This window comes from Raineyella sp., from assembly GCF_034933565.1.
Taxonomy (GTDB): Bacteria; Actinomycetota; Actinomycetes; order Propionibacteriales; family Propionibacteriaceae; genus Raineyella.
The window spans coordinates 1-85049 of sequence record NZ_JAYFNG010000029.1 but is presented as its reverse complement, the minus strand read 5'-3'; the positions used below and the strand labels follow the sequence as shown (position 1 = coordinate 85049).

The window sequence follows — 85049 nt, the reverse complement described above, 5'->3', positions numbered from 1 at the left end:
TCGTCACGCACCGGCCCGCCGTCGTGGCGGCCTGCGACCGGGTGGTCACGGTCGGCGCGGTGGAGGTGGCCGGATGAGCCGCCGAACCGATGCCGGTGCCGCGGCCGGTACGACCGGTGGGCCGGGTGCGCCCGCCACGGCACCGACCCCGGGGACGACCGATGGGCGGGGTACGCCGGGTGTGACCCGTGTGTCGGCCACCGCACCGACGCTAGGTACGCCCGTCATGACCGGGGCGACCGGCCCGACCGGCGAAACCCGGACGAGAGTGCTGCTCGCCACCCTGCTGCGGGCGGTCCCCGAGGGCCGGTCCCGGGTGCTCGCCTCGGTGCTGCTCGCCGCCGGCGCCTCGGGTGCGGCGGTGGCCCTGATGGGGGTGTCGGCGTGGCTGCTGTCCCGGGCCGCTCAGCATCCCCCGATCCTCTACCTGATGGTGGCGATCACCTCCGTCCGTACGTTCGGGATCTCCCGCGGCGTGCTGCGCTACGCCGAGCGGCTCGTCGGTCACGATCTGGCCCTGCGGATGCAGAGCGCGCTGCGGTTGCGGGTCTACGACGTGCTCAGCCGCACCACGCTGCTCGGCCGGCACCGGGGCGACCTGCTGGTGCGCGTCGTCGACGACGTCCGGGCCGTGATGGACGCCGTCGTCCGGGTGCTCGTCCCGGTCACGGCCGCCGGCCTGGTCGCGGTCGCGACGACGCTGGTCATCGGCGTGCTGTCGGTGCCGGCGGCGGTGCTGCTCGGCCTCAGTGCGGTCCTTGCCGGGATCGTCGTCCCCTGGGTCGCCCGGCTCGCCTCAGGGCGGGCCGATGCCTCACTGGCGCCACTGCGGGGCGAACTCGCCGATGCCGTCACCGCGCTGCACCGGACGGCGCCGGATCTGGTCGCGTACGGGGTGCAGGACGCCGCGCTGGCCCGGGTCGACGGACTGAATGCGCGCCTCACCGGCGCCGAGGAGCGGGCCGCGTGGGTCCGCGGGCTGTCCGGGGCGCTGCAGGTGCTCGCCGCCGGGGTCGCCGTCGTCGGGGCGCTGATGGTCGGAGCGCCCGCGGTGGTGGGCGGGACTCTGCCGGCGGTCCAGTTGGCCGTGCTCGTCCTCACCCCGCTGGCCCTGCACGAGACCCTCGAACCGCTGGCCGAGGCCGCGCAGACCTGGACCCGGGTCCGTACGTCCCTGCGGCGGGTGGACGAGGTCCTGGCGATCCCGCCGACCGGCGAGGAGACCGGACCCGAGCGGCTGCCGGGCGGCCCGTCGATCGACGTCCGCGGGCTGGAGGCGGGGTGGCCCGGCGCCGACCCGGTCGTGACCGGGTTGGACCTGCACATCGGCGCGGGGGAGCGGGTCGCCCTGGTCGGGCGCAGCGGCCTCGGCAAGACCACGGTGGCCGCGACCATCATGGGGCTCCTGCCGCCGCGGGCCGGCGAGGTCGAGGTGCACGGCACGGTGGGCTACCTCGCGCAGGACGCGCATGTCTTCGACACCTCGGTGGACGAGAACGTCCGGATCGGCCGCAAGGATGCCACTGCGGAGGAGGTGGAGACGGCGCTGCGACGCGCCGGGCTGGACCTGGCGCCGGACCGCGAGGTCGGCGAGCACGGCGGGCGACTGTCCGGCGGTGAGGCCCGGCGGCTCGCGGCCGCGCGGCTGTTCGTCGGGGACGCCGACGTGGTGATCCTCGACGAGCCGACCGAACACCTCGATGAGGAGACCGCGCAGGCGCTGCTCGCCGATCTCTGGACGGCGACCGAGGGCGCGGCGGTGCTGGTCATCACGCACGATCCCGCGGTCCGGGAAGCCTGCGACCGCGTCGTGGACCTGGCCGCGTACGTGCCCGTCCCGGTCACCGGGCAGTGACCCACGGCGATCCGGTTCCTGCCCCGCTCGGCCACGCCCGGCCCACCCGCCCGGCCGATCCGTGCGAGCTGGCTCCCGCAAGCTGACTCCTGCGGGCGGGCTCCTGCGGGCGGGCACAGCGGCATGGCACCCGCGGGATGGCCGACCGTCCGCCTGATCGCGGTCTCACCCCGACCGTCCGCCTGTCTCGTGTTCACTGCGGGTCAGGCGGCGGTGGGACGGTGGAAGCGCTGGTGGCGTCGGGGTCGGCGGGTGCTGTCGACGTGGTGCGGCGGCAGGATCTCGGGTAGTCCGTCGGCGCCCAGGCGGATCTCCCAGCGTCGGCCGGGTGGGTCGGAGCCGGGTTCGACGATGCCGTGGTGGTGCGGGCAGACGAGGGCCAGGTTGTCGAGGGCGGTGGCGCCGCCCCGCTGCCACGGGATGATGTGGTGGGCGTGGCAGGCGGCGGGTGGTCGGTCGCAGCCGGGGAAGACGCAGCCGCGGTCGCGGACGGTGAGTGCGGTCCGAATGGGTGGGGTGACGAGGCGGTGCTCGCGGCCGACGTCGAGGACCTCGCCCGCGGTGCCGAGGACGGCAGGGACCAGGTCGGCGTCGCAGCAGAGTCGGCGCAGGTCACTGGCGGAGATGGCGTCGCCGGGGCCGATCAGGGTCGCGCCGGTGGCGAGGTCCCGGAGACGCTCCTCGGAGATCGTGACGACGATCCGGGGCCGGTCACCGCCGTGGGTGGGGGCGTCGCGATGCAGGGCTGCGGCCTCGGCGAGGGCGATCAGCGCGTCGGCGCGGCGCATGGCCGGGGTGATGTCCTCCGCGAGCGGGTCCAGGGCGTCCAGGGCTCGGCGGCGGTCCCGGTCGGCGAGGGCATCGAGCTGGACGATCAGGGTCTGGGCGGCCAGGGCGGGTAGTTTGCCACGGACCTGGACCGAGCCGTGTCCGTCGGGCGTGAGGCTGAGGTGGCGGTTGCGTGCAGCGAGGCGGCGTTCGCGTTCGAGGCGTTCGGCTTCGAGTTCGTCCGCAGTGTCGGGGGCGAGGACCTCGAGGAGGTGCTCGGCGACGACGGCCAGGCCGTGGGAGTCGAGGTGGGCGGCATGGTGGACCATGTCATGTTGGGCCCGGGTGAGCAGCGCGGGGTCGAGGTCGTCGGGAAGCTCGGTCAGGACGTGGCTGATCGCGCGGGCCTGCTGCGGGGAGAGGCGGCCGGCGAGGCCGGCGGTGGCGAGGACCGGGAACTGGGCCAGGTCTCGGCCCTGGTGGAGCAGCGTCCGGACTTCGCGCCGGGTCATCCGGCGGGTGTCGGCGAGCCAGCTGACGATACCCAGGCCGGTCGTGGTGGTATCGGATCGATGGGCCTCAGCCTCGGCGACCAGCAGGCCGGCGAGCATCTGTAGTCGGTCGGCCGCCTTGATCGCGACGTCGGCGAGCGCGACGCGTTCGGTGTCGGTCGCGAGGGCGCGGTCGTCCTCAAGTCCGTCGAGCAGTTCCAGGACCCCGGCCAGGACGGCGCCGGTCCGGGTCCCCCATTCCCGTTCCATGTCCACAACGCTACGATCAGGCTCTGACAATTTCGAATATCTGAACGATTTTCCTTGTAGGGCCACTGTTGTGGCCAGTGGCCAGTGGCCAGTGGCAAGCGTCAGGGGGCAGGGTCCGGGGGCAGGGATCGCGGCCAGGGTAGGCAGGGGGCGGGGTGCAGAGTCAGGGCGCAGGAGGCAGAGTCAGGGCGCAGGGTCCGGGATGCAGAGTCAGGGCGCAGGAGTCAGGGGAAGAGGCAGGGTCCGGGGGCAGGGGCGAGGAGGAGGGGCCGGGGCCAAGGGAGACCGGGGCAAAAGGGGCCCGGCCAGCCCGGCCCGGCCAGCCCGGGTCGGCTGTCTGGCGGGTGACGATGCCGAGGTGTCGTACGCCCCCCGGCGACGTTTTCGCGTTCCGTATCCCCGTGGGGGTATTATTCGGATGCAGAGTGCGAGAAGGAGACCCCCATGGAGCTGCCCGGCCAGGACATGCGTCCTGTCGTCAATCGTCTGAAGCGGGCCCGGGGTCAGCTCAACGGCATCATCGACATGCTGGAGGAGGGCCGCGACTGCGAGGAGGTCGTCACGCAGATCGCCGCTGTCGCGAAGGCTCTCGATCGCGCCGGATTCGCCGTGGTCGCCGCCGGTATGCGCCAGTGCGTCATCGCCGACGACGGCAATCTCGACACCTCCAAGATGGAGAAGCTCTTCCTCTCCCTCGCCTGAGATCCCGGGAGCGCTGAGGACCGCAGTCGTCCCGGCAGGCCGGTAGGTCCCGACATGCAGCGGCCCGAGGCACCTGGCGGTGGTGCCGTTGTTCGGCTACGAGGGTGCCGTTGTTCGGCTACGAGCAGGCGCCGTACGTCCGACTCGGCTGCTGGCAAGGGCGTACGTCAGGCTCACCGGCGACGGGGCGGGCGGGGGCCGGGCCATGAGCGGAGCGCCGTGGGTCAGGCCGGGCCATGAGCCGAGCACTTGGGTCAGGTCAGGGTCGCGGGTCAGGTACTGGCCGCTGGCCGGGCATCGCGCCCCTGCTGCTCGCGCAGCTCGGTCAGCGTCCGGTCGACCTCGTCGAGGATCAGCTGCATCGCCGCCTTCGCGTCGCCGCGGAAGACCGCCTCGGCGACTTCCTCGTGGGCGTCGAGCGCCTCAGGCTTGGGCCGCGTCGGCATCAGGCCGAATTCCGAGCGACCCGCCAGCACGGAGGCCACCTGCGCGCTGAGCGCCGCGAACAGTTCGTTGCCGCTGTTGGTGAGGATCAGGCGGTGGAACTCGATGTCCAGCTGCAGGAACTCCTGGGCCAGTCCGGCCTCACCCGTACGGCGCATCTCGGCAGCCAGCGGCAGCAGCAGCGCCCGGTCGTGGATCGAGGCCGACAGCGCCATCCCGTGGACAGCGGCCGGCTCGACGGCCAGCCGGAGTTGGGTCAGTGAGGTGAGCTGCTCGCGGCGCTCGGTCGAGTGCAGGCGCCAGTCGATCAGGGTGGTGTCCAGGACGTGCCACTCGGACGACCTCAGGGCGACGATCCCCCGACGGCGCATCGTGCTCACCAGCCCCATCGCCTCGAGGAGCGGGTCGCCTCACGGGCTACCGTCCGGGAGACCCCGAACCCGGTCTCGATGGCCTCGAGGCGTACGCCACCGACTCGGGCGAGGGGCGCTGGACGCTGCAGGAGGCGGTGGACCACGCAGTGCCGATGCCGGTCACCGCGGCCGTGCTGTTCGCGCTTCTCCTCGCGCCAGCAGAACAGCCCGACGATGCGGATGGTCGCGGCGCTGCGCCACCAGTTCGGCGGGCACCCGGTCCGCCCGCACGCCGACGGCCCCACCACGAGTCACTCGTGACGGGGCCGTCGGTGTTGCTGGTGGGGCGCCGCGGGGCAGTGGTTGGATGCGGCGTCCCCACGCAGGTCTGTCAGCGAGCCGCCTCGACCTCGGCCGGGGTCTCGCTCCAGGCCGGCCGGGCGATCGGCCGGGTGGCGGTGGACCAGGTCTGGTAACCGCCGGTCAGGTTCCGGACGTGGTGGCCGGCCTGGCGCAGGATCCGCTCGGCCACGTGGCCGCGCAGGCCCACCTGGCAGGTGATCAGCACCTCGCCGTGCGGCACCTCGTCGAGCCGGTCGCGCAGTTCGTCGACGGGCAGGTTGATCGAGCCCGGGATGTGGCCGCGGCGGAACTCGCCGGGCGTGCGGACGTCGATCAGCGGCGTGCCGGCCCGCTGGGCGGCCTCGACCTCGTGCCACTGGACCAGCTCGGACTGGCCGTTCACCACGTTGTCGTCGATGAACCCGAGCATGTTGATCGGGTCCTTCGCGGAGCCGAACTGCGGGGCGTACGCGAGCTCGAGGTCGGCCAGGTCGGCGCCCTTGAGCCCCCCGCGCATCGCCGTGGCGATGACGTCGATCCGCTTGTCGGCGCCGTCCTTGCCGATCGCCTGGGCGCCGAGGATCTCGTCGGTGTCCGCGTCGACCAGCAGCTTCAGGTGCAGCGTCTCGGCGCCGGGGTAGTAGCCGGCGTGCGAGCCCGGGTGGGCGTGGATGGCCCGGTAGTGGCGGCCCGCGGCGCGCAGCCGCTTCTCGTTCCAGCCGACCGAGGCGGCCATCAGGTCGAAGACCCCGACGATGGCGGTGCCGAGCACCGGCTTCGAGGTGGTCCGACGCCCGGCGATCACGTCGGCGACCAGCCGGCCGTGCCGGTTGGCGGTCTGGGCCAGCGGCACCATGGCCGCGTCGCCGGTGAGCGCATCGCGCTTCTCGGCCGCATCGCCGACGGCGAAGATGTCCGGGTCGGAGGTCCGCTGGAACTCGTCGACGACGATGCCGCCGCGCGGGTTGACATCGAGGCCGGCATCGGCGGCCAGGTGCGAGTCGGGCCGTACGCCGATGGACATCACCACCAGGTCGGCCGGGATCTGCTCACCGGAGGCCAGCGTGACGGTGTCCTCGCCGATGACGGTCGCCTGGCTGCCGGTGACCACATCGATGCCGTTGTCGACCAGATCCTGGGCGACGTACGCGGCCATCTCGGGATCCAGCGGCGGCAGGATCTGGTCGGCGAGCTCGATGATCGTCACGTCGATCCCGCGCCGCTGCAGGTTCTCGGCGAGCTCGACGCCGATGAACCCGCCGCCGATCACCACGGCGGTGTGCGGCTTGCGCGCCACCGCGGCGACCATCTCGTCGACATCGGCGATGTTGCGCAGGGTGAGGGCCCGCTCCTTGCCCGGGATGTCCGGGACGAAGGGGGAGGCACCGGGGGAGAGCACCAGGGTGTCGTACGACTCGGTGGTGACCCGGTCGGTGTTGAGGTTGCGCACCGTCACCAGCTTCGCGGCCCGGTCGATCGCCACGACCTCGTGGCCGACCCGGACGTCGATGCCGAACCGGCGGCCCAGCGACTCGGGGGTCTGCAGGAGCAGGGCCTGGCGGTCCTCGATCACGCCGCCCACGTGGTAGGGCAGGCCGCAGTTGGCGAACGAGACGTACCAGCTGCGCTCGAAGACGACGATCTCGGCCTGCTCGTCGAGGCGGCGCAGTCGGGTCGCGGCGGACATACCGCCGGCGACGCCGCCGACGATGACGACCTTGCGGGAACGATCAGACATGGATGCGGTGCGCTCCCGTTCTCAGCGGCGGAAGAAGGACATGAAGCCGCCGGAGGTCGACGAGCCCGAGGTCGCGTTCCGGTCGCAGGTGCACCACTGGCCGGCCGGGACGGAGGCCTTGACCGCGGCGACGTGCTGGCCGCAACCGGCCCAGGTGGTCTTGCCGCAGGACGAGCAGGTGACGGGACGGCACATGGGTATTTCTCCTTCGGGAGGGGTGGGAACTCCTCCATAATGCCCCCGGGGGTATCCGGACGCAAATCGGGGATCGCCGGATACGGAACGGTCCGGGGTACGTACGTGAGCGTACGTCCCCGGACCGCAGCGGCCGTCCGCCGGGTCGGCGCTGGTGACACCCGCCCGACCGGAGTGGTCCGAGCCGGCCGGCGTTGCCCGGCGGGTCGGTCAGCCGACCTCCGCCTCGATCGCCCCCTCGAACTGCGAGCGGTAGAGCCGGTAATAGGCGCCCTCGCGGGCGAGCAGCTCGCGGTGGTTGCCCTGCTCGACGATCCGGCCGTGCTCCATCACCAGGATGGTGTCGGCGTCGCGGATCGTGCTGAGCCGGTGGGCGATGACGAAGCTGGTCCGGTCCTTGCGCAGGGCGCCCATCGCGCGCTGCACCAGCAACTCGGTGCGGGTGTCGACCGAGCTGGTCGCCTCGTCGAGGATCAGCAGCGCCGGGTCGGCCAGGAACGCCCGGGCGATCGTCAGCAGCTGCTTCTCGCCCGCGGAGATGTTGCTGCCCTCCTCGTCGATCACCGTGTCGTAGCCCTCCGGCAGGGAGTGCACGAAGCGGTCGACGTAGGTGGCCCGGGCGGCGGCCAGGATCTCCTCCTCGGTCGCCTCGGGGCGGCCGTAGGCGATGTTGTCCCGGATGGTGCCGTGGAACAGCCAGGTGTCCTGCAGCACCATGCCGATGTTGCGGCGCAGCTCACGGCGGGGCACCGAGGTGATGTCCACCCCGTCCAGGGTGATCCGGCCGGCCTGCAGCTCGTAGAACCGCATGATCAGGTTCACCAGGGTGGTCTTGCCGGCGCCGGTCGGCCCGACGATCGCGATCGTGTGGCCCGGCTCGGCGACCAGGGAGAGGTCGGTGATCAGCGGCTGGTCCGGATCGTAGGAGAAGTCGATCGACTCGAACTCGACCCGGCCGCGGGTCGGGTTGAGCCGGCCGTCGCGGTCCGCCGGCTCCTCCTCGGCGTCGAGCACCTCGAAGACGCGCTCGGCCGAGGCGACCCCGGACTGCAGCAGGTTGGCCATCGAGGCGACCTGGGTGATCGGCTGGGTGAACATCCGGCTGTACTGGATGAACGCCTGCACGTCGCCGAGCTGCATCTGGCCGCTGGCGACCCGCAGCCCGCCGACCACCGCGACCAGGACGTACGACAGGTTCCCGACGAAGAACATCGTCGGCATGATGATGCCGGAGATGAACTGGGCCCGGAAGCCGGCGCTGTAGAGCCGGTCGTTGCTCTCCGCGAACTCGGCCTCCACCTCGCGCTGGCGGCCGAACACCTTGACCAGCGCGTGGCCGGTGTAGGCCTCCTCGATCCGGCCGTTGAGCTCACCGGTGTAGCGCCAGTTGAGCACGAACTGCTTCTGCGACTGCTTGCCGATGATCGAGACCAGCACCACCGAGACCGGGATCGCGGCGATGGCGATCGCGCCGAGCACCGGGGAGACGACGAACATCATCACGCCCACCCCGATGATCGTCAGCAGGCCGTTGAGCAGCTGGGACAGCGTCTGCTGCAGCGACTGGGCGACGTTGTCGATGTCGTTGGTGACCCGGCTGAGCAGCTCACCGCGGGGCTGCCGGTCGAAGTACGACAGCGGCAGCCGGTTGATCTTGCCGGCGACCTGTTCGCGCAGCCGGTAGACCGAACGCTGCACGACGCCGTTGAGGATGTAGGCCTGCCCCCACATCAGGATGCCGGACAGGGCGTACAGGCCGAGCGCCAGCCCGAGCACGGCCGCCAGGTCCTCGAACCGGATGCCCTGACCGGGGACGACGTTCATCTTCTGCAGCATGTCGGCGAACCGGCCCGCGGTGGTCGGGGTGAGCGCCCCGCCGCCGAACCCGGGCATCGCCGGGCCGCCCTGGGCGTACGACCGCAGCGCCTCGATCACCATGTCCTTGGTCACCGCGACGGTGTGGCCGGCCTGGGTGACGGTGGCCGGCAGCGACTTGCCGATCACGCCGGCGAAGATGATGTCGGTCGCGTGGCCGATCAGCTTGGGGCCGATGACGTTGAAGGCCACGCCGGTCGCCGCCATCACCACCACCAGCACGATCAGCGCCCGTTCCGGGCGCAGGTGGCCGAGCAGCCGGCGCAGCGAGGGGCCGAAGTTCGTCGCCTTCTCGGCCGGGCGCCCACCCATCATGTGACCGGGGCCGCCGCCGGGGCCACGGCCGCCCTGGGGCCCGAACTTCGGGCGCTCGGGGGCGGCGACCCCGCCGCCCGGAGCGGACCGGGACGTGGACCGGGCCGGTGCGGCGGAGGTGGACGCGGCGGAGGTGGACGTGGACCGGGCCGGCTCTGCGGTGCTCATGCTGCGGCCTCCTCGGCGCTCAGCTGGGATTCGACGATCTCCCGGTAGGTCGGGTTGTCGGCCAGCAGCTCCTCGTGGGTGCCGCGGCCGACGATCCGGCCGTCCTCGAGGACCAGGATCTGGTCGGCGCCGGCGATGGTCGACACGCGTTGACCGACGATCAGCACCGCCCGGTCCGCGGTCTCCTCCGCCAGGGCGGCGCGCAACCGCGCGTCGGTGGTGACGTCCAGGGCCGAGAACGAGTCGTCGAAGATGTACAGGTCGGGTCTGCGGACCAGCGCCCGGGCGATCGAGAGGCGTTGGCGCTGCCCGCCGGACACGTTGGTGCCGCCCTGGGCGATCGGGGCGTCGAGGCCACCGGGCATCTCCGCGACGAAGTCGCGGGCCTGGGCCACCTCGAGGGCGTGCCACAGCTCCTCGTCGGTGGCATCGGGGTTGCCGTAGCGCAGGTTGCTGGCCACCGTCCCGGTGAACAGGTACGGCTTCTGCGGCACCAGCCCGATCCGGCTCCACAGCAGGTCCGGCTCGAGGCGGCGGACGTCGACGCCGTCCACCTCGACGGTGCCCTCGGTCGCGTCGTGCAGCCGCGGCAGCAGATCGACCAGGGTGGTCTTGCCCGATCCGGTGGAGCCGATGATCGCGGTGGTGCGGCCGGGGGCCATCGCGAAGCTGATCTCCTGCAGCACCGGCGCGTCCGCCCCGGGGTAGGTGAAGCCGACCCCGGACAGGGCCACGGTGCCGTGCGTACGCACCTCGCGGACCGGGTGGGCCGGCGGGACGACGGTGCTGTCGGTGTCGAGCACCTCCATGATGCGATCCGCGCAGACGGCCGCGCGGGGCACCATCACCAGCATCATCACGGCCATCATGCCGCTCATCAGGATCTGCATCAGGTACTGCAGGAACGCCGTCAGTCCGCCGACCTGGATCCGTCCGGCCTCGATCTGGTAGGCGCCGAACCACAGCACCGCGACGCTCGACACGTTGAGGATGAGCATCACCACCGGGAACATGCTGGCCATCAGCCGCCCGACGCTCAGCGCGGTCCGGGTGAGGTCGGCGTTCGCGGCGGCGAACCGCTCGGTCTCGTACGGTTCGCGGACGAAGGCGCGGACCACCCGGATGCCGGAGATCTGCTCGCGCAGCACCCGGTTGAGGACGTCGATCCGCTTCTGCATCGACTGGAAGAGCGGCACCATCCGGCTCACCAGCAGGCCGACACTGACGCCGAGCACGAGCACGGCGACGACGATCAGCCAGGACATGTGCCAGTCGCTGCGCAGCGCCATCACCACGCCGCCGACCATGGTGATCGGGGCACCGATGATCATGATGCAGGTCATCAGCACCAGCATCTGCACCTGCTGGACGTCGTTGGTGTTGCGGGTGATCAGCGACGGCGCGCCGAACCGGTTCACCTCGCGCGAGGAGAACGACAGCACCCGGGAGAAGATCGCCGCGCGTACGTCACGGCCGAAGCGCATCGCCACCAGGCTGCCGAGCAGCACCGCGCCGATCTGGCAGCCGACCTGGACCAGGCTGACGCCGAGCATGATGGCACCGTGGCTCCAGATGTAGGGGGTGTCGCCCTTCGCCACGCCGTTGTCGATGATCGTGGCGTTGAGCGTGGGCAGGAAGAGGGAGGCGATCGTCGCGGCGAACTGGAGCACGACGACGCCGAGCAGGTGCCACCCGTACGGCCTGAGGTGGCGTACGAGGAGCCGGTTGAGGGGATGCTTCACATCAGTCCTTCCGGAGTGCCTTGAGGGGAGTCCTTCTGGAGTGCCCTGAGGAGCAGGCGGGTGAGGAGGTCGGGGTCCGTCAGGAGGCCGTCGCCGATGATCGGGTGGGTCGTGGCGCTCACCACCGATCGTACGAACGAGGCGGCCGCAGTCGGATCGAGGTCGAGCCGGTCGGCGTCCGGGGCGAGCACCTCGGCGATGGCCGCGACGAGCCGTTGCCGCTCCTTCAGGTCCGGGGGGCCGTGATGCCGGTCGGTCCCGGATCGGTCGGGGGAGGGCCGGTCGGTGGTGGCGCGGCCAGCGGCATGGCGGTCGTCCGCATGGCGGTCGTGCGGGCGGTGCTGGGCGTGGTGCGGGCCGCCGGGGTGGCGCAGCGCCGAGAACAGGCCGCTCACCCGCTGCCCGCGGACCACCAGGATCACGACCACCTGCCGGAGCCGCTCGGCCAGCGGCAGGCACCGGTCGACGGCCAGGAGCTGCCCGATGTCGGCCGTCGGGTCGAGGGAGGCACGCAGCGTCGCCTCGAGCAGGTCCTGCTTGGTCGGGAAGACCCGGAACAGGGTGCCCTCGGCGATGCCGCAGGCCGCAGCGATCTGCCGGGTCGACACGTCCGGGCCGGACGCGATGAGCAACGGGACGGTCGCCGCGATGATGGCATCGCGACGGTCCTCGGGGGTGAGTCGGGGAGCACGGGGCACGCCCCGATCCTAGTGAGTGAGTATTCACTCATCAAGAGTGGGTGGAGCGCGGCCCGGACGCGACGTACGGTCGAGGTGGTGTGCTCCGCCCCACCGGGGCGGACAGGACAGGCAGGGGCCGGACGTGAGGTACGACGGGGTCATCTTCGACATGGACTCCACGCTGGTGGATTCGCTGCCCGCGATCGTCCGGGTCTGGACGCGGTTCGCCGAGCGTTACGGCCTCACCGCCGATGACCTGTTCGGTCACTTCGGCCGCTCCACCGCCGCGATCGTCGCCCGGCTGGTCGACGAGGGGCGTCGGGCGGAGGCGCTGGCCTGGATCAGCGAGCAGGAGCTGGTCGACCAGGGCGGTGTGGTGGCCCTGCCGGGTGCTGCCGAGGCGCTCCGGGCGGCCGGGCCACGCAGAGCGGTGGCCACCTCGGCCACCCGACCGATGGCGTACGCCCGGCTGGCGGCTGCGGGGCTGCCGACACCGGCGGTGCTGATCACCGCCAGCGACGTGGCGCGGGCCAAACCGGATCCGCAGATCTTCCTGGCGGCCGCCGCCGGGCTGGGCGTCGCCCCGGAGTCCTGTCTGGTGGCCGAGGACGCCCCCAACGGGTTGCGCGCGGCCCGGGCCGCGGGGATGTCGACGGTCGCGGTGACGACCACGCACACGGCCGAGGAGCTCGCCCCGCTGGCCGACCTGGTGGTGCCCGACCTGAGCCACATCGGCCTGCGGTTCGACGGCGCCCGGGTGGAGCTCACCGTGCGGCGTTGACGCGTTGGCACCTTGACGCGTTGACCTGTTAATCCGTTGGCACATCGACGCATCGACATGCGCCGCGTCGGCCCGCAGCACCCCGGCGGTGCGCGGTGCCCGGCCGTCGGCTGTGTGCGCGCTGTCAGGTGGTCGGTGCTGTCAGGTGGTCGGCACTGTCCGATGATCGGCACTGTCCGATGATCGGCGCTGTCCGATGGCCGGCGGGGTCAGACCGTCGGCGGGGTCGGCGGATGGGTGGCGCTGGCCCCGGTCGAGGGCCGCGGCAGGTCGATCCCCGGCGCGCTGAACCCGGGCGCCTCGGCGAGCCGGACGGCAGTGCCGTACGCGACCACCTCGATCACCTCGGCACTGACCTGGCAGGTGTCGAAACGCATCCCCACCACCGCGTCGGCGTGTGCCCCCAGGGCCATCCGGGCCATCCGGGTGACGGCCTGCTGGCGCTCGGTGAGCAACGTCCGCGACTGGATCTCCCGGTTGCCGCCCAGTTCGCGGGACCGCGAGACGACGCCGATCACGTCGCCGATCACCGCGGTGATCGTGCGGCCGGGCATCGAATCGGTCGTGGTGACCGGCAGGCCGTGCTCGGCCCGGGCCGGCGGTGCCGGGGCGGGCGCCTCGACGGCGGTCGGGTTCGGCTGGGCGGGCTGGCCGGGGCGGGCGGGCTGCGACGGCGGGGCGGCGTGCTGCGGCCCGGGGCTCATCGGCGTCGCCGAGGCCGCCTGGGCCGCGCCGGCGACGGGCGGCGTGTAACCGGGACGGGGCGTCGGACCCTGGAGGGGGTCATGGACCGCCTGGGTGACCGGCGGCGCCTGGACCGCGGGATCCACGGGCACCCCCGCCGGTGGCGGGCTCCATGCGGTCGGCGGTTGGATCATGCCAGTCACCCTAGTGGGCGCGGTGGGCACAGGTCACGAAAGCGCCGTAATCGTCACCTTGACGAACATTTCCGAGTCCCCACCGGCGTACGTGCCGCGCAGCGGTGAGACGTCTGAGTAGTCGCGACCGTGGCCGATCCGGACGTAGGACTCGTTGACCCGGTGCATCGCCGTCGGATCGTACGTCTGCCACGACCCGCACCAGAACTCCACCCAGGAGTGCGACTCGCCCTCGACGGCGTCGCCACGGACGGCCTCGGGCCCGGACGGGTGCAGATAGCCGGACACGTACCGGGCCGGGATGCCGAGATGGCGCAACGCCCCGCAGGTGACGTGGCTGAAGTCCTGGCAGACGCCGCGGCCGCCGGCCCAGGCCTCCGCGGCGGTCGAGGTGACGCCGGTGGCGCCCACCTCGTACGCCATCCGGTCGTGCACCAGCGCGCAGACGTCCAGCGCGGCCAGCCGGGGCGGCCGGTCGGTGAACTCGGCGGCGAGCGCCGCGAGCTCCTCGTGCGGGGCGGTCCGGTCGGTGGTGAGCAGGTACTCACTCATCGCGTCGAGCACGGTCGTGCTGTGCAGGTCGGCCCACCCGAGGTCGCTGTCCGGGACCCGCCGCTGCACGTCCCAGTCGTCGTCGACGGGCCGGGTCTCCACCAGGGCGCGGGACTCGATCTGGAGCCGGTCGTGCGGCTCGTGCACCTCGAAGCAGGTCACCGCGGTGCCCCAGTAGTCGGTGTAGGCGGTGCGCCAGGCGGTGGGGGTGATGGTCAGCCGGGAGGTCCACACCACCTGGGCGGGGGTGGAGACCGGTGTCATCCGGGCCTCGTTGTAGGAGGCGCGCACCGGGGACGCGTAGCGGAACCCGGTGACGTGGTCGATGCTCAGTCGCATGTCAGGACACCTCCATGTCAGTGGGTCTCCTCGGTCGTCCAGGCCTGTTCGGTGGCCGCCGCGAAGAAGCGCCGGGAGATCGCCGTGGTCACCCGCTGGCAGGTGCGCTGCACCTCGGCCATCCGGCCGGCCAGGTCGTCGACCAGCTCGTCGGCGGTCAGGTAGGCCAGCTGCTGGGTGAGCCGGCCCAGCTCGTAGCGTGCCTCGCCGGGCAGCCCGACCCCGTAGGACGGCCCGCTGACCGCCTCGAGGGCCTCGGTGGCCCGGGTCAGCCCGTGCATCACCGAGCGCGGGAAGGCGGCGTCCTGGACCAGGAACTCGATCGCCTGCGAGGTGGCGTGCCAGCCGCGGTAGGTGCGCAGGAACGCGTCGTGCGCGTCGCAGCCGCGCAGCGCCGCCGCCCACGGGATCGCCCCCTGGGCGAAGGTGGTGGCGGTGACCAGGCGCGCGGTCATGTCGGCCTGCTCGAGGCTGCGGCCGAGCTGGAGGAACTGCCAGCCCTCGTCGCGGACCATCGAGCCGCGGGCCAGCCCGTAGAACAGGGCGGACCGCTCCCGGGCCCAGTCCAGGTAGCTGTGCTGGGACCGGATCGCCCGGGGCGTCACCCGCGGCAGCGCCTGCCAGGTGGTGTTGACCACCTCCCAGACGCCGGACGGGATCACCTCCCGGGCCCGCCGGGCGTTGTCGCGGGTCTGTTCCCAGCTGTACGCGATGGAGGACGGCTGGTGGCGGTCGTAGGCCAGCAGCTCGACCAGGGCCTCGTGGCCGGTGTGCGGGTCCCGGTCGGCGAGCAGCGGTCCGTACGTCGCGGCGGGCACCCCGAGCAGTGCCAGCAGGTTGCTGCAGGCGGTGTGCGTCGGCACCGCCGGCTCCTCGACGAACAGTCGCAGCTGCACCTGGAGCAGCCGGGCGGTGCCCTCGGCCCGCTCGACGTGACGGCCGATCCAGAACAGCGACTCGGCGATCCGGCTCAGCATCGGTCCGCCCCCGCCGGCTGCTCGTGCGGCCGCTTCTGCGGCAGCCGCTGCCGGTGCGGCTGGTGCCGGTGCCCTTGCTGCTGTTGCTCCTGCTGGGTCTTGCGCGCCGTCGGCTGGTCCGGCGGGCGCTGGGTCGGGGCCGGCAGCCGGGCCAGATCGGCGATCCCGGTCGTCTCGGCGCGCGGCACCGCTCCGCTCTCGACCTCGCCCGCCTCATCGGGGGGTGCGGCGGCATCCGGCCCCTCGGAGGGCGCGGCGGCGCCCGGCCGGTCGGACCCGGCGGACCCGCCGGGCAGCAGCGGCGCGCCGGCGATCACCCAGGTGTCCTTGGAACCGCCGCCCCGGGAGGAGTTGACGATCAGCTCGCCCTCGGGCAGGGCCACCCGGGTCAGCCCGCCGGGCAGCACCCAGACGTCCTCGCCGTCGTGGACGGCGAAGGGGCGCAGGTCGACGTGGCGCGGCCGCAGTGCCTCGTCGAGGAAGGTCGGCACGGTCGACAGCTGGACCAGCGGCTGGGCGATCCAGCCGCGCGGGTCCGCCGCGACCCGGCGACGCAGCGTCGCGATCTGCTCGGCCGTGGCGGACGGCCCGATCACGATGCCCTTGCCACCCGACCCGTCGACCGGCTTGACGACCAGCTCCTCGAGCCGGTCCATCACCTCCTCGCGGGCGGCGGGTTCGGCGAGCCGCCAGGTGTCGACGTTCTTCAGCACCGGTTCCTCGTGCAGGAAGTAGCGGATCAGGTCCGGCACGTAGGTGTAGACGAGCTTGTCGTCGGCGACACCGTTGCCCAGCGCGTTGCACAGGGCCACGCCGCCGGTCCGGACGGCATTGACGATGCCGGGGACGCCGAGCAGCGAGTCGCGGCGGAAGTGCACCGGGTCGATGAAGTCGTCGTCGATCCGCCGGTAGATGACGTGCACCGGGCGCAGGCCCCTGGTCGTGCGCATGTGGACCCGGCCGCGGCGGCACTCCAGGTCGGAGCCCTCGACCAGCTCGACACCCATGGTGCGGGCGAGCAGGGTGTGCTCGAAGTACGCGGAGTTGTAGACACCGGGGGTCAGCACGACGACGGTCGGGTCCTCGATCCCGTCCGGGGCGGCGGCGCGCAGCGCATGCAGCAGATGCTGGGCGTAGTCACTCACCGGCCGCACCCGCTGCGCGGCCATCGTCTCGGGCATCACCGAGGCCATCGCGGTGCGGTTCGTCATCACGTACGACACCCCGGACGGCACCCGGACGTTGTCCTCCAGCACCCGCATGTCGCCGGCAGGGGTGCGGATCAGGTCGATGCCGGCGACCTGGACACGGGCGCCGTTGGCCGGGTTCATCCCGTGCAGCACCCGATGGAAGTGTTTCGAGGTGGTGATCAGCGAGCGCGGGACCACCCCGTCGGTGACCGCCTGCTGGTCGTTGTACGCGTCGTCGAGGAACGCCTCCAGGGCGCGGACCCGCTGCCGCACGCCGCGCTCGATGATGTCCCAGTCCCGGGCGGTGATGATCCGCGGGATGACGTCCAGCGGGAACGGGCGCTCGACCCCGCCGACGTCGAAGGTCACCCCGGCGGCCAGGTAGTTGTTCGACAGCGTCTCGGCGATGGCCCGGAGGTCGCCCGGCCCCATCCGGGCGACCATGTCCGCCAGCAGGGCGTACGGCTCCCGGACCGCGCCCCGGGGGTCCACCATCTCGTCGAACGCGACGCCCGGACGGTAGTGGGCCAGCATGTCTGCCATGACGGAACCCTATGCCACCCCGGTCGGCGCCGACGGCTGCCGACGGGCCCCGTTCACCGCCGCGTGACACGTACGGGCCGACACGTACCGGCGGGTGGCGTGCGGGAGCCCGCGGAAATGCCCGGCCGGCGCGGGTGTCGATAGCATGTCCCGGTGAGTACTGAGCAGAATCCGCCCGCCGAGCTTCCCGACCACGAGGTGTCCGAGCAGATGCAGGTGCGCCTCGAGAAGCGCGCGCGACTGCTCGAGGAGGGCCGTCCGCCCTACCCGGTCCGGCTGGAGCGTACGCACACCCTGGACCAGGTCGGCCGGCGCTGGGAGCACCTGGAGACCGGTGAGGAGACCCAGGACCTGGTCGGGGTCGGCGGCCGGGTGGTGTTCCTGCGCAACACCGGCAAGCTGTGCTTCGCCACCCTGCAGGGCGGCTTCACCGCCGAGCACGACGCGCCGCGGCTGCAGGTGATGCTGTCGAAGGCGGAGGTCGGCGAGGAGACGCTGGCCGCCTGGAAGGCCGACGTCGACCTGGGTGACTGGGTGTTCGTGCACGGCCGGGTGATCCGGTCGCGGCGCGGCGAGCTGTCGGTGATGGCGGACAGCTGGGAGATGGCCTCCAAGTCGCTGCGCCCGATGCCGACCCTGCACCACGAACTGTCCGAGGAGACCCGGGTCCGGCAGCGCTACGCCGACCTGGTGGTCCGCCCGGAGGCGCAGAACGTTCTGCGGACCCGCTCGGCGATCACCCGCTCGATCCGCGAGAGCCTGCACACCGACGGCTACCTCGAGGTCGAGACCCCGACCCTGCAGCTGGTGCACGGCGGGGCGACGGCCCGGCCGTTCAGCACCCACCTGAACGCCTTCGACATCTCCATGAGCCTGCGGATCGCGCTGGAGCTCTACCTCAAGCGAGTGATGGTCGGCGGGGCGGAGAAGGTCTACGAGCTGGGCCGGGTGTTCCGCAACGAGGGCATCGACTCCTCGCACTCGGCGGAGTTCACCATGCTCGAGGCGTACCAGGCCTGGGGCGACCAGACCACCATCGCCGGGCTGATCAAGCGGATCATCCTCGACGCCGCCGACGTCGTCGGCACCCGCCAGATCGAGACCGACAAGGGTGTCATCGACCTCGACGGCGAGTGGAAGTGGCTCGGCGTCTACCCCGGCCTGTCGGAGCGGGTCGGCGACGAGATCACCCCGGACACCCCGCTGGACCGGCTGCGCTCCATCGCCGAGCTGTTCGAGGTGGAGTACGACGCCCTGTGGAGCCCGGAGAAGATGGTCGTCGAGCTGTTCGGCGAGCTCGTCGAGCCGCACCTGCTGCAGCCGACCTTCGTCTGCGACTACCCGCCGGTCGCCCAGCCGCTGGCCCGCCCGCACCGGTCCGAGCCGAACAAGATCGAGGCCTGGGACCTGATCATCGGCGGCATGGAGCGCGGCACCGGCTTCTCCGAGCTGATCGACCCGGTGATCCAGCGCGAGCGGCTGACCGCCCAGTCGCTGGCCCGCGCGGCCGGTGACGTCGAGGCGATGCAGCTCGACGAGGACTTCCTGCAGGCGCTCGAGTTCGGTGCCCCGCCGATGGGCGGCCTCGGGCTGGGGGTCGACCGCCTGGTGATGCTCTTCACCGGCGTCGGCATCCGCGAGACGATCCTCTTCCCGCTGCTCAAGCCGCTGGGCTGAGCCATGGCGACGGTGCACGCCCCGGCCATCCCCGCCGTGTACGGCGGGGTCGAGGCGGGCGGCACGAAGTTCGTCTGCTGCGTCGGGACCGGGCCGGACGACATCCGGGCCGAGGCACGGATCCCCACCACCACCCCGGCGGAGACCCTCGACCGGGCGGTGGCGTTCTTCCGCGAACACACCGACCGGACCGGGCAGCCGCTCACCGCGGTGGGCGCGGCGTGCTTCGGTCCGGTGGAGCTGGACCCGGCCGCACCGGCGTACGGCCACATCACCACCACCCCGAAGCCGGGGTGGGCCGGGACCGATGTGGTCGGCGCCCTGCGGGCCGGCCTGGGGGTGCCGGTCGGCTTCGACACCGACGTCAACGGCGCCGCGCTCGGTGAGGTGCGGTGGGGTGTGGGCGTCGGGCTCGACCCGTTCGTCTACCTGACCGTCGGCACCGGGGTCGGTGGCGGCGCGGTCGTCAACGGTGCGCCGGTGCACGGTCTGGTGCACCCGGAAATGGGCCACGTCCGGGTGCCGCACGACCGGGTCCGTGATCCCTTCCCCGGCAGCTGCCCGTTCCACGGTGACTGCCTGGAGGGGCTGGCCTCCGGGCCGGCGATCGCCCGGCGCTGGGGTGCCCCGGCACAGACCCTGCCGGCCGGGCACCCAGCCTGGGAGCTGGAGGCGTCCTATCTGGCTGAACTGATGGCCCAGCTGGTGCTGACCCTGTCACCGCGCCGGATCGTCCTCGGCGGCGGGGTGATGACCGGCCCGGGGCTGTTCCCGATGATCCGCGCCCGGACCCGGGAGCTGCTGGCCGGATACGTGTCCGCCCCGGCCGTCGAGGCGGGTCTTCAGGACGTCATCGTGCCGCCCGGGCTGGGGGAGCGCTCCGGGCGTCTCGGCGCCCTGGCGCTGGCCGAGGCGGCCGTCGCCGCGGAGGGGCTGCAGCGGCCGTAGCCCGCCGATCGCAGGTCAGGTCCACCGGGGCACCGGGTCGGTCGCCGGAGCACCGAGTCGCCTGACCACCGCGACACTGGCCCACCGCGACACTGGCCCACCGGGTCACGGGAGCGCCGGCTCAGCGGGTCACTTCCACTGGGTCTCAGCGGGTCACTTCCACTGGGTGGCGACGACGAACGAGGCGGCGATCAGGCCCATGCCGACCGCGAGGTTCCAGTTGCCCATCGCCGCCATGAACGGGATCAGATAGCCGGCCACGTAGAAGACGACGATCCAGATCACACCGAGCAGCAGCAGCGAGACCATTGTCGGCACGACCCAGGGGGCGGTCCCGGGGGCAGCGGTCCGCTGGCGTGACGGGCGCTCGGTGCTCTCCGCCTCGGCCGGCTTGCCGGCCCGGTCCGTCGCGTCCCCGTCTGCCCTGCGCCGGTCTGCCTTGCGACGATCACCCTCACGGCGATCAGCGACGGACTTGCGCTGCTTGGACTCGGCCACGACCACTCCTCGTACGGCGTTCCTGTTTGCTCTGCCGGTAGCCTAGTCGACGACCCTGACGGCGCCGCCCGGCGGACCGTCCGGGCCGCGCCACGGCTGACGACCACCCCGCCCGACGCACCCGACCGAGGAGGACCACGGTGAGCGACCCGACGCTGCGCGACACGCTGCGTGCCGGGCTCCACCGCGTCCGTACGCAGCTGTCCCGGCGCGGGGCACCGGAGCCGCACCGGACGGCGCGGACCGTGCTGGGCGGGTCCGCGACGCTGGCGATCTGCTTGTTGGCCGGCTACCTGATCGGCACCAGCGCGTCGCTGGCCCGCGGCACCGATCTGCGCGGCGGCCGCAACACCGACCTGATCTCCCTGGTGCACACCGGTTCGCAGCGCAACGCAGTGCTCGCCCAGGAGGTCTCGACCACCCGGGCCGCCGTCGACCGGCTGGCCAGCCGGTCCGGCACCGGGGTCGATCCGGCCCGGCTGGCGAGTGCCGCCGCGGCCGCCCAGACCGTGCCGTTGACCGGCCCGGGGGTGAGCGTGATGCTCGACGACGCGCCGTCGTCGGTGGCCCCACCGGGGCTCGACCCTGACCTGCTGGTGGTGCACCAGCAGGACATCCAGGCCTTCGTGAACGCTCTGTGGGAGGGCGGCGCCGAGGGGATGACGATCCAGGGCCGGCGGGTGATCTCCACCACCGGCATCAAGTGCGTCGGCAACACCGTGGTGCTGCAGGGCATCCCGTACGCCCCGCCGTACCGGATCCAGGCGGTCGGCGATCCGGTGCGGCTGGAGGCGGCGCTGGCCGCGTCCCCGTACGTGCACAACTACCAGGACTACGTCGCCGCGTACGGCCTGGGGTACCAGGAGCACCGGGAGGACGCCCTGCACCTGCCGGCCTACACCGGCGGCACCGAACTGGCCTACGCGAAGCCGCTGACGCCGACCGCGACCGCGTCCCCGAGGTGACACCGGGCCGAAGATGACCGGCCGGAGGTCACGCCGGGCCGATATGCGATCGGTACGGCGGCACCTGGTACGGAGGCACCTGGTCCGGAGGCACTTGGTCCGGAGGGTGACCGGGGCGGCCGGGGTCAGGCCACCTCGACCAGTGGGGTGAGCCCGGCGGCCCTTCCGGGAGCGCCGGTGTCGCCGCAGACGGCGAGCCAGTTGGCGAAGATCCGGTAGCCGCCCTCACTGAGCACCGACTCGGGGTGGAACTGGGTGCCCTCGACCGGCAGCTCGCGGTGCCGCAGGGCCATCACCACGCCGTCCTCGGTGGTCGCGGTGACCTCGAGGACGTCCGGGACGGTCTGCGGCAGCACGGCCAGCGAGTGGTAGCGGGTCGCGGTGAACGGGTCCGGCAGGCCGGCCAGGCAGCCCCGACCGGTGTGCCGGATCGGGGAGGTCTTGCCGTGCCGCAGCTGCGGGGCGCGGTCGACGGTGGCGCCGTACGCCTCGGCGATGGCCTGCATGCCCAGGCAGACGCCGAAGATCGGCCGCCGTCCGGCCTGCTCGCGGATGATCGGGACGCACCGGCCGGCCTCGGCCGGCGTCCCCGGGCCGGGGGAGAGCAGGATGCCGTCGAACGGGTCGGCCCACCCGGGTGTCGTCAGGCGCCGGTCGTCGTTGCGCCACACCGTCACGGCCGCACCGATCCGGGCGAGGTACTGGACGATGTTGTAGACGAACGAGTCGTAGTTGTCCACGACGAGGACCCGGACCGGCCTGGGGTCAGCCGTTGCCATTGCCGTTTCCCTTGCCGCTCCCCGGGGTGTTGCTCGCCGAGCTGGCCGTGGACGACGGCGTCGGGGTGGGGGACGGCGTATTCTGCGGGGCCTTGGCGAGGACCACGGTGATCGAGGCGTCGCGGGACACCTTGCTGCCCGCCGAGGGGCTCTGCGAGATGACGGTGCCGACGGTGGCGTTCGAGGTCTGCTCGGTGAACGTCACGTTCGTCAGCCCGAGCCCGGCCGCGTCGGTCATCACCGCCTGACGGTTGAAGCCGGACCAGTCGGGCATGGTGACCTTCCCCGAGGCGTACGTCACGGTGATCTGGGTGGTGGGCACCACCTTCGTGCCGGAGGTGGGATCGAGGCTGAGCACCTCACCGCCGGGCCGTGAGGAGTCGGCGGCGACCGTGGTGACGTTGGTGAAGCCGGCCGACCTGAGCTGGGCCTGGACCTTGGTCAGCTGCTGGCCGACCAGCCCGTCGGGGATCGCGGTGGTCGACGGGCCGCCGTTGACGGTCAGGGTGACCAGGCCGCCCTGGGTCAGCTTGGCGCCCCCGGCCGGGTCCTGCGTGGTGACGGTGCCGACGGTCGCGCCGGCCGGCCCCTCCACCACGTCGACCCGGGAGGTGAGGCCCTGGGCCTTGAGCAGTTCCTCGGCGACCACCTGGGTCTTGCCGCGGACGTCGGGCACGGTCTGCTTCGGGGTCAGGCCACCGTTGGCGGCCCAGATCCCCCCGCCGCCGAGCAGCGCGACGAGCACCACCGCCACGACGATCCAGACGTTGCGGCGACGCTTCCTGCGGGCGGTCTCCTCGGCCTCGGCGGCCGCCGGGTCGACCATGGCCCGTTGCGGGCTGGTCGCCAGTGCGGCCTCCTCGCCCGGTGGGACGGAGCCCATCGCCCGGGTCGGCACGGCGTCCTCGACCGGGGCCATCCCGCCGACGGCGGTGGCGGTCATCGCCGCGGTCGGTGCGGTGGCGGCCCCGGCCAGCGCCCGCGGGTGCTGACCCGCCAGGATGCGGGCGATGTCGTCGTGGAACTCCCGGGCCGTCTGGTAGCGCCGGTCGGGGTCCTTCTCCAGCGCCTTGAGCACCAGCGCGTCGATGTCGGGGCTGATCGTCGGGACGATCGCCGAGGGCGCCGCGGCATGCTCGCGGACGTGCTGGTAGGCGACGGAGACCGGCGAGTCGCCGACGAACGGCGGCCGGCCGGTGAGCAGCTCGTAGAGCAGGCAGCCGGTGGAGTACAGGTCGGACCGGAAGCCGACCTTCTCGCCGCGGGCCTGTTCGGGGGAGAGGTACTGGGCGGTCCCGATCACCGCGGCGGTCTGGGTCATCGTCGCCTGGGTGTCGGCGACGGCCCGGGCGATGCCGAAGTCCATCACCTTCACCGCGCCGGTGGCGTCGGTGAGCATCACGTTGCCCGGCTTGATGTCGCGGTGCACGATCCCGGCCCGGTGCGAGTAGCCCAGCGCATCGAGCACGCCCTGGGTGATCTCCAGGGCCCGCTCGGAGGTGAACGCCTCACCGGAGTTCATCACCTGGCGGAGCGTACGACCCTCGACCAGCTCCATCACGATGTAGGGCACGACCTGGCCCGAGATCGGGTCACGTTCCTCGTCGGTGTCGTAGACGGCGACGATGTTGGGGTGGTTGAGCCCGGCCGCGGAGTGCGCCTCGCGGCGGAACCGCGCCTGGAAGGTCGGGTCGGAGGCCAGGTCGATGCGCAGCCGCTTGATCGCCACGTCGCGCTGCAGGCGCAGGTCGCGGGCCCGGTTGACCTCTGCCATGCCGCCTCGGCCCAGCGCGGGGCCGAGTTGATAGCGGCCACCGAGGATCATGGGTTGGGTGTCCATAGTCAGTTGACCTTCCGGGCTCACAGGAGTGCCTGGATCACGCTCTTGGCGATCGGTGCGGCAACCACGTTGCCACCGACCTCCGATCGCGGGACGTTGGCGGATTCGACGAAAACGGCGACGGCGATCTTGCGGTTGTTCTTCTCGGCGAAACACGTGAACCAGGCGTACGGCGGCTTGTCCGTCGTCGTCTGGGCGGTGCCGGTCTTGCCACCGACGGTGACCCCGTTGATCTGGGCGTTGGTCCCCGTGCCGCTGTTGACGACGTTGACCATCATCCCCTGCAGCTTCTGGGCGTTCTGGGCGCTCATGGCCTGGGACAGCTCCTTGGGTTTGGTGGTGCTCAGTGCGGTCAGGTCGGCGGCGCGGACGGTCTGCACGACGTACGGCGTCATCACCTTGCCGTCATTGGCGATGCCTGCGGAGACCATCGCCATGTGCAGCGGGTTGGAGGCCACATCGTACTGGCCGATGCCGCTCAGCCCGGTCTGCGCGGGGTCCAGCTTCGACGGGAAGCGGGCCGCGACGCCGTTCACATCGGTGAGCCGGTAGCCCCAGCCGAACCTGTCCGCCTGCTGGCGCAGGCTGTCGCCACCGAGCTTGATCGCCACGTTCGCGAAGGCGGTGTTGCAGGACAGCTGCAGCGCCCGGTCGAGGGTCTGCTGGCCGTCGCCGCACTGGGTCTCGTTCGGCAGCTGGGTCCGGGTGCCCGGCAGGGTCAGCTTCGCCGGGGTGTCGACCAGGGTGCTGGGCTGCATGCCGTTCTCCAGCGCAGCGGCGGCGGTGACCAGCTTGAACGTCGAGCCGGGTGGGTAGATCTCCCCGGCCGCCCGGTTGGTCAGCGGGCTGTCGGGGTCCTTGAGCAGCGCGCCGTACGCGTCGCCGGCGCTCTTGATGTCGGTGCCGGACAGCGACGTCGGGTCGTACGAGGGGCTGGAGACCATCGCCAGCACCGCGCCGGTCTCGGCGTCCATCGCCACGACGGCGCCCTGCTGGTGGCCCAGCGCCTTGGCAGCGGCCTGCTGGGCCTTGGGGTCGAGGGTCGTCTCGATCGTGGCGCCCTGCGGGGACCGGCCGGTGACGGTGTCGACCAGGCGCTGGACGAACATCGAGTTGGCGGTGCCGGCCAGCTCGGCGTTGTAGGCCGACTCCAGCGCGGTGGTGCCGCGGTCGTAGGAGAAGTAGCCGGTGACCGGCGCGTAGAGGTCACCCTCCGGATAGGTGCGCTCGTACGCGAACTGGCTGCCCGGGCCGGTCGGATCGGACACCGCCAGGGTGGTCCGGCCCGCCACGATGGACCCACGGTGGCTGCCGAACTGCTCGTCGCGGACGCGGCGGTTCTGCGGGTTGGCGTTGAGCGAGTCCTGCTGGAAGACGACGATCTGCGAGACGTTCAGCAGCAGGGCGGCGAAGAGCACCATGGCGAGCACGGCGATGCGGCGGATCGGCTTGTTCACGGGCGTGCCTCCGAGGGGGGCACGGCGATCAGCTGGGTGCTGTCGTCGGCCAGGGACATCTCCGGGGTGGTCGCGACCGGTCGGCGGACCTGGTGGGAGATCACCAGCAGCAGCCCGACGATCATCCAGTTGACCACCATCGACGAGCCGCCGTGGCTCATGAACGGGGTGGTCAGGCCGGTCATCGGGGTGAGCCGGGTGACGCCGCCGATGATCAGGAAGACCTGCAGCGAGAAGACGAACGACAGGCCGACGGCGAGCAGCTTGGAGAAGTCGTCGCGGGCGGCCAGGGCGGTGCGGAAGCCGCGGAAGGCGAACACCGCGTAGACCATGATCAGCGCCATCAGCCCGGTGACGCCGAGCTCCTCACCGATCGCGGCGGCGATGAAGTCGGACTTGGCCAGCGGGGTGAGGCCGGGCCGGCCGAGACCCCAGCCGCGGCCGAGCAGCCCGCCCCAGGCGTAGCCGAACTGTGCGCTGATGATCTGCAGGTTCTGGTCGTAGTTGTCGAAGGGGTGCAGCCAGGCGTTGATCCGGACCTGGACGTGGTGGAAGATCGACGCCGCCAGGACCGCGGCGACGGCGAAGGAGAGGCCACCGACGACCAGCCAGGACGGCTGCTCGGTGGCGACGTACAGCATCACCACGAACAGGCCGAAGAACAGCATCGACATGCCGAGGTCCTTCTGGGTGACCAGGACCGTCATCGCGATGGCCAGCATCACGCCCAGCGGGGCGAGGTCACGGGGCCGGGGGAAGGTGATCCGGAGGAACCGGGGGCCGGCCACGGCGAGCGCGTCACGGTGGTCGACGAGGTAGGACGCGAACGCGATGGTCATCACGAACTTCGCCGCCTCGGCCGGCTGGAAGGAGAAGCCGAAGAGCCGGATCCACACCCGTGAACCGTTCAGCTCGACGCCGAGCCCCGGCACCAGCGGCAGCATCATCAGCACCAGACCGAGCAGGAACAGGGTGTACGTATAGCCCTGCAGCGGACGGTGGTCACGCAGCACGACGACGATCAGGACGGCCAGTGCCATCCCCAGCCCGGTCCAGATCAGCTGGGTGAGCACGTCGTGGCGCGGCGGCTCCGGGATCAGGTCGATCCGGTGGATCATCGCCAGCCCGACACCGTTGAGCAGCAGCGCGCAGGGCAGCAGCAGCGGGTCGGCGTACGGGGCCCGCCAGCGGACGGCGATGTGCAGCCCGAGGCCCAGCCCGACCCACACCATCGCCACCGACAGCATTTCCGGCGGCAGCTTGCCGTCGAGGTTGAGGTGGACGAGCGCGTAGCCGGCCAGACCGATGAACTGGGCCACCAGGATCATCGCCAGCTCGACGTTGCGTCGCTTGCGGTGGACGACGACGGATTCTTCGGGGCCGGCCATCAGCAGTCTCCGTAGTCGGGCACGACCGGGGTGGGGGTCGGCACCGCCGGGGGTGGGGCCGACGGGGACGCGGCGTGCTGCTTGGCGAGTTCGGCGGCCTTCTGCTTGGCCTCCTCCTCGGCCCGGCGGGTCGCGTCGGCGGCGGCCGCGTCGGCCTGCGCCCGCAGCGTCCGACAGTACGTGGCGTTCTGGGCCAGTTCTGCGGTGCTGGCGTGCGCGGCGGGCAGTGACGCGACGGTGATGGAGTCGTGCACCTGCTGCTGGTAGCGGGGCGAGAGGTCGGCGATGGCGATGTCCTCGGTCTCGATCATCCGGCTGAGCTGCCAGGGGCCGATCGTCGCGTCGAAGCCACGGTAGATCGCGACCTTGCCGCCGTCGGCGCCGACGAAGTAGCTGTTGTGCCAGACCGCCCAGGTGCCGACCGCCGCGCCGGCGACGAGCAGCACGGCGACCAGGACGGAGATCAGCGTGACCAGCGCCCGGCGACGCACCGGCGGGTCCTCCCGGGGCGCGTAGCGCGCGTCCTCCGGTGTCATCCGCCGGGGGGCGGCGGTCCGGGTGGCGGCCCGGGCGGCGACCACCACCGGACGCGGCTCGATGTCATGGCGGGCCGGCATCATCTCGAGCGCCTGGGCCTGGCTCGCGACGTCCTCGGGGATCGGGCGGCCCTCGGCATCGACCAGCAGCGGGGCGACGAACTGGGCCGGGTCGAGCGGGATCTCCTGCGTACGCTCCGAGACCGGCGGGATGTCGCGGGTCGCGGCGGCCCCGACGGTCAGCGGCACGGCGTCCTCGGCCGACAGGGCCCCGCCGGTCGGCACGGCTCCGGTGGGCGGAGTGGCGCCGGCCGACAGGGCGTGGTTGTCCGGCACGGTTTCGCCGATGGGCGGGATGTGGCCGTTCGGCACGGCCACCACGTCGGCGAGGATGATGGTGATGTTGTCCGACCCGCCGGCGGCGTGGGCCGCGGCGATCAGCTGGGCGAGCGCGTCGGCCCGGTCCGGGACGGCGACCATCCGGGCCAGGTCCGTGTCGTCCACCAGGCCGCACAGCCCGTCGGAGCACAGCAGCAGCCGGTCACCGGCGGCGGCGTCGACCAGACCGACGTCCGGGTCGTTGTTCGGGGCGCCGTTGAGCACCCGCAGCAGCAGCGAGCGGTGCGGATGGGTGGCGGCCTGCTCGGGGGTGAGCCGGCCCTCGTCGACCAGTGACTGCACCCAGGAGTGGTCGTGGGTGACCCGGACGAAGCTGCCCCGGCGCAGCCGGTACATCCGGGAGTCGCCGATGTGGACCACCGCCAGGTCGTGGCCGTCGAAGGCGGCGGCGGTGACGGTCGTGCCCATCCCGTCCAATGCCGGGTTGTCGGCGGCGAGATCGGCGATCAGCTCGTTGGCGTCGTGGACCCGTTGGGTGACCCGGCTCAGCAGGTCCTCCCCGACCGGGGCGTCGGCGGCGCCGGACAACTCCTGGTCGAGGGCGCGCAACCGGGTCACGGCGACGGCGGAGGCGAGGTCGCCGGCAGCGGCACCCCCCATGCCGTCGGCGACCATCAGCAGGTGCGCGGAGGCGTAGCCGGAGTCCTGGTTGTTCTTGCGGACCAGCCCGATCTCGGAGTGTGCCGTGTATCGGAGGGACAGCGGCATACTCACGGCTCCAGTTTCAGGATCGTCCGTCCGATCCTGATCTCGTCGGCCGGCCCGATGATCGTGGCACCGGTGATCCGGCGCCCGTTCACGAATGTGCCGTTGGTCGAACCGAGGTCCTCCAGGTAGAGGCCGGAGTCACCGTTGACGACCCGGGCGTGGCGGGTCGAGACGTAGTCGTCGTCGAGCACGATGGCGCAGTCCGGCGACCGGCCGATCAGGGCGTACGTCCCCGCCTGGTCGACCTCCGCTGCCATGCCGAGGTGCGGGCCGTTGGTGACCACCAGCCGGGTCGGGGCCCGGAAGGGGGCCGGCGGTGCGGCCGACGCGACCGGCACCGGGGCGACCGGGGTGGCGCTGCGGGGAGCGCCGAGCCAGGCCTGACCGTCCGGCTCGGCGGCGCTGGGGAGCTCGGAGGCGGGCATCCGGCGGCCGAACAGGTCGGTGCGGATGACGTTGGCCGCGAGCAGGACGAAGATCCACAGCAGCGCGAGGTAGCCGATCTTGAGGCCGGCGAGGAGGATGTCCGACATCACTGGTCCGTGCCGGGGGAATGGATGAGCATCCGGGTCGACCCGATCTCGATGCGTGAGCCCTCGGCGAGGATGGCCTGGGTGACCCGTTGTCCGTTGACGATGATGCCGTTGGTCGAGCCGAGGTCGACGATCGTCACCTGCTGGTCGTCGCCGGTGCCCGACACCTTGATCTCGGCGTGCTGGCGGGAGATGCCCGGGTCGTTGATCCGCAGGTCGGCGCTGGTGCCGCGGCCGATGATGAAGCCCGGCGGGGTCAGTGGGTGTCGCATGCCGTTCACCTCGAGGACCAGCCGGGTGCGGTGCAGCGGGGTGGGGGAGGGCTGGCCGCCGGCCGGTCCGGCGCCGGCTCCCGCGTCCACGCCGGCGACCGCCTGGGAGAGGACGGTGAACCTGCCGGTGGGCAGCGAGGTGTCGAGCTCATAGGTGATGGAGATCGGGCCGTTGAAGATGTAGCCCTGGCTGGACGCGTGCTGTTTGAGCTCGGGGACGATCTCGCGGCTCAGCGTCTTGCCGTAGGGGGTGAGGCGTTCGTAGTCGTGCTGGGAGAGACACACGGTGAACTCGTTGGGGACCAGTCGGCGGTCGCGGGAGACGACCTTGGCCTCGGCATCGAGCTCACGCTGCAGGCGGGCGGCGATCTCCACCGGCTGCACGTCGCCCTTGAACGCGCGGGCGAAGGCGCCGCTGACGGCGCCCTCCAGCTTCCTCTCGAAGCGGTCGAAGACTCCCACCTTCAGTTCCTTCCGGCCGACTGCACATGGGTATCGCACCTCCGATCTTAGGCGTCGAGGCGTGCACTGCTGTGCTGGCGGGTCTGCGGTGGGCCTCGGCGGCGTGTCGGCGCGGCCTCACAAACGGTGTTCGGACCCCTGCCCGGGGCGCGACCGGGGCGGAGTCGCGGTGGCGTCGGGAAGGGGCTGGGGCGGCGGCGAGGGGGCGTCGGGAAGGGGCTGGGGCGGCGGTGAGGGGCGCTGGGAAGGGGCTGGGGCGGCGGCGAGGGGGTCGCTGGGTCGGCGGTGAAGCGAGGCCGCCGGGGTGAGGTGAGGCGTAACTTCCTCCAGCGCGGGATGCTGCGCCCTTGTGCTGCGGTGGCGAGGCGAGGTTGCTTGGGGTGAGGTGAGGCTGCTGAGCGCGTTGAGGCCGCTGGTGTGTTGAGGCCGCTGATGTGTTGAGGCGGCGGGCGGCGCTGCTTGGTGCTGTCGTCCCGGCGGACGTTCCTCGCATCTGTCGACGTTCGTGACGTTGACTGCCGGAGGTCCGTCGGCCGGTGTGGCGAAGGGCGGCGTACGCGAGGAGGGTCCGCTGACGTACGCGAGGAGAGGCGGTCCCGAGTCCGATGAGGAGGGGTGGCCCCGGATCCGATGAGGAGGGGTGGCCCCGGATCCGATGAGGAGGGGTGGTCCCGGGTTCGATGTAAAGGAGGGGCGACCCCGGGCCCGATTTGACTGTGTTCGCCATCGGTGTGCTATCTTTTTCCGGTTGCTACGGGCAGGGAAACCTGTGCGGATCACTCTTGCGCGAGTGGCGGAACGGCAGACGCGCTGGCTTCAGGTGCCAGTGTCCCTTGGGACGTGGAGGTTCAAATCCTCTCTCGCGCACCATGTGATGTTGCAAGACATCCCGGACGGGTGAACCTACATTGTGTAGGTTCACCCGTTCTTTTTTGTGCGTCCCGTCACCGGGCCGGAGGTGGTGTCATGACCGAGCAGGCGGCGAAGACCGGCGCCGAGCCGACCGTGTTGTCCGCGTTGGAGCAGAACTTCCCGCCGGACCGGCGCATCCTCGTGGACGACCTGGCCATCCGGGTGCTCCCGGCGGGGGCCCGGGTGCTCGTACGGCTCTCGAAACCCGTCATCGGGTCGTTGGTGCGGCTCGCTGAGCGGAGCTCGGACCGGGGCATGTGGGGCGGCCTGCTGTGCCGCAAGCGCTGGTTCGACGAGCAACTGCTGGGGTCCGTCGGCAGTGTCGAGCAGGTCGTCAACCTCGGGGCCGGGCTCGACACTCGGCTGTACCGGCTGCCCGCGCTGCGGTCGGTCCTGGTCTGGGAACTCGACCAGGCCGGGAACATCGAGCGGAAGCGCCGGTCCTTCACCCGTGCCCTGGGACGGATCCCGGCGAACATCGACCTGGTGGCGATCGACTTCGACCGGGAGTCGGTGGCGGACGTGCTGGCTCGGCGCGGGTACGACGCGGGGCGACGGACCTTCTTCATCTGGGAGGCCGTCACCCAGTACCTCACCGAGCCCGCGCTCGAGTCCACCTTCCGGTTCCTGTCGGGCGCCGCCCCGGGCAGCATTGTGGCCTTCACGTACGTCCACCAGGACTTCCTCGACGGGAAGGACCTGTTCGGCTGGAAGGCCGGGTACGACCGGTTCGTCCGCCCGCATGTCTTCCGGCACGGGATGCGCCCGGAGGGTCTCCCCGGCGAGCTGGCCCGCTGGGGCTACCGCCTCGTCGAGGACCTCGACTACAGCCGCCTCGCGGATCGGTACATCCCGGCTGGCAGGGACCTGACTGCGTCGGCGCTGGAGCACGTGGTCCTCGCCGAGAAGGTGTGAGCAGCTGCCCGCCGTTCTGTGTGGTCGCCGTTCTGCGCCGCTGTGTGGTCGCCGTTCTGCGCGGGTGCCGCTGTGCGTGGGCGTCGTTCTGTGCCGCTGCCCTTCCGTGCAGCCAGCCGCCGCAGTTCCATTCAGCCGCGCCCAGCCGGCACGCCGCATCGAAATGGGGATGCGGCGGGGAGCAGAAATGGCGGCGGCACAGCAGAACGGCTCGGCCGGGGCTGGGGCGGTCCAGTCAGCGACACCAGCAAGGATCGGCCGAGCGGGATCGGCCGGGGAGCATGACGGGGCACCGCTGTTCGGCCGGGGCCTCGCAGGGGTCCGCCGGGGCCGCCCGGTCGGGTCGGCCGGGGCCGCCTGGTCGGGTCGGCCGGGGCCGCCTGGTCGGGTCGGCCGGGGCCTCGCAGGGGTCCGCCGGGGCCGCCTGGTCGGGTCGGCCGGGGCCGCCTGGTCGGGTCAGCCGGGGCCTCGCAGGGGTCCGCCGGGGCAGCTCGGTCGGGGCCGCCCGGTCGGGTCAGCCGGGACATCCCGGTCGTATCTCAGGAGAACTGCTCCACCAGCGGCACGACGTCGGCGATCGAGTCCAGCACCCGGCTCGGCCGGAACGGGAAGCGCTTGATGTCCTCGCGTTGGGTGATGCCGGAGAGGACGAGGATGGTCCGCATCCCGCCCTCGAGGCCGGAGATCACGTCGGTGTCCATCCGGTCACCGATCATCACGGTGTTCTCCGAGTGGGCGCCGATCCGGTTCAGGCCCGAGCGCATCATGTACGGGTTGGGCTTGCCGCAGTAGTACGGCTCGATGCCGGTGGCCTTGGTGATCAGCGCCGCGACCGCGCCGGTGGCCGGCAGGATGCCCTCGGGCGAGGGACCGGTCGGGTCCGGGTTGGTGGCGATGAACTTGGCCCCGCCCAGGATCAGGTTGATCGCCCGGGTGATCGCCGGCAGCGACCAGGCCCGGGTCTCGCCGAGGACCACGTACTCGGCCTCCGTGTCGGACAGGATCATCCCCGACTCATGCAGCGCGGTGGTCAGACCCGCCTCGCCCAGCACGTAGACCGTGGCCCCCGGGGACTGGTCCGCCAGGAAGGCCGCCGTCGACAGCGCCGAGGTCCAGATGTTCTCCTCCGGCAGGTCGATGCCGCTGCGGGCCAGGCGTGCCCGCAGGTCGCGCGGGGTGAAGATCGAGTTGTTGGTGAGCACCAGGAAGCGACGCTCGGTCCGCTTCAGCGCCTCGAGGAAGTCGGCAGCTCCCGGGATCGGCTGGTTCTCATGGACGAGGACGCCGTCCATGTCGGTGAGCCAGCTGTGGACGGGGGTGTCGTGCATCGTGGCCCTCCTCGGGGCTGCTGCGGGTGCTGCCGGATTCGTTCGCTCCGCAGTATTCCAGCCTCGCCCGAGGTCACCGGGGAGGGGGTGTGGGCCCCGGCCCGGTGCCGGTGTGCCCTGTCTCCCCGGTGGACGTGGCCCGCTCCCCTGGAGCCGGCCCCGGTGGTCCCCTGGAGCCGGCCCGGTGGTCCCGGCGGCGTGGGCGACTTACTGTGGAGGCATCAACCATTCGTGAAGTGTTCAACTTCTTTCTGGAGGTCCCACAAGGACCTCAGGAGGTGCATGCACGGTGAAGCTCGCCGAACAACTCGTCGCTCAGCTCCAACAGGCCGGTGTCCGTCGCATCTACGGGATCGTCGGCGACTCGCTCAATCCGATCGTCGACGCCGTCCGCCGTTCCGGCGGCGCGGCCAACGGTGGGATCGACTGGATCCACGTACGACACGAGGAGGCGGCCGCCTTCGCCGCCGCCGCGGACGCCCAGCTCACCGGTGAGCTGGCGGTCTGCGCCGGTTCCTGCGGCCCGGGCAACCTGCACCTGATCAACGGCCTGTACGACGCCAACCGCTCCGGGGCCCCGGTGCTCGCGATCGCCTCGCACATCCCCAGCCAGCAGATCGGCACCGGCTACTTCCAGGAGACCCACCCGGACCGGCTGTTCACCGAGTGCTCGGTGTTCAACGAGATGGTCACCGACCCGACCGTCTTCCCGCGTCTGGTCGACTCCGCCATGCACCACGCCCTCGCCGACCATGGCGTCGCGGTGCTGACCATCCCCGGCGACGTCGCCGACAGGGAGGCGACCGAGCCGACCCCGGCCTGGCACGGCGTACGGCCCGCCGTCCTCACCCCCGACCCGGAGGCGCTGCGCGAGCTGGCCGACATGATCAACGCCGCCGAGCGGGTCGCGATCTTCGCCGGTGCAGGGGTGCAGGGCAGCCATGACGAGGTGATCGAGCTGGCCGAGAAGATCGGCGCCCCGATCGGCCACTCGCTGCGCGGCAAGGACTTCATCCAGTACGACAATCCGTTCGACGTCGGGATGACCGGCCTGCTCGGCTACGGCGCGGCCGCCGCCGGGATGGAGGGGGCCGACCTGCTCCTGTTGCTCGGCACCGACTTCCCGTACGACCAGTTCCTGCCGGACACCCGTACGGCGCAGATCGACCGGGACGCCGCCACGATGGGCCGGCGCACCGGCGTCGACCTCGCGGTGCAGGGCGACATGCTGCCGACCCTGCGCGCCCTGCTGCCGCTGGTGAGGCGCACCTCACGGCGCGGCTTCCTCAAGGAGATGCTGAAGAAGCACGAGAAGCTGATGACCTCGACGGTCGGCGCGTACGCCCACAAGCCGCTGCGCAAGCGTCCGATCCACCCGGAGTTCGTCGCGAACGTGCTGGACCGGGTCGCCTCCGAGGACGCCGTCTTCACCGCCGACACCGGCATGTGCAACGTCTGGACCGCCCGCTACCTCAACCCGAACGGGCGCCGCCGGCTGATCGGCTCCTTCCTGCACGGGTCGATGGCCAACGCCCTGCCGCAGGCCATCGGCGCACAGTTCGCCTACCCGGACCGGCAGGTGATCTCCGTCTCCGGCGACGGCGGCCTGGGGATGTTGCTGGGCGAGCTGGTCACGGCGCAGATGTACCAGCTGCCGATCACCGTGGTGGTGTTCAACAACTCCACCCTCGGCGTGGTGAAGCTCGAGATGCTGGTCAGCGGGCTGCCGGGGCACGGCACCGACGTGCCGCCGGTGAGCTACGCCGAGGTGGCGAAGGCGATCGGGTTCCACACCGACGTCGTCACCCAGCCCGGGCAGGTCGAGCCCGCCCTCACTGCGGCGCTGGCGCACCGGGGGCCGTCGCTGGTCGAGGTGATCACCGATCCCGACGCGCTGTCGCTGCCGCCGGCCGTCACCGGCGAGCAGCTGATCGGCTTCGCCACCGCGATGAGCAAGACGGTGCTCAACGGCGGTGCCGGCGAGGTCGTGTCGATGGCGCGGTCGAACATCCGCAACATCCCGCGCAGCTGGAAGTTGCGCTGAGCTCGAGGCGTGCTCGTCCGGCTCAGTCGCGCGTGAGCACCCAGGCGGCGGCCTCCTCGGGGGTCCCGACCTGCTCGATCCCCTCGGGCGCGGCCGGCCGCCGGACGATCACCACGGGGACGCCCAGGTCCGCCGCGGCCTGCAGCTTGGCCTCGGTGAGGCTGCCGCCGGAGTTCTTCGTGGTGAGCACGTCGATCCGCCGGTCACGCATCAGCGCGGTCTCGGACTCCGGATCGTACGGTCCGCGCTCGACCAGCACCTCCCAGTTGGTCGGCACCCACCAGTCGGCCTGGTCGACCAGGCGGACCAGCACGTAGCGGTCGGTCCAGGCGGCGTACGCGCGCAGGGACTTGCGGCCGGTGGTGACGAAGACCCGCGTCCCGAGCCGTCCGGCCACCGCAACCGCCTCAGCGGTGGTGTCCACCCAGTGCCAGCCGTCCGCGTCCGGGCGGGTCTCCCAGCCCGGACGCTGCAGCCGCAGCAGCGGGATGCCGGTCTCGTGGTGCGCGGCCGCGGCGTTGGCGCTGATCCGGGAGGCGAACGGGTGGGTCGCGTCGACCACCGCGGTGATCGCGTGTTCGCGTTCGTATGCCACCAGCCCCTCGACTCCGCCGAAGCCGCCGATCCGGACCTCGCCGGCCGGCAGCGCGGGGGTCGTCACCCGGCCGGCGAGGGAGGAGATCACCCGGACGCCCTGCCCGACCAGCAGGATGGCGAGCGTACGGGCCTCGCGGGTGCCGCCGAGGATCAGGACGGTCATCGGACCAGGCCTCGCGCGGCCAGATCGCCGGTCCCGGGCAGGTCGCCCCCGGCCACCGCACCGATGACGGTGACCGCCGGCGAGCCGATGCCGGCCGCGTCGACCGCGTCGGGCAGTTCGTCGAGGGTGGCGCGGACGACGCGCTGGCTGGCCAGCCCGGCGTCGGCGATGGTTGCGGCGGGGGTGGTCGGGGCCATCCCGTCGGCGAGCAGCCGGGTGCAGATCCGCCGCAGGGTGTGCACGCCCATCAGGACCACCAGGGTGGTGCCGGTGCGGGCCAGCGCCGCCCAGTCGACGGTGGACCGGGGGTCGCCGGGCGCGACGTGCCCGGAGACGACGGTGAAGCCCTGGGCGAGCCCGCGGTGGGTGACCGGGACGCCGGCCAGCTCGGGGGCGGCGATCGAGGACGTCACGCCGGGCACCACGCTGACCGGGATGCCGGCCTGGGTCAGGGCGATCACCTCTTCCCCGCCGCGGCCGAAGACGTAGGGGTCGCCGCCCTTGAACCGGACGACGTGGCGGCCGCGCCGGGCCTGGTCGACGAGGACCTGGTTGATGGTCTCCTGGGAGGTCTGTTCGCCGCGCGGGATCTTCGCCACGTCGATCACCTCGGCATGGGCGGGGATCTCGGCCAGGCACTCCTGCGGGGCGAGCCGGTCGGTGACCACGACATCGGCCTCGCGCAGCGCCCGCAGCCCGGCGACGGTGATCAGCCCGGGATCGCCCGGCCCGCCACCCACCAGGGTGACCCGGCCCCGCCCGGGCCCGGCGCCGGTCGGCTCGGCCGGGTCGGCCCGTGGCACCGCCGGGCGCGGGGCGATGACCAGGTCGTACGACCCCTGGGGGTCGGGATCATGGGTGACCAGACCGCGCTGGACGAGGTCCTTGACCGCGGTGGGCAGGTCCTCGACGGAGACGGTGACGTGCGCCCCGTCACGGACGAGGGCGGCGAGGTGGGCCGGCATGGTGGCGTCCAGCCCGGTGATCAGGACCTGCCGGCCGGCGACGTCGATCTCAAACACGGGCGGCCTCCACGAGGGCATCGGTGACGTCGGGCTCGCGGACGGCGACGCGGACCCAGGTGGGCCCCAGACCGGGGAAGGTGTCACCGCGCCGCAGCGCGAACCCCCTGTCCCGCAACCGGGCCCGGGTGGACGGGTCATGGGTGTCGGCCAGGACGAACGGGCCGGCGGCCGGGGTGACCACGTCCCAGCCCAGACCGGCCAGCGCCCCGACCAGGTGGTCGCGGTTGCGGCCGGTGCGGATGACGGCCAGCTGGGACTCGACCGTCGCCCGGTCGGCGGTGGCGGCGACCATCGCGGCCAGCGCGGGGCTGGACACCGACCACGGCGGCTGCTGGGCCGCCAGCCGGGCGATCAGCCGCGGGTCGCCGACGACGTAGCCGGCCCGCAGCCCGGCCAGTCCCCAGGTCTTGGTGAGCGAGCGGACCACCAGCAGGTCGTCCATCGCGGCGTCGATCTGGGTCTCGTGCTCCCCGGGCACGGCGTCCATGAACGCCTCGTCGATCACCACGATGCGTCCCGGCCGGGCCAGCTCGCGCAGCGCCTCGCCGTCGTGCAGGACGCTGGTGGGGTTGGTCGGGTTGCCGACCAGCAGCAGGTCGGTGTCCGGCAGCGCATCGACGTCCAGGGTGAACGGCGGGGCCAGGACGTGGCGCCGGGGCGTACGTCCCGCGGCGAGCAGCGCCGCCTCCGGCTCGGTGAACTGAGGATGCACCACCACCGGCCGGTCGCCGGGGACGGCCCGGGCGATCAGCGTGAACGCCTCCGCCCCGCCCGCGGTGGGCAGCACCATCTCCGGCGCGACACCGTGGAACGCCGCGATCGCGGCGCGGGCCGCGGTCGGGTCCGGGTAGGCGCCGAGGCCGGGCAGGGTCGCGGTGATCGCCGCCAGCATCCAGTCCGGCGGGCCGGGGAGACGTACGTTGACCGCCAGGTCGACCAGACCCTCGGCCACCTCGGCGTCGCCGTGGTGATCGAGGTCGGGGCGCGCGGCGGCGTACGCGTGCGCGGCGTCGCAGAACTCCTGGGCCAGCTGCGGGGCGCCGGCCCAGTGCACGTGCAGGTAGGAGGCGTGCACGTTCGGCGGCATCGCCGGGTCGGCCGGTGTCGTGGTAGTGCGGTGGAACTCGTGGCCGTGGGTGCCGTCGGCGTCGCGGTAGCCGAGGACCAGCTTCGGCCCCATCGCGGCCGTCGCGTCGACCGCGCCGACCATCGGGTGCCCGTCGACCTCACGGCACAGGTAGAGCAGGCCGGCGCACTCGCCGACGGTCGGGGTGCCGTCGGCGATCGCCGCGCGGATCGAGGCGATCATCGTCGCGTTGCCCGACAGGCCTTCGGCGTGCACCTCGGGGAAGCCGCCGCCGAGGTAGAGGCCGGCGGTGTCCGGCGGCAGCGTGGCGTCCTCGAGCGGGTCGAACTCGACCGGCTCGCAGCCGGCCGCCTCGAGCAGCTCCGTCGTCTCGGCGTACCGGAAGGTGAACGCGCGCCCACCGGCGACCGCGATCCGCGGTCGGGTCGGCGCCCGGTCATCCGCGACCCGGTCCGGCTGATCGGCCGGGGACCGGGGCGGGTGCACCTCGGCGGCCGGGTCCCACGGGCGGACGGACAGCCGGGGGGCGGTCATCGCGATCTTCACCACCCGGGCCAGGTCGACGGTGTCGGTGATCCGCCGGGCCAGCGCGTCGAGCGCCTCCAGCGCTTCGTCGCGCTCGGCGGCCGGCACCAGCCCGAGGTGGCGGGACGGCACGTGGATCGCCTCGTCGCGCGGCAGCACGCCGAGCACCGGGATGCCGAGCCGGCGCAGGGCCCGCCGGACCTCCTCGGCGTGGCGGGGGGAGCCGGCCTTGTTGAGGATGATGCCCTCGACCTTCACCCCCTCCTCGAACGCCGCGACGCCCGCGACGGTGGCCGCGATCGTACGGGAGGCGTGCGAGATGTCGACGGTGAGGATGACCGGGGAGGAGGTCAGCTCGACGACGTGCGCGGTCGAGGCGAAGCCCTCGGTCTCCGCCTTGCCGTCGAACAGGCCCATCGCGCCCTCGATGATCGCGATCCGGGCCGGCGTCGGGTGCTGGGCGCCGTGCAGCAGCAGCGGGACGATCCGCTCCTCGCCCTGCAGCCAGGGGTCAAGGTTGCGGCCCGGGCGGCCGGTGGCCAGCGCATGGTAGCCGGGGTCGATGTAGTCCGGGCCGACCTTGAAGCCGGCCACGTCGAGCCCGTACGGCTCGCGCGACAACGCGGCCATCAGCCCGGTCGCGACCGTCGTCTTGCCCTGCCCGGAGGCGGGTGCGCCGATGACGACGCGGGCCAACGGGACGGCGGGGATCTCGTCGGTCACCATCCGCTGCTCGTTCACCACTCGATGCCCTTCTGGCCCTTCTGGCCCTGGTCGAACGGGTGCTTGACCTTGGTCATCTCGGTGACCAGGTCGGCCACCTCGAGCACCTCGGGGGCACAGTTCCGCCCGGTGATCACCACATGCTGGGTGCCGGGGCGGTCCCGCAGGGTCTCGGCGACCTCGACCGGGTCGATCCAGCCCCAGGTCATCGGGTAGGTGAACTCGTCCAGCACGTAGAGCGTGTGGCGTTCCTCGGCCAGCCGGCGCCTGATCTCCGCCCAGCCCTCCTGGGCGGCCAGCGCGTGGTCCTGGTCGGATCCTTCCTTGCGCGACCACGACCAGCCCGAGCCCATCTTGTGCCACTCGATCGGCCCGCCCCGGCCGGTGTCGGCGTGCACGTCCCGGAGCGTCTCGAGGGCGGTCTGCTCGCCGATCCGCCACTTGGCGGACTTCACGAACTGGAAGACGCCGATGTCCCAGCCCTGGTTCCAGCCGCGCAGGGCCAGGCCGAAGGCCGCGGTCGACTTGCCCTTGCCGGCGCCGGTGTGCACGATCACCAGCGGCCGGTTGCGGCGCTGCCGGGTCGTCAGTCCGTCGGCGGGCACGTTCAGTGGCTTGCCCTGCATGTCAGGCGGCCTTTCGTCGTTGGTCGAGGGGGCTGAGACGGTCCTTCACGGTGTCCACGATGGTACGACCGGCCACTGACACCGCGTCGCGGCCGACCTCGCCCAGGTCGACGAGGTCGGCGCCCATCGTGGCGGCCAGCGCGCCGGCCAGGCCCATCCGGAAGCGGCCGGTCTCGCAGTCGATCACCACGGTGTCGTACGCGGCCAGGTGCGCGGACACCCGGCGGGCGCGGGGGAGCGCGTCGGGCCCGGCGGTGGCCCGCCCGTCGGTGACGACGACCAGCAGCGGGCGCCGCCGTGGATCGCGGATCCGCTCCCGGCGCAGCACGTCGGCGGCCATCGCCAACCCCTCGGCCAGTGGCGTACGTCCCCCGGCGGGCAGCTCGTCGAGGCGTCGGGCGGCCGCCTCGACCGAGGAGGTCGGTGGCAGGGCCAGCGTCGCCGCCGTGCCCCGGAAGGTGACCAGACCGACCTTGTCGCGGCGCTGGTAGGCGTCGAGGAGCAGGCTGAGGACGGCCGTCTTGACCGCCTCCATCCGGCGCCGCGCGGCCATCGAACCGGAGGCGTCGACCACCAGCAGGACGAGGTTGGACTCCCGGCCCTCGGTGACGGTGCGGCGCAGGTCGGCGGCGGTCAGCCGCAGCGTCCCGGTGGAGCGGCCCCGGAGGGCCTGGTGCGGTGCGGCGGCCCGGATGGTCGCCGGCAGGTGCAGGGTGCGGCCCTCGAGGCCGGCCCCGACCGTACGTCCCTGGCTGGTGATCGCCCGGGACCGTCGGCCCGCGTCGCCGGCGCCGACCCCGCGCGCCTCCAGCCGCCGGGTGCGGTAGGGCTGCCCGGCCCCGGCGAGGACCGGGCGCGGCGCGGTGCCATCGGTGTCCGGGCCGTCCGGGCGGTCCTCGGTCGGGCGGTCCTCGGCCGGGTCTGCGGCGTCCCGGGGCGGCCGGGTGGCCGGACCGTCGGGGTGGCCCGGTCCCGCGGGGTCGTCGCGGCCGGTGGGCCCGGGATCAGGCTCGGTGGAGCCGGGATCGGTCGGGTCCGGCGGGGTGTCGGGGTCCGGGCCTGGCGGGGTGTCGGGGTCGTCCGGGTCGTCGTCCAGATCGGCCAGCAGGCGGTCGAGCAGGTCCTCGTCGAGGCCCGGCGCGTCGAACGGGTTGCGGCGTCGGCGGTGCGGGAGCGCGAGCCGGGCGGCGGCGCGCAGGTCGTCCTTGGTGACCCGGTCGCGGCCGTTCCAGGCGGCGTGGGCGGCCGCGGCGCGGGCGGTGACGATGTCGGCACGCATCCCGTCGACCTCGAAGGCCGCGCAGATCTCGGCGATCTTCAGCAGCGCCCGGTCACCGAGCAGGACGCGGTCGAGCCGCTCCCGGGCAGCGGCGAGCCGGGCCCGGGTCGCCTGCTGCTCGGTGTCGTACGTCGCGGCGAAGGCGTCGGGGTCCTGGTCGTACGCCAGCCGGCGGCGGACCACCTCGGCGCGCAGGGCGGGGTCACGGGGGGCGGCGACCTCGACGGTGAGGCCGAACCGGTCGAGCAGCTGCGGGCGGAGCTCGCCCTCCTCCGGGTTCATCGTGCCGACGAGGACGATCCGGGCGGCGTGGGAGATGGAGACACCGTCGCGTTCGACGGTGTTGCGGCCCATCGCCGCCGCGTCCAGGAGCAGGTCGACGAGATGGTCGTGCAACAGGTTGACCTCGTCGACGTACAGCAGGCCGCGGTTGGCGTCGGCGAGCAGGCCCGGTTCGTAGCGGACACGCCCGGTGCCCAGGGCCTGCTCGAGGTCGAGGGACCCGATCACCCGGTCCTCGGTGGCACCGACCGGCAGCTCCACCAGCCGCGCCGGACGGGTGGTGGCCATCGGGTCGGCGCCGTGCGGTCCGTCGGGGCAGCGTGGATCCGGGGCGAGGGGATCACAGCCGAACCGGCAGTCACTGATCACCTGCTGGGCGGGGAGCAGCTCGGCCAGCGCGCGGACCGTGGTGGACTTGGCCGTGCCCTTCTCCCCGCGGACCAGGACGCCGCCGATCGCCGGGGAGATGGTGGTGAGGACGAGTGCCAGGCGCATGTCGTCGGAGCCGACGACGGCCGAGAACGGATAGGTGCGCAAAGGGGCCTCCGTGCGGGTGCCTCGCCCGCGGTCGTGGGACGGGCGCACGGGGGCGTACGGCCCGGCGCCCGGCGATGCCCTGACTCGACCCCCTGAGGGGCCTCACAGTGGCGGGACCGTTCCGGATTCTCACCGGATTCCTCGCCGGGTGCTGGGCTGATCCTAGCGGTGGTCGAGTGATCCGAGGAGCCGTGGTTCGGTGGGGACACCGGCGAGCGGGTCGATGCTTTCCGTCGAGAGTGAGCATGTCAACGGCCGGGTCGGATCGCGGGGAGGTCACGTCCCCCCGTGGCAGATCGCATCGCAGACACCGGGGTGGTCTGGGGCAGTGAGACTAACGTCACACTGCAGGGCTCTGGATTTCTGGTGTCGCTGGTCGGTTCTGCCCAGTACTGTTCCGCCGATGGCATCGGGGGAGGGGTTGGCTGGGCACGAGGTCGTGTGCCCAGCGATCGCACTGGCATGGGCTGCGTCGCGGATGGCGGCCGGAGCCTCGTCGCGCGCTCGGGAAGGATGACCCGGCGCTGACGGCGTGACCGTTCTTGTGCCCTACCCGGCCGGTGTCGTGGCGACCGTGTGGGTGGGGATGGGGAGGTCACCGCGCGGTGCAGCGGGGGCGATTCCTGTTCGCCCCTGAGCCTTGGCTGTTTCCGCAAAGGCGGCCGAGGATTCCTGTGCTGCATCGTGTGTAGAAAAATGCTGGGCCAGGGCGGTCGTGATGTGACGGGCGCGAGGTCCGTCGTTGACACCGACCGGGTATTTTTCGGGCATTTTCCTGAGGTTGCCGATCAGCTCTTTGTTGACTTTTGGCCCTATTTCGAATCGATGCAGGGAGCCGATTTCGATCACGGCATTCCAGGTTTTGAATCATTTCTGTCTGGGGTAGGGGTAGTGGATTCTACTTCTTATTCCTTTTTTGCGGTCGTCTGGGCCGATTGCGTGGATCTATGTGGAGGGGGCTGGCGATGGGGTCAGGAAGGTTGGGCGGGATCAAGAAGAAGGAGAGTTGGGGGACTCGCGTCACCCACGGGATTCTTCTGCTTCTGGTTGTGGTGTTGACGTTCAATTTTGTTGAGCCGGGTGTGAAGGCGGTTGCGGCGCCGCCAGCCGCGGCGAAGAAGTTTGATACGAATTACAAGCTTGATCCCCTCAGGTCAGCCGACGTGCAGCAGCGAGCTGCCGTGACGCAGCAGACCGGTGTTTCTCCGCAGCCGATGGTTGAGGATCCGAAGGGCCGTCGGTCTGAGGATGTCAGCAGGCGTACTGCTTTCACCTCCACGTATGTCAACAATGATGGCACGAAAACGATGGAGTATTCGGCCGATCAGCGCAATTACAAGGATGGATCGGACTGGAAGGCGATTGACAACTCCCTCGATCCGGTGGTGCGGCAAGCGCCTGCCCCCACCTTGTGGCAGAGGGTGAGCGGCAGGCAGCCGAAGGCGCCGGATCCTGAGCAGTTCACGGGCAAGGCCGGCACGCTGAGTGCCGACATCAAACCGCTCTCGGAAGGCGTCACGGTAGGTGTTGCTGGCAGGACGATTGCGATGCGGCCGGTCGGCGCGCACGATGTCAAGCCGGTCCGGGAAAACAGCACGAGCGTCATCTACAGGGAGGCGTGGCCGAACATCGACCTTGAGTACGAGTTGCGCGGCGAATCGGTCAAAGAGATCATCATCCTGAAGAACAGGGATGCCCGGACCAGGCTCGATTTTTCGGTGACAGGTGGCAGGGTCGTCAATCATCCGTCGCGGCAGGGTGAGTTGACGGTGGAGGGCCTGCCTGCAGAGTACAGTTTCAGTGCTCTCACGTTGGGCCTCCAGGATCGGGGGGTGATCAGTGAGGCGCGTGTCACGCAGGCGCCGACCGAGAAGGCGGACGGCATCACGATCTCGCTGGACAGCGATTGGATGAAGGCGCAGCCGGCGGGTTCATTCCCGATGCGCATTGACCCGAGCCTCGGGAAAGACGCGACAAGTTACCGGATGTTCAAATCCGATGGCTACAGTTGCGACCGCAGTAATTGCTATGCAAACATTGGGGCGTTGTACGACAACGGCTGGAAGAGCTGGCGGTCCTACATCAATTTCCCGTATGACGACCTGGCGGGGAAAAAGATTCTGAACGCAACTCTGCACGGCTACTTCAAGGCTGGTATCGGGGGTGATGTGTACGGTCGGTGGATAAATATGGGGCATGCCAACTGTACTGGCTACTGGTGCCTAGGGACACAGGTCGGCACCACGAACCAAGCGGCCGACTTCGATATTGACTTCACCGGCGGACTTCAACAGGTCATCAACAACAGCGACTGGGGTGCCACCTGGAGCCTTTGGGGCGAGGAGGGCAACTATACGACGTACAAGCCGTATCAGAACATTGTTGCCTACATCAATTACGATTCCCCCACACCAGAGGCGACGGCTATCTCACCCGCCGACGGGCAGGTCGTCATCGATACCCAGCCGACGTTGAAGGCCAGCCCTGTCACCGATCCGGACGGTCCGGTGCAGTATCGGTTCAGTGTCGCGACGAATACCGACGGCAAGACCGGCGCGGTCATCAACTCGGACTGGAGCGAAAGCCCCACGTGGTCGATTCCGGACGGGGTGCTCCAGGACGGCTCCTCGTATTACTGGCGGGTGTACACGCGCGACACGACGGCGACGGGTCAGCAGACGGAGGGCGGGGTCCATCGGTTCAGGGTTGACCTGCGTGCCGGCAAGGACAGTACGCAGAGTTATGACACGATTGGCCCGGTCGGGACGGATCTGGCGACCGGTAACGCGACGTTGTCGGCTGCCACGCACAGCATGAACGCGCTGGGCGGCAGTATCGGATTGGGCCTCACCTACAACACGCCCAACAGGGCGAAGAAGGGGCTGGTCGGCGAATACTGGAATGTTGCCCCTAATTATGCGTTCGGTGGCGGTGCGCCGTCGACGCAGCCGAGTCTGACCAGACGCGATCAGAATATCGATTATGGCTGGGGTGCGGGGTCTCCGGCCAGCAATATCGGGTCCGATTGGTTCTACACCCGGTGGACAGGCCGGTTTGTGGCGCCTGCGACGGGTAGCTATCAATTCGGTGGCGACAACGATGACGCGATGCATGTGTGGGTGAATGATGTCGATGTCTATGACAACGCGTACAGTGGCGGTGGTGTCCAGTACGGGGGCCAGGTCAGTCTGCGGGCAGGCCAGGTCGTCCCGATCCGGGTGGACTATTTGGAAGCGACGGGAGCGGCGACGGCGCGTCTCTATGTCAAGGGTGCGGTGAGCGAACAAGTGGTGCCGCAGGACTGGCTCTACACGAACGTGTCGAATCAGTCACCGTCGTACGGCCTGAAGGGGCGCTACTACACCGACGATTCAAATGCCCACGATCTTGATGCGGCGGCCGCCGATCCGTCTCGGTTGATGTTGGCGCGCCGGGATCCGGTGATGAACCTGAATTTTGGTGCCGGTAGTGCTGCGCAGGGGCTCCAAGCGGACAACTTCATGGCCCGGTGGACGGGTTACCTCACGGTGCCGACGGCTGGGGACTACACGTTGGGAGCGTTGTCCGACGACGGGATCCGGATCAAGGTGAACACCGGCGCCTGGCAGACCGTGGTGGACCGGTGGCAGGATCAATCCGGTACCTTCTGGGGTAACAGCGTCTCGCTCCCGGCGAACACCGCGGTGCCCATCCAGATCGACTGGTACGAACACGGTGGCGCTGCCGCTGTCGATTTGCGGATCCAGGGGAACGGATTCGGCGATCAGGAGATTCCTGCGACGTGGTTGACGCCTGGCGCCGCGGTGGTGCCGGACCAGTGGCAGCTCGGTGTCGATGTGGACGGCAACGTCGGCTACGAACGGTTGCGCGCCTCGAACAACTCGGTCGTCCTCGACGACTCGACCGGGAGTACCCACGAGTACACCTACACCGACGGCGGATACAAGCCCCCGGTCAACGAAGATGGCAACCTGTCGAAGAATCCCGACAACACCTACACGTTCATCGATGCTGACGGCCAGACATACCTCTTCGATGCCGCGGGAAAACTGACCTCGCTCACGTCACCGGCTGACGACCGTCAACCGGCCGCATTGAAATACACCTACGCGGGCGATCCGTCTCGGCTGGTGCGGATCGAGGATGGTGTGACCAGTGCCCGCTTCGCCACGGTGTACTACAAGGGCATCAACGACGAGAACAACATCTGTGACAAGAACGGGACGAACAACCCGTCCAGCATGCTCGGCCTGACATCGAGCTTCGCGGACGCGCCCGCCGGGGAACTGTGCGCGTTCACGACCAGCGATGGCGACGTCACGAACCTCTACTACGACACCAACGGCAATCTTGTCCGGATCGTCGCCCCCGGCGGTCAGATCACCGATTATGCCTACGATGCTGTCGGGCGGATCACGAGTATTCGCGACGGGGTGGCGGCGGATGCGATCGCGGCGGGCGTGCGGGCCAACGACGCGACCCTCACCTCCGAACTGTCCTACGACAGCCTCGGGCGCATCACGGCGGTGAAGGCCCCCGCAGCTCAACCCAACGACACCCGCCTTGAGCACACCCTCACGTATGCGCCCGGCACGACGGCGATGCACATCACGGGTGCGGCCGAGCCGAACGGGTTCAGCAAGCGCATCCGATATGACTCACTGCTCCGCACGACCAGCGAGACCGATCTCACCGGTAAGACGAATACCACCGAGTGGGATCCGGTGAAGGATCTGCAACTGTCGGAAACCGATGCGACGGGTCTCACCAGCACGACGATCTATGACGGTGAGGACCGGCCGACCGATAGCTACGGGCCCGCGCCGACGGGCTGGTTCGGTGCCGACCGCCGGCCGGTGGCGGCACAGGCACCCAATGTGCCGCACACCTCGACCGGCTACGACGAGAACATCAACGGTTTCTCGACAAGCTGGTATAACCTCAAGAGCACCACCATGACCATGTCCGGCCCGCCGGTCCTGAATCGACTCGGCTACGCCGGCCCGACCGCTCCGGCGAACTCCAACCCGGCGAACACCCGGTTCGACTATCAGAGCTCTACCTTGCCGATCACGCCCGACACCAGCATTCCGGGCGTCGATGGGTACGGACTGAGAGCGACCGGGAAGATCACCTTCCCCAGCACGGGCACTTACACCTTCAAGGCGTGGTCCGACGACAGTCTGCGGTTCTCGGTTGATGATCACGTGCTGATTGACAACTGGGGAACGAAGACGGACGGGAACGCTCAGAACAACTGGACCGTAACGTTTGATGCGACTGCGGGGAAGTCTTATCGTGTCGCGGTCGAGTATGGGCATGTGGGCACGCCAGGTTCCTTCGACATCTTCCTCTCAGGCAACGGCATACCCAATGAGAGCGGATTTACGATCGGCACGCGTGATTGGGGCCCGTGGCTCAGGCCCGGCTACAGCCTGACCACCAGCGCGACCGGCTACGACGCCCAAGCGGGCAACGTCACGAGCACGACGCAGTATGCGAATCCGGCGTACGGGCAGGTCGCCAGCACCACATTGGATCCGGCCGGTCTGAACTACACCGCCCAGGCCGGCTACGAGGCCCCGGGAGCGGGTTTCCTGCGCCAGATCTCGAAGACGCTGCCGGGTGGGGCGCAGACCAGCTACCGTCACTACGGCGCCAACGACACGGCTGACAACCCGTGCACGCCGACGGTCGAGGCATTCCACCAGGCCGGGCAACCCAGGGGAAAGACCGAGCCGACCGGGCGTACGACCGAGACGATCTACAACGAGTCCGGCGAGGTGGTGGCGACCCGCTACAACAATGACCCGTGGACCTGCACCCATTACGATGCGCGGGGTCGGGTCACGACCACCACGGTCCCGGCCCGCAGCGAGAACGGTCAGACGCTGCCGGGACGGACGATCACCAACGACTACGCGGTCGGCGCCAACCCGCTGATTACCGCCACGACCGATGAGGCCGGCACGATCACCGTGGAGAACGACCTGCTGGGCCGCCCCCTCAAGTACACCGACGCGACGGGCAGGGTCACCACCAACACCTTCGACCTCTACGGGAAGTTGATCAGCCGTACCAGCCCGGTGGGTACCGAGACGTTCGAGTACGACTCCTTCGACCGGTTGACCACACAGAAGCTCGACACGGCCACGATGGCGAGCGTGACCTATGACGAGTTCAGCCGGATCCAGAAGGTGGACTACCCGGCCGGTCTGAGCCTGTCCAGTATCACCCGCGACAGCCTCGGCCGGGAGAATGGGAACACCTACACGCTGTCGGGTGGCCAGACCCTGGCCGACCAGGTGACCCGTTACACCAGCGGTGACATCAAGAACGGCACCGAGCTCGGGGTCGCGAAGTCCTACGCCTATGACAAGGCGGGCCGGTTGACCGGCGCGACGATCGGCAACAACGCCTACGCCTACGGCTTCGGCGCCCAGGACACGAGTTGCCCGGCCACGCCCGGGTATGACGCGGGTAAGGACGGCAACCGGACCAGCCAGAGCGTGAACGGGCAGGCGACGACCTACTGCTACAACAACGCCGACCAACTGATCGCCAGTAGCGATTCGACGCTTACCAGCGCGCAGTACGACAGCCACGGGAACACCACCAGCTTGGGTGATGCGACACACCGCACCGATCTCGGCTACGACGCCGGCGACCGGAACACGGCCATCACCTCCGCCACGACCCAGACGCTGTTCACCCGTGACGCGCAGAACCGCATCATTGCCCGCGAACACCGGCAGAACGGCGCCACGACAAGCCTCGTCAAATACGGCTTCACCGGTGGTGGGGACACCCCCGACTTCCTGACCGACGCGAGCGGGACCGTCAAGCAGAAATACCTCGCCCTGCCCGGCGACGTCCTGGCCACGATCACCACCGGCGCGACCGGAGCCGATGCGGCCACCTACAGTCTGCCGAACCTCCACGGTGACGTGTTCGCGACCGTCAACGCTCTTGGTGCCCTGCTCAGCGTGTTCATGACCGGCCCCTTCGGGGAGATCCTGCGCACCCCGATCAGCCAACCCACCGGTGCCCAGGGTGTGACCGCTACGCCGCGCAACACCGCCGACGGCACCACCTACGGCTACCTCGGCCAACACGAGAAGCTGACCGACACCGACACCAGCCCCATCGCCGGCGGCATCACCCAAATGGGCGCCCGCCTCTACATCGCCACACTCGGACGATTCCTGTCGATCGACCCGAAAGAGGGCGGCACCGACAACAACTACGCCTATGCGAATGATCCGGTCAACCAATTCGATCTTGACGGAACCGGTATCCTGGACTTTCTGGTGAAGAATCGGGGAGTGATCTCAATGGGGCTGGGGATCGCCACAACAGTAGGCTGTATCGTGGGCGGGCTCATTACTTGTGCGGCAGTCACGGCGGTGGCCTGGGGAGTCCGGACTGTCACGACCGTGGCAGCAGCGCATCAACAGGGCGGGACATGGGGACAGGCCATACGACGCAGCGGACGAACCATCGCCGCCGACACTATCTGGACCGCAGCCTCCTTTGGCCTCGGCTTCGCAGGGCGATACGCGCAGTTCGGCAAGTCGTACGTTTCCAGAGGCCGGAAGAAAGTAGCAACGGCGGCATACAGAGAATTCACCGGAGGTCGATGGCACCGTCGCGCGGTCATCACAGCTTTCACGAGCGGGGGGACAGTGGCTTGGACATATGGTAACTGGCGAAAGAATGGGGGTTCTGTCGCCAAGCTGTATTCAAGTTGGCAGACAGGTTGGCAGAGTACTCGTCGTCGAAACCTTCGATATCGGCACTGAGAGGAGAATTTGATGGAATTGAATTTTTGCGGGAGAAGGTTTCTGTCAACTCTCCCCATTCCGGGGGTTAGAGGGATCTTCATTTATCCGGCTGCGGCATTCGGCGTGGCTGCGCTGATGAGTCGAGCGTGGACTCTGGGGGTGGCCCTGGTGGCTTTGGCATTAATTCTCTATTTCTTCTTCGTTGGAGACATTTCGATAATATTGAGTGAGGCTGATTTGAGGAAATTCTGGTTTCGACGGGTTCCTCGATCGAGGATCTGCAAGGTTCAGCTCGCCTGTTACTTGGTTACGGAACTCCTTCTCAAGCGTTATCTGGGGTACGTGGTTCTCGACGATGGCAGTTTTGTATTGCTTGAACCTCTGGATGCATGGCCCTATCAGCGTCGCCGTCAGAACTCGCGTGCGATGCGGCAGGCTAGGGAAGTAGCTGAATGGGCGGGGGTGTCGCTCGAAGTAATTGATGACCTCGAGATGTCGCCGAACCTATTTTAGGTCATTGGAGAAATGTTTCGGAAGATTGGTGCTCCCTGTCAACTCCTAGGGCATCTCGAAGAAAAGTAAAATTTTTCTCCCATGGAATTAAGCGAAAGAGGGTGCGGCATGGGTGGAGGTCCCGCTCGAAGTGATTGATAGATTTGATCTATTGATCTGATGCGTCGAAATGTTGTGGGTGTCTGTTCGGGATGATCGATAGGGCCCCTGTGGGGGGCGCGAACTCTGGCGACCCAGAGCGCGGCATTATTAGAAGTTTGAAAGTGGGGTTTGGGGATGAGTTCTCCCGAGTCGGCTGGGCCGCTTGATTCTACTGAGCCACGTCGTATTCTGCCCTTGATATTTGTCATGATGCCGTCGTGGGCGGCGCTAGCGTGCTTGTGGTTGTACTTCGCGATCAACATCACCTTCGGAATTGTGGTGCTGGGATGGGGGATCGTGTTCGGGTGCTACTATGCGTCTCGCTGGCTCGGCTTCCTCGGCAGATGGAAGGCGACCACGCAGGATGGTGGGGATCCCGGCAAGATCAGCATCTTCCACTTCCTTAGCCGCCCGTACCTCACCGCCTGCGTTCACGGGGCGGGAATCCGCTCTGGGGAGGGTCTCTGGTACTCCATGGAGATGCTTCCGTACTACCTGATGGCGCTGACCATGGTGGCTATTTTTGTCTTCATGGCGGTCACGACAGTCATCGATCTCGTTCGGTGAGGGGGTGTCCCTGAGGTTGACCCCGATTCCTGGACACTGACCAGGCGGGACCCGCGTGTTCGCGGGCTTGTCGGGGAGGATGTCCGTGATGGGCACGAGTAAGAAGAAGAGGGCGACGTATACGCCCGAGTATCGGCGTGAGGCCGCGCACCTGGTGATCGATACCGGGCGGATGGTCGCCGCGGTCGTGCGGGAGATCGGGGTTGGCGAGCAGTTGCTGGGCCGGTGGGTGCATGCCGAACGCGCCCGCACGGGCGGGGACGCGCCGTTGGATGTCGACGAGCGGGCCGAGCTGGAACGCCTGCGTCGCGAGGACCTGGAGCTGCGGATGGACAACGAGTTCCTGGGAAAAGCGGCGGCCTTCTTCGCCTCGAAGCAGAACCCGAGGAGCGGTTCGCGGTGATCGAGGCGGAGAAGGCCGGCCCCACGCCCTTGACGATCTCGTGGATGTGCATGCTGCTCGGTGTGGACCGGCGCCGGTTCTATGAATGGCGTGCCCGGGTCGCCGCGGGCCCGTCGGCCCGGCAGCAGAGGGCCGCGGAGCTGACCGCGCAGATCGTCGCGTTCCATGCCGCCTCGGACGGCACGTACGGGGCGCCCCGGATCCGCGCCGACTTGTAGGATGCCGGTGTTGTGGTGTCGCGGAAGACGGTCGCGAAACTGATGCGTGACCAGGGGATCGCAGGGATCAGCCCGCGCACCTGGCATCCGGCGACCACCGTGCACGGGGAGGACCCGTTCCCGGTCCCGGACCTGGTCGAGAGGGAGTTCGACCAGGGTGAGCGTGATGTCGCCTGGTTCAGCGACGTCACGTACCTGCGCACCGGTGAGGGGTGGGCGTACCTGTGCGTGGTCCGGGATGGGCACACCCGCCGGGGCCTCGGCCGTCACGTGGCGGACAGCATGCATACCGATCTCGTCGAGCACGCGCTGCGGCAGGCCGTCGCCCTGCGTGGGGAACTGCCCCGGAAGGTGATCTTCCACGCGGACAGGGGCAGCCAGTACACCGGCGGGCAACTGGCCGACGTCGCTCGCGAGCTCGGCGTGCTGCGATCGATGGGGCGCACCGGGGTGTGCTGGGACAACGCGGCCGCGGAATCGTTCTGGTCGGTCTTCAAGAACGAGTACTACGACCGGCACGTCTTCGCCACGATCGACGCCGCCCGCCGTGGCTCCTACGCGTGGATCGACGGCTGGTACAACGCCCGCCGACGCCACTCCGGCATCGGCTACCTCAGCCCGCTAGAGTACGAACGCCGCCAACTCGCACTGGCAGCCTGACCAACCAACCACCTGTCCGGGATCCGGGGTCAACCTCAGCTGGCATCGGTTGCGCCGTTGTTGCTGGGGCACTGGCCGGTGCCGCCATTGGTGCGGGCACATATGCTATTCAGGCGAGGAGCGCCTTCTCTTGGAGCGGATTGGGTAAGGCCGCAGCGCGCGGCGCAGTCAAGGGAGCAATTACCGGGGCAATCGGCGGGGTGATGGGCGCGGTTGGCCGAGGAGGTCAAATTGCATCAAAGGCGGCCAGATATAGAGGCGAATGGTCGGGCTATTCGTTAGGAAGAACAAATCGCAGTGCGGCGCATATCGCTGGAAGACTGTGCAGATTCAGAAGTCACGGACTTCGAGGCATGCGGGGGCCCGCCGGTAAAGCGGACGGAAGGTACGCCGGCAAGCGCGTCATGAATTTCGAGCGGTTTGAAACTCCTCCGTTGTCGAAGAAATCGTTCGGCTGTTCCCAACAGATTTGCAGACGGACATCTTGTTGTGAGCCGGTTCTGGTGAGAGGGGTAGGGGCTGTGGCGGCTGTAGAATTATCGGGACTGTTAAGGGAGGGGTCACGCGTCGAGATCGACCGAGGTAAGGGGTGGGCCGAGCTGCGACTATTGCAGCTTGTCGACGCAGAACGGGGTGAGCCGATAAATGAATGGTTCTACGTATTCGCGTGTAACCGCTACTACTTCGAAATGAAGGTGCCCACTGACTTCCCGGGACAGGGAAGCGCGTTCCTCATTCAAGATGAGCTTGACATTGGAACGTTAACCGAATTTGCTCGTAGGAAAGTGCGAGAGCTTGACTTCAAGGACTGGGGCGACTTCTACGGGGAGATGGTCAAGGAGTTCGTCCATCAGGAATTCGAATTTAGGGGGCTCATAAAAGAGCCTCAGTCTCTTCATAGAATTGACTGTCGTAGAGGGTGGGCTCAGTGGCGTGCATTGAATCTCTATGACAGGCTAAGAAATCGGGGGGTTGCCGAGTGGTTCTACGTTGTCGCATGCAATAGGCACTACCTCGAGAGAATATCCTCCAGTTATTACGGAAAGGAGGGCGCATTCCTGGTTCAGGAGGAATTCAATGAGAACGATTTGATTCGATTTGCGCAAGATAAGATGTCGAAATTGACATTCAGTAGTTTTGACGATTTCTTCAAGAAGATGTCATTGGAGTTTATTTGGGAAGATGAAGACAGAAAGTGGTGGTGACAACCGCCGTGTACGACAGCCACGGCAACACCACCGGTCTGGGCGATACTCGCCACCGGACCGGGTTCGGCTACGACGCCGGCGACCGGAACACGGCCATCACGTCGGGCACGACCCAGACGCTGTTCAGCCGTGATGCGCAGGACCGGATCATCGCCCGCGAACACCGGCAAAACGGCGCCACGACCAGCCTGGTCAAATACGGCTTCACCGGAGCCGGTGATGCCCCGGACTTCGTGACCGATGCCACGGGTGTGGTGAAGCAGAAGTACCTCACGCTGCCCGGTGACGTCCTGGCCACGATCGATACTGGCGTGACCGGGGTCGGTGCGACTACGTACAGTCTGCCGAACCTCCACGGTGATGTGTTCGCGACCGTCAACGCTCTTGGGGCCCTGATCAGCGCGTTCATGACCGGCCCGTTCGGGGAGGTCCTTCCCACCCCGATCACTCAACCCGTCGGCGCGCTCAACCCGACGGCCACCCCGCGCAACACCGCCGCCGGCACCACCTACGGCTACGTCGGCCAACACGAGAAGCTCACCGACACCGACACCAGCCCGATCGCTGGGGGCATCACCCAGATGGGTGCCCGCCTCTACGTCGCGGCACTGGGGCGTTTCCTCTCCATCGACCCCCAAGAAGGCGGCACCGACAACAACTACGCCTACACCAACGACCCGGTCAACGATTCTGACTTCACCGGCGAATTTGCTGCTGCCTTGGCTGCTGCACCTGCCCTCCTCGGTGTCGGACCCATCGGGTGGGCGGTGCTCATCGTGCTCGCGCTTGCCACAGTCGCCTACGCTGGATACTTGGTCTACCAGGCCTCCTCAGTGAGGTCGAATGCGGGAACGGCAATATCGGGAGCACAGCGCTCCTCAGGAGTCGTACAGGATTCCCGGAGTAAGTCGAGAGTCGAGCCGAGAGTAGTTCCCCGTCCCCCAGCGGACTTCTTACCGATCCAACAAGTCCTACATCGTCTACGAAATCACTTACGGCGGCAGACATAACAGTCGAACATATAAGTATGGAATCTCCTCTGCCGTCAACCTTTCTCGCCCAAATGGTCAGAAATCGAGATGTCGGAGAATGACGGGGGAGGTGTGTGACGTCAAGGTCTTGCGCAGGAATGTTCGAGGTTACTATAATGCCCGGGTTCTCGAGTATGGCTACATCTCTCGCTATCGCACTAAGTGGGGGCATTGTCCTATAGGTCAGCGTTACAGCTGCAAGTGAAATGTTTGCGTGGTGGTGCGGTATTCTGACTTGGCGTTCATGGTTGGCGTCTCGTATGTCGTTGGTGGTGCGGGTGATGTTTCCGGGTTTCCGGAAGATATTCACAGGCTGGCGCTACGTACGGATTTTTGGGATGCGTTGCGGGGTCCTGAAGAAAATCGTCCCTACGTTTCTTTGGATTTGTTGGATATTCACAGTCAGCCGATCGCGCTCCGGTGGGATCGAGATCTCAAGACTTGGCGGGCCGAGGTTGGCACCTTGACGTCGACCCCTGGGTCGCTGAGTGAGGCGGAGTGTCGGGCGTGGTTCTGGCGGTTGGTGTCGGAGGCGCTGGCGGCGTTGGGGCGGCGGGTGGAGCGGGAGGTTCCTTCGTTGTGGGAGTTGGCTCCGGAGGCGGTGAGGGCTGTGGAGGACTTTCCCTTGCGGCATGTGCAGCTTGCGCCGGCGTGGGGTGGTGCCGCGACGGGCAAGCGGGTTGCTGCGGCGGTTGCGCGGTGGCGTCGGCTTGCGGGGCCGGTGGTGAGCCGGCTCGATGAGGCGGTGCGGGCGGGGGCTGTCCAGGCGCGGGTCCGGCAGCCGGAGGCCTATATCTGGCCGAGTTTGGCTGGCCGGTCGCTGCCGGAGGATCTGCGGGGCGTGTCGAGCGTGTTGCCGGTGAGGGTGTCGCCAAGGCTGGTCGAGGTGTCGGAGGCGGAGGCGTTCGCGTCGGTGTGTGCGGATCTGCAGGCGTGGTGGCGGGCGGTGTGCACGGTCCCGGCGGATCCGCTGGACGCGTCGATCCTGGTGTCGGAGTACTCGTGGGTGTCAGGGCTGCATCCGGAGACGGAGACGCGGCCGGTGAGGCTGCGGGTGCGGGAGTCCTGGGAGGGGGTGTTCGGCCGGCTGGAGGAGGAGACCGCCTCCGGGGTGCGGGGCAGTGAGGAGGAGCGACTGGTCATGCCGGCCTGGGTCTATGCCCGGGAGGAGTGCGGCGAATGTGATATCCGGCGGGACGGGTCGGTGGAGATCAGTGCCTTGGACCCGTTCGGGCTCGGGGGTGGGGCACGTCGGTTGGTGCTGCCGGCGTCGGACATCGGCCGCGGGCGAGGGCCGGTGCGGCGCGCGCCTCGCGGCGGGGTGGATCAGGGAGTTGGCGTGGCAAACGGAAGGGACGACGGGGGTGGCGAGGTGGCGTACGACGTGGACGACGAAGGCATTTCCGGTGACGACGGCGAGGAATGGCTGGGGTGGGCGGATCCGGGGTTCCGGGCGCATTTCACTGATCCGATCTATGAGGATCCGGCCGGTGAGTTTGCGCCGTTCGGGACCGATGAGGGTGCCGATCTGTTGACGGAGTGGTCGGAGCGGGTCGACGAACTCGCTGATGACATGACGGTGGCCGACCTGTTGGCTGAGAGTGGTTTTGAGGGGGTGTTGGAGGACCTTGACCTGCCCGACGGTGGTGAGGCCGTGCCGGAGCCGGGTGGGCCGATCGATGCGGCGACGATCGTGGTGGGGGCGGCCTTCACCCTGGTGCGGTTGAGTGGGCGGATTGATCCGGCCGGTCGGGCCGCGGCGTTGCGGGCTCTGGCGGTGCTGGAGGCCGCGTACGGGCAGGTGGCGGAGTTGGAGCGCCAGCGGATCGACCTGGAGACCTGGCAGAACCCAGGAGGTGGCGCCGATGACGACGAAGCGCAGTGACCGGGGGACTGTCACCGGGAGAGCGTGAAGAGGCACGGCCAGCGTGCTCGCGTTGATCGGCTTCCTGTGGATGATTGTGTTGCGGTCGTCGGCCTGGCTTGGTGCCGGCCTCGTGGGTCGGGGGCTGTCGGGTTCTGTAGTGCTGGGCGGGCGATCGAGGTGTTCAGGGGCGTGGGCGGGTCTTCCCGCCCTGTTCTCCGTGTTGGCTCCTCGAGTGGTGCTATTCCTCTATTGGGTAGCTAAATCTCTGTAAGGGACAGGCCTGCCTTTTCGTGTCGTGGCTGCTTTCGGGCGCTTCGTTGGAGGCCTGCAGCCGGTCAGGGACGGTCGACCGGCTCCGCCGCCAAGGATGGTCGCGATGCGGGCAGGCAGGTTGGCAGGCTCGAAGGAGCTGACCGGCATGGTCGACCTGACTCGCGACGCGACCGGCCGGATCCACGCCCGTCTGCTCGACCTGGTCCCGGGACGGTCGAAGAAGGCCTACGCCGACTGGCTCACCGCCCGTGGCAACGACTTCCGCAAAGGGATCGGTGTCGCGGCGCTGGACCCGTTCGGCGGCTACAAGGCAGCGATCGATGACCACCTCGCCGACGCGACCGCCGTCCTGGACGCTTTCCACGTCGTGAAGCTCGGGACCCAGGTCGTCGACGAGGTCCGTCGACGTGTCCAGCAGGCCACCCTGGGGCACCGGGGCCGCAAGGGGGATCCGCTGCAGGGGATCGCGACGATCCTGCGGGCAGGAGCGGAGAACCTCACCGACAAGCAGTACGCCCGGCTCGCCACCACTGTCGACGGCAACGAGGCCCACGTGGAGGTCTACGTCGCGTGGCGCTGCGCCCAGGACCTGCGGGCCGCCTACAAGACAGCCGACACCGCGCAGGGACGCCGCCGTGCGGAGAAGATCCTGGACTCCTTCCACACCTGCCCGATCCCCGAGGTCGCCCGACTCGGGAGGACCCTCCGACGCTGGCGGACAGCGTTCCTGGCCTACTTCACCACCGGCCGGGCCAACAATGGCGGCACCGAGGCCATCAACGGGGTCATCGAACTCCACCGCCGCCTCGCCCGCGGCTACCGCAACCGCCACAACTACCGCCTCCGCATACTCCTCGCCGCCAGAGGCCTCACCCACTGATCCCCACCGGATGTCCCAAGAGCCAGATAACAGGTATAGATAGGGGATCTATGCCAGCAAGGCCATTGGAAGATTTGATTCAGACAAAAGGTCGGGTGGCGGCCGCCAGGCCGCCTCGCTCCGGGCTCGGCGACACCGACCGCCGACTCGTGCGTATCCCGGCCGCCGCGTGGGCCGGGGAAGGGGACGCCGTTAGGGTGTAACCCGTGATCGAGGTCGTGGGTGTGAGGGCGGACGGGCCGGACGAGGCGGCCCGACGGCTGCTGGCCGACGCCGAGGTGGTGCTCGGCGGTGAGCGCCACTTGGCGATGGCCCGCGCCCTCGGGGTGGGGGCCGAGCTGATCGCGTGGCCGTCACCGATGCGCCCCGCGCTGCCCGGCCTGATGGCGTCGGTCGCCGACCGCCGGGTGGTGGTGCTGGCCTCCGGTGACCCGATGGTCTCCGGCATCGGCTCGACCCTGGTCCGGCTGCTCGGCCCGGACGCCGTCCGGATCCACCCCGCTGCGTCGTCGCTCGCCCTGGCCCGGGCCGAGATGCGCTGGCCGGAGGAGACCTGCGACTTCGTCAGCCTGGTGGGGCGCGACGTCAACCGGTTGCGCCGGCACCTGGCGCCCGGCAACCGGGTGATCGCGCTGTCCGGGGGCGCCGGCACGCCCGCCGCCATCGCCGAGCTGCTGCGCGCGGAGGGTTTCGGGGCCACCCGGATGACCGTGCTGGCCGACCTCGGGGCGCCGGAGCAGGCCCGGTACGACGGTCTCGCCGCCGACTGGCCCTACGACACGGTCCCGGCGCTGAACGTGCTCTGTCTCGACGTCGCCGTCTCGGCCGGGGCGAGCCCGGTCGGCCTGTCGCTGGCGCCCGGGCTGCCCGACGAGGACTTCGAGAACGACGGGCAGCTGACCAAGCGGGATGTCCGGGCCTCGGCGCTGGCCCACCTGCGCCCCTGCCCCGGGGAGCTGCTGTGGGACGTCGGCGCGGGCGCCGGGTCCGTCGGCATCGAATGGTCCCGCCTCGATCGCCGCAATCGGACGATCGCCGTCGAGCGTGACCCCGAGCGGGCCGCCCGGATCCGTCGCAACGCCGACCGGCTGGGCGTCCCCGAGCTACAGGTGGTGCAGGCCGACGCGGCGAGCGGGCTGGGGGATCTGCCCACCCCCGACGCGGTCTTCATCGGCGGCGGCGCCACCACCGCGGTGATCGAGGCGTGCTGGCACGCCCTGCGCACCGGCGGGCGCCTCGTGGCCCACACCGTCACCCTGGAGACCGAACAGGCCATCATCGACGCCTGGCAGCGCCACGGCGGCGATCTGACCCGGTTGTCGGTCGAGACGAGCCAGCCGATCGGGCGGTTCACCGGCTGGAAGCCGGCCCGGCCCGTGGTCCAATGGTCCGCCACCAAGCATCCGCCGACCGCCGAGGAGATCGTGTGACCGTCCACTTCATCGGAGCCGGCCCCGGCGCCGCCGACCTGCTCACCTTCCGCGGGGCCAGCCTGATCGGGGCCAGCCCGGTCTGCCTCTACGCCGGGACGTACGTCACCGACGAGATGCTGGCCCACTGCCCCGACGGCGTCGAGCTGGTCGACACCGCGGTCGTCAACCTCGACGAGCAGATCGCGATCATGAAGCGGGCCACCGCGGAGGGCCGCGATGTCGCCCGGCTGTGCTCCGGCGACCCGTCGATCTATTCCGCCGTTGCCGAGCAGACCCGCCGGCTCGACGCCGAGGGCATCGACTGGGACGTCACCCCCGGGGTGCCCGCCTATGCGGCCGCGGCCGCGCTGGTCGGCAAGGAGCTGTCCGTCCCCGAGGTCGCCCAGACCGTGATCCTGACCCGGGCCCAGCGCGCCTCGACGAAGCTGCCGCCGGAGGAGTCCCTCGCGGAGCTGGCGAAGACCCACGCCACCCTCGTCCTGCACCTGGCGATCCGCTTCGTCCGCGAGCTGCAGGAGACCCTCATCCCCGAGTACGGCGCCGACTGCCCGGTGGTCGTCGTCTCCCGCGCCGAGCAGCCGGACGAGCTGATCATCCGCGGCACCCTCGCCGACGTCGCCGACACCGTCGAGCAGCACGGGCTGCGGCAGGCCGCGATCATCATCGTCGGCTGGGCCCTCGACGCCGAGGACTTCCCCGACTCGCACCTCTACCGGACGCGCCACCTGCCCTGATCCCACTGCAGCCGGTCGGGGACGCCGGGCGAGCACGCCGGGCGAGCACTCCGACCCCGGGCAGGGAACCACGCCACCGCACGTGGACCTGCGCCGAGCTACTCGGGGACGGCTCGCGTCGAGGCATCCGCCGCCAGCAGGTCGGCCACGTCGGCGATCCCGCGAGGGCGCGCCGACCAGCCGAGCCGCTTGGCCAGGTCCAGTGGCCAGGGTGTTCGCAGGTGCGCCGCCCGGACCAGGTCGTCGTCACCGAGCAGCTCCTCGACCGGCCCCTGGGTGGTCCGGCCGCCGGTGACGATGATCGCCGTGGTGGCCCAGGCGAGGGCCAGATCGACGTCGTGGGTGGCCATGATCACCGTCGTGCCCGAGTCCTCCAGCCGGGTGATGGCGGTCAGCATGTCCTCGACCGCGTCCGGGTCGAGCCCGGCGGTGGGCTCGTCGAGCAGCAGGTAGTCCGGGCGCATGGCCACCGCGCCGGCCACCGCGACCCGCTTCTTCTCACCGTACGAGAGCTGGTGGGTGGCCCGGGCCGCCAGGTGCGTGACCCCGAGCAGCTCCAGGGCCTCCGCCACCCGGGCCTGCGCCTCGTCGTCGGTGAGTCCGAGGTTGAGCGGGCCGAACGACACGTCCTGGCTGACGTCGGCGCTGAACAGCTGGTCGTCAGGGTCCTGCAGGACCAGCTGGACCCGGCGGCGGTGGTCGATCAGCCCGCGGCGGTTGTGCCGCAGTGCCGCGCCGTCGACGACGACGTCGCCGTGCTCGGGGACGATCGCGCCCGACAGGCAGGCCAGCAGGGTGGTCTTGCCGCAGCCGTTCGCCCCGAGCAGGGCGGTGCGGTGGCCGGGGCGGATCTCGACGTCCACCTCCGACAGCACACGGCCCCGGGAGGGATATCCCGCGGCGAGCCGATGGGTGGTGAGGCTCATGGCAGCAGTCCGAATCCTTGGGTCCCGATCGCCAGCAGGGCCAGCAGCCAGGTGATGGTGAGGGCGAGGAACACCGGGGAATGGGGGCGTACGTGCTGCAGGGTGCGCAGGTCGTCGGTGTAGCCGCGACCCGCCAACCCCTGCTCCAGCCGGCGGGACCGCTCCCAGGCGCGGACCAGTACGCCGGCGGCGAGCGAGCCGAACGACCGCAGCGACCGGCGGAAACCGACGTAGCCCAGCCGGGCGGCCTGGGCCTGGCGGATCGTCACCGCGCAGTCCCACAGCACGAACAGCAGCCGGTACATCAGCGCGGCGATGTCCAGGGCCGGGCCCGGGATCCGCAGCCGCCGGCCGGCGTCGACCAGGTCGACCATCGGGGTGGAGACGGCCAGCAGGATCACCGCGCAGGTGCCGGCGATGCTGTGCCCCAGGACCGTCCCGGCGCGCGCCACCGACTCGGCGGTGAGGGCGAACGGGCCGGCGCTCCACCACACCGTGGCGGACGGGGACAGCGCACCGACCTGCAGCGCGATGGACAGCACGCCGGTGACGACGAAGGCGACCGGCAGCAGCAGGGCACCCAGCCAGGTGCTCCACGGGACCCTCGCCAGCCGGAGCGCGGCGACGGTGAGGCCGACCGCGATGACGGGTCCCACCGGCCAGGCCGGCGTGCTGAGCCCGATGAAGAGCGTGCCCAGGACGAGCAGGGCCTTGTCGGCGACCGCCACGTCGCGCCACGGGCTGCCCCAGGCAGCCCCGTCGACGGAGAAGGCCATCGGTCAGTGCTTGTCGGTGACGACCGGACGGGTGACGACCCGGCCGGTGACGACCTCGCCGGTGGGGGCCGGGACAGCGGGGACCGGGACAGCGGGGACCGGGTCATCGGCGGGCACTGTGAGCTGCTCCACGTCGGTCCGGCGGCCCTCCTGGAGGCGGCGGATCGCGGTGCGCGACTGCAGACGGCCGATCGCCCACCCGAGGATCGCGCCGCCGAGGGCGGCCTGGGCGGCGAACAGCCCGGACTCGATCTCCGGGCTGCCGGTGTCGAAGACCGGCTCGAACCACGGCTTCACGCCGAGTTCCTCCAGGGCGGCGACGGCGTTGGAGTCGGCCCCGCCGAACTCGGCACCCGGGGTGCGGCTCCGGGCGATGGCGAAGGTGACGACGAGCAGCACGACGACCAGGCCGGCGAGGGCCCAGGTCACCCACCGGCGCTGGGTCGAGGGGGCGGAGGCGGTCGATGGTGTGGGTGTGGCCGGTGTGGCGCGCGCGGCCGGTGCGCCGGGCGCGGCCGGTGCGCCCGGCGCGGCCGGCGTAGCGGAGGCGGGGCCGACGCTGAGCGGCTGGTCAGGCACTGATGGTCACCCCGTTCGCGGAGGCGTCGTGCTCATCGGTGAGGACGCCCAGGCCGATCAGCTCGGGCCCGGCGATGGTGCGCAGGACGCGGAAGAGGATCACCCCGACCAGGCCCTCGACGATGGCCAGCGGGACCTGGGTGACGGCGAAGATGGTCAGGAACTTGCCGATCGCGGCGCCGAAGCCGGGCTCGGGGTAGGCCAGCGCCAGCTGGCACGAGGTGACGACGTACGTCGACAGGTCCGCCAGCGCCATCGCGAAGAACACCTGGATCTCCAGTGGTGTCCGCAGCTTCTTCAGGGCCACGTACGCGGCGTAGCCGACCCATGGCCCGACGATCGCCATCGAGAAGATGTTGGCGCCCAGCGTGGTGATCCCGCCGTGGGCGAGCAGCAGGGCCTGGAAGAGCAGCACCACCGCGCCCAGGAAGGCCATCACCGGTGGCCGGAAGAGGATCGCGCCGGCCCCGGTGCCGGTCGGGTGCGACGACGAGCCGGTGACCGACGGCATCTTCAGGGCCGACAGGATGAAGGTGAAGGCGCCGGCGGCGGCGAGCAGGACCCGGTTCTCCGGGTGCTCACGGACCTGACGTACGGTGGCGCGGACGCCCTGGACGACGAAAGGGGTGGCGGCGACCGCCCAGCCGATGCAGTGTGAAGCGGGGAGGAACCCCTCAGCGATGTGCACGATGTGTCCTTCCGGGATGACGCGTCCCGATCGTCGGCTGGCTGTCACACGGCGGACGAGTTCCTGACTTGTCTCACAGTGGCGCGACCGTGCCGGATTCCCACCGGCTTCCTCGTCCCCCCGTGCCTCATTCTTGGCCCGCACGCTATCACAGCGATGTCCCGGCGGATCGGCCCGGGGCGCCGCCGCCGGGCCCCGGCTCCGCGTTCCGTCCGGGCGGTCCGTCTGGTTCCTGCCCGGGACGGTCGGCCGGGTGGCCGGGCCATAGCCAGACCTCATCGCCGCGCACCTCGACCCGGTGGGTCGGCTCCGGCACGGTCGCCGGCGGGCACAGCGCCTCCCCGGTGCGCAGCGAGAAGCAGGCCTGGTGCACCGGACACTCCACCCGGTCGCCCGCGATCCAGCCGTCCGACAGCGAGGCGTAGCGGTGGGTGCAGATGTCGTTCAGCGCATAGAAGTGGCCGCCGCTGCGGAAGACGGCGATGTCCTCGCCGGTGCCGTTGACGGCGCCGTCGACGACCAGGGCGCTGCCCTCCTCGAGCGCGTCGACGGTGGTGACCCGCAGCGGTGGCAGCGGCTCCGGCGGCGGTGACGCCGACGTCCGGTCGCGAGGCCGGCCGGGCGTACGGTGCCCGTCGGGCCCCTGCGGGGTCGCCCGGTGTGCGGAAATGCCCAGCGCCCGACGGAGCCATCGTGTCGGTGATGGCCCACGCCGGGCGCTGTCGGTCATGTCCCGCCCTCCGGTCGGATGAGCGTACGGAGTCAGTTGTTGGTGATGAACTCGTCGACGAGGCGGTTGAACTCGGCGGCGTGCTCGATCTGCAGCCAGTGTCCGCAGCGGTTGATCAGCACCAGCCGGCTGTTCGGGACCAGCGAGACCAGCCGGAGGCTGTGCTCGAAGTGCACCACCCGGTCGTCGCGACCGTGGAAGAGCAGCGTCGGGGCCTGGATCGTCCGGACCTTCGCCTGGTCCAGTTCCACCACGGCGCGCTTGCCGATGGCGTCGAGGAAGTTCCGGTTGTGCTCCGGCTGCGCGGTGACCATGTCGGCGCGGCCCTGGATCAGCTCGTCGGTGGCGAAGGAGTTGTCGAACGTCATCACGTTGACGAGCTCCTTCATCACCGCGAACGAGGGCTCGCGGTAGCCGCGCTGGAGGATCTTGATGCCCTCGGACAGCCCGCCGGGGCCGGACAGGGTGGTCGACCCGGACGACGAGCCCATGGTGATCAGCCGGTTGACCCGCTCGGGGTGCTCGTAGCCGAAGCGGATGGTGGTGCCACCGCCCATCGAGTTGCCGATCAGAGTGGCCTTCTCGAGCCCCAGCGCGTCCATCAGGTCGGCGACGGCCTTCGGGTGGTTGCGCTCCTGCCAGGTGACCGGGTCGGACTCGCCCCAGCCGGGCATGTCCGCCGCGATGACGTGGTACTTCTCGGCGAAGAACGGGATGTTGTTCGAGAAGTTCGTCCAGCCGGTGGCACCCGGGCCGGAGCCGTGCAGCAGGATCAGCGGCTCACCGTCGGCCGGGCCGGCCACGTTGAGGTGGATCCGCCCCGAGGGGGTGGCCACGAACCGGCTGGTGTTCTCGTACGTCAACTCCATGGATGTCCTCTTCTTCTTGTGCAAAGACTGGTCAGCGGGGGGAGGGCTGGTCAGCGGGCGAGCTTCTTGAGCTCGACCGACGGGTCGGCGAGCTGCTGCGGGTCGACGATCAGGCCGCGGTCGATGATCCGGCGGGCGGCTCGGACGGCGGTCCCGCCGTCGATGGTGGCGGCACCGATCATCCGGCCGTCAGACTCCATCCGGAACGCGGCGACGGGCACCCCGTCGACGGTCCGGACGATCGGCGTCCCGTTGACCATGTCGCCGACGGCCTCGACGTGGACGCCGTAGCGATCCGACCACATCCAGGACGCGCCGTGTTCCGGCAGCGGCCGGCCGAGCAGGGCGGCGGCGACGTTCTGGCCGCCGTGCGTCGCCGACTCCCAGTGTTCGTGGCGGCGCAGCACGGTGCCGTCGGCGCGACGGACCCGGGCCACGTCCCCGGCGGCGTACACGGCCGGGTGCGAGGTGCAATGGGCCTCGTCGACGAGGATGCCCTGGTCGGTCGCCAGACCGGCCCGCTCGGCCAGCCCGGTCTGCGGCACGATGCCGACCGCCACCAGCACGGTGTCCGCGGTGATGCTCGCCCCGTCGCTGAGGGTGATGGTGTACTCCGCACCCTGCTGGGTGATCGCGGTGGTCATCGCGCACCGTACGTCGACCCCGTGGGCGGCGTGCATGTCGTGCAGCCGGACGGCCAGTTCGGCGCCGACCAGCGGCACCAGCGGCACCGGGACCGGGTCGATCAGGGTGACCGTCGCCCCGTCCTTTGCCGCGGTCGAGGCGACCTCGGCGCCGATCAGGCCGGCACCGATGATCGCGATCCGGGCCCCCGGGACGATCCGGGCGCGCAGCTCGTCGGCGTCCGCCCTGGTCCGCAGCTGCAGCAGCCCGGGCAGGTCACCGCCGGGGATGGGCAGCGTACGGGCCCGCCCGCCCAGCGCCAGCACGGTGGTGGCGGCGCTGTAGGTCCGGCCGCCGGCCAGCTCCAGCAGGCCCTCGTCGGGGCGCAGCCCGACCACCGCGTCGGTGACCAGCTCGACGTCGTTGTCCCGGTACCAGTCGTCGGGGACGAAGGCGATCTTCGCCGCCGTCATCGACCCGTCGAGGTACTCCTTGCTGAGCGGGGGCCGGTCGTACGGGATGCCCTCCGGGTCGATGATCGTCACCCGCCCGTCGAAGCCGTACTTGCGCAGCTCCTGGGCGGTGGTGAAGCCGGCCAGGCCGCCACCGACGATGACGATGTTGCCCCGGGCGGCGGGGACCTCACCGGCACCGGCTGTGCCGGTGGAGACCGCGCCGGGGGAGACCGCGCCGGGGGAGACCGCGCCGACGGTGCTCGCGGTGGCCGGCATCAGGCCGTCACCTCGGTGACGGCACCCTCGACGGGGACGCCCGGGTACAGCCAGATCTCGTCACCGCGCACCTCGACCTTGTGCGTCCGGGCCGGGATGCTCGCCGGCAGGCACAGCGCGGCGCCGGTGCACAGGGAGAAGCGTGCCGAGTGGATCGGGCACTCGACCTCCTGGCCCTCGATCCAGCCGTCGGCGAGCGAGGCGTCCTCATGGGTGCAGGTGTCGTCGATGGCGTAGTACTCGCCGTCGGAGAAGAAGACGGCGATGTCGCGGCCGGTGCCGTTGGTGGCGCCGTCGACGACGAGTGCCTCCTCGTCCTCGATGTCTCCGACGTCGGCGACCTTGATCGGCTCGATCTGCGTGCTCATGGGGGTGGGGTCCTTCCTGACTGTGGCGTGAGGGGCACTGTGGCGTGCTGGGGCGACCGGCCCGAGCCGGTGATCAGCTTGCGGGCCACGACACGGTCGTGGCGCAAGCGTACGAGTCGGCCGGTAACCAGCGCTCGTAGTGGTGCCGGAATCGCTGCCGGCGGTAGAACTCGCGGGTCTGCGGGCCGCGCTGCGGCCGGGCCGGGATCCGCAGGGTGTCGCCGCGGAAGGCGGCGGTGGCACCCCGCAGGGCCCAGTGCCGGTCGTAGATGACCTGGTCGGCCCACAGCTCGACGAGCAGCAGGTGGCCGGGCAGGTCGACGGCCTCGCACCAGTGGTAGAGCAGGCAGCCGTCCTCGCGCCGGGTCTCGGCGACCTCGGCGGCGATCCGCTCGTACATCGCCGCCGAGGCCTGCACGGTGTTCTGGATGATCACCCGCACCGCGCCGGCCGCGGGCCAGTGGATGGCCCGGTGCGACTCGCCGTGGCGCTCAGGCTCCCAGACGCCGTCACGCAGCGCGAAGACCTCGCGCCGGTAGAACTCCGTGGTCGCCGCGCCGTCGGACGCCGCCCCGGTGACCAGGCCGGTGAGCACCGGGTAGTCGCCGGCCAGGGCACGGCGCCAGAACGCGTCGTACGCCTCCTCGGTCTCCCACAGCATGGTGAGCGCGTGGAAGGCGCTGCCGTCCAGGCTGGCGTAGAGCTCGGCGCTGGCGCAGCCGGGCGCCCTGCGCAGCCGGTCGGTCTCGTCGCGCAGCGGGCCGGGGTCGGTGAGGTGGTGGAACTCGTGCAGGACGCGCAGCATCTCAGTCCTCCTCGATGAGGGTGCTGAAGTCGACCTCCCAGTCGGGGGCCATGTACCTATCCTCTGCCGGGAAGCGTCGGTGCACCCCCTCGATGAGGAAACCGCCGAGCTTCCCGAAGGTGTCGAAGTAGGCGTACTCGGAGGCCCCACCGCGCAGGTCGGAGCCCATGCACAGCGGCGCGCCGAGCTCGGTCATCGCTGTGACCGTCCCCGACCAGTCCTCGGCGTCGGTGGTGAGGTACGGGAACAGGTGGTGGATGCCCGGCCCGCGCTGATCGGTGAACTCCCGGTTGTAGTGCGCCGGGCCGTACGTGCACTGGATGATCTCGAAGCCGAAGTCGCCGGTGGCGCCCTGGGCGGTGAAGTAGCCGTGCTCGACCGGTCGTAGGTCGCGGTAGTACGGGTTGTCCAGGCGGCCGTACTCGGTCTGCCAGGTCTTCACCGCGAACGTCTCGATGCCGAGGATCCGCCGGTACTGCTCGAGGGCGGCCATCGTGTCGTCGACGACCACGCCGAAGTGGAAGATCCGCTGCATCGGCAGGGCCGGCCGGCCGCCGCGCAGGGCGGCGCCGTCGACGGTGCGGGTCACGCCGGTGGGGACGTACGGCGCCGGCAGCACCTCGAGCAGGTAGCCGCCCAGCGCCGTGCGGGTGTCCCAGAAGGTGCGCCGGAGGCCCCCGTCGACCACGTGGGTGTGGGCGACGGGGATGCCGAGGGCGGCGAAATGGGCGGCGATGCCGGCCTCGTCGGTGCCCTCGGCGCGCACCGTGAGGTAGGCGATGCCCTCGCCCCGGGAGAGCAGGAACTCGTGGAACGGCGTCTCGCCGCCGGTCGGTGTGACCAGTTCGAACGGCACGGTGCCCTGCGCCCGGCCGTACGCCGTGCGGTAGGTGCCCGCACTGCGCCGACCGTACGAGACCATCGCCGACAGTCGGTCGGCGGTGAGCTCGTCCGTCGTCCACTCGGTGGTGTCGAGGACGGTGGCGTGCTGCTCGATCGCGCGGTCCAGGTCACGGACCACCACGCCGATCTTCTCCAGGGTCGTGATGTTCACGGTTCTCCTCTCCCGGGGTGGGGGGTGGGGGTCAGTAGAACAGGCTGAGGTTCTTGTTGAGGATCATCGACATGTCGAAGAGGACCCGCCGTTCCTTGATCACGTAGCCCCAGCGGGAGGCGGGATCGCGGACGATCCGGTCGATCCGCTCACCGGTGATCGAGTCCTGCGAACGCTGGCCGTTGGAGCGGTAGTCGTAGAAGTTGGACTTCACGACGTACTCGTCGGCAGCGATGCCCTTGGTCACCCGGATGTTGGCGATGATGTGGCGCTGGCGCGACGGCGGCTCCTCGCCCCAGGCCTGGTTGGTCAGCAGCCGGTCGACCCGCTGCTTGAGCTGGACCTTGTTCTCCTCGAAGTAGGCGGACGTACGGTAGTCGGCGATCCGCCGGGAGCGCTCCCGGGACAGCCGGTCCTCCTGGGTGGGCGCCCAGTACATGGCGTCGTCGGCGAAGAAGTCGAGCCACTCGCCCCACTTCCAGTCGTCGAGGACCTGCACCTCCTCGTAGAGGAACCGGGTCAGGGCGCGCTCGACGGCCGGGTCGACCTCGGCGAGCAGGGCGGTCAGCCGGTCGGTCGTCGCGGTCACCGGGAGCGCGGCGGCCGCCGGGTCGCCGAACGGGATGGTCTCGGTGCTGGTGGTGGAATCAGCGCTGGTGGAATCAATGGTCACGGTCATGGGTCACACCTCGTCGTGCGTCGGGTCGGTCGTGGGTCGTACGGTGCGGGCGCTGACGGTCATCAGCGGTCGGCGGCAGCGGGCTCGAGGCCGAGCCGGTGCTGGGCGCGCTTCTCCATCAGCTCTTCCCAGGAGTCGGAGGTCATCATGTCGAGGTAGGCCGCGTACATGTTGATCGCCGCGTTGTCGGAGAAGACATGGGCCGACGAGCCGCCGGGGTAGCAGCCCTCGTCCCACTGGATCGGGGCGCCGACCATCTGGTAGAGGTAGCCGGTGTCGCGGGCGACGCGGCCCTTGAGCACGTGCTGCATCTCCTCCCAGTTCAGCGCGTCGTCGGCCTCGAACATGCCGCCGGGGGTGAAGGTGCGCAGCACGTCACGGCGGATCGAGTCCTTGATCTCCTCCGGGGCGTCCTTCGGCACGAAGGTCCAGGCCCAGACCTCCATCTCGTGGGGGCCGCGCGGGTGGGTGACCCGGATGGTGTAGTTGCCCAGCACCATGAAGGTCGGCCAGATGTTCAGGTGGCCGCGGACCTCGCGGTCGTCACCGAGGCGACGGGCGATCATCTCGGCGACCTCCGGCTGGGACTCCCACTGCTGCATCGCCTGGCCGGTGTTGGGGACCTCGGCACCCTTCTCGCCGTACCAGGCGCCGCCGTGGCCGTAGTCGGCGAAGAACTGCCGGCCGACCGGGACGGTGCCGCGCTTCGTCCGGTCCGCGGCGTCGGAGCCCTTGTTGAGCACCGCGGCGGCGGAGACGTGGGTGATCTCGGAGTGCTGCATGTCCGAGGTGGGCTGCTCGGCCATGAACTTCCAGTTGTTCGGCAGCACCCAGCGGTGGAACGCGACCTGCTCCATGCCGCCGTCCCAGCGGTCGATGTAGCCGTCGAGGTAGTACTTGGCCGAGCCGAGGTACTCCTCGAAGTCGGGGGCGTCCTCGTCCCAGGTGCCGAACCAGAAGCCCTTGTAGTACTGGATCCGCGGGACCTTGACGGCGCCGAAGTCGCCGCGCTCGAAGGTCTCCGGGTAGGTGGCCTCCTGGCGCGGGACCTGGACCAGGTCGCCGGCGAGGTCGTACGACCAGCCGTGGAAGGTGCAGGTGAAGCCCTTGGCGGTGCCCTTGTCGACCCGGCAGATGCGCATGCCGCGGTGCCGGCACTGGTTGAGGAACGCCTTGACGCCGCCGTCCTTCTGCCGGACGACCATCACCGGGTCCTCGCCGATGTAGGTCTGCAGGAAGTCGCCCTTCTTGGGGATCATCGAGTCGTGGGCGAGCATCACCCAGGCCCGCTTCCAGACCTTCTCCAGCTCCTGCTCGTAGATCTCCTCGTCGGTGAAGATCCGGCCGTCGAGGCGGCCGTGCTCGACGTCGACGAGCGCGGTGATGTCGGTGTGGTCGGTCATGGAAACTCCCTTGTCAACGGACCGGCAGCGGGCCCCGTTGCCGGTCGGCTGGGGAGCCGAGGGCGTTCCGGCGCTGGAACCTGCGACTGCAGTGTTGTGTGCGAGGCGGACGACGTGGACGAGGGGCTCGAGGTGAGCCGTGCTCGTGCCGTCCGGTTACTTGAGTGAGCGCTCAAGTCTGTGGTGAGGATCACGCTAGCTGGCCGTGGCGTACGATCGACACAGACCGTTCCATCAGGAAGGACACGCGTGCCCAGGACCCCGGCCGATCCCCGTTCCACCCGGCAGCGGATCCTCGACGCGGCGCGGCGCATCTCGGCCGAACGCGGCTACAAGGGCACCACCCTGGCGATGATCCAGAAGGAGGCCGGGGTGCACCCGGGCTCCTTCTACTGGCACTTCGAGGACAAGGACGCGCTGTTCGCCGCCCTGGTCCGCTACGCGTACGAGGAGTCGCGGCCGATGGTGGACCACCTCGGCCCCGGCGACGCGCCCAACCCGGTCAAGGTGGTGCTCGACTCGATCGTGGACAACCCGGCCCGGCACGGCCTGTGGCGGTTCAACGTCCAGCTGATGCTCGACGCGGACATGCAGCAGTCGAAGACCGCCCAGGAGATCCGTACGCTGCGCGAGATCACCCAACGGGCGCTGACCGGGGCCTGGCTGGACCTGGTGCCACCGCGGGTGCTGGCCGAGGTGCCCGAGCTGCCGGTCCGGATGGCCGATTTCTCCCTGGCCGCGGTCGAGGGCTGCATCCTGTCCCGGGTGGCCGGCACGCCGCGCGACGAGGAGTTCATCACCGCGGTCGCCACCGCGGTGATGGCCCGGATGGTGGGGCTGGCCTGCCAGCACGTGGGGGAGCCGGTGCCCGACTTCTTCCGGGAGCGGGCCGCCGGGCTGGAGTCCCTGGTGCTGGCCCCGGCCGCGGGGGTTGACCTGTTCGGCCGGGCCACCTAGCCTCGGATCACCGATCACGGGCCGGAGGGCGTCCGGCCGTGGTGGGCCGGGTGAGCACCCTCGTCGACCGTTTCCTCGTCGTCCGTACCGTCGTGTCCCGACGTTCTCGAAGGACCCCACATGTCGCTCGCCCTCGTGGCCATGTCCCACAGCCCGCTCCTGCACACCGCCGAACTGCCGCCCGCCCCCGAGGTCCGTGCCCGGGTGGACGCCTCGTTCGACGCCATCCACGCGTTCGCCGCCGAGTACGACCCGACGCTGGTCGTCGTCTTCGCGCCGGACCACTACAACGGCTTCTTCTACGACCTGATGCCGCCCTTCGCCGTCGGCCTCGCCGCCACCGCGATCGGTGACTACGACACCGAGGCCGGCCCGCTCTCGGTCGACGAGGAGCAGGCGCTGGCCGTCGTCCGGCACGCCCAGCAGGCCGACATCGACCTGACCTTCTCGCGCCGGATGGACGTCGACCACGGTGCCGTGCAGCCGTTGGAGACCCTGTTCGGCGGGCTGAGGGCCAAGCCGGTCGTGCCGATCTTCGTCAACGGCGTCGCCGGGCCGTTCGTGCCGATGCGGCGGGTGCGCCGGATGGGCCAGGCGGTCGGTGACTACCTGGCGACGCTGGACGAGCGGGTGCTGCTGATCGCCTCCGGCGGGCTCTCCCACGACCCGCCGGTGCCGCAGTGGGACACCGCCCCGGCCGCCGTCCGGGAGGGGCTGATCGACGGCCGCCGCCCCACCCCCGAGGCCCGGGAGGCGCGCCAGCGCCGGGTGATCGAGGGCGCGGCGGCGTTCGCCCGCGGCGAGGCCCCGATCCGCGACCTCAACCCGGAGTGGGACCGCGCCTTCATGGCCAACTGCGCCGCCGGTGACCCGACCCGCTTCGACGCGTACGAGGCGGCCGCGATGACCGTGGACGCCGGGCACTCCTCGCACGAGGTGCGCAGCTGGGTCGCCGCGTTCAGCGCGCTGGCCGCGGGCGGGGCGTACGCGACCACGTACGAGTACTACGAGCCGATCCCGGAGTACATCGCCGGCTTCGGCGTGATGGCCGCGCGGACGCGCTGATCGCCGGCCCGTGGCACGGCCGACGCCGTGCCACGGGCCGAGCGCGTCGTGCGCCCGGCAGTCGGCCGAACACGACGCGTGCCGGACACTGAGTGCCCCACGCGGGGGCGCAGCCCCGAACAAGGAGACAGAGATGGGTTGGTTGGACGAACAGGTCGCGGTCCTCACCGGGGGCGGCTCGGGGCTGGGCCGGGCCCTGGTGGACACCCTGCTGGCGGAGGGCGCCCGGGTCGTCGTGCTGGAGTACTCGGCCGACAAGTGTCGGGCGCTGCAGGCCGAGTGCGATCCGGAGCGGGTCGCCGTCGTGCCGGGTGACGCCGGGTCGTACGCCTCGAACCGGGAGGCCGTCGAGCTGGCGGTGTCGCGGTGGGGGCGGCTGGACACCTTCATCGCGAACGCCGGGCTGTGGGACTTCAGCCGCCGCCTGGACGACATGACGCCCGAGGAGCTGGAGCGCGGCTTCGACGAGCTCTACCGGCTCAACGTCAAGGGCCCGCTGCTCGGCGCGAAGGCCGCCGTGGACGCGCTGCGGGCGAGTCACGGCTCGTTCATCGTCACGCTCTCCAACGCCGCCCTCTACCCCGGTGGCGGCGGGGCGCTCTACATCTCCAGCAAGCACGCCGGGGCCGGCCTGGTGAAGCAGCTGGCGTACGAACTGGCGCCCGACGTCCGGGTCAACGGCGTCGCGCCGGCCGGGATGGTCAGCGACCTGCGCGGGCCGGCGGCGATGGGCCTGGCCGACACCTCGGTGAGCGGCTTCGACATGGCCGGGATGGTGGCGCAGAAGTCCGCGCTGCACCGCTGCCCCGAGGCCGTCGACTACACCGGGGCGTACGTGCTGCTGGCCTCCCGCCGGTACGGCATCACCACGTCAGGCTCGATCCTCGACGTGGCCAACGCCAAGGGCCTGATCGGCCGGGTGGTCGACGACCTGCTGGCCTGAGCCGGCCCTGCGGCTGTCCGTCCGGCGGCGGGACGTCCGGGGCCGGGTCGCAGCCTGTCGGTGGTGTGGGTGGGCGACTCGGCAGGACCCGCCTCGAGCAGGCGCCGGTCGGCGCTGACCGGGATGATGCTGACCAGGATGATGCCGTCGGCTCGTGCGGCAGCGGCCCACTCGACGACCCCGGGCCGGGTCGGGCCGCGGACCGATGTGCCGGGTCGCAGCACATCGACTGGTCACCAGCCCGCGTTCCAAGGTTCGGGACGGGGGGTGGTGTCAAGTCGACGGACTGTTGTTCGGAACGCTTCGTGGTGCGGTGTTCGTCACTCCGCTTGACTGGTGTCGTGCCGGTGAGCCCGTACGGGCTCACCGGTGCGACGAGTAGCAGCGCAGCACTCGGCCCGGCTGTCCCCGGCCGCGGAGGTGCGCGCACCCTGCCGCCGTAAGGAGCCCCGATGCCCAACTCTTTCTCGCCGAACGGCCTGCGTGGAGCAGCCGCGGGCGACTCCACGCTTCGCCGCCCCGACGGGCTCGATCCGGTCGCCGACGTGTCGACCATGGTCGATCCCGAGGGTGGCCTGGTCGACCGGGCGGTCTTCACCGACCGGACCGTCTACGACACCGAGATGCGCCGGATCTTCGCCCGCAGCTGGCTGTTCCTGGCCCACACCGACCAGTTCCACAAGCCGGGTGACTTCTTCCAGACGTTCATGGGCGAGGACCCGATCATCGTCACGATGGACAAGCAGCGCCGGATCCGCGCCTACCTCAACTCCTGCCGGCACCGCGGTGCCCGGGTCTGCCGGGCCGATGAGGGCCAGGCCAAGGCGTTCACCTGCACCTACCACGGCTGGTCGTTCGGCCTGGACGGCTCGCTCATCTCGGTGCCCAACAGCGGCGGCTACCCCGAGGAGTTCAAGCGCGAGGACTGGGGCCTGGTCGAGGTCCCGAACGTGCAGGAGTACCACGGCCTGATCTTCGGCAACTGGGACCCGGACGCGATGCCGCTCGAGGAGGATCTCGGCGACATGCGCTGGTACCTCGACGCGATGCTCGACCGTGACCCCGAGGGCACCGTCGTCGTCGGCGGGGTGATGAAGTGGGTGCTGCACGGCAACTGGAAGCTCGCCGCCGAGCAGTTCGCCACCGACTGGTACCACGTCAACATGTCGCACGCCTCGGCGCTGCAGGTGCTGTCGCCGACCGGTCAGGGCCCGAAGAAGGAGATCGCCGAGCGGACCGGGCGCCAGTTCCACAACGAGCACGGCCATGCCCACGGCTTCCCGGTGCACCCGCGCAACCGCTTCGACGCCCGGACCGTGCACCAGTGGTACGACTACGACGCACTGCGTGAACGGCTCGGCACCGAGCGGGTCGCCGGCCCGATGACCAACGGTCATGGCACCGTCTTCCCGAACTTCTCCTACCTGCCGGTCAACGGCTCGATCCGGGTCTGGCACCCCAAGGGCCCGGACCGGATGGAGGTGTGGGCCTGGACCGTCCTGGACCGGTCGATGCCCGAGGAGGTCCGCGAGGCCCAGCGGCTCTACAACCTGCGCACCTTCGGCCCGTCCGGCATCTTCGAGCAGGACGACGGCGAGAACTGGTCGGAGTGCCAGGCCATCGCGCACGGCTTCATGACCAACTCCACCCCGCTCAACTACCAGATGGGCATCGGGTCGGACCGCGAGGAGCCCGGCTACCCGGGCACCACCTCCGAGCTGCTGTCCGACTCGGCCGGCCGGGCGTTCTACCGGCGCTGGGCCGAGCTGATCCGGACCCCCGCCTGGCACGAGCAGGCCTGACGGCCCGACCGTACGCCCCACGATCCTGCCCCGGGACCCAGGCGCTGCGAGCCTGGCCCGGGCCCTGACCCCGATCCTGACCCCATGTTCCTGAACCTCACGGACCGAAAGGACCGATCATGACGCACATCGCCGTCACCGAGGACGACGAGCCGGCCGGCGGCTTCGGGCCGGCCGCGGAGGCCGAACAGCGCCTCGACGGCACCCTGGTCGACGCCGCGTTCGGCTACCGGGTGGAGCAGTTCTACTTCCACGAGGCCGAACTGCTCGACGAGGGCCGCTACTCCGACTGGCTGGAGGTCTTCGACGACGACCTGCACTACTGGCTGCCGACCCGCTCCAACCGGACCCGCCGCCAGCAGGCCCTCGCCGTCTCCCGCCCCGGGGAGGCCGCCTTCTACGACGAGACCAAGGACTCGCTCGCCTGGCGGATCCGCCGCTACGACTCCGGGATGGCCTGGTCGGAGGACCCGCCGTCGCGGACCCGGCACCTGATCAGCAACGTGTCGGTCCGGCACAAGGGCGAGCCGGAGGTGGCCGGGCCCCGGGAGTTCACCGCCCGGTCGGCCTTCCTCGTCTACCGCTCGCGGCTCGAGCGCGAGGTCGACCTCTACGCCGGGTCCCGTACGGACGTCCTGCGACTGCACCCCGACGGCGAGCTGCGGGTGGCCGAGCGGACCATCCTGCTCGAGTCGAACGTGCTGCTCGCCAAGAACATCTCCACCTTCTTCTGAGAGGAGCGCCCCGGTGACCAGCGTCGAGGAGCTGCGCGGCAACATCTACGACATCAACGTCAACCCCACGGTGTACGTCGAGCGGGTGGCCAAGTACCACCCGGGCAAGCTGGCGCTCGTCTACGAGCAGGAGGACTGGACGTACGGCGAGTTCGCCGACCGGGTCCGCCGCTTCGCCCACTACCTGGCCTCGCACGGCATCGGGAAGGGTGACCGGGTCGCCTACCTCGGCCTCAACTCGCGGGCCCTCCTGATCACCATGTTCGGTGCCTGGTGGTCCGGCGGGGTGTTCATGCCGGTCAACTTCCGGCTGGCCGCGACCGAGATCACCGACCTGGTGAAGCGGGGCGCGCCGAAGGTGATCGTGGTCGAGCCCGGCCACGCCCGGGTGCTGGCGGAGGTCGAGGGCCTGGAGGGCATCGCGATCCGGCTGGTCGACGACGACCCGGCCGTGCCGCCGAGCGGGGACGAGCCCGCCGAGTGGGAGCGGGTGTCGACCGGCCTGCCCAGCAGCGAGGTGGCCCGGGCGATGCCCGACCCGTTGCGGACGTCCATGGACGACCTCGGCATCCTGATGTTCACCTCCGGCACCACCGGCCTGCCGAAGGGCGTGATGCTGTCGTTCGGCAACATCTTCTGGAACTCGATCAACGTCGACACCCTGGTCGACACCCGGCCCGGCGACATGAACTACGCCGCCGCGCCGCTGTTCCACATCGGTGCGCTGAACTCGTTCACCATCCGCGCCTTCGTCCGCGGCAACGCGACGGTGGTCCGCCGCGCGGTGACCCCGGAGCAGGCGCTGCTCGACATCGAGAAGTACCGGGTCAACTCGGCCTTCCTGGTGCCCGCGCAGCTCACCGCGATGGCCAAGTCGCCGGTCTTCAACGACGCGGACATGTCCAGCCTGCGCGCCACGATCTGCGCCGGCGCCCCGGTGCCGACCTCGCTGATCCAGGAGTACGCCGCCAAGGGGATGGCCGTGCAGCAGGCCTGGGGGCTCACCGAGACGGCCCCGTTCGCGACCTACCTGCCGGCCCGGATGACCGGGGTGAAGGCCGGCTCGTGCGGTGAACCGATGCCGTACACCGAGATCAAGCTGGTCGATGTCGACACCGGCGCCGACATCGAGGAGCCGCACGTCGCCGGCGAGCTGTGCGTCCGCGGCCCGAACGTCACGATCGGCTACTGGAACGACCTGGAGGCGACCGCGAAGGCCTTCCCGGACGGCTGGTTCCGGTCCGGTGACATCGGCTACCGCGACGAGGACGGCTTCTACTTCATCGTCGATCGGCGCAAGGACATGATCATCTCCGGCGGCGAGAACATCTACCCGGCCGAGGTCGAGCGGGCCCTGCACCGGATGGAGGGCGTCCGCGACATCGCCGTCGTCGGCGGGCCCGACCCGAAGTGGGGCGAGACCGTCGTCGCCGTGGTCGAGTTCGCCGCAGGGCAGGAGACCGACCTGGAGGCGCTGCGCGCGTTCGGCGAGACCCAGCTGGCCCGCTACAAGCTGCCGCGCGAGCTGTGGGCCGTCGACGTCGTGCCCCGCAACGCCGCCGGCAAGCTCGACAAGGCGGCGATCCGCCGGCTGGTGCTCGACCGCCGGGCGGAGGTGGCGCGATGAGCCCGATCGACCCGAGCAACCCGATCGACCCGGGCAGCCCGATCGGCCGGGTCGGCACGGCGGAACATGCCGCCGGGTGGGAACGGGCGTTGCAGGTCGACGCCGCGTCCACCGGGGACACCGCGTCCGCCGGGGACACCGCAACGGCGGGGGAGACCCTCGTCCAGGTGCGGCACACCCTCACCTCCCGGCTGCGCGACGCCTACCCCGTCGGCGCCCGGGACCTGGAGATCGGCGTCACCCGGGGCACCCCCGAAGGGGTCGCCCTCGTGGTGGCGCACCTGTTCGCCGAGGACCCGGCCTGCCGCCGGATCATCCTCGCGGTGCCGGAGCAGGACCGCGTCCTGGCAGATCTCGCCGAGGGGGCCGACCTGCGTCCGGTCGTCGAGGTCGAGCTCACCGATGACACCGTCGTCGAGCTCTGGGTCGCCGAACCCGCCAGGGTCACCGCCCGATCCACCGCCGTCGACGACCTGCCGCAGACCTGAGAGGCCCTTCCCGATGACCGACCCCGACTTCCACCGGCAGTGGGCCGACTTCTACGAGGACGTCGACGACGTCGCCGTGTCGCTGGGGCTGCAGCCCGTCAGTGCCGACGACGACCACGTGCACCTCAGGATGCCCCTGCAGCCGCACATCCGCCAGATCGCCGGGATGTTCTCCGCGGCCTCACTCTTCGGCCTGGCCGACGTCTGTGCCACCTGGCTGGCGATGCGACACGTCCCGCAGGGGCAGTTCCCGCTGTTGGTGCAGTCCAGCACCAACCTGATCGCGAACACCTCGGGGGGCCACGCCCACGCCGTCGCCACCCTGGTCAAGGCGGGGCGTACGCTCGTCGTCGCCCAGGTCCGGGTGACCGACGACACCGACCGGGTGCTGGCGGTGGTGACGAACACGATGGTGCCGCGGTAGCGGCGCACGATGGTGCCGCGATAGCAGCGCACGATGGTGCCGCGGCAGCGGTGGGCGCCGCCCGACGTGTCAGCGTCTCGATGTGACGCGACATGTCGATGCCCGGCGTTCGATGTCCTGGCGTTCGACGTCACGCATGTCGGTGTCACGTGCTTCGACGCCACAGCATGTCGGACGTCACAGCATGGTGACCGCGGTGGCCTGGGTGACCAGGACCAGCGCGTCGTACGCGTCGGCCGGGACGGTCGGGACCGTCACCAGCGGCGGCACCCAGGCCTGCCAGGCGGCGAAGCTGTCGCCCGCGCTGCCCATCGGGACGGTGCGGTGCAGCCGGTCGGTGTTGGCCGGGCCGGCGGTGGCGAAGTCCAGGTAGCCCTGCCGGGTGCCGGCGAACATCCCCCGCAGCGGTGTGGGGTGGACGATGACGAACTCGCGGCGCTTCCCGCCGCCGTCGGAGGCCAGGAACCGGGTCCGGACGAAATCGGTCCCGATCACCCGGTAGCCCTCGCCCCACCGCTGCGCGGCCAGCGCGCCGAGGTCGGCGTGATGGTAGGCGGCGCTGACCTTGTCGACGTGGCCGTCGTGGGCGAACAGCAGCACGTGCGGCGCGCCGTCCGCGGTGCTGCGGGTGACGGCGCGGTCGAGGTTGGCGTACATCAGCTGGGCCCGGGTCGCCGCGTAGTCGGCCCCGTGCTGTTGCAGGTCACGGCCCTGCTGGAGTGCGCGGGCGGCGTCCAGGGCGACCCGGCCGGCGGCGTCGGCCCCCACCCCGGTGCCCTCGGCCGCTACCCCGGTGGCCTCGACGGCCGCGGCCAGCTCGTCCAGGCCCGCTGAGACGGCCCGGTAGTCCGCAGCATCGCGGTGGTCGTCGGTCAGGCTCGCCAGCGCGGCGGCGAGGCGTTCGGCGCCCGCCGGATCGTACGTCGCCAGTCGGTCGAGGGCGAGCTGCTTGTTGGCGTCGACCCGCTGGACATCCATCCCGACCAGGTGGGTCCGTTCGGTGGCGGGCAGCGCCGCGTTGCGGTCCCGGAGGAACTGCAGGAAGTCCGCGACCTGCTGGGTCTTGTTGAGCCGGAACCCGAAGCGCAGGGCGGCCTCACCGGCGGTGCCCGGCCCACCCTGGACGAACCGGTCGACCACCGCCACCGAGCCGACGTCCTCCTCCAGGACGATGGTGCGGAACTGCGGCAGCTTGCGGGCCAGCTCGGTGCGCAGCGTCTGGAACTCGGCATTGCCGTGGGTGGCCTCGCCGAGTGCCAGCACGGTCGCTCCGGTCAGCTGCGGGCCGAGGGTGGCGTCGGTGAACTCGACCGCCTGCGGCTCGCCCTGGGCGCGGGTCGTCCAGGCCCGCCAGCCGAAGGCCGCCGCGAGGATGAGCACGGCGAGGGCGAGGGTGAGGACGGTACGCAGGGGTCTGGACTCGGTCATGGACCCAGTCCATCGCAGTCGACCGGCCGACGCATCGGCGGAGGGGCCGGATCCGCCCGGCCTGTCGGCCACCGGACGGCCGGGGTCGACGGCCGTCGGGCCAGGACCACCCCGGCCCATCGGCGGGCCCGATGCCGGCCGATGGGCCGACCGGTTCCGGCCGATGGTCGGTCGTGGCCGGGCCGTCCGCCTGGGAGACTCGGGACATGCCCACCCCGCCCACGACCAGCCCGTCCACGACCGGCCCGACCATGACCGGCCCGCTCACGACCAGTCCGCCCGCCGCGTCCCGGCAGGGCTCCACCGCGTCCGGGCAGGGCTCCACCGCGTCCCGGCAGGACTCCACCGCGTCCCGGCAGGACTCCGTGGTCACCTGGACGGTCGCGGTGCTCTTCTGGGTGTACTACCTGACGCCGGTCGTCGTACGTCCCGATCGGTGGACCTTCGCCCTGATCGCCGCCGTCCCGGGACTGGTGGCCCTCGCCGTGCTCACCCTGCGCCACCGGCGCCCGGTCGTGACGGCCCTGGTGGTCGGGGCGTGCCTGGCGGTGAACGCGACCGCCACCGGCGCTGCCCTGGTCGTCCAGGCCGTGCTCGCGCACCGGGCCCGGCGGATCAGCACCGTGGTGGCGTCGGCGACCGGCTTCCTGGTGGCCAAGGTCGTCGAGATCGTCGTGGCCGAGGTCGCCGCCGGGCAGCCCGCCCGGACCTCGGCGGTCGTGTTCGAGTTCCTGCTGCTCGGGGCGGGCCTGGCGATCGCCACCCTGGTCGGTCGTCTGCGGCGCAGCCGGGAGGAGGAGGTGGTGAGTCGGGCGGCGTCCGAGCGGTCCCGGCAGGAGGCCGAGCGGGCCCGCCACGAGGCCGAGCAGGCCCGGCTGGCCGAGGCCCGGCTGGCCGAGCGGGCCCGGATCGCCCGGGAGATGCACGACGTGGTGGCCCACCGGATCTCCCTGGTGGCGATGCACGCCGGCGTGCGGGCCCACACCGCCGGCGACGACGCCGGGCGGGAGACCGCGCGGCTGATCCAGACGAATGCCCGGGAGGCGCTCGCCGAGTTGCGTGTCGTCCTCGCCGACCTGCGTGACCCGGGCGACCCGCCCGAGCCGCCCCAGCCCACGCTCGCCGATCTGCCCCGGCTGGTGGCGGAGGGTCAGCGGGCCGGTCAGCGGATCGACCTCACGCTGTCCGTCGCCGGGGACGAGGTGCCACCCAGGCTCAGCCGACAGGCCTACCGGATCGTCCAGGAGGGCCTCACCAACGCCCGCCGGCACGCGCCGGGCGCCCCGGTGACGGTCGAGGTGGCCGGGCGCGTCGGCGGTCGACTGGCCGTCGAGATCACCAATCCGCTGACCGTCCCCGCCTCTGGCGCCGCCCCCGGTGACCCGGCGGGGACCGGGCTCGGCCTGGTCGGCGTCACCGAGCGCGCCGCCCTGCTGGGCGGGTCGGTGCACCACGGGGCCCGCGACGGCGCGTACGTCCTGACCGCCTCGCTGCCGTGGACGGCCTCGGCATGATCTCGGTGCTGCTGGTCGATGACGATCCGCTGGTCCGGACCGGTCTGCGGATGATCCTCGGCCTGGACGCCGAGCTCACCCTGGCCGGTGAGGCGGCCGACGGCGAGGAGGCCCTCACCCGGATCGAGGAGACCCGACCGGACGTCGTGCTGCTCGACGTCCCGATGCCGGTGCTGGACGGACTGGGCGTCCTGCGAAGGCTCCAGGGCCGTCCGGACGCCCCCGCCGTCATCGTCCTGACCACCTTCGACACCGATGACCACGTGCTGCGCGCGCTGGCGGCGGGGGCGCGAGGCTTCCTGCTCAAGGACGTCGATCCCGCCGAGATGATCGCCGCCGTGAAGGTAGCCCACCGGGGCGATCCGGTGCTGTCCCCGGCGGTGACGGCGACCGTGATCAGGGCGGCGACCGCGGCACCGGTGACGGACCCGGCCGCCGTCGCGATGGTCGCCGAGCTCACCGACCGGGAACGCGAGGTGGCCGGGTTGCTGCTGGCCGGGCGGACGAACGCCGAGATCGGTCACCGGCTCGCGATGAGCCTCGCCACCGTGAAGGCGCACATCACCCGGATCTTCACCAAGCTCGCCGTCGACAACCGCGTCTCGGCGGCGATGGTGCTCCGCGACGCCGGCCTGTGACGCCGAGCTGCGACGCCGGCCGGTAACGCCGAGCTGCGACGCCGGCCGGTAACGCCGGCCTGGGACGTCACCGGCCGGTGGGGCCGCGGGGCGGGTGAGGATGCGGGGATGGTGACGACGCAGGGCCGGCGTCAGTCCTCGACGAACCGGGGCGTCCAGACCTGTCCGCCCGAGGTCACCCGGGTGGAGCGGGCCCCGATCATCACCAGGCACTTCATGTCGACCTCGGCCGGGTCCCAAGCACCGAGAGTGGTCACCCGCAGCGACTCCTCCGCCCGGCCGATGTCGCGGCCGATCACCACGACGGTCTCCGGCGCCCGCTCCTCGAGCAGGATGTCCCGGGCGGCGAAGAGCTGGTCGGGCCGGGCCGTGGACCGCGGGTTGTAGAGGGCCAGCACCAGGTCGGCGCGGCTGATGTGGCGCAGCCGGTCCTCGATCACCGACCACGGCTTGAGCCGGTCGGACAGCGACATGATCGTGAAGTCGGCACCCATCGGCGCACCGGCCCGGGCGGCCACCGCCTGGGCGGCGGTCACCCCCGGCAGCACCCGGATCGGGACATCGGCGTACGCCGGGTCCTCGGCCGCCTCGAACACCGCCGCGGCCATCCCGAACACCCCGGCGTCACCGCCGGACACCACGGCCACCCGCTCCCCGCACCGGGCCAGGTCGAGCGCGAACCGGGCCCGGTCCACCTCGACGGTGTTGCCCGAGGCGTGCCGCTGCAGCCCCTCGCGCTGCGGCACCCGATTGACGTACGGCGCATAGCCGACGATGTGGTCGACCGAGGCGAGCGCGGCCGAGGCCTCCGGGGTCAGCCAGTGGTCCGGACCGGGTCCGAGCCCGACGACGAGCACCTCCGCCCGGTGAGCGGCCTGGTGATCCACGGGCTGTCCGGGCGAGGTCGCCGTGGGGTCGGTCGCGCCGGGGCGGGGCACGCCGGGGCGGGGCACGCCGGGACGGGTCACTGAGGGGTGAGCCGCTGTGGGGTGAGCCGCTGTGGGGTGGAGGGTGTCGGCGGCGGCGCGTACGCCACTGGCCGCGGCCCGCCCGGCGGCGTCGGCGCGGGTGTCCGGGCCGGGCACCAGCACCATCGACATGTACGGCACAGTGGCCGGGTCGACGTCGGCGACCCGGCGGACGCGCTGGTCGGCGCCGCTGGCCCGCTCGACGTACCAGGCGTCGGTCAGCCGGCCGGCCTGGCGCAACGCCTCGACCACCCCGGGAAAGGTGCGGCCCAGCTTCATGATCACGGCGGCCTGGGTGTCGGCCAGCCGACGGGCCAGCTCCGGCACCGGCAGCGTGCCCGGCAGCACGGTCAGCACGTCCTCGTGGCGCGCCAGCCCGGTGCCGATCGCGGTGGTCGCCGCGGCGAGGGCCGGGACGCCCGGCACCACCTCGGCAGGGAAGCGGTCGGCGAGCCGGTCGTGCAGGTACATGTACGAGCCGTAGAACAGCGGATCGCCCTCGGCCAGCACGACGACGTCACGCCCGGCCGCGAGGTGGACCGCCAGCCGCTCGGCGCACTCGTCGTAGAAGGCGGCGATCTCGCCGTAATAGCCCAGCGGGTGCCGCGATTCGGCGGTGGTCACCGGGTAGCGGAGCAGCTCCTCGAGGACACCGTCGGGCACCAGCTCATCGGCGATCCGCCGGGCGATCGACTCACCCTTCGGGCCGGAGTGGTAGGCGATGACGTCGGCGGCGGCGATCAACCGGGCCGCCTTGCGGGTGATCAGCTCCGGGTCGCCCGGGCCGACCCCGACCCCCCAGAGGTGCCCGACACCCGTCACCGGCCGGTGCTCTGCACCTGTCGACCGGTGTCCTGCACCCGTCATCGGCTCGTCTCCGCGTCAGCCTCGTCCGGACCCATCAGTCGCCTCTCCTCGATCGCATCGATGACCGTCACCACGTGGCGGGGCGCCACCACGTCCACGTACGGTCCGCGGGGGGCGCCGCAGCGGTGCTCGCACCCGGAGATGTGCACGTCCTCGGTGAGGATCACCTCACCGTTCGTGGCGGCATCCACCAAGCGCTCGGCCATCGCCAGCGTATCGACTTCGGTGCGGACGCATCCGATCGCACCGGGACACGCGCTGACGTGCGCCCACGGTTCGGCCGGGTCGATGGCGTAGCCGACGGCGCGGAAGGCGGCCATGTCGTACGCGCCGTCCCTGATCAGCAGCTGCCGCCACGGGGTGATGGTGACCTCTCCGCGCGGCAGGACGTCGATCATCTCCGGGCTGAGCAGGCCGAGCGGCACTCCGGCCAGCAGGTCCGCGCCGACCGGCCCCACCTGGGGCCGGTGGCCGCGGTGGATCGTCCGGGAGGTGCCCGGGCCGAGCTGGACGGACAGCCGGGCGCCGAACTTCGACCGGGAGCGGAACCCGAGCTGGTACGGGTGGACCGGGGCCGGGTCCTCGTGCAGCCGCAGCCGGCCGAACTCGCGGGCCAGCCGGACCATCGTCTCCACCGCCTGGCGGGCCAGCACGTCCCAGGTCTCGCCGGTGCTCGTCGCGATCACCCCGGCCGACGGGGTCACCGCCTGGTAGAGCAGGTCCCAGCGCTCTGCGGCGACGTCGCCGCGCCCGTCGTCGAACGCCCAGACGAAGCTGCCGGGCAGGTCCGCCAGCCGGGGGTCGGCCTGGATCGCCGCGTCGAGCTCGGCCACCAGCGGGCGCAGGTCGGGGCGCTGCTGCGACGGCAGCGGGGAGCAGAGGATGCTCCGGACCCGCTCGTGGCTGCGGGGGACGATGCCGGTGGCGATGAACGCGTTGATCGCCGCGGCGGCGATCGTGCCGTTCGCGCCCAGGGTCATCGACCGGAGCTGGATGTTGCCGCGGATGGTGAGCTGGAGCAGCCCGTCGGCGAACTGCGCCGAGATGTCGGACAACTGGCGCAGGACCTGGGAGGTCACGTATCCGCCGGGGACCCGGAGCCGGACGAGGCCCCCGTCCCTGGCGCGGTACGGTCGCGTCAGGCCGGGAGAACCATCGGTCGACGCGTCGGATCGGGCCACATCGGCGATCCTAGACGGCCGGGCCGCGCAGGAGAACACCCTGCCGGTCCGGCCCCGGGTCAGCCCACCGGCCCGGCCCACCGGCCCGGGGCACGGGTCAGCGGGTCGGCCCTGGGCCCCCGATCGGCCCGGAGGGTGTCGTACGGTTCAGATCTCCTGCTCCCGGGCGAGGGCGTTGATCGCCGAGGAGGCGAGCGCGGATCCGCCGCGCCGGCCGTTGACGACGAGCCACTCCAGGCCGTACGGATTCTCCGCCAGGGCCACCTTCGACTCGGGCGAGCCGACGAACCCGACCGGGATGCCCAGCACCGCCGCGGGCCGGGGCCCGCCGGCGGCGACGAGCTCGAGCAGCTGGAACAGGGCGGTGGGGGCGTTGCCGATGGCGACCACCGCGCCCTCCAACCGGTCCCACAGACTGACCGCGGCGGCACTGCGGGTGGTGCCCCAGGCGGCGGCGATCTGTGGCACCCGCGGGTCCTGCAGGGTGCAGATCACCTCGTTGTCGGCGGGCAGCCGGCGCCGGGTGATGCCCGCGGCGATCATCGTCGCATCGGTGTAGATCGGGGCGCCGGCCCGCAGCGCGCCCCGGGCGGCGGTCACCAGGCCGGGGGAGAAGGCGATCTGCTCGGCCAGGGCGGGGTCGCCGGCGGCGTGGATCATCCGGACCGCGACGGTGTTCTGCTCCGGGGTGAACCGGGACAGGTCGGCCTCGGCCCGGATCATCCCGAAGGACCTGCGGTAGATCGAGGTGCCGTCGGTGTCGTAG

70 protein-coding genes, 1 tRNA gene, 1 pseudogene and 2 riboswitches are annotated in these 85049 nt (G+C 70.7%); of the genes and pseudogenes, 29 read left to right on the top strand and 43 right to left on the bottom strand.

The genetic code is table 11. The features are described 5' to 3' along the window. Positions 1 to 226: 226 nt before the first annotated feature. Positions 227 to 1855 (top strand): thiol reductant ABC exporter subunit CydC, encoded by a 1629-nt coding sequence (gene cydC, locus VB059_RS09375; protein WP_323421754.1) that lies wholly within the window; start codon positions 227 to 229, stop codon positions 1853 to 1855. A 203-nt stretch (positions 1856 to 2058) separates the two neighbouring features. On the opposite strand, the gene VB059_RS09370 is transcribed toward cydC, so the two are convergent. After that, complete coding sequence (locus VB059_RS09370) at positions 2059 to 3384, bottom strand: HNH endonuclease signature motif containing protein (protein ID WP_323421753.1); 1326 nt, start codon at positions 3382 to 3384, stop codon at positions 2059 to 2061. A 444-nt stretch (positions 3385 to 3828) separates the two neighbouring features. On the opposite strand from VB059_RS09370, the gene VB059_RS09365 reads away from it, so the two are divergent. After that, complete coding sequence (locus tag VB059_RS09365) at positions 3829 to 4086, top strand: metal-sensitive transcriptional regulator (protein ID WP_323421752.1); 258 nt, start codon at positions 3829 to 3831, stop codon at positions 4084 to 4086. A 272-nt stretch (positions 4087 to 4358) separates the two neighbouring features. Here VB059_RS09365 and VB059_RS09360 read toward each other — a convergent pair whose 3' ends face one another. The 7 genes from VB059_RS09360 to VB059_RS09330 all read right to left on the bottom strand — a co-directional run bounded on the left by VB059_RS09360 (position 4359) and on the right by VB059_RS09330 (position 11956). Further along, on the bottom strand, positions 4359 to 4901 hold the full coding sequence (locus VB059_RS09360; RefSeq protein WP_323421759.1) for a FadR/GntR family transcriptional regulator: 543 nt from the start codon (positions 4899 to 4901) through the stop codon (positions 4359 to 4361). Positions 4902 to 4906: 5 nt separating this feature from the next. Next, entirely contained in the window at positions 4907 to 5191 is a 285-nt protein-coding gene (locus VB059_RS09355) for a hypothetical protein (RefSeq protein ID WP_323421751.1), read from the bottom strand. An 83-nt stretch (positions 5192 to 5274) separates the two neighbouring features. Further along, entirely contained in the window at positions 5275 to 6963 is a 1689-nt protein-coding gene (locus VB059_RS09350) for an FAD-dependent oxidoreductase (protein ID WP_323421750.1), read from the bottom strand. Between the two features lie 21 nt (positions 6964 to 6984). After that, positions 6985 to 7158 carry a hypothetical protein gene (locus tag VB059_RS09345; protein ID WP_323421749.1) on the bottom strand — a complete coding sequence of 58 codons (174 nt, stop codon included), beginning with the start codon at positions 7156 to 7158 and terminating at the stop codon, positions 6985 to 6987. A gap of 210 nt (positions 7159 to 7368) precedes the next feature. After that, positions 7369 to 9348, bottom strand: coding sequence for an ABC transporter ATP-binding protein (locus VB059_RS09340; RefSeq protein WP_416339531.1), 1980 nt, complete (start codon positions 9346 to 9348; stop codon positions 7369 to 7371). A gap of 164 nt (positions 9349 to 9512) precedes the next feature. After that, positions 9513 to 11258 carry an ABC transporter ATP-binding protein gene (locus tag VB059_RS09335; RefSeq protein ID WP_323421747.1) on the bottom strand — a complete coding sequence of 582 codons (1746 nt, stop codon included), beginning with the start codon at positions 11256 to 11258 and terminating at the stop codon, positions 9513 to 9515. Next, on the bottom strand, positions 11255 to 11956 hold the full coding sequence (locus VB059_RS09330) for a helix-turn-helix domain-containing protein (protein ID WP_323421746.1): 702 nt from the start codon (positions 11954 to 11956) through the stop codon (positions 11255 to 11257). The genes VB059_RS09335 and VB059_RS09330 overlap by 4 nt, the downstream gene beginning before the upstream one ends. Positions 11957 to 12080: 124 nt before the next feature. Between VB059_RS09330 and VB059_RS09325 the strand changes: the two genes are divergently transcribed. Continuing rightward, positions 12081 to 12719 carry an HAD-IA family hydrolase gene (locus VB059_RS09325; RefSeq protein ID WP_323421745.1) on the top strand — a complete coding sequence of 213 codons (639 nt, stop codon included), beginning with the start codon at positions 12081 to 12083 and terminating at the stop codon, positions 12717 to 12719. Between the two features lie 209 nt (positions 12720 to 12928). Here VB059_RS09325 and VB059_RS09320 read toward each other — a convergent pair whose 3' ends face one another. The 4 genes from VB059_RS09320 to VB059_RS09305 are packed head-to-tail and all read right to left on the bottom strand — an operon-like array spanning position 12929 to position 17198. Beyond that, on the bottom strand, positions 12929 to 13597 hold the full coding sequence (locus VB059_RS09320) for a heavy metal-binding domain-containing protein (protein ID WP_323421744.1): 669 nt from the start codon (positions 13595 to 13597) through the stop codon (positions 12929 to 12931). Between the two features lie 33 nt (positions 13598 to 13630). Then, complete coding sequence (locus VB059_RS09315; protein WP_323421743.1) at positions 13631 to 14488, bottom strand: transglutaminase family protein; 858 nt, start codon at positions 14486 to 14488, stop codon at positions 13631 to 13633. A 17-nt stretch (positions 14489 to 14505) separates the two neighbouring features. Then, the gene (locus VB059_RS09310) at positions 14506 to 15465 is read right to left on the bottom strand and encodes an alpha-E domain-containing protein (RefSeq protein ID WP_323421742.1); all 960 of its coding nucleotides are present in this window, start codon (positions 15463 to 15465) and stop codon (positions 14506 to 14508) included. Next, entirely contained in the window at positions 15459 to 17198 is a 1740-nt protein-coding gene (locus tag VB059_RS09305; protein WP_323421741.1) for a circularly permuted type 2 ATP-grasp protein, read from the bottom strand. The genes VB059_RS09310 and VB059_RS09305 overlap by 7 nt, the downstream gene beginning before the upstream one ends. A gap of 210 nt (positions 17199 to 17408) precedes the next feature. Here VB059_RS09305 and lysS point away from each other — a divergent pair, with 210 nt between their 5' ends. Then, on the top strand, positions 17409 to 18875 hold the full coding sequence (gene lysS, locus VB059_RS09300) for a lysine--tRNA ligase (protein WP_323421758.1): 1467 nt from the start codon (positions 17409 to 17411) through the stop codon (positions 18873 to 18875). A gap of 3 nt (positions 18876 to 18878) precedes the next feature. After that, positions 18879 to 19823, top strand: coding sequence for an ROK family protein (locus VB059_RS09295; protein ID WP_323421740.1), 945 nt, complete (start codon positions 18879 to 18881; stop codon positions 19821 to 19823). Positions 19824 to 19976: 153 nt separating this feature from the next. Here VB059_RS09295 and VB059_RS09290 read toward each other — a convergent pair whose 3' ends face one another. Then, the gene (locus VB059_RS09290; protein ID WP_323421739.1) at positions 19977 to 20321 is read right to left on the bottom strand and encodes a cell division protein CrgA; all 345 of its coding nucleotides are present in this window, start codon (positions 20319 to 20321) and stop codon (positions 19977 to 19979) included. A gap of 140 nt (positions 20322 to 20461) precedes the next feature. Here VB059_RS09290 and VB059_RS09285 point away from each other — a divergent pair, with 140 nt between their 5' ends. Further along, positions 20462 to 21286, top strand: a complete 825-nt coding sequence (locus VB059_RS09285) for a DUF881 domain-containing protein (protein ID WP_323421738.1) — start codon at positions 20462 to 20464, stop codon at positions 21284 to 21286. A gap of 125 nt (positions 21287 to 21411) precedes the next feature. Here VB059_RS09285 and VB059_RS09280 read toward each other — a convergent pair whose 3' ends face one another. From VB059_RS09280 to VB059_RS09250, 7 genes are read right to left on the bottom strand one after another with little or no spacing between them, the layout of a single operon-like run. Further along, the gene (locus tag VB059_RS09280; protein WP_323421737.1) at positions 21412 to 22065 is read right to left on the bottom strand and encodes an aminodeoxychorismate/anthranilate synthase component II; all 654 of its coding nucleotides are present in this window, start codon (positions 22063 to 22065) and stop codon (positions 21412 to 21414) included. Further along, a complete protein-coding gene (gene pknB, locus VB059_RS09275; RefSeq protein WP_323421736.1) occupies positions 22052 to 23905 on the bottom strand; it encodes a Stk1 family PASTA domain-containing Ser/Thr kinase in 1854 nt (617 codons plus the stop codon). Before pknB ends, VB059_RS09280 begins: the two co-directional genes overlap by 14 nt. A 20-nt stretch (positions 23906 to 23925) precedes the next feature. After that, positions 23926 to 25362 (bottom strand): penicillin-binding protein 2, encoded by a 1437-nt coding sequence (locus tag VB059_RS09270; protein WP_323421735.1) that lies wholly within the window; start codon positions 25360 to 25362, stop codon positions 23926 to 23928. After that, positions 25359 to 26750 (bottom strand): FtsW/RodA/SpoVE family cell cycle protein, encoded by a 1392-nt coding sequence (locus tag VB059_RS09265; protein WP_323421734.1) that lies wholly within the window; start codon positions 26748 to 26750, stop codon positions 25359 to 25361. The genes VB059_RS09270 and VB059_RS09265 overlap by 4 nt, the downstream gene beginning before the upstream one ends. Further along, a complete protein-coding gene (locus VB059_RS09260) occupies positions 26750 to 28393 on the bottom strand; it encodes a PP2C family protein-serine/threonine phosphatase (RefSeq protein ID WP_323421757.1) in 1644 nt (547 codons plus the stop codon). Before VB059_RS09260 ends, VB059_RS09265 begins: the two co-directional genes overlap by 1 nt. A 2-nt stretch (positions 28394 to 28395) precedes the next feature. Beyond that, entirely contained in the window at positions 28396 to 28926 is a 531-nt protein-coding gene (locus VB059_RS09255) for an FHA domain-containing protein (RefSeq protein WP_323421733.1), read from the bottom strand. Beyond that, complete coding sequence (locus VB059_RS09250) at positions 28926 to 29660, bottom strand: DUF3662 and FHA domain-containing protein (protein WP_323421732.1); 735 nt, start codon at positions 29658 to 29660, stop codon at positions 28926 to 28928. Before VB059_RS09250 ends, VB059_RS09255 begins: the two co-directional genes overlap by 1 nt. A gap of 784 nt (positions 29661 to 30444) precedes the next feature. Here VB059_RS09250 and VB059_RS09245 point away from each other — a divergent pair. Together VB059_RS09245 and VB059_RS09240 are read left to right on the top strand one after the other, a co-directional pair. Beyond that, a tRNA-Leu gene (locus tag VB059_RS09245) sits at positions 30445 to 30530 on the top strand. Positions 30531 to 30626: 96 nt separating this feature from the next. Next, complete coding sequence (locus VB059_RS09240) at positions 30627 to 31487, top strand: SAM-dependent methyltransferase (protein ID WP_323421731.1); 861 nt, start codon at positions 30627 to 30629, stop codon at positions 31485 to 31487. A 539-nt stretch (positions 31488 to 32026) separates the two neighbouring features. On the opposite strand, the gene VB059_RS09235 is transcribed toward VB059_RS09240, so the two are convergent. Beyond that, positions 32027 to 32815 (bottom strand): HAD-IIA family hydrolase, encoded by a 789-nt coding sequence (locus VB059_RS09235; protein WP_323421730.1) that lies wholly within the window; start codon positions 32813 to 32815, stop codon positions 32027 to 32029. 289 nt (positions 32816 to 33104) lie between these two features. On the opposite strand from VB059_RS09235, the gene VB059_RS09230 reads away from it, so the two are divergent. Next, complete coding sequence (locus VB059_RS09230) at positions 33105 to 34859, top strand: pyruvate dehydrogenase (protein ID WP_323421729.1); 1755 nt, start codon at positions 33105 to 33107, stop codon at positions 34857 to 34859. A gap of 22 nt (positions 34860 to 34881) precedes the next feature. Here VB059_RS09230 and VB059_RS09225 read toward each other — a convergent pair whose 3' ends face one another. From VB059_RS09225 to VB059_RS09200, 6 genes are all read right to left on the bottom strand, one after another. Further along, positions 34882 to 35619, bottom strand: a complete 738-nt coding sequence (locus VB059_RS09225; protein WP_323421728.1) for a cobalt-precorrin-6A reductase — start codon at positions 35617 to 35619, stop codon at positions 34882 to 34884. Beyond that, positions 35616 to 36422 (bottom strand): uroporphyrinogen-III C-methyltransferase, encoded by an 807-nt coding sequence (gene cobA, locus VB059_RS09220; protein WP_323421756.1) that lies wholly within the window; start codon positions 36420 to 36422, stop codon positions 35616 to 35618. Before cobA ends, VB059_RS09225 begins: the two co-directional genes overlap by 4 nt. A gap of 211 nt (positions 36423 to 36633) precedes the next feature. Further along, complete coding sequence (locus VB059_RS09215; protein WP_323421755.1) at positions 36634 to 38982, bottom strand: cobyrinate a,c-diamide synthase; 2349 nt, start codon at positions 38980 to 38982, stop codon at positions 36634 to 36636. An 11-nt stretch (positions 38983 to 38993) separates the two neighbouring features. Continuing rightward, entirely contained in the window at positions 38994 to 39605 is a 612-nt protein-coding gene (gene cobO / locus VB059_RS09210; protein WP_323421727.1) for a cob(I)yrinic acid a,c-diamide adenosyltransferase, read from the bottom strand. A 1-nt stretch (position 39606) separates the two neighbouring features. After that, positions 39607 to 41703 carry a putative cobaltochelatase gene (locus VB059_RS09205; RefSeq protein ID WP_323421726.1) on the bottom strand — a complete coding sequence of 699 codons (2097 nt, stop codon included), beginning with the start codon at positions 41701 to 41703 and terminating at the stop codon, positions 39607 to 39609. Between the two features lie 64 nt (positions 41704 to 41767). Continuing rightward, a riboswitch (adenosylcobalamin (AdoCbl) riboswitch) is annotated at positions 41768 to 41855 on the bottom strand. 397 nt (positions 41856 to 42252) lie between these two features. After that, positions 42253 to 42552: a hypothetical protein gene (locus VB059_RS09200; RefSeq protein WP_323421725.1), complete on the bottom strand. Its 300-nt coding sequence runs from the start codon at positions 42550 to 42552 to the stop codon at positions 42253 to 42255. 131 nt (positions 42553 to 42683) lie between these two features. On the opposite strand from VB059_RS09200, the gene VB059_RS09195 reads away from it, so the two are divergent. The 10 genes and pseudogenes from VB059_RS09195 to cobM all read left to right on the top strand — a co-directional run bounded on the left by VB059_RS09195 (position 42684) and on the right by cobM (position 59415). Next, positions 42684 to 49505, top strand: a complete 6822-nt coding sequence (locus VB059_RS09195; RefSeq protein ID WP_323421724.1) for a PA14 domain-containing protein — start codon at positions 42684 to 42686, stop codon at positions 49503 to 49505. 12 nt (positions 49506 to 49517) lie between these two features. Beyond that, positions 49518 to 50000 (top strand): hypothetical protein, encoded by a 483-nt coding sequence (locus VB059_RS09190; RefSeq protein WP_323421723.1) that lies wholly within the window; start codon positions 49518 to 49520, stop codon positions 49998 to 50000. A gap of 384 nt (positions 50001 to 50384) precedes the next feature. Beyond that, positions 50385 to 50708, top strand: a complete 324-nt coding sequence (locus tag VB059_RS09185; protein WP_323421722.1) for a hypothetical protein — start codon at positions 50385 to 50387, stop codon at positions 50706 to 50708. 88 nt (positions 50709 to 50796) lie between these two features. Continuing rightward, positions 50797 to 51989 (top strand): annotated as a pseudogene (locus VB059_RS14555) (IS3 family transposase). Positions 51990 to 52510: 521 nt separating this feature from the next. Then, positions 52511 to 53194 (top strand): hypothetical protein, encoded by a 684-nt coding sequence (locus VB059_RS09165; protein WP_323421718.1) that lies wholly within the window; start codon positions 52511 to 52513, stop codon positions 53192 to 53194. Next, a complete protein-coding gene (locus VB059_RS09160; RefSeq protein ID WP_323421717.1) occupies positions 53191 to 54207 on the top strand; it encodes an RHS repeat-associated core domain-containing protein in 1017 nt (338 codons plus the stop codon). The genes VB059_RS09165 and VB059_RS09160 overlap by 4 nt, the downstream gene beginning before the upstream one ends. 256 nt (positions 54208 to 54463) lie before the next feature. Continuing rightward, positions 54464 to 56113 carry a hypothetical protein gene (locus VB059_RS09155; RefSeq protein WP_323421716.1) on the top strand — a complete coding sequence of 550 codons (1650 nt, stop codon included), beginning with the start codon at positions 54464 to 54466 and terminating at the stop codon, positions 56111 to 56113. Between the two features lie 358 nt (positions 56114 to 56471). Then, entirely contained in the window at positions 56472 to 57248 is a 777-nt protein-coding gene (locus VB059_RS09150) for an ISL3 family transposase (protein WP_323421715.1), read from the top strand. Positions 57249 to 57454: 206 nt separating this feature from the next. Beyond that, entirely contained in the window at positions 57455 to 58678 is a 1224-nt protein-coding gene (gene cbiE, locus VB059_RS09145) for a precorrin-6y C5,15-methyltransferase (decarboxylating) subunit CbiE (RefSeq protein WP_323421714.1), read from the top strand. Further along, on the top strand, positions 58675 to 59415 hold the full coding sequence (gene cobM / locus VB059_RS09140; protein WP_323421713.1) for a precorrin-4 C(11)-methyltransferase: 741 nt from the start codon (positions 58675 to 58677) through the stop codon (positions 59413 to 59415). The genes cbiE and cobM overlap by 4 nt, the downstream gene beginning before the upstream one ends. Before the next feature lie 98 nt (positions 59416 to 59513). On the opposite strand, the gene VB059_RS09135 is transcribed toward cobM, so the two are convergent. From VB059_RS09135 to VB059_RS09080, 12 genes are all read right to left on the bottom strand, one after another. Beyond that, positions 59514 to 60341, bottom strand: coding sequence for an energy-coupling factor ABC transporter ATP-binding protein (locus VB059_RS09135; RefSeq protein WP_323421712.1), 828 nt, complete (start codon positions 60339 to 60341; stop codon positions 59514 to 59516). Then, a complete protein-coding gene (gene cbiQ, locus VB059_RS09130; protein ID WP_323421711.1) occupies positions 60338 to 61117 on the bottom strand; it encodes a cobalt ECF transporter T component CbiQ in 780 nt (259 codons plus the stop codon). Before cbiQ ends, VB059_RS09135 begins: the two co-directional genes overlap by 4 nt. Positions 61118 to 61120: 3 nt before the next feature. After that, a complete protein-coding gene (locus VB059_RS09125) occupies positions 61121 to 61696 on the bottom strand; it encodes an energy-coupling factor ABC transporter substrate-binding protein (RefSeq protein WP_323421710.1) in 576 nt (191 codons plus the stop codon). Next, entirely contained in the window at positions 61689 to 62384 is a 696-nt protein-coding gene (locus VB059_RS09120) for an energy-coupling factor ABC transporter permease (RefSeq protein ID WP_323421709.1), read from the bottom strand. The genes VB059_RS09125 and VB059_RS09120 overlap by 8 nt, the downstream gene beginning before the upstream one ends. A gap of 36 nt (positions 62385 to 62420) precedes the next feature. After that, positions 62421 to 62541: riboswitch (cobalamin riboswitch) on the bottom strand. Next, positions 62533 to 63114, bottom strand: a complete 582-nt coding sequence (locus tag VB059_RS09115; protein ID WP_323421708.1) for a non-heme iron oxygenase ferredoxin subunit — start codon at positions 63112 to 63114, stop codon at positions 62533 to 62535. (Overlaps the previous riboswitch by 9 nt.) A 32-nt stretch (positions 63115 to 63146) precedes the next feature. After that, positions 63147 to 63983: an alpha/beta hydrolase gene (locus tag VB059_RS09110; protein WP_323421707.1), complete on the bottom strand. Its 837-nt coding sequence runs from the start codon at positions 63981 to 63983 to the stop codon at positions 63147 to 63149. A 50-nt stretch (positions 63984 to 64033) separates the two neighbouring features. Then, entirely contained in the window at positions 64034 to 65338 is a 1305-nt protein-coding gene (locus VB059_RS09105) for an NAD(P)/FAD-dependent oxidoreductase (protein WP_323421706.1), read from the bottom strand. Beyond that, positions 65338 to 65706 carry a bifunctional 3-phenylpropionate/cinnamic acid dioxygenase ferredoxin subunit gene (locus VB059_RS09100; RefSeq protein WP_323421705.1) on the bottom strand — a complete coding sequence of 123 codons (369 nt, stop codon included), beginning with the start codon at positions 65704 to 65706 and terminating at the stop codon, positions 65338 to 65340. The genes VB059_RS09105 and VB059_RS09100 overlap by 1 nt, the downstream gene beginning before the upstream one ends. A gap of 73 nt (positions 65707 to 65779) precedes the next feature. Further along, positions 65780 to 66511: a putative quinol monooxygenase gene (locus VB059_RS09095; protein ID WP_323421704.1), complete on the bottom strand. Its 732-nt coding sequence runs from the start codon at positions 66509 to 66511 to the stop codon at positions 65780 to 65782. Position 66512: 1 nt separating this feature from the next. Then, positions 66513 to 67565: a hypothetical protein gene (locus tag VB059_RS09090; protein WP_323421703.1), complete on the bottom strand. Its 1053-nt coding sequence runs from the start codon at positions 67563 to 67565 to the stop codon at positions 66513 to 66515. Positions 67566 to 67596: 31 nt separating this feature from the next. Continuing rightward, positions 67597 to 68244: an aromatic-ring-hydroxylating dioxygenase subunit beta gene (locus VB059_RS09085; protein ID WP_323421702.1), complete on the bottom strand. Its 648-nt coding sequence runs from the start codon at positions 68242 to 68244 to the stop codon at positions 67597 to 67599. A 62-nt stretch (positions 68245 to 68306) separates the two neighbouring features. Next, positions 68307 to 69647 (bottom strand): aromatic ring-hydroxylating oxygenase subunit alpha, encoded by a 1341-nt coding sequence (locus VB059_RS09080; protein ID WP_323421701.1) that lies wholly within the window; start codon positions 69645 to 69647, stop codon positions 68307 to 68309. Between the two features lie 249 nt (positions 69648 to 69896). Here VB059_RS09080 and VB059_RS09075 point away from each other — a divergent pair, with 249 nt between their 5' ends. The 8 genes from VB059_RS09075 to VB059_RS09040 all read left to right on the top strand — a co-directional run bounded on the left by VB059_RS09075 (position 69897) and on the right by VB059_RS09040 (position 77687). Beyond that, complete coding sequence (locus tag VB059_RS09075; RefSeq protein ID WP_323421700.1) at positions 69897 to 70604, top strand: TetR/AcrR family transcriptional regulator; 708 nt, start codon at positions 69897 to 69899, stop codon at positions 70602 to 70604. A 120-nt stretch (positions 70605 to 70724) separates the two neighbouring features. Next, entirely contained in the window at positions 70725 to 71669 is a 945-nt protein-coding gene (locus tag VB059_RS09070) for a 3-carboxyethylcatechol 2,3-dioxygenase (protein ID WP_323421699.1), read from the top strand. A 133-nt stretch (positions 71670 to 71802) separates the two neighbouring features. After that, positions 71803 to 72612, top strand: coding sequence for an SDR family NAD(P)-dependent oxidoreductase (locus tag VB059_RS09065; protein ID WP_323421698.1), 810 nt, complete (start codon positions 71803 to 71805; stop codon positions 72610 to 72612). Between the two features lie 452 nt (positions 72613 to 73064). Next, complete coding sequence (locus VB059_RS09060; RefSeq protein ID WP_323421697.1) at positions 73065 to 74414, top strand: aromatic ring-hydroxylating dioxygenase subunit alpha; 1350 nt, start codon at positions 73065 to 73067, stop codon at positions 74412 to 74414. Between the two features lie 119 nt (positions 74415 to 74533). Further along, positions 74534 to 75148: a 3-phenylpropionate/cinnamic acid dioxygenase subunit beta gene (locus VB059_RS09055; protein WP_323421696.1), complete on the top strand. Its 615-nt coding sequence runs from the start codon at positions 74534 to 74536 to the stop codon at positions 75146 to 75148. Positions 75149 to 75161: 13 nt separating this feature from the next. Continuing rightward, positions 75162 to 76775 carry an AMP-binding protein gene (locus VB059_RS09050; RefSeq protein ID WP_323421695.1) on the top strand — a complete coding sequence of 538 codons (1614 nt, stop codon included), beginning with the start codon at positions 75162 to 75164 and terminating at the stop codon, positions 76773 to 76775. Then, positions 76772 to 77263 carry a hypothetical protein gene (locus VB059_RS09045; RefSeq protein WP_323421694.1) on the top strand — a complete coding sequence of 164 codons (492 nt, stop codon included), beginning with the start codon at positions 76772 to 76774 and terminating at the stop codon, positions 77261 to 77263. The genes VB059_RS09050 and VB059_RS09045 overlap by 4 nt, the downstream gene beginning before the upstream one ends. A gap of 13 nt (positions 77264 to 77276) precedes the next feature. Next, positions 77277 to 77687, top strand: coding sequence for a PaaI family thioesterase (locus VB059_RS09040; RefSeq protein WP_323421693.1), 411 nt, complete (start codon positions 77277 to 77279; stop codon positions 77685 to 77687). A gap of 177 nt (positions 77688 to 77864) precedes the next feature. Here VB059_RS09040 and VB059_RS09035 read toward each other — a convergent pair whose 3' ends face one another. Next, positions 77865 to 79115, bottom strand: coding sequence for an erythromycin esterase family protein (locus tag VB059_RS09035; protein ID WP_323421692.1), 1251 nt, complete (start codon positions 79113 to 79115; stop codon positions 77865 to 77867). Between the two features lie 206 nt (positions 79116 to 79321). On the opposite strand from VB059_RS09035, the gene VB059_RS09030 reads away from it, so the two are divergent. Further along, a complete protein-coding gene (locus VB059_RS09030; RefSeq protein WP_323421691.1) occupies positions 79322 to 80629 on the top strand; it encodes a sensor histidine kinase in 1308 nt (435 codons plus the stop codon). Beyond that, complete coding sequence (locus tag VB059_RS09025) at positions 80611 to 81267, top strand: response regulator transcription factor (protein WP_323421690.1); 657 nt, start codon at positions 80611 to 80613, stop codon at positions 81265 to 81267. Before VB059_RS09030 ends, VB059_RS09025 begins: the two co-directional genes overlap by 19 nt. Positions 81268 to 81398: 131 nt before the next feature. Here the strand turns inward: VB059_RS09025 and VB059_RS09020 are convergent, their stop codons facing one another. From VB059_RS09020 to VB059_RS09010, 3 genes are all read right to left on the bottom strand, one after another. Continuing rightward, positions 81399 to 83057 carry a precorrin-2 C(20)-methyltransferase gene (locus tag VB059_RS09020; protein ID WP_323421689.1) on the bottom strand — a complete coding sequence of 553 codons (1659 nt, stop codon included), beginning with the start codon at positions 83055 to 83057 and terminating at the stop codon, positions 81399 to 81401. 41 nt (positions 83058 to 83098) lie between these two features. After that, positions 83099 to 84283: a hypothetical protein gene (locus tag VB059_RS09015; protein WP_323421688.1), complete on the bottom strand. Its 1185-nt coding sequence runs from the start codon at positions 84281 to 84283 to the stop codon at positions 83099 to 83101. Between the two features lie 147 nt (positions 84284 to 84430). Further along, positions 84431 to 85049, bottom strand: a 619-nt coding sequence (locus VB059_RS09010) for a precorrin-8X methylmutase (protein ID WP_323421687.1), incomplete at its 5' end; no start/stop codon positions are given.

Coding starts and splice junctions, on each gene's coding strand:
- cydC (WP_323421754.1), top strand. CDS start 227: ATGACCGGGGCGACCGGCCCGACCGGCGAAACCCGGACGAGAGTGCTG.
- VB059_RS09370 (WP_323421753.1), bottom strand. CDS start 3,384: ATGGAACGGGAATGGGGGACCCGGACCGGCGCCGTCCTGGCCGGGGTC.
- VB059_RS09365 (WP_323421752.1), top strand. CDS start 3,829: ATGGAGCTGCCCGGCCAGGACATGCGTCCTGTCGTCAATCGTCTGAAG.
- VB059_RS09360 (WP_323421759.1), bottom strand. CDS start 4,901: ATGCGCCGTCGGGGGATCGTCGCCCTGAGGTCGTCCGAGTGGCACGTC.
- VB059_RS09350 (WP_323421750.1), bottom strand. CDS start 6,963: ATGTCTGATCGTTCCCGCAAGGTCGTCATCGTCGGCGGCGTCGCCGGC.
- VB059_RS09345 (WP_323421749.1), bottom strand. CDS start 7,158: ATGTGCCGTCCCGTCACCTGCTCGTCCTGCGGCAAGACCACCTGGGCC.
- VB059_RS09340 (WP_416339531.1), bottom strand. CDS start 9,348: ATGATGGGTGGGCGCCCGGCCGAGAAGGCGACGAACTTCGGCCCCTCG.
- VB059_RS09320 (WP_323421744.1), bottom strand. CDS start 13,597: ATGATCCAACCGCCGACCGCATGGAGCCCGCCACCGGCGGGGGTGCCC.
- VB059_RS09315 (WP_323421743.1), bottom strand. CDS start 14,488: ATGCGACTGAGCATCGACCACGTCACCGGGTTCCGCTACGCGTCCCCG.
- VB059_RS09310 (WP_323421742.1), bottom strand. CDS start 15,465: ATGCTGAGCCGGATCGCCGAGTCGCTGTTCTGGATCGGCCGTCACGTC.
- VB059_RS09305 (WP_323421741.1), bottom strand. CDS start 17,198: ATGGCAGACATGCTGGCCCACTACCGTCCGGGCGTCGCGTTCGACGAG.
- lysS (WP_323421758.1), top strand. CDS start 17,409: ATGCAGGTGCGCCTCGAGAAGCGCGCGCGACTGCTCGAGGAGGGCCGT.
- VB059_RS09295 (WP_323421740.1), top strand. CDS start 18,879: ATGGCGACGGTGCACGCCCCGGCCATCCCCGCCGTGTACGGCGGGGTC.
- VB059_RS09280 (WP_323421737.1), bottom strand. CDS start 22,065: ATGGCAACGGCTGACCCCAGGCCGGTCCGGGTCCTCGTCGTGGACAAC.
- pknB (WP_323421736.1), bottom strand. CDS start 23,905: ATGGACACCCAACCCATGATCCTCGGTGGCCGCTATCAACTCGGCCCC.
- VB059_RS09265 (WP_323421734.1), bottom strand. CDS start 26,750: ATGGCCGGCCCCGAAGAATCCGTCGTCGTCCACCGCAAGCGACGCAAC.
- VB059_RS09260 (WP_323421757.1), bottom strand. CDS start 28,393: ATGCCGCTGTCCCTCCGATACACGGCACACTCCGAGATCGGGCTGGTC.
- VB059_RS09255 (WP_323421733.1), bottom strand. CDS start 28,926: ATGTCGGACATCCTCCTCGCCGGCCTCAAGATCGGCTACCTCGCGCTG.
- VB059_RS09240 (WP_323421731.1), top strand. CDS start 30,627: ATGACCGAGCAGGCGGCGAAGACCGGCGCCGAGCCGACCGTGTTGTCC.
- VB059_RS09235 (WP_323421730.1), bottom strand. CDS start 32,815: ATGCACGACACCCCCGTCCACAGCTGGCTCACCGACATGGACGGCGTC.
- VB059_RS09225 (WP_323421728.1), bottom strand. CDS start 35,619: ATGACCGTCCTGATCCTCGGCGGCACCCGCGAGGCCCGTACGCTCGCC.
- VB059_RS09215 (WP_323421755.1), bottom strand. CDS start 38,982: ATGGTGACCGACGAGATCCCCGCCGTCCCGTTGGCCCGCGTCGTCATC.
- cobO (WP_323421727.1), bottom strand. CDS start 39,605: ATGCAGGGCAAGCCACTGAACGTGCCCGCCGACGGACTGACGACCCGG.
- VB059_RS09190 (WP_323421723.1), top strand. CDS start 49,518: ATGGAATTGAATTTTTGCGGGAGAAGGTTTCTGTCAACTCTCCCCATT.
- VB059_RS09150 (WP_323421715.1), top strand. CDS start 56,472: ATGCGGGCAGGCAGGTTGGCAGGCTCGAAGGAGCTGACCGGCATGGTC.
- VB059_RS09135 (WP_323421712.1), bottom strand. CDS start 60,341: ATGAGCCTCACCACCCATCGGCTCGCCGCGGGATATCCCTCCCGGGGC.
- cbiQ (WP_323421711.1), bottom strand. CDS start 61,117: ATGGCCTTCTCCGTCGACGGGGCTGCCTGGGGCAGCCCGTGGCGCGAC.
- VB059_RS09115 (WP_323421708.1), bottom strand. CDS start 63,114: ATGACCGACAGCGCCCGGCGTGGGCCATCACCGACACGATGGCTCCGT.
- VB059_RS09110 (WP_323421707.1), bottom strand. CDS start 63,983: ATGGAGTTGACGTACGAGAACACCAGCCGGTTCGTGGCCACCCCCTCG.
- VB059_RS09105 (WP_323421706.1), bottom strand. CDS start 65,338: ATGCCGGCCACCGCGAGCACCGTCGGCGCGGTCTCCCCCGGCGCGGTC.
- VB059_RS09100 (WP_323421705.1), bottom strand. CDS start 65,706: ATGAGCACGCAGATCGAGCCGATCAAGGTCGCCGACGTCGGAGACATC.
- VB059_RS09095 (WP_323421704.1), bottom strand. CDS start 66,511: ATGCTGCGCGTCCTGCACGAGTTCCACCACCTCACCGACCCCGGCCCG.
- VB059_RS09085 (WP_323421702.1), bottom strand. CDS start 68,244: ATGACCGTGACCATTGATTCCACCAGCGCTGATTCCACCACCAGCACC.
- VB059_RS09080 (WP_323421701.1), bottom strand. CDS start 69,647: ATGACCGACCACACCGACATCACCGCGCTCGTCGACGTCGAGCACGGC.
- VB059_RS09070 (WP_323421699.1), top strand. CDS start 70,725: ATGTCGCTCGCCCTCGTGGCCATGTCCCACAGCCCGCTCCTGCACACC.
- VB059_RS09065 (WP_323421698.1), top strand. CDS start 71,803: ATGGGTTGGTTGGACGAACAGGTCGCGGTCCTCACCGGGGGCGGCTCG.
- VB059_RS09060 (WP_323421697.1), top strand. CDS start 73,065: ATGCCCAACTCTTTCTCGCCGAACGGCCTGCGTGGAGCAGCCGCGGGC.
- VB059_RS09055 (WP_323421696.1), top strand. CDS start 74,534: ATGACGCACATCGCCGTCACCGAGGACGACGAGCCGGCCGGCGGCTTC.
- VB059_RS09045 (WP_323421694.1), top strand. CDS start 76,772: ATGAGCCCGATCGACCCGAGCAACCCGATCGACCCGGGCAGCCCGATC.
- VB059_RS09040 (WP_323421693.1), top strand. CDS start 77,277: ATGACCGACCCCGACTTCCACCGGCAGTGGGCCGACTTCTACGAGGAC.
- VB059_RS09035 (WP_323421692.1), bottom strand. CDS start 79,115: ATGACCGAGTCCAGACCCCTGCGTACCGTCCTCACCCTCGCCCTCGCC.
- VB059_RS09030 (WP_323421691.1), top strand. CDS start 79,322: ATGCCCACCCCGCCCACGACCAGCCCGTCCACGACCGGCCCGACCATG.